The following is a 115343-nucleotide window of genomic DNA, read 5'->3' as shown; positions in this document are numbered from 1 at the left end:
ACGTCGGCCCGTGCGGCACGGATCGCATGCAGGGCCTTCGGGCCGGCCACCGCCAGGGTGTCGACCAGCCGCGAAAGGGTCGGGTCGGAGGCCACCGGTCCGATCACTTGCCGGACGGCATCCCACATGAAAAGCGCGCCCAGCCGCGATCAGTGAGCGTTTTCCAACCACAGGTTGACGCGTGGTGAAGGACGAGGACGGCCTTCACCATGTCGGTGATCCGGGCAGGTGTCGAGGTCCGCATCCGCGAGGCCGACCTGACCGATCCGACCTGCGGACGGCGCGCCGGACTGGTCGACGTCGCTCTGACCCGTGGGCCGTTCGACGAGACAGGTCCGACAGTGCACGAGCTGCGCGTCGACCCAGTCGGCGCGGTGCTGTGCGCCGATGATCCACCGGCCCGCCGCGACCGCCTGAAGGTGGCCGGCCTGGCAGACAGGCGCTGGTTCCAGTTCCCGGATGGCACGGATCCGATCTGGTATTCGTACTGGAACGGCGGGGAGCCGCGCGAGGGTCCGGTGGTACGCGCTGTCCAGGAGCGCCTGCAGGCCGTGCTCTGGAACGGAACAGTCGGCATTGCCCCGTTCGGGCACGACCTGCCCAGGGAGCTGGCTGTGGTGCCGCTGATCGACATTGCGCCGAGCCGCGTGGTAGAGGCGTGGAACGAGGGTGACCCGAATCCGCTGGTCCGGTCGTTCGCTCAGATCGCCACAGCCGCTTACCGGGCCGAGCGTTCCGCGGCCGGCGAAGGCATGGCGTGTCCGCGTGCGTACCGTGAGTGGGGGGGCGACAGCGCTCGGCGGGTACATCAACACCGGCTCGTCGTCCTGCACCGTAAACCAAACATCCCGGGCCTGGGCCGGCGCTCTAAAAGGACGAGTCAGGCGCCCAGGCAGGGTCGTCCCAGGGGGCTGGGGGCCTGGAGGTACGCAATTGCCTCCATAGCGGCACGGCGCTCGTTCCCGGTGGGGGCATCGAGACCTGGGGGGCGGGCTGGCCGTTGGTGATGATGTTCTGCTCGAATCCGGCCGGGGTGAGCATGTTGTAGACACGGCCGACTTCGGATTCGACGCGGAAGCCGTGGCGGACCTTGGGCGGCAGGTAGATGTAGCTGCCGGGTCCGGCCGGGATCTCCTCGTCTCCGACGGTGAACACGAAATCACCTTCGAGGATGAAGAACGCCTCTTCCTCCTTGTCGTGGACGTGCGGTGGGGCGACGAGTCCTTGCGGACACAGTTCCTCGAACGTGCAGGACCGGCCGTCGGTCTGGCTGCCGTCGGCGAGCACTCTCCAGTACGTGCCGACGTTCCAGTAGGCCGGGGACTGGTCCGGCGCCCAGACGTAGGGGCGGGCGGTGCCGGCGCTGTGGGGGAAGCTGGTCATGACGGTTCCTTTGGTCTTTAGCGCATGGGGGAATGGATGACGGAGTCGACGGTGATGGTCAGCAGGAGCCGGGTCTGGCCCGGGCCGCCGTACGAGGCATAGGGGTGGCCTGTGTACTTCTGGGCGAGGTGTTCGATGCTCTCGGCGGCGCCGTCGGTCGTGGCGCTGGTGACGCGTCCCTGTACGGAGAAGTAGCGGGAGGTGTCATCCGGGTCGGCGATGCTGACGGCCACACGGGGGTCGCGTTGAACGTTTTTGGTTTTGCGGTAGCCCTCGACGGTGTTGATGAGGATGTGCTCACCATCGGTGTCGACCCAGGTCTGGGTGAGCTGGGGCGAGCCGTCCGGCATGGTGGTGGCGATGAAGCAGGGGCTGGGCCGGTTCAGCAGTTTGAGGAGTTCGCCGGGCAGGAGTGTCATGAGGTATCGCCCTTCATGGGGTGAGCTGTCGGTGGGAGGTGCCGATGCCGGCGGTGCGCTCAGCGCAAGGAACGGAAGGTGGTCCGGACTTCGTCAACGAAGAGTGCCGGTTGTTCCAGGGCCGCGAAGTGCCCGCCCACCTCAAGCTCGTTGAAGTGGACGACGTTGCTGTAGCGGCGTTCCACCCAGCGCTGGGACTTCCGGACGTGCTCCTCCGGGAACATGCTGAATCCGGTAGGCAGTGTGATCGGTGCGGCGGCGTTCGGCGCGGAGGGCCGTGCCGAACGTGCCATTTCCCAGTAGGTCCGCGCAGAGGACGTCCCGGTGTTGGTAAGCCAATAGAGCATGATGTCGTCGAGCAGCTCGTCCAGGGTGAATGATGCTTCCGCGTCCCCCGGCGTGCCGCAGGTGTCCTGGAACATCGCGTAGATCCAGGCAGCCAGGCCGATGGGGGACTCCGCGAGGGAGTAGCCAATGGTCTGAGGGCGGGTTGCCTGCTCCTTGGCGTAGCCCGAGAGGTTCTCCCAGAAGTAGGCGGCGCTGTCGAGCATTGCCTGCTCGTGCTCGGTGGCGTCCCGGATCTCGTCGGGCGTTGGCGGGAACATGGCGAAGTTGAGGTGCAGCCCGACGCATCCGTCGGGGGCCTTGCGGCCGATCTCGTCGGTGACCGCGCATCCGAGGTCGCCGCCCTGGGCGCCCCATCGCCGGTAGCCGAGCCGGTCCATCAGCGTGATCCAGGCATCGGCGACCCTGGGGAATCCCCAGCCGGGTTCCGTAGGCCGGTCGGAGAACCCGAATCCCGGCAGCGACGGCACCACGAGATGGAAGGCGTCCCGCGGGTCGCCGCCGTGGGCCGCGGGATCGGTCAGTGGGCCGATGACCTTGTGGAAATCGAGGACGGAGCTGGGCCATCCGTGGGTCATGACCAGCGGGAGGGCGTCCGGCTCAGGCGAGCGCACATGGAGGAGGTGAATGCCCAGACCATCGATGATGGTGCGGGACTGGCCGAAGCCGTTGAGGGTCTTCTCGCACCGCCGCCAGTCGTAGGTGTTGAGCCAGTAGTCGTGCAGCGCGCGGAGCTTCGCCAGCTGGGGTCCCTGGCTGGTGTCCGGAACGGTCTCTGGATCGGGCCACCGGGTGCGGGAGAGCCGCTCACGCAGGTCGGTCAGCTGTTCCTCCGGCACGGACAGGGTGAAGGGTTCGATGAGTTCGGACATGGGGCGTGCTCCTTACCGGGCAATGCCGCGCCGACTGCGACGCGGGTGGATTCAAGGGGGGAATCCGGTGATTCAGAGGGTGTCGGGCTGACGGGTCCGTTCATCGGTGACAATCTCGGGCACCGCGTCCAGGACCTCCTGGAGCCAGGCGATCTCGGCGCGCAGCCTGTGCGCACTGTGACTGACCGCTAGTGCCTCGCTCACCGTCAGGTAGCCGCCGTCGATGGCGTTGGCGTTCAGCGCCTCGGTGTCCGAGAGCATGGAGGCGAGTTCATCCAGCCGGGATGCGATCACCGTGTGGAGCTCGTCCAGCTTCTCCGGGTCCAGGCGGGTGAGGGCCAGGTCGAACGGGTCCGGCTTCATCCAGATGTGGCGCAGACTCTCGGACTGGAGTTCCTTGAGACGCAGCCGCCCTTCACCGGTGATGCCGTACACCTGACGCTCGGGCAGATTGCCCTCCTTCTCGGTCCTGACCTCTTCGAGCAAGCCTTCAGCCAGCAGGCGCTTGATCGCCTGGTACAGGCTGCCCACGGACACGTCCGTCCACAGGTGCAGATGTTCCCGCTCGGCCTGGAGGCGCACCCTATGCCCGTGCATCTCGCCGTTCCTCGCGAACGTGTCGAGGATGAACAACCTGATCGATGACATACGACCACTCTTGCATGAGTACTCGTTCATAGGCAACCGGCCGATGTGCTGAACATCGGCTCCGGGAGCGACCGCGTCGAGGTCACGAACGGGATTCATCGCCGAGCTCACCGCCGTGACTGAACCGTGAGCGATTTCCGGCATCCCGATGCTGACCGCAAGTTGGACGCCCCTGCGCAACGACAAAGCTCCTGGTAGACGGGTTCTCGACCAAGATCACCCGTGCCTGCCAGGAGCTTCGCATGCTTGTCTGCTCATCCTCGATCGATCTGTCCAGCCGAACCCTGCGGTTCCTTACCGGTCAACTGGCCGCGCGGCGGGCGAAGATCGGTACACGGTGGCGACGTCTGGCCGTCGGCCGCCAGGCTCTGCTCGTCCTCGCGCACCTGCGGTGCGGTGATACCTACGCCCAGCTCGCTGCCGGATTCGACATCGGGATCGCCACGGTCTGCCGCTATGTACGCGAAGCTGTCGAGGCCCTGGCCGCCCTCGCGCCTTCACTCGCCGAGGCGATGCGGACGATCCGCGAGAAGGCGTTCGTGATCCTGGACGGCACTCTGCTGCCGATCGACCGGATCGCTGCGGACTCCCCGTACTACTCCAGGAAACACAAACGCCACGGCATGAACATCCAGGTCCTCACCGATCCGTTCGGACGCCTGCTCCGGGCCTCGCCGGCCCTGCCCGGATCGACCCACGACCTCACTGCTGCCCGACACCACGGAATCATCGACGCGCTCACCGAGGCGGGCCTGAAGTGCTGGGCCGACATGGTGAAGGCCGTCCTCGTCCTTCACCACGCGTCAACGTGAGGTTGGAAAACGCTCAGTGTGTCTCCACCGGGCTGTGCGTATGCATCTGCGCGGCCGGCCTGTTCGGTGAAGATTTGGTGCAACGCGGCTATCGCCGAGACCGGACCGTCCTCGCACACGTTGCGGCACACCCCGGAGCTGCAACTCGGCACGTGTCCCATGCTATTGGGGTCCTTGAGCGTGTCGTGGTGCGGAGTCTTGACCGTCTCGCTGATGACGGTCTGTTGGTGCTTGTTACGGATGGCGCGACCCCGGCCTTGCGCTCGTATCGGTTGGCTTCCTGGCCGAGGCCAGCCCGAGAGGCTGACGGTTTCATCTGATGCGGCGCGCAATGTAGACCGTGATCGTCGCTCGTGAGGAGTTCCAGAGGTATGTGGGTTGAGGAAATGGAAGAAGAATGGCTGTACTTCAAGGAGGAGGTGTGAGCGCTGATCCAGTGGGTGCGTGGACATGTGGGTGACGAACCCGCGGTGCCCCTCTTCATGCGCGTCGTGGCTGAGCAGGCCCTGCGCCCGACTGAGGCCCGGAATTTGCTGCGGCAGGTCCAAGCCGCTCACCGGACGTGGCCCGAACGGGGAAGCGCTCTGCCGTGTCTGCTACGACAAGCACCCCATCGCCAGACGCGACTGTGTCCAATGTGGTGTCCTCGAACGGCTCTATCACCACGGGCTTTGCAACTCGTGCGCTCTCGACCGACAGTTGACCGGCCTGCTCGGCGGGCCCGACGGCATCGTCCGGCCGGACCTGGAACCGGTGTTCCAATGCTTACACCGGGGCAATCCCCTCTCTCTTCTCTACGGCTGCGTGAACCCGTTCCGCGGCGTTTGCTGGCTGCTCTCGCCGCCGAGAAGGGGCCCGTGACGCACGACCTCCTCGACGGCCTTGGGCACCCGGTGAAAGCCGTCCGTCACTTGCGGGCGGCTCTGGCTGCCGACGGTGTTCTTCCGGCTCGCGACGAGCGCCTCGCCGAACTTGAGGGCTGGCTGCCCCGCGCTTCGATGGTCATCATCGAGCAGGATCAACGATGGGCCCACGTCCGCCGACTCGTGAAGGAGACGGGGTCGACACCACCACCCGCGTCGCAGGCCGCCTTCTCTTGCTGTTCGCCCAGCCTCTGAGCCGCACCTCCCGGATCCGGCTCGACCAGGTCACCCGCACGGAGGACGGGGTTGCGCTCACGCTCGGGTCCCACCCGACCGATCTGCCGCCCCCGCTGGACTCCCTCGTGCTGGAGCTCGTCCAGCAGCGGCACGGCTACTCCACCCTCGGACGCAGTGACGATCACCCCTGGCTCTTCCCGGGCACGGCCGGCGGACAGCCCATCAGCAGCCGACAGCTCATGCGCAAGCTCACCGCCCTAGGCATCCACGCACGACGCGCCCGCAACACCACACTCATGGAGCTCTCCGCCGAGCTCCCCGCCGTCGTCCTCAGCCGCCTGCTCGGATTGCACATAAACCGGGCCGAGAAGTGGACCAAGGAGGCTGGCTCCTTACGAGCTGACTATGCCGCTGAGCTCTCCCGCCGCAAGGCATTCGGAAATCCCAATAGTTGAACCTAAGCCTTGTCCGGAACGCACACCTCATGGCGACCGGCAACGTAGGTGCCGGGATGGATTCAGGGATTCTTCGACCAGTTGGTGCGGGGCCCCTTCGAGTGGCCTGCGGGTCATCAGTGCGATGAAGTGCCCAAGTGCTCAGGTCGGATGAGGCTACTCACAGGTCACATCTCCCGTCGGCGAGTGCCGTGATTGCGCACTCGGCGGCGTGCCGTGCCGCGAGCGCGGAGGGGAAGGGCTCACAGCCGTGGGAGGCGGGGTCGGGCGGCCCGCTCGCGATCCGCCACTGCCAGGCGGTGTGAGTGGCAGAGGGCGAGGGGTGATGCCAGACGGGCTCTGCGGCCGTGGTCGCGGTCTCCGTCGGCTGGACCAGAACGCCGTATGTCACCCCGCCGATCACTGCCGTGGCAGATCTCCCGCTGGTGTCGTCGCCAGTCCAGTCCAGCGGTGTCGGAGTCGACTCCGACACCTCCAGAAGGGCATCCGCGGAGTCGGCCAGACTCCGGTACAGCGCGGCACGTACCGCATCGGCGTGCTGCCGGCCCCACTGGCACGGGGACCGTTCGGTGACCTCCTCCGCGAGGATGTGCGCGGCGAGTTCGTCCAGAAGGTCTCCGTTCACCGGGCGTCCCTCCGCCAGCGTCGCGGCAGCGCCCCGCATGAGATCGCCTCGGGTCACGGCCGTGCCGCGAGCCAGCTCCCACAGTTCGGCCGGTCCCAGGTCGTCGACCGCGCGCCGGATGCAGAGGGCGGCCGCATCCGCCTGGGCCGGGACTTCGGCGTTCAAGAGGCCCGCGCGCACGTCCATGGCCGCGCTCACATCGCCTGGCTGCAGCACGCCCAACGGCAACGACCCCACTGCTTGGAGCACCTGCCCGTGGACGCGTCGTACGGGATGAGGACCGAAGGGCGGTGCCGGTCGTCCCGCCAGTGCGCACAGGGCATCGAGCAGTTCCGCGGCCGGAACCCTCAGGCTGGTGCACGCCCTCGTCAGACGACCGGCCATCCTGGTCAGTCGCCCAGCACTGCCAGGGCGTCGACCTCCACGAGCAGTCCCGGCGGAAGCTGCATGTAGACGGTGGTGCGAGCGGGGAACGGCTCACCGACGGCCGCGGCGTACGCCTGGTTCATCTCGGCCAGGTGGGCGGAATCGGTGAGGTACACGCGGAGCATCACGACGTCCTCCAGGCCCGCGCCGCCCGCCTTGAGTACGGCGGTGACGTTGCGCAGGGTTTGTGTGGTCTGCTCGGCGACCGTGGTGCCGACGATCTCGCCCGTGTCCGGATCGAAGGGGAGCTGCCCGGAGACCTGCAGGACGGGGCCCTTGCGGATGCCTTGGGACAGCGGGGCCGGCAGGGAGGGGGCGTTCTCGGTGGTGATGACGGTTCTGGTCATGGTCTTCCTTGAAGGGAGTGCGTATGGACGCGTGCGAGGGTCAGTTCCAGGCCTGTCGTTCCTGGCCGCGAGGGTCGTCGACCTGGGTCCACTCGGCGTCGATGCGCATGGCGGCCCGGCGCTCGGTGTCGTACGGGTCCCAGCCGGGGTTGCCGGTCCTGGCGAACCGGACCCAGGTCTCGTGCATGCGGGCGGCGAGATCCGCGGGGGGCTTGTCGGGGCCGAGCAGGGCGGCGGGGCCGTGTAGCTGGGGGAGGTGCGCGAGATCGAAGACGAAGGGCAGCTCCATGGCGTGGGTGGCGCCGAGCTGTCCGTCAAGGGCGTGGGAGCGCCAGGCGAACTCGTAGGCGTGCGTGGCGGACTCGGGGTGGGCGGCATGTGCGCCGGCCAGTGCCCAGCTGCCCGCGCCGAACAGCGCGTCGCCCATGATGGCGGAGCGCAGCTCGCCGAAGGACGCCTCGGGGCGGGCCTTGCGGTACGTCTCGACGAGCTGCCCCGCCTTCGGGTGCGAGCGTGCCGCCGTGTCGTCGACGTCTGCGGCGGTCGAGGTGGCGTACTTGTCCACGGGGACCAGGTAGAGGTTTCCCTCCTCGGTGTTGGTCCCGATGAGCAGGTCGACATCGGCGCTCAGGCCGGCGGCGACGGATTCGGCGGGCTGCGTGTCGAGGACCAGACTGAAGGGACTGAGTCCGATCAGCGGATCGTGGTGCGTGTCGGTCTGCAGGTCGATGCCCGCGAGCCGGGAGGCGGCCTCGACCAGGCGGTCGTCGGAGATGTCCGCGAAGGCGTCGACATGGGGCTCGATGCCCAGGGCCTCGGCCGCTGCCTGGGTGACGCGGGCGGCCTGTTCGGTGGTGAACGCCCCCAGGCCGCTACCGCTTTGGACGATCGCCCGGCGGAAGAGGCCCGTGGCCTCGGGGGTGGCCAGGACGCCACCGACGATGGTCGCCCCGGCCGACTGGCCGAAGAGAGTGACGTTGTCCGGGTCACCGCCGAAGGCGGCGATGTTCTCCCGCACCCAGCGCAGCGCGGCGACGACGTCGAGCATGCCGCGGTTGGCGGGCGCGCCGGGCATGTCGAGGAACCCGGCGATGCCCAGCCGGTAGTTGACGGTGACGAGGACGACGCCGTCACGGGCGAAGGCGGAACCGTCGTACAACGCGGACCGCGTCGAGCCGGCGACGAATCCCCCGCCGTGGACGAACGCCATGACGGGCAGGTCGCCGCCGGAGGCGGCGGGCGTGAAGACGTTGACGGTGAGGTAGTCCTCCCCGCGGCTCCAACCGGTGCCGAAGTAGGGGGACATGTCCACGCTGCCGAGCTTGCGCTCGGACTGCGGCGCGTTGGGCCCCGGCACGGTGGCGTCCCGTATGCCGTCCCACGGCTCGTGCGGCTGGGGCGGCGCGAACCGGCTGGCGCCGCGGGGCGGGGTGGCATACGGGATGTTCAGGAAGGCGGCGGTGCCGTCCTGGCGCAGGCCGCGGACGGCTCCCTGCGCCGTGGTCACGACGGGCTCGGGGTGATGATTCACGGTCTTGCCTTTCTGCGGGCCTCAGCCCTGCTCGGTGTACGGGGCGAAGGGAGCCCAGCCCTTGATGGCGAACTTGCTTCCGTCACGTACGACTTCGGCGGCGCCGTGGCCGCCCAGGTGCGCGGGGATCACGAGTGCGTTGTTGTCGGCGGCCCAGCCCAGCACCTTGCGGCGGGTGGCGCGGGCGCCGGCGGGGTCCTCGCAGAAGCAGCTGTTGGCGTCCGGTTCGAGGATCTGCACGGGGTTGTGCAGCATGTCGCCGACGAACACCGCGCGGTCCGTCCCGGAGGTGAGGGTCAGTACGGAGGAGCCGGGGGTGTGTCCGGGAGCCGTGTCCAGGCGCAGGCCGGCGTCGATCTGGTGGCTGTTTTCCCACAGCAGCGTCTGGCCGGCCTGGTGCACCGGGGCCACGCTGTCCTCGAAGACGTTCTGGTTGCCGCGGCCGAGCAGTGGCTTGTGGCCGTTCTCGGGATTCCAGAATTCGAAGTCGTCCTTCGGCATCAGGTAGGTGGCGTTGGGGAAGGTGGGCACCCATTGCCGGCCGTTCAGGTATGTGTTCCAGCCGACGTGATCGATGTGGAGATGCGTGTTGATCACGATGTCGACGTCCTCGGGCCTGACGCCGGCCCGGGCGAGATTGGCCAGGAAGCCCGTTTCGAGGCGGTTCCAGACCGGCGCGTACGGGCGGTCCTTGTGGTTGCCCACGCCGGTGTCGACGAGGATGGTCTTGCCCTCGCTGCGCAGCAGCCAGGTCTGGATCGCGGAATTTACGATATTGGTGTCGGAATCCAGGAAATGCGGGGTCAGCCATGAGTCGCTGTCGTCCCACACTTCCTTCGAGCTTTCCGGGAAGAAGGTGTCGGGCGTCATTTCGACGGAGCCGAAGTATTCCCATACCCGGGTGATGGTGACGTTGCCCAGCTTGATTTGTTCCATGAGGCGTCCTTGGGAATTCGGGGGCTTTCCTGGAACCGTACGAGCAGACTCGGGCACGGGGTATCCGTAACGTGACTGCACCTGTGCCCACAGCCCGGGCACGGGGCGCGGCCGCTGTAGCCTGGATGGAGCAAGGCAAGGCGGCTCCCGTTCGAAGAGCCACAGTTCCTGGAGACTCCGTGGACGAGCGCGCAGGCGACCGCGGTGCGGTCATGGGACCAGAGCCGGATCCGAGTGAGCCGTTCGTCGGCCGGGACGCGGAGCTGGCACGCCTGTTTCATGCGGTGGACTCGGCGTCGGCAAACCCGGTGGTGATGCTGGTCGGTGACATGGGCACGGGGAAGAGCGCGCTGCTGGACTGTGCGGTGCGTCGGGCTGAAGCCGGCGGTGCTCGCGTACTGCGGGCCGAGGGCAGCGAGTCGGAGGCGAGCCTGGCGTTCTCCGCCCTGCACCAGTTGCTGCGGCCGGCGCCGGCCGCGGTGGACGTGCTGCCGGAGAGGCAGCGCGCTGCGATACAGGACGCCTTCGGTGTGGCGCCGTCCACGCCCGGGCATGCGAGCGCACCCGATCTCATGCTGATCGGGGTCGCCGTCCTGAGTCTGCTGTCAGCCCTGGGCGGCCAGCGTCCCGTGCTCGTGGTGTTGGACGATGCGCAGTGGTTCGACCGCGCTTCCCTGGACGCACTGTCCTTCGTCGCCCGAAGGTTGGAAGGGGAACCGGTCACGATGCTGATCGCAGTCCGTGGCGGCGATCACCTCCCGGGATTCGACCGTCACGTGCCGACGCTCACCCTGGGACCGCTCGACAGCGCTGCGGCCAATCGGCTCCTCGACCTGCAGCCGAAGAGCCCCGCCGGCCGCACCAGGACGCACATCCTCGACCAGGCCGGCGGCAACCCGCTGGCACTGGTGGAACTGACGAGGGCAGCCACCGCACACGACGCGGCTACGGGGATGCCGTCGGCAGGTCCACTCCCGCTCACCGATCACTTGGAGCGTATCTTCGCCGCCCGCCTGAAAGGTCTCCCCGCCGCCACGACGCGGGCCCTGCTGCTCCTGGCCGCCATGGACAGCGTCGACACCGCGATCGCCGTCTCGGCCGGGCTTCCGGACGCCGAGGACGAGACCTGGCTGCCCGCCGAGCAGGCCGTCCTGGTCCGGCGGACCGGCCGAGACGTCCGGTTCCGCCACCCGCTGGTCCGCTCCGCCGCGTATCACGCCGCATCCTTGGGCGCCCGGCGCGAGGCTCACCTCGCGCTCGCCGAGATGCTGCGGGACGAACCGGACCGGCGTGCCTGGCATCTGGCCGCCGCCTGCCCGGGCCCGGACGCGGCCGTGTCGGCGGAGCTGGAGCGGACCGCCGCCCGGGCCCGTCGGCGCGGCGGCCATGCGGCGGCGGCCAAGGCCCTGCAGCGTGCCGCGGAACTCGCACCGCGGCGTGAGGACAGCGCCCGGCTTCTGGTCGAAGCCGCTTCTGCGGCCGTGTTCACCGGTGACCTCGCCTGGGTCGAGGAACTGGCCGCCGCGGCACGCACACGCACGGATGACGCGTCGCTGCTGGCTTCCGCCGCGGTACAGGCCGGGCGACTGGCGATCCTGACCGTGCGCCACACCACGGTTTTCTCCCGACTGACCGACGCCGCCGAGGAGTTGGCGGTCTCCCAGCCCGCCGCAGCGCTCGACCTCCTGGCCGGCGCCGCCGTGGTCCGCTTCTACTCCGGAGAGGACACCCATCGCCACCGCATCCAGAACATCCTGGGGCGCCTTCCCGAGGACGCCGCACCCGCAGGCTTGCGCACCTGGGTGAGGGCCGTGTCGGACCCCTTCGACGGCCGGGCCCATCTTGTCTCGCTGCTCCCGCAGTTGGCCGCCGAGGCGGAAGCCAGGCCGGAGCAGCTCACCACCGTCGGGATCATGGCATGGCTCCTGGACGAGACCCCGCGGGCCGTCCGTGCCTTCGACGAGGCCTTCGACCGCTGGGAGCTGCGGGGACCGCTGCCGGAGGGGCTGGGCGGCGCGGTCGCGTGGGCCTATGTGGAACGAGGAAGGTGGGACCAGGCCCGTGAGGCCTGCGCCCGCACCACCGCGGTCGGCCGGGTGACCGGCCTCGACCACGCCGTGGCCTGCGCGGCCACGGTGGATGCCACCGTGCTGGCCTACCAGGGGCACGCCTCAACGGCCCGGGCACGGGCCGATGAGGCGCTCGCCCTGACCGATCCGCTGGAAAGCCGCTCGGTCTGCGTCTATGCCCGTCGTGCGCTCGGCGCCGCGGCAGCCGCGGAAGGTGCGTACGAGACGGCCTACGACCAACTCCGCATGGTCTTCACGGCAGACGGCGCCCCTGTGCATTACCACGCCTCCTACCCGGCCCTCGCGGATCTGGCCGCCGCCGCTGTGCGCAGTGGTCGGCGCGAGGAGGCCGCCGCGATCGTCGAGCGTTCCGCACGCGCGCTCGCGGACGACGCCTCACCGCGCCTGCGCGCGTTGATCAGCCGGGCCCGTGGCCTGCTGGCGGACCCCGAGGATGCCGAGCCGCACTTCCGGGCGGCCCTGGCCGACCCGGTCCTTGAGCACTGGCCCTTCGAACGTGCCCAGACCCTGCTGGACTTCGCCGAGTGGCTGCGGCGGCGTCGGCGCATCGCAGAGGCGCGTGGGCCGCTCACCGAGGCCCTGGAGATCTTCCGGCGCCTGGGCGCGCATCCGTGGATCGAGCGTGCCCGGGCCGAATCGCGGGCCGCCGGCCTCGGCGTCACGGACACGGCCCCCGACGCGCTCGCCGAACTCTCCCCGCAACAGCAGCAGATCATCCATCTCGCCGCCCGAGGGCTGACCAACCGCGAGATCGGCGAGAGGCTCTTCCTCTCCCCGCGCACGGTCAGCTCGCACCTCTACCGCAGCTTCCCCAAGCTGGGCATCACCGCCCGCTCCCAGCTGCGCGACCTCATCGAGGGCACCCTCGCGACGGGCGGCCGCCAGGAATAAGGGAACGCCTGGGCCGTGGAAGCAGTCACCTGACGCATACCGCCCGCCATCCCGCCGGACCAGACTGGCCACAAGGGCGAGGGAGCAGCAACTCGTCAGGTGGCCCCCTTCGCCCTGCTATCCCGATGCCCCCGCTTGGTCCAAGCCCCTGCGCACACGCAGGTCCGAGGCCGGTGGGCCCGGGCTGCACACGGCCTCGCTCGTCGCGCTCGGACGGGGAGGGCCCACCACGACGAAGGAACGGAAATCCACGGTGGCTGCGAAGGCAACGTCGCTCTGGGACCGGTTTGCCGCCGCCGACCCGGGGCTGCTGCGTCTGACCGCCGGGCTGCGTGCCGTCGTAGGCCTCACGCTCACCCTGGCCGCGCTGACGGTAGGGGACCAGTCCTCTGTCGTGCTTCTGGCCGGCGGCTTCACGGCGGTGGTCACCTCGTTGGCGAGCAGCGACCTGCACCGCCGCAACCAGTTCCTCACTCTGCTCGCCGGGGCACCCGTGACCCTTGCCGCCTTGACGGCCGGGGGCCTGCTGGCACCCTTCCCCCTCGCGTCCCACCTGGCCTTCCTGCTGCTGATCTTCGCCGCGGTCTATGCGCGCCGCTTCGGCCGACGGGGCCTGGACCTCGGGATCTTCGCCTTCATGGCCTACTTCCTGTCCCAGTTCGCCGGGATCCAGCCCCACCAACTTCCGCAACTGACCGGGGCGTTGGCCATCGCCTTCGCGGCAGCAGCAGTCACGCGCTGCTGCCTGGTGCCCACGACGTCCTACGCAAGCCTGAAGCGCCTGAAGGTGGCATTCAACAGACGCCTTCGAGACGCGCAGCAGGCCACGTCGGGTCTACTGGCAGGCGACGGAGGCGGCGTCCGCAGACTCGAACGGCGTCTCGACCGGCTGCATACCTCCGCGCTGCTGCTTCAGGAATTCCTGTACGAGGCTCCGGCCGGACTGCTCCGCGACACGACAGCTGAGCTGGAGCGGACGGCACGTGCGGACGCAGCCGCGCAGCGCCTCGGAGTGCTCGCGATCCGAGCATCGAAGGATTCGACGGCGCCCTCCGCCAACACGCTGCGAGATGCGGAGACGGTGGACCTGACGGATCGAACACGGTGTGACCGTGTGGCACTCCGCCTAGGTGGCGCACAGTCTTCAGGCTCGTCGCGGCATACGACGCGGCAGGCGTTCCAGGTGACCGTCGCGGCCGCTCTCGCGGTACTCGGCGGGCATCTGATCTCCCCGCACCTGTGGTACTGGGCCGTCGCCACGGCATGGGTCGTCTTCATCAAGGCCGAGCACACCGGGGACATCCTGCTGCAGAGCGGCCGGCGGCTGATCGGCACCGTCGCCGGGGTGCCGTTCGGATACGTCCTGGCCGTCCTGGCCGCCGGGCACACACCCGTGGCCCTGGCCTTTCTCCTCGCCTGCATCTTCGGGATGTTCTACACCCCCTCCGGCAGCTACTGGGCGGTGACCTTCTTCATCACCGGCTCGCTCAGCATGGTGCTCGCACTCCTGCATACGCTCTCCCCGGAGCTGCTCGCCCTGCGCATCCAGGAGACCGCACTGGGGGCCGGCTGCGGGATTCTGGCAGCCGCGCTGGTCGTCCCCACACGTGTCCACACCGTCGCCGAAATGCGTCTGACGGAGTTGCTCGTCATTCTCGACCATCTCGCGCACTGCGCGCCGAAGGCCGGCGCCCCGAAGCCCGCACCCGCTGCACCTGACCTCGATCAGGCGCTGGAGGCCTTCCGCAAGGCCTGCCGCCCTCTGATGCACCCGCTCAATCCCCGACGCGCCGAACGCGCCCGGGTCCGCCGCGTACTCGAACACGTGGAAGCCACCTCCTTCCACACGCGAAGCCTCGCCACCGAGACCGGACGTGCACGAGACGCAGCAGCGTGGCCCGCGCCTCAGCGCTCGTCAACAGCTCGACAGAACCGAACGAGCCAAGGCATCTTGCCCCCGCAGCCCTGTGCACCCTGCCCATGCGCCGCCCGACCAGACAGCTGAATGCGGCCGCAACCCGTGCCCGTAGCCCTACCTGTCTGGGATTCGCGTACGGATTCCCGCGCGGCGCGGCTCAGGATTTTGCGAACCTGTGCGCTTCCAACTGCCGGGCGGACAAGGGCTACCAGGGCGCAGGCGGCACGGTCCGTCTCCCTTACCGTGGCCGGTGGCGCAGCCCCTCCGTCGGCCAGCCGGCCGTCAACCGATCCCACGCGAAGGTCCGGGCACTGGTCGAACCAGCCATCGCCACCCTCCAGTCTTGGCGGCTCCTCCGCGAGCTCCGCTGCTCTCCGACCCGGATCACGAGCCTCAGCCAGGCTGTCCTCACCCTGCATCTGGCCAGCTCGGATTGAGGATGGAAAGGCTCAGTGCCAAGGACCTGCGAGTCGGTGTGCGGTCGGTTGTAGTGGCACGGCTGAACAGCCGTCCGGCTTCGAGGTGCTTCGCCGCTCTGGCGAACTGTTACACGGCAGAAAGCTCCTCCGGGCGTCACGGGCTTTGCCCTAACTGCACTTTTTGACCGAGTAGATGATATCCGGGCTTAGGCTGGCGAAGGGGACCGGCTGTACGGCGTGGATGTCGATGTAGCGGGCGGGTGCGGATGGGGCGTGAGCACCTGCCGGGCGGGAGGAGCGCAGGGCTGGGGTGAAGTCTGGGTTGGGGAGCCTGTCCCATTCCCGCAAGCAGCGGTCCCCCTCCACCGGACGGTTGTGCCGGGCCGTAGCAGGGTCGCCAGCGGTTCTCGAACAACGTACTGCCACTACCCGTGACGAAACCGGGCACAGTTGTTGCCCGATGCTCGGGACGTCACCAGCGTGTTGCCGCCCGTGGTTGGCACCCCGGGATCGCACTGCACAGCCAGACGGGTGCCTTGTGCAGGAGACATCCGGTCGGCTGTGCGCCTCTGGTAGCCCTTGGCAGAACCGAAAATGCGCCGCTGACCTGCTATTTCTCTGCCCACTCTCGCGGTGACGTGATTTCGATGACGCATCATGTGGAGTGCGTGGCGATTCTTGAGCTGGTGGAGAAGGGTGCCTGACCTGCGGTTTCGTGCGTGCGTGCCGCTTCGGTCTCGTCCAGGCGTCTGCGTTCGGAGGCTTCGCCGCGGAGCGTGACCTCGCTGTCCGACGGGACTCGCTCGAAGGAGCAGGTGTGACGCACGACGTGAGTGGCACCCTCGTCCGCCGACGCCTCGGGAGCCGCATCCCGCAGGGTGTCTTCCCACCGGCGACGCCATGCTGCCGTGGGGTCAGGAGCGTCGTGGCCCTCCTTGATGACGAGCCTGGCAGAGGGCTTCCGTGCCACCGCATCCGTTGGGCGGCGTCATCGACGGGAGGTAGGGCGTGCCTCGTGGTCGGCCCGGTGGATGTGGACGATGGGAACCGCATGGATCCGGTCACTGCGGCAGGAATCGGACAGGTGCGTTCGTCCCTGCCGGTGGCTGCCCCGGGTGCGCCACAATGGGGGCGATGACCGTCACCACCTCGGCCGATCCGGCTTCCGGGCCGGAGGGATTCGGCCCCTTCGCCCACCTCAGCGTGCCGAACACCCCGCTCTACCGCCAGGTGATGCGGGCGTTCCTCGTGGCCAAGGAGCGGTTCGCGGTCCATCTGCGCCCCGAGGAGGTGCATGCCGCCCTTCCGGCGGACATCCGCCCTGCCGAGCCGGAAGCGGTCGTCGCCGCGCTCGACAGGCTCGTCGTCTGGGGCAATCTGCGGGCCGATCCGGACACCGCGCGGGTCACAGCCGTCGAGGACTTCTACCGGAAGCGGTTCATCTACCAGCTCACGCGAGAGGGGGAGGCCGCCGAGGCGGCGCTGTCCGCCTACGACGAGGCGCTCGGGCGTCGTGGCGCTCTTCAGGCAGTCGCGCTGCACGACATCGTCACCCAGCTTCGCGCGCTCCTCGTCCTGGCCGCCGAGGACGAGCCCGACCCGGCCAAGACACACCTGACGCTCGACGCCTTGGCCAGCCGCTTCGCCGCGCTCGCCGACAACGCCCGGGCCTTCATGGGATCGCTCCAGAGGACCATCGACCTGCACGACGTCGAGGAGGAGGTCTTCCTCGCGTACAAGGACCGGCTCATCCAGTATCTGGAGCGGTTCATCCAGGACCTGATCACGCTGAGCGGGCGGATCGCCCGGCTGATCCTGGAACTGGAGGAGGGCGGCAGGGTGGATCCGCTGCTGAGGGCCGCCGCCGGACGCGAGGCCGCCGACGCCTCGCCGGAGGAGGCCGCCGACGCCGAGCGGGAGGTGTACGAGCGGTGGGCCGCGCGCTGGGAGGGGCTCGGGGCGTGGTTCATCAGCAGGGACGGACGTGAGTCCCAGGCCCGGCTCCTGCGCGGCCGGGCACTGGGGGCGATTCCGCAGCTCCTGACGGTCGTACGGGCGCTGAACGAGCGCAGGGCAGGGCGTTCGGACCGGTCCGCCGACTTCCGGACCCTGGCCCGCTGGTTCGCCGAGGCACCCGACGATGACGCCCGGCACCGGCTGTGGCGAACCGCTTTCGGTCTCTACCCGGCCCGGCACCTCACCGTCGACGCCGACACCCTCGCCGCCCGGGCGGCGAAGCCCGTGCCGGCAGCCACACCGTGGGCCGGGGCGGAGCCGTTGCGGATCAGCCCGCAGCTGCGCCGCACCGGGAGTTACGAGCGGCGTGGCAAGCCACGCAAGGTCGAGGACCGTGGGGCCAGGCGGCGCGCTCTTGCCGAGGCGGCTTCCAAGCAGGCTGCGGAGACCGCCGCCGCCCGCGTCCGGCTCGTCACCGACGGCGTCACGCGCCTGTCCGAACTCGGCGAGCTCGACCCGGCCTCCTTCGGCCTGTTCCTCCAACTTCTCGGCGACGCGCTGGCCACATGGCGCCCAGGGATGAGGCACACCGTGGCCACCGGCAACGACGGCTCCATGGAGATCCGGCTCACCGCGCTCGCCGACGGCACCACCGCAGAGGTCCGTACGCTCGGCGGAGTCTTCAGCGGCCCGGACCATCTCATCGAGATCGTCGACCTGACGGACAGTGATGCCACGACGGACAGGACCCCCGGCCGATGACCACTCCCCTCGCCGAGGTGCTGGACGGCCAGCACGCCGCCGACCTGCGTAAGGCAGCGCGCGCCCTGCTGAAACACCCGCTACTCCTCGCGCGCGGCCGCTACGTCGACGAGTTCCGCCTCGTCCGCCGGCACGCGCCCGAACTCCGTGAGTGGTTCGACCGCAACACCGGCTGGTCCCTCCAGGTGGACGCCGAGACGGCGCGGCTGCGCAAGGTACCAGGCGTCCTCACCGACCCCACGCACCCGGCCCGTGAGGTGAGCCGTGGTTCCGCCCCCTTCACCCGGCGCCGCTACGTCCTGCTCTGTCTCGCGCTCGCCGCCCTTGAGCGCGGCGAGGCCCAGATCGCCCTCGGGCGCCTCGCCGACCAGATCGTCCTCGATGCCGCCGATCCCCGACTCACCGCGACGGGGATCGAGTTCGCCCTGGAACGCCGCGATGAGCGCCTCGACCTCGCCGCCGTCGTACGGCTTCTGCTCGATCTCGGCGTGCTGCGTCGGGTGGCGGGCGAAGAGGAGGCGTACGTCAGCGGGGCGGGCGACGTCCTGTACGACGTCGAACGCCGGGTCCTCGCCGGACTTCTGGCCTCCCGCCGCGGCCCCTCCACCGTCCATGCCGAAACCCTCGACGACCGCCTCGCCGAGCTCGTCGCCGAAACCGCCCTGGACAGCGACGAACTGCGCTTCCGAGCGATGCGCCGCTCGCTCACCCGCAGGCTGCTCGACGACCCGGTGATGTACTACGACGACCTGACCGACGCCGAACTCGGCTACCTCACCCGGCAGCGCGGCTTCCTCACCGCCCGGATCACCGAACTGACCGGACTGGTCGCGGAGGTGCGGGCCGAGGGGATGGCCATGGTCGACCCCGATGACGACCTCACCGACCTCCGCATGCCCGAACAGGGCACCCACGGCCACGTCACCCTGTTGCTCGCCGAGCACCTGGCCGGCGCCGACGGCCCCGTCACCCTCGGCGAGCTTGCCCTCCGGGTCCGTGAACTCGCGTCCCAGCACGGTGGCTTCTGGTCGAAGTCCGCACGGGAGCCCGGCATGGAGACCGAGCTCGTGGAACAGGCCGTCGCCCGGCTCACGGCGCTCGGTCTGGCCTCCCGTACCCCGGACGCGATCGTGGCCCGCCCCGCCCTCGCCCGGTACGCGGTCGGCGAGACCGTCATCCGCGCACCCGGCTCCGCCCCCGTGCCTCCGCAGCGAAAGGCCACCTCGTGACCCGCCTCCCGACCCCGCGGCGTTCCCGCTGGCAGCCCCTGCGTGTCGGGCTCGTCGACCTGTTCCACTACGACGTGGAGGAGTTCCACTTCCGGGACGGGCGCCTGCTGCTGCGTGGCAACAACGGAACCGGCAAGTCCAAGGTGCTCGCCCTGACCCTGCCGTTCCTGCTCGACGGCGACCTCAGCCCGCGCCGCGTCGAACCCGACGGCGACCCGGGCAAGCGGATGGAGTGGAACCTGCTCCTCGGCGGCGAGCACCCGCACTCCGAACGGCTCGGCTACACCTGGGCCGAGTTCGGCAGGCTCGACGACACGACCGGCGAGCAGCACTTCCGTACGCTGCTGTGCGGGCTCAAGGCCGTCAGCGGGCGGGGCATCGCCAGGCACTGGTACGCCGTCACCCGCCAGCGCGTCGACCACGGGTCCACCGAACGCACGGAGGAGACCTTCCGGCTGCTCGACGCCACCGACACGGCCCTGTCCCGGGACCGCCTCGCCGAGGCCGTCGCCGGGCACGGCATGGTGTACGACCAGGCCAAGACGTACCGCAGAGCGATCGACGAAGCCCTCTTCGGCCTCGGCGAGCAGCGGTACGCCGCCCTGGTCGACCTGCTCATCCAGCTACGCCAGCCCCAGTTGTCCAAGCGGCCCAACGAGGCGGCCCTCTCCCGCGCACTCACCGAGGCGCTGCCGCCCATGGACCAGGCTGTCATCGCCGACGTGGCCGAGGCGTTCCGTTCCCTGGACGAGGAGAAGGACGAGCTCGCTGCCGCGTCCGCCGCCGAGCGGGCCGCCTCCGCCTTCCTGGAGCACTACCGACGGTACGCCCGGGTCGCCACACGGCGCCGCGCCCGTCTTCCGCGCGCCGAGCACTCCCGCTACGAGCGCGTGCAGCGAGATCTGGCCGAGGCGCAGGAACTGCGCACCCGCGCGGAGGAGCAGCGAGCGGCAGCCGAAGAGGAGATCGGCTCCCTGGCCGGGACCGGGGAACGCCTGAGGGCCCAGGAGACAGCGTTGCGCGAGGCGCCCGAGATGCGCGACGCCCGGGAGCTTGAGCACGCCGCGCAGGCCGTGACGCGAACAGCGCAGGCGGCGAACCGGGCGAAGGGGGACCAGGGGCAGGCGGATGGCCTCCACAACAAGGCGCTCGGGCGGCTCGGCGCCGCCGAGAACCGGCTGCGTGCCACGCGGCTCCGGGTCGAGGAGACCTTCGCCCACGCGCGGGAGCAGGCAGCCGCCGCGTGTGTCGTCCTGCCGGTGGACGACCGGCTGCCCGAGCACGGACTGCGGCGCGCCGTCGAGGACGCCGCGACCCGCGCCCAGCGAGCCCTCGCCCACACCGAGGGCCTCCTCGAAGCCTCCGAGCGGGCCACCGACGCGCACCGCCGCGCGTCGGGCCGTCTTGACGAGGCGGAGACCGACCTCGCGCTGGCCGCTGAGACACACGGTACGGCGGAGGAAAACGCGGCGCGGGCAGGCCGGACCCTCCTGGACGCCGTACGCGAACGCGCCCGCGCCTGGAAGGAGCTGGCCTTCTCCGACGAGACCGGCCTCCTGGACGAACTCCAGGAATGGACCCGTCACCTCGACGGCCCCTACCCGGCGCGGGTCCATGCGACCCGGGCACACACCGCCCGCTCGGCGGACCTCGCCGACCAGGCGGCCGAAGCCGCCCGCAGGACTTCGGAGCTGGCGGCGCGCACCGACGAGGCACGGCGGGAGCTCGCCGCGCTGGAAGCCGGCGGCGGACGCGAGCCCCAGCCCCCGGCGACGCGCACCCCCGGCCTTCGCGAACGGCTGCCGGGCGCGCCGCTCTGGCGCCTGGTCGACTTCCGTGACGAACTGCCCGATCCAGAGCGTGCCGGGCTCGAAGCGGCACTCGAAGCCTCCGGCCTCCTCGACGCCTGGGTGCTGCCCGACGGCTCCGCCCTCGCCGTCGATGGGCACGACGTCCTGCTCTCCCCGTCGAGCGGACCGGTCAGCGGCCCCTCGCTGGCAGACGTGCTGTGCCCGGCCGTGGACCACGGCGGTGGACAGGCCGCTGCCCTGGACGGGACGACCGTGACCCGGCTGCTCGCCGCCATCGGTCTCGACGGCGGGGGAGAAGCCGAGACATGGGTGGCACCCGACGGACGCTTCAGGGTCGGCGCACTCACCGGCACCTGGGCCAAGCCCGCCGCCACGTACGTAGGCGAGGGCGCGCGCGAGGCGGCGCGCCGGGCCCGCGCCGCCGTGCTCGGCATCGAACTCGTTTCCCTGCGCGAGGAGTCGGACACACTCGCGGCTCGGACCGAGGTGATCGCGGCACGCCGTCGCACACTCGACGCCGAGCTCGCCGACGTCCCCGACGAGTCATCGCTGACCAGGGCACACGCGCTCGTGAGCGCCGCCGCCGAGACCGTACGCAAGGCCCGCACGCGGTACGAGGAGCGTGCTGCCGAGGTCACCGAGGCAGGCGGGCACGCCGAGAGGGCCGCCGCCGAACTCGCCGAGGTCGCCGCTGATCTGGGGCTGCCCGCCGACCGGGCCGGACTCACCGCCGTGCGTCACGCCCTCGGCTCCCTCGCCACCACGCTGGCCGCTCTGTGGCCCGCGCTACGCGAACGAGGCGAGGCCGTACGGCAGGTGGACGACGAACGTGCCGAGGCGGCCGAGGCTGAGCAGCGGGTCGTCGACCTCGCCGAGCGGGCCGAACTCGCGGCGCGCGAGGCGGCGGCGGCCGACGAGCGCCACCGGACGCTGCGCTCCACCGTCGGCGCCGCCGTCGCCGAACTCGAACGGCGACTCGCCGAGACGGCCGAGGCGCAACGGATCTGCCAGACCGAGCAGAAGAACGCCCGACGGCGTCACACCGAGGCGGACCGGGAGGCCGTGCGGGCCGAGGGGCGGATCGAGCGGATGGAGATGGACCTTGCCGAAGCCGTCGACGCACGCGCGGAGGCCATCGCCGCGCTCCAGCGCTTCACGGCCACCGGACTCGTCGCGGTCGCACTGCCGGAGCTCGCCGTCCCCGGCTCGGACGACGGTCCCTGGGCCGCCACCCCGGCCATCGCGCTCGCCCGCGCCATCGACTCCGGCCTGTCGGCCACCGACGACACGGATGCCGCCTGGGAACGCGTCCAGCGACGGCTCGGCGAGGAACTCAAGACGCTGCAGGACACCCTGTCCCGGCACGGGCACAGCGCATCCGCCCGCATGGTCGAGGACGGCATGGTCGTCGACATCGTCTACCAGGGCCGCGAGCGGGCCGTACCCGAACTCGCCGACGCGCTCGCCACGGAGGCCGGAGAGCTCACCCGCATCCTGTCCGCGCACGAACGTGAGATCCTCGAAACCCACCTGATCACCGAGGTCGCCGGCACCCTCCAGGAACTCATCGGCACCGCTGAACGGCAGGTGCGGGACATGAACACCGAACTGGAGGACCGCCCCACCTCCACCGGCATGAAGCTCCGCCTGGTGTGGCGGGCCTCACGCAAGGCCCCGCCCGGACTCGCCCAGGCCCGTGACCGGCTGCGCCAGTCCGCCGACGCCTGGACGGCCGAAGACCGCACGGCGGTCGGCGAGTTCCTCCAGGCCCAGATCGCCCGCCAGCAGTCCGACGACGGCTCGGGCAGCCGGCTCGAACACCTCACAGCCGCGCTCGACTACCGCTCCTGGCACGAGTTCGGTGTCGAACGCCACCAGCACGGGCGGTGGGTCCCGGCCACCGGCCCCGCCTCCGGCGGCGAACGCGTCCTCGCCGTCTCCGTACCGCTGTTCGCCGCCGCCTCCTCGCACTACGCCAGCGCGGGCAGCCCGCACGCGCCCCGCCTGGTCACCCTCGACGAGGCGTTCGCCGGCGTGGACGACGACTCCCGCGCCAAATGCCTCGGCCTGCTGAGCGTCTTCGACCTCGACGTGGTGATGACCAGCGAACGGGAGTGGGCCTGCTACCCGCAGGTGCCCGGCATCGCCATCGCCCAGTTGTCCCGGATCGACGAGGTGGCGGCGGTCCTCGTCACCCGCTGGGAGTGGGACGGTACGCGACGGCAGCGCCGCGAGGACCCCGTACGGGACGCGCGCCGGCTGGAGGAGCCCGAGCCGTTGTGGAACTGACACACGGGCCTGAGCCCGGGACCGGAGCGATCGACGGCCCCCGGCTCGCCCGGCTGCTCGGCACACCGGACCTCGCCTGGCTCGTCGAACGAGCGCGCCGACGTCTGGTGGCCGGGCAGCCCCTGACCGGTTCCGTGTCTCTGGGCGATCCCACTGCGGCCCAGCGGGCGGCGGTCGAACGACTTCTCGCCCGAGCCCCCGGTGGCGGCAGGTCTCTGACCGTGCGGCTGGACGCGGTCGACGCCGTACTGCGCCGCTCGGGCGCCAGCCCTGACGGCCTCGCCGTCGCCGTCGAAGCGCTCACCGGCCCTGTCACCCCGCTCGCCCAGGCCCGACAGGAGGAGGAAGCGGCATGGCAGTGGGCGCACGCCCCCCTTGACGAGCTCACCGCGTCGGTCCCTCCGCTGGCGGACTGGGCCGCCCAGGTACGGGCCGATGGCCTCGCGCGACGCCTCGGCCGTGTCCCCGACACCACGCGCACCCTGCTCGCCGGGGCGTGCGCCGCTCTGCGGGTACTTCCCACCGATCCGGCCGTCTCGCTGCCCGCCTTCGCCGCCCAGGTCCTCGGCTCGGCCCACGCACTTGACGACGGCACACCGCTGGCCACGCTCACCCTGTCCGGGGCCCGCGCCCTGACCGGCTTCCCCGACGGCCAGGGCGCCGAATGGCGACGCGAGGTGTGGGCCTCGGCGGGACTGCTCCGCGACGAGCTGTCCTCGACCGTCCTGACTCTGAACCTGCGGGGCACCCCGGCCCTGGACCGGATGGCCGAAGAGGGCGAACCGTTCGTACTCACCCTGCGCCGGCTCACCCGCCGGCCACTCGACATCGCCCCTCCGGCGGTGTGGATCTGCGAGAACCCGACCGTCCTCGCGGCGGCGGCCGACACCCTCGGCCCCGCGTGCCCACCCCTGGTCTGTCTCCAGGGGCAGCCCTCCGCCGCCGCCCTCACCCTGCTCCGAGGGCTGCACGAACACGGAGCGACCCTGCACTACCACGGTGATTTCGACTGGGGCGGGCTCCGGATCGCCGGCGTCCTTCACCGCCGCGTCCCCTGGCGGCCCTGGCGCTACACGGCTGCTGACTACCGCGCCGCCGTGTCCCGCAACACCTCACCCCCGCCGTCACCGCTCGTCGGCACCCCGACCGAGACCCCCTGGGAACCCGCGCTCGCGGCTGCCGTCGCGGAACTCGGCGTACGTGTCGAGGAGGAGAGGGAGCTGGACCTCTTGCTGTCCGACCTCGCGTGAGGTGGCCGGGCACTCGGGGACAGGCGTTGCACGGTCCCGGCGTGGCGTCGCTCAGCTCGTCTGTTCGGCTCAGTTGTGGGGCGGTGCGGCTGCTGTCGGAAACCTCGCACACCAAGGTGGACTGGAGGATCCTTCTCAGCCGGACGGGATCACTGCCGTAGCGGATCGCGTTCGTCACCAGTTCGCTGACCATGAGTTCCGTGGTGAAGGCCAGCCCTTCCAGGCCCCGGGCGGCGAGCCTCTCGGATGGCGCGAGCGCATCGTGGCCGGTGCGGCCGACATGATCAGCAGGCGCGGCCTGAACGCCACGAGCATCCGCGAACTGGCCAAGCACGCCAAGGCTCCGCTCGGCTCGACCTACCACTACTTCCCCGAGGGTAAGGGGCAGTTGGCCACCGAGGCGGTGCGGTACGCGGGCGCGGCGGTGTCCCGCATCCTGCGCGACTCGCTGGACGCGGGCCGGTCGCCGGGCCGCGCGCCTTCCTCGACGTATGGCGCGGCATCGTCGTCTGGAGTGACTTCCGCGCCGGCTGCCCCGTGCTTGCCGTCTCTGTCGAGGAGCCGCCGCTCGATGGGATCCCGCCGGCCCTCGCCGCCGCCGAGGCGTTCGAGGAGTGGGAGCGACTGCTCGCACAGTCGCTGCGCGCGCACGGCGCGGATGCCGAGCAGGCTCCCGGCCTCGCGGCCCTCGTCGTGGCGGCCGTCGAGGGCGCGATCGCCATGTGCCGCGCCCAGCGCAGCGTGCGAGCTGTGGATCAGGTGGCGCGGCAGCTTGAAGCGGTGATCAGCGGCGCTGTCGGCCGGTCGGTCTGACCCGGCTCAGGCGCCGAGCGCTGTGCGGATCGCCTTTGCCTTCTCCTCGGTGAACACGCCGCTCTCCGGGACCGGTGTTCGCGAGAAGCCGGCCGCCGATGGCCATCGCGTCCGGCTCACGCTCCGTGAAGTGCACCTGGAACCCGACCCGCGCGGCCGGTGCGAACTGACCGACCTCGGGCACGAGCACCGCATCGGTCAGCGTCTCGGCCGGCGTGCGGCGCTGTTGCGCACTCAGGCGTCCCTTCGGGGAGTTCACGGTGATGACGGTCATGACCGCCTCCTATGACGATCGTTACAGCGCGATCCTGTGCGAGATCTATAACGGCCGTCATAGCCCGCGAGCATCCTAGGTCGCGACGGGCCATGTGCCCCGAGCGCCATGAGCCCCTCAGGCGCGCGGCAGAAGGACCACCCCGTCGCCGTCGGCATGCAGGACGTCGCCGGGGGCGAACGTCACGCCGCCGAACGTCACCGGCACATCCACCGCGCCGGCCCCCGCCTTCGCGCTCCTGCGCGGATTGGTGCCGAGCGCCTGGATCCCGAGTTCCATTCCGGCCAGGGCCGCGGTGTCGCGCACGGCCCCGTGCACCACGACGCCCGCCCACCCGTTGCTCAGGGCGCGGTCTGCCATGCGGTCGCCGAACAGGGTGGTATGCAGGGAGGCCCCGCCGTCGATGACCACGACGCAGCCCTCGCCGGGGGTGCGCAGGAGTTCGTGCAGCAGGCTGTTGTCGTCGTGGCAGGAGACGGTCCGTACGGGGCCCGCGAAGGAGAGCAGCGACCCGTACGAGGTGAACTGCACGTCGCACACCCGGAGTTGGTCGCCGTACTGGTCGGCGAGGTCGGCGGTGGGGACAGGTGTCGTCGTCTGCATGGGTGCCTCTCGATGGTGTCGCGTCGGTGCGCCCCGGGTCGGCGGGGCGCGTCGAGAGTTTGTATCAGATCGATGTTCAATACAATTCTGCGGGCGTTCCGTGCCGCTTAAGATGAGGCGTCCCATGTCCCCGCCCGAAGAGCGCAGAGGTTGATGTCACGGCCGAACCTGACCACCTCCGTCGCCACTCGCCTCGTGGACCTGCTGCGTCGCAGCGGTCTCGCGGAGGGGGCCCATGTCACCGAGCAGTGGGCGGCCGACGAACTGGACGTCTCCCGCACCCCCGCCCGCAAGGCCATGCTCTTCCTCACGGAAGTCGGCATCCTGCGGCGCGAGCCCAACCGCGGCTTCTTCCTCGACCGCGGGGCGGCCACGCTGACGCGGACCGACCTGGGGGAGGGCGCGGACATCGAGCAGGACGCGTACTTCCGGATCGCCGACGACTACGTGGGCGGCCGGTTCACCGGCCCGTTCACGTCGGCCGACATCGGCCGCACCTACGGCCTCACCCCCCGCCAGGTCGACCGGGTCCTGTCCCGCATGGACTCCGAAGATCTGGTGCGGCGCAGGCCGGGCGGGCGCGGCTGGGAGTTCCAGCAGGTGCTCTCGACGGTCGAGGCGCACGATCAGAGCTACCGCTTCCGCATGATCATCGAGCCGAACGCCCTGCTCGAACCGGGCTTCACGATCGATCCGGAAGCGGCGGGCCGGCACCGCAAGCAGCAGGAGGCGCTGCTGCGCGGCGACATCCTGCTGCTGCCCCGCGCCGAGCTGTTCCACGTCAACGCCTCGTTCCACGAGATGCTCGTGGGCTTCTCGGGCAACCAGTTCCTCCTCGACGCCGCGCGCCGCCAGCACCGGCTGCGCCGCCTCATCGAGTACCGCCACCAGGTGGACCGTTCCCGCCTCGCCGGCCAGGCCCGCGAGCATCTGCGGATGCTGGACATGGTCGAGAGCGGACGCCTTGAGGAAGCGGCGGAGTTCCTGCGCCGTCACCTGGACAAGGTCAGGATCATCAAGACCGGCGGCTGACCGCCCTGCTCCTCCTGGTCCGCTCACCCCTCCGGAGGGCCCCGGGTTCCTTCGGGGTTCCTTCGGGGTTCCTTCGGGGTTCCTTCGGCAAGGTTCCCCGGAAGTTCTCTCGTCCAACGGTTGTATCAATATGCACCTTGAGACAATATGGGGCCCGGCAGTCGCAGGCGCCGCCCTCGCGGCAGCCGTGGACTCCGCCCGTCCCGGAACGACAGCAGGGATCATGACCGCAGACCCCACCCCCGCCAACACCCGCGCCGCCGTCCTCACCATCGACGGCCACGCGTACCGTTACCTCCCCCTGGACCAGCTCCTGCCAGGTGCGAGGCTCGACGAACTGCCGTACGCGGTACGGGTCCTCGTGGAGAACGTCGCCCGACGCTCGCCCGCCGCGCTCGACGACGTTCTCGCCCGCGCCCTGAGCGGCAGCGGCGACTGCGAGGTGCCGGTGCACCCGAACCGGGTCATGCTGCACGACACCACGTGTCTGCCCGCGCTCGCCGACTTCGCCGCGCTGCGGGACAGCGTCGCCGAGTTGGGCGGGGACCCCGAGCGGCTGCAGCCCGCCATCCCCGTGGATCTGACCGTCGACCACTCGGTCATCGTGGAGGAGTACGGCCGCCCCGACGCCGTCGAGCGCAACCTGCTCATCGACTTCCGCCGCAATGGCGAGCGCTACCAGTTCGTGAAGTGGGCCGAGCGCAGCCTGCGGGGCTTCAGGGTCGTGCCGCCCGGCACCGGCATCATCCACCAGGTCAACATGGAGACCCTCGCCCGCGTCGTCTGGCAGGAAGGAGACCCGCGGGACGACGGCCTCCCGTGGCTGCACCCGGACGTGCTCGTCGCCACCGACAGCCACACCCCGATGATCAACGCCCTCGGCGTCGTCGGCTGGGGCGTCGGCGGCCTGGAGGGGCAGGCCGCGATGCTGGGCGAGTCGGTCACCATTCCGTTCCCGCGCGTGGTGGGCGTGCGCGTGACCGGGCGGCTGAGTCCTGGTGTCGGCGCCACCGACCTCGCCCTGACCATGACCGAACTCCTGCGCGCCAAGGGCGTGGTGGACCAGTTCGTCGAGTTCTGCGGCCCCGGCCTGGAAGCGCTCGGCTGGGCGGAGCGGGCGGCGGTCTCCAACATGGCCCCGGAGTACGGCGCCACCTGCGTCTTCTTCCCGTACGACGACGAGACCGCCGGCTATCTGAGGCTCACCGGGCGGGACGAGGAGCACGTACGGCTCGTCGACGCCTACCTCGCCGCGCAGGGAATCAAGCGCACCGCCACCACCCCCGAACCGCGCTACGACGACGTCATCGACCTCGATCTGGCCACGGTGGAGCCGAGCCTCGCCGGGCCCGACCTGCCGCACCAGCGCCTGCCGCTGTCCCACGTCCCGGGCTCCTTCCGGCCCACCGCACACTCAGCTCCCGTACCCGCGGAGATATGTGGGGAGCCACTCCCCGAGGGGCCGGTCGCCATCGCCGCGATCACCAGCTGCACCAACACCGCCAACCCGGCGCTGATCGTCCAGGCCGCGCTGCTCGCCGAGCGGGCCGTGGCGGCCGGGCTCAACACGAAGCCCTGGGTGAAGACGTCCCTGTCGCCCGGGTCCCGGGTCGTCGAGGACTATCTGCGCGAGGGCGGGCTGCTCACCGCCCTGGAGCGGACCGGCTTCCACATCGTCGGCTTCGGCTGCATGACCTGCATCGGCAACTCGGGCCCGCTGCAGGAGGATGTGGAGCGTCTCGCGCAGGACGGCGCCGTCGACTCCGTGGCCGTCCTGTCCGGCAACCGCAACTTCGCGGGCCGCGTCAACCCGCGCATCGGCCAGTCCTATCTCGCCTCCCCGCCCTGGGTCATCGCCTACGCCCTGGCCGGTTCGATCCTGCACGACTTCGAACGCGACCCGCTCGGCACCGACACCGACGGCGCCCCCGTCTTCCTCAAGGACCTGTGGCCCACGGACGAGGAGGTCGCCGCCCGAGTCGCCGCGTCCGTGCGCCCCGAGATGTTCCGCGCGAACGCCGCACGCCTGCGCGAGGGCACCCCGGCCTGGCGCGACATCCGAGCCCCCGGCGGCACCCGCTTCGCCTGGCACCCCGAGTCGACCTACATCCGGCGCCCGCCGCACCTCACCGAGCTGCCCGCCACAGCCCCGGACCGGCTGCGCATCGAACGCGCCAAGGTGCTTCTCCTGCTCGGCGACGACGTCACCACCGACCACATCTCCCCGGCCGGCGCCATCCCGCTGCGCAGCGCCGCCGGGCGCTGGCTGACCGAACGCAACGTCGCACGGCGGGACTTGAACCAGTACTCCACCCGCCGCAGCAACCACGAAGTCATGCTGCGGGGCGCCTTCACCAACGCCGCCGTCACCAACCGACTCCTCGACCCGGCGCACGATCTCTCAGGCGGCCACGCCCACACCGCCGACCGCACCGCAGTCCTGCCCGTGCACGAGGCCGCGCCCACCTATCTCGCGGCGGGCTACGACCTGGTGGTCGTCGCGGGCCGCAACTACGGGGTGGGCTCCAGCCGCGACTGGGCCGCCAAGGCGCAGGCGCTGCTCGGGGTGCGGGCGGTCGTCGCCGAGTCGTACGAGCGGATCCACCGCAGCAACCTGATCGGGATGGGCGTACTGCCGCTGGAGTTCGACGAGGGCGAGGACGCGTCGGCGTACGCCCTCACCGGAGAGGAAGACCTCGCCTTCACCGGCGTCGACGACCTCCACGTCGGCACGAACCGCATCACGCTGCACCTCGCCCGACCCGACGGCTCGCGTACGACGGCCCCCCTCCGCCTGCGCCTCAACTCCCGCCAGGAACTGGCCTATCTCCGCCACGGCGGACTCCTGCCCTACGTGGTGCGCCGTGCGGTCGCGGCGTCCTGAACCGGGCTCGCGACTACGCGACCCACCCTGCCCGCCCGTACATATGCGCCACCACGCTCCCCGGCCCCGCCGGTCTCTCGAAGTTGCTGACAGCGCCGTCGCGCCATACCCGAGAAGAGCCCCCTATGTCTCCCACCCGACCCGGGCCCGCCGCCGCGCCACCCCGCCGCCACCTGTTGCGCGGTGCCGCGGCCGCAGGTCTCCTCGCCGCCGGCGCCGGCACGCTCTCCGGCTGCTCCGGTGACGAGGCGAACGCCGCCGCCCCTCCGGTGCCCGCCCACTACCCGTCCACGTACGGCAAGTTGGTCGACGCCTCACGGCGCGAGAAGAAGCTCCTCATCTACTCGAACACCTCTCAGACCAACTGGCAGCCGATCTTCGACGCCTTCATGGACCGCTACCCGTGGATCACCGACGTCCGCGCCACCAACCTGGGCGGCTCGGCGGTCTACGAGCGCTACTACAGCGAGAACGCCAGCGGCACCTCCCCCGTCGATCTGCTGGTCAACAACGGCGGCCCGCTGTGGGGGGACTACGCCACCCGCAACATCGCCGCCGACTACCGTTCGCCGGAGAAGGACCACCTGCCCCCCTGGGGCGAGATACTCCCCGGAGTCTGGATCATGTCGACCGACCCGGTCGCCGTCCTCTACAACCGCAAGACCATCGACCCGTCCCAATACCCCACGGGGCTCAAGTCCTTGGCCGACATCGTCGAGGCGAAACCGTCCCGCTTCCGCGGCCGGATCGGCGTGTACGACCCGTCGAACGCCTACGGCTACGCCAGCAACCAGGGCTACACCAGCATGGTCCCCGACGGCTGGGACACCTTCCGACGGCTGCTGCCCTTCACCCGCTCCGACCACTCCTCGGGCGCCCTCGTCGAGAAGGTCGTCTCGGGCGAGTACGACTTCTCGATCAACCTCAGCGGCGGCGTCGTCATCCCGGCCGCCGAGAGCAGCGGCGGCCTCCTCGGCTGGAGCTACTCCGAGGAGGGCACCATCGTCATGCCGCGCGGTGTATCGATCGTGAAGACGGCGCCCCATCCGAACACCGCGCGCCTCTTCCTCGACTTCGTACTCTCGGTGAAGGGCCAGCAGTCCGTCGCCGACGGCGGCCTCGTGCCGTACAGGTCAGGGGTGCGGCAGGACGCCACGGACAGCCTTCAGGACATGCGGCGCAAGCTCGGCGCCGACCGTGTCCACGTCTACCGCTACGAGCGAGTACCGGAGAAGACGCAGGAGGCGTACCTCGCGCGCTGGGAGAAGGCGGCGGGCTGACGCCCCTGCCTCCCCACCTCAACTCCCTTTCCTTATTGGCCTGTTCGTATGGAGTTGCCATGGCCACCCACACCCCCGAGGCGCCGAGCCCGTCCCGCGGCAGCGCCCCACGCGCCGGCGCACTGGGCACGCCGCAGTACCGGCGCCTGTTCGGCGCCGGGCGTGAAGTCACCATTCACTGGCTGACGTTCCTCGTCACCGCGGCCCTGGTGCTCGCGCCGGTCGTCCCGATCCTCTACCAGTCGATACGCGATCAGCCGCTGTACGCGGCGGGCGGCGCCTTCACGTTCTCCAACTACGCGCACCTGTTCACCGAGGCGGGCTTCGGCTCGATCATCCTGGACACCCTGTTCTTCGCCGCCCTCACGACGGTGTTCGCGCTCGCCATCGCCGTACCCATGGCGGTCCTGCTCGAACGCACCCGTTTCCCCGCCGCCCGGCTGTTCGGCCAGGTGCTGCGCTGGCCGATCTACATCTCGCCGCTCGTCCTCGCCTTCGGCTGGATCGTCGTCTACGGCCCCGCCGGATTCCTCACCACCACCGTCCGCGAGTCGCTCGGCTGGGCGCCGTGGAACCTGTACTCGCTGCCCGGCATGGCGTTCGTCGAGGCCGTCGCGCAGGTCCCGATTGCCTACCTCTTCTGCGCCAACGCCCTGGCCGCGTCCGACACTTCACTGGAGAACGCTGCCCGCACCGTCGGCGCGGGACCGTTGCGCGTCCTGCGCTCGGTAGTCGTACCGATGCTGCGCCCTCCCATGCTCTACGCGGGCCTGCTGATCTTCGGCACGGCAGTCGAGACCCTCTCCATTCCGCTCATCCTCGGCCAGCCCGCCGAGATCACACTCTTCTCCAGTTTCCTGTACGAGCAGGGCATCGACTCGGTGAACCCGGACTACGGCCTGCTCGGCGCGGCCTCGGCCTTCATGCTGCTGACCACGGTCGGCCTGGTCGTGATGCAGGTTCGGCTGCTCAAGCAGGCTCAGCGGTTCGTCTCCGTACGTGGCAAGGCCAACCGGTCGGGGCTCCTCGACATCGGCGGCTGGAAGTGGCTCGGCTTCGCCTTCGTCGGGATCTATGTCGTCTTCGGTGCGCTGCTGCCGATGATCGCGCTGGTCATGCGGGCGTTCACCTCGCTGCTGACGCCGCTGGTGAACCCGTTCGGCCTGTTCACGCTGGACAACTTCCGGCTGATCTTCGCCTACGCGCCGTACACCGAGTCGATCACCAACAGCATCACCATCGCGTTCATCGGTGCGGTCGCGGTCACCCTGTTCGGCACGGTCGTGGTCCTGGTGGCCCGGCGCTCCGACTTCCGCTTCGCCCGCCTCCTGGAGACCACCGCCCAGTCACCGCACGCGGTGCCGGGCCTGATCATCGGCATCGGCTTCTTCTGGGCGTTCGCCTGGATGCCGGGCGGCGACGCGGTGCGCGGCACGCTCTTCGCCCTGATCATCGCGTTCGGCGTGCGCGCCCTGCCCTCGGCGTACGGGGCCATCTCCCCGGCGACGATGCAACTGGGCTCCGAACTCGACAACGCCGCGCGCGTCGTGGGCGCCGACTGGTGGCGCACGGTCTCCCGGATTCTGATCCGCCTCCTGGTCCCGGCGATGCTCGCCTCTTTCCTCCTCATCTGGACCCAGATGATCCGCGAGTACGCCCCCGCCATGTTCCTCGCCGGGGCCGAGTCCCAGGTCATCGGCACCACCGCCATCGACCTGTGGACCCAGGGCGAGACCGGCTCCGTCGCCGCGCTCGCCACCCTGCAGATCGCCGTCACCGCGCTCGTCGCCGGCCTGGCCGGCCTCCTGCTGCGCGACAGGAATTCCCAGCAGGACAAGAAGTCCGTGAAGCCCATGAAGGAGAAGTCCCATGCCTGAGCTGGCCGTCGAGAACATCACCAAGTCCTTCAACGGCACCACGGTCTTGGAAGGCATCGACTTCACCGTCGCGGACGGCGAGTTCTTCACCCTTCTCGGCCCCTCGGGCTGCGGCAAGTCCACGACCCTGTCCTGCGTCGCGGGCCTGGACAGCCCCGACTCCGGCACCATCCGGGTCGGCGACGAGGTCTTCTTCGACGCGGCCGCGGACAGGAAGGGGCAGGGGCGCACCACCATCCCGCCCGAAGCCCGCAACCTGGGCCTGGTCTTCCAGTCGTACGCGCTGTGGCCGCACATGACGATCGCCGGCAACCTCGCCCTGCCGCTGAAACTCCGCAAGGTCCCCAAGGACGAGCAGCGCCACCTCATCGACGACGTCCTCACCAAGGTCGACATGCTGCACCTGCGAGACCGCTATCCGCACCAGCTCTCCGGCGGCCAGCAGCAGCGCGTCGCGCTCGCCCGCGGCATCGTGTACTCGCCGGGTGTCCTGCTCCTCGACGAGCCGCTGTCGAACCTCGACGCAAAGATGCGCGACCAGGCCCGCCTGTGGCTCAAGGAACTCCAGCGCGACCTCGGCATCACCACGGTCTACGTCACCCACGACCAGATCGAGGCCATGTCCCTGTCGGACCGCATCGCCGTGTTCATGCACGGCCGCCTCCAGCAGGTCGGCACCCCCACCGAGATCTACGAGACCCCGGCCACTCCGCAGGTCGCCGGCTTCATCGGCCGCTGCAACCTCCTCGACGGCCGTATCGACGAGGCGCCCGCGGAGGGCCGGACCATCCGGGTCGAACTCGGCACGACGGGCCAGCACTTGAAGGTGCTACGGCCGGACGGTGCGAGGGCGGGCCAGGACGCGACCATCGGCCTGCGCTCCGAACGCATCACACTCACCGAGCGCGCGGACACAGCCGAGGACGGCGTCAACGTCCTGCGCGCGACGATCAAGCAGTGCTCCTACACCGGTGCCCGCTTCGAGTACCAGCTGTCCGTCGGAGACATCGACCTCCACGCCGAGAGCCCGGTCCGGCACACGGGCCAGGAGATCAACTTGCTGATCCGCCCCGAGGACTGCCTCCTCTACCCGGCGGCAGCGGCCTGAGCCGAAGCCGCATCGCCGCACATCCCGTCAGGCAGCAGGACGAGTTGGCCGTTCACCGGGCCAGGGCTTCGGCGAGTTCCTGCGGGCGGGCGGCGAACGGGCTGTGGCCGCCCGGCAGCGTGCGGACGGTGAACGGCTCGCCCGGCATGGCCCGGTCGGCCTCCGCGATCATCAGGTCCTGTGCGGCGGTCGGCAGCGCCCGGTCCTCCGCGCAGCGCAGGAAGGTACGCGGGATACGGCCCCACCGTGCCGAGGTCAAGGTGATGGGGGTCGCCGGGACGGCCAGCGGCAGGTCGGGACTGAGCGCGGAGCGCCAGCGGTCGAAGCGGTCGGGGGGTGTGTCGTGGTAGTGGGTCTGCCGCAGTTCCTCGACATAGGCGGGGTCCGGCGAGAGCGGGTCGATCCGTACGGCTCCCAGTGCCTGGGGATCACCGAGGTTGAGGTCCTGCCCCCGTGCGGTGGCGTTCTCGGGCGCGCTCAGGTAGTCGAAGAACCGGGGGCGGCCGGCAGGGACGAACGCGGAGAGGTAGACGATGCGGTCGACCAGCTCGGGCGCGCGCTCCGCGGCCAGCGACGCGGGGCCGCCGCCCGCGCTGTGCGCGACGAGCACGACGCGGCCGTAGCGGCGGGCCTGGCGCAGTGTGTCCAGGACCGCGTCGGCGCAGTCGTCCATCGTCACGTCGGCGAGCTGCGACCTCTCGGTCAGCAGACCGGGGCGGCCGGGCAGCAGGTACCCGCTGGGCAGGGGAGCGCCGAAGCCGTGTCCTGGCAGGTCGACGGCAATGCTCGCGGTGCCGAGACCGGCGAGTGCCCGCTGCGTCGCCGCCCACTGCCACGAGCCGTGCCAGGCACCGTGGACGAGAACAAAGACGGTGGTGTCCAGAACGGTGTCCGCGTAGTTCGCAGTGTTCGCGGTGTTCACGGCGTTCACGGCGTTTTGGGTTCTTGCGGTGCTTTCGGTGTTCGCGCTGTTCGGGGAGGGCTGCATGACTCCCATCCCAGTCGGCGACGGCGGATCGATCCAGGGAAAGATATGGCACGCTGGGTGGCGATACTTCGCATGTATGGACGGAGCGGTCATGGAAGCGCGGCATCTGCGGTACGCGCTCGCCCTCGCCGAGTACGGGCACTTCGGCCGGGCCGCCCGCGCGCTGGGCATCGCACAGCCCCCGCTGTCCAAACAGATCGCCGACCTGGAGCGCGAGACCGGGGCCCGGCTGTTCGACCGTACGCGCCAGGGAGTGTTCCCGACCGCCGCGGGCGAGGCGTTCCTCGCCCGGGCGCGGCGGGCACTGGAGGAGATGGCGGCGGCCAAGGTGGACGCCGAACGGGCGGCGCGCGGTGAGACGGGCCGGCTGCGGCTGGGGTTCATCGCCTCCGCGCTGCTCGATCCGCTCCCGGACGTCCTGGGCCGGTTCGGCCGCGAGCGTTCCGGCGTACGGCTGGAGCTGCACGAGATGGCGTCCGGCCGCAGCACCGCCGCTCTCATCGCCGGAGAACTGGACGTGGCCGTCACCCTTGGACCGCCACGGGGCGCCGGGGCCGAGCATCTGGTGTCCGTCCCGATCGGGCACGATCATCTGATCGCCGTCGTCGGCAGCGCACACCCTTACGCCGGCCAGGTGTCGGTGAGCGTGGACCAGTTGCGGCGGCAGCCGCTGATCGTGGCCGCCGGGGACGACGAACCCGCCATCGCCGGCGGGCTGCGCGCCCTGCTGGGGGAGGACGCCGCCGCGCTGGACGGTGCGACCATGGCCAGGGACATGCACACGATCATGGGCCTGGCTGCCTGCGGTGTCGGTGTGGGCCTCGGGCCCTCCCGCATGCGGTTGGCCCCGCGACCGGGAATCCGGTTCTGCGAGGTGACCCCGAAGACGGCGCTGCCCGACCTGGTCCTGTCCTTCGCCGACCGGGACCGCTCCCCGGTGCTGGGTGCCTTCCTCGACACCGTCCGCGCCAACTGCCCCGACGTCGGTGCCGCACTCGACCGGCGGTTGGGCCACGCATGAGTACCGCACCCGGTGCCCTCGCGAAGGCCGCTGATGGCTGTGACGCTTTCTGGAGCCGCTGGGGAAGGGTTCCTGACCTGCGGTTTCAGCCAGGAGTGCAGGGGTGGTGAGCATGCCGCGTCACGATGTACGCGTCCCCGCGGGAATGGTGGACCGGGACGGCGAAGACTCCTGCGGGTGCATGCCCTGACCACGCACGCGGTGACTTCGTTGTCGTCGCCGCGCCGCTCAGGGGGGCACGGGGTGAGGAACGTCGGCCGTGCCTCTCACTCCGGGTCCATCACCTGGGCCAGGCGCGTCTCCTCCGCGTCCAGTTGCTTCTGCACGCGCAGGAGAACGACGTCGTCGATGCGGTGCCGGTCGCGCAGGCCGATGACGGCGGAGCGCTTGTGTTCCAGGAGAGCCAGGCGCAGGGCGGTCTCCTGCTGGTGGCGTCGTACGAGTGCTCCCGACCCCGGGGCGCTCGCGGCGCCGGCGGCGTTCAGGGTGCGCAGGTGGGTTTCGTACTCGGCCCGCAGCCGCTCGGCGACCTCGGCGTCGGTACCGAGGTCGGCCGCCACCGCGGGGAGGGCGTCGAGTGCGGCCTCGGACGCCGTGGTCCGGGCCAGACCGAGTTCACGCTCGGTGTCCGTGTCGCGGGGCAGCCCGGCCCGGCGGGTGACGGCCGGAAGGACCAGCCCCTGCACCACGAGGGTGGCCACGACGACGCCCGCGGTGACGAAGACGATGGCGTCGCGATCGGGGAACGGAGCGCCCGAGCCGACGGTGTACGGCACGGACAGCGCCAGCGCCAGGGAGACGGCCCCCCGGAACCCGGCCAGGGCGCTCACCACACGGGCCCGGTGGCTCATACGGCGTTCCCGCTGCTGGGGACGCCTGTCCAGCGCTCTGATCGCGTACACCGAGACGAACAGGAACAGGAACCGGACGGCGACCAGAGCACCGTAGACCGCTACCACCATGAGCAGAGCCTGGGGCAGGGCGGTGCCCGAGAGGCCCCGTACCGCTGCCTGCGCCTCCAGCCCGACCAGGACGAACAGGGCACCGTTGAGCAGGTACATCGCCAGCGACCAGAACGCCTCCGTCTGCCGCCGGGCCGCTGCCCGGCCCAGGCTCGGCCCGGCCTGGCTCATGATCAGCCCGCACACCACCACCGCGAGCACCCCCGACGCCCCGATGAACTCGGCCAGCAGATAAGCGCTGAACGGGATCAGCAGAATCGTGAGGTTGTCCAGCAGCGTGTCGCCCAAGGCGCTCACGCGGCGTCTGACCCTGACGCCGAGCCAGGCCACCGCCACGCCGACCGCGATCCCGCCCCCGTAGGACAGCGCCACGAGAGCGCTGATGTGGGTGGTGGAGAGGTGTTCGGAGCCCACGGTGACGCCGACCGCCAGACCGTAGACGACCAGTGCCGTGCCGTCGTTGATCAGCGACTCGGCGCGCAGCAGCGTGATGTTGCGGTGGGGCAGGAGGCGGGAGACCACGCCGACCGCGGTGGCGTCGGTCGGTGCGACGGCGGCCCCCAGCACCCAGGCCGGCCCCCAGGGCAGGCCGAGCGCGTGGGCGAGGGCCGCTACCGCCCAGGCGGTGCAGGCCACGAGGAGCGTGCCGGTCAGGACGATGCCGCGCAGATCCCGGCGGATCGTCCGCAGCGACGTGGTGACGCTCTCCCAGTACAGGATCACCGGCAGGAAGACGAGCAGCAGGATGTCCGGCGGCAGCTCCGTCCCGCGCAGCGCCGGCACGAACCCCAGCAGGATCCCGGCGGCCAGTTGCAGGACGGGAGCGGCCACCCGCAGCCGGTGGGCGAGCACGCCGCTCACCAGCAGCGCGCAGGCGAGGATCACGACGAGCTCAAGCCCTGCCACTACTCATCCTCCTTGTCCTTGTCGCGGGCAGGAGGTGATGTCAGGCTTCGGGGATGGCGCGGCCGAACTCGGCGAGGGTGACGTTCTCAGGCTCGGGACCTCCGCGGCGGCCGGTCTCCAGGCCGTCGAGGTCCTTCAACTCGTCCGCGGTGAGCTCGAAGTCGAAGACGTCGGTGTTCTCGGCGATCCGGTGGCGCCTGGTCGACTTGGGGATCACCGAGCGGCCGTGCTGGAGACCCCAGCGCAGCAGCACCTGGGCCGGGCTCCTGCCGTGTGCCTCGGCGATGCCGGTGACCACCGGATCCTGGAGGACGCTCCTGCGGTTCTCGCCGTACCCCGGGTAGAAGGTGATGCCGCCGATGGGGGACCACGCCTGGTTGATGATGCCGTGCTCGGCGTCGAAGTCGAGGACCGCGCGCTGCTGGAAGTACGGGTGGATCTCCAGCTGGTTGACCGCGGGGACGACGGAGGTGGCGTCGAGCAGCGTGGTCAGGTGGTCGACCATGAAGTTGCTGACGCCGATCGCCCGGACCTTGCCGTCGGCCAGGAGCTTCTCCAGCGCGCGGTAGGCGGCGAGGGTCCTGTCGAAGTCCGACGGGAGGGCCTGGTGCAGGATCAGCAGGTCGATCCGGTCCACGCCGAGCTTGGCGGCGCTCTTGTCGAAGCCGTGCAGGGTCTCGTCGTAGCCGTAGTCGCTGATCCAGATCTTCGTCTCGACGAAGATGTCGTCGCGGGGCACGGCGGAGGCGCGGATGGCCTGTCCGACCTCGCGTTCGTTGCCGTACGCGGCTGCGGTGTCGATGTGCCGGTAGCCGAGGTCGAGCGCGGCCGTGACGGCGGCCCGGGTCTCGTCCGGCGGGGTCTGGAAGACGCCGAGCCCGAGGGCGGGCATCTCGACGCCGTTGTTGAGGGTGAGGGTCTGCATCACAGGGACCTTTCGGTGCGGGTGGCCCGCGAGGGCACGATGAGGATGACGACGGCCAGGACCGCGAACGGGAGCAGGACGGCCGAGCCAGGCCAAGCCGGCCGTGGTCAGGGCGACCCGGTAAGCAGCACTTTCGGCCTGCTCACCCGCTCCGGCAACCGCGGCACCTGGACCGCGAGGACGAAAGTGACCAGCGCCATCGGCAGGAAGCCGCTCCACCTGGACAAAGGCGCTGCGCGCACGGTGCTCCTCCAGATCGGCCTCCGGCCCGGTCCAGTTTGGTCCGGTCCGGGTTTAGTCCGGTCTTGTTTAGTCAGGTCTGGTTTAGTTCGGTTCGGTTTGGTTCGTCCTGGTTCGGTTGGTCCGGTCGTGATCGGCCGGGACCTCGGCCTTCTCCAGAGAACCGCGCCTCGGCCCGTACGTGGGAGTCACTGCTCTTCCAGGTAATGGCAGTACCTCGCAGGCACTCGCCGACGGATCTACCGTGAGGAGACCGGCACAGATTCACGACGATCAGAAGGAGCCACCGCATGTCCGCCCTCGCCGCCACCGCAGAAGCTCCGGGGCCTGAGCATGGCTGACACCGACAGGAGGACACTGGCCGCCGAGGTCCGTGAGTTCCTGAGCACCCGGCGGGCTCGGATCACCCCGGAGCAGGCCGGGCTGCCGGTCTACGGCGTGAACCGTCGTGTCGTCGGCCTTCGCCGCGAGGAGGTCGCCCTGCTCGCCGGCATGAGTGTGGACTACTACATCCGGCTGGAGCGGGGGAATCTCACCGGCGCTTCGGACTCGGTGCTCGACGCCCTCGCACACGCACTCCAGATGGACGAGGCCGAACGCACCCACCTCTACGACCTGGCCCGCGCGGCGACGCCGTCGGGCCGACGGGCCACGGTGACCGCCTCCCGTGTGCGGCACACGATCCTGCGGCTGCTCGACTCGATGACCGACGTGCCGGCGTACGTGCGCAACGCGCGCTTCGACATCCTGGCCGCCAACAGGCTGGGACGGGCGTTGTACGCACCCGTCTTCGACTCGCCGCTGTTCGCCCGGCGCGGTCCGGTCAACAGCGCCCGCTTCCTGTTCCTCGACCCCGCCGGCCAGGAGTTCTGGACGGACTGGGAAAGGGGCGCCGACGACGCGGTCGCCTTCCTGCGCACCGAGACGGGCCGGGCACCCCACGACAAGGCGCTCACCGATCTGATCGGAGAGCTGACGACCAAGAGCGACGACTTCGCCCGCCGGTGGGCCCGTCATGACGTGAAGTTCCACCGTTCCGGTGTCAAGAACCTCCACCACCCGCTGGTCGGCGATCTCTCGCTGCCCTACGAGGCGATGGACCTGCCGGCCGATCCCGGCCTGCGTCTCAACTTCTACACCCCCGAACCGGACTCCCGGGAGCGGGAGGCCCTGGGCCTGCTCGCCAGTTGGGCCGGTTCCGGCACCGTCGTTCCCCCCGTGAACGACCGACCACATCCGAGGAGAACAGACTGATGCAGTACCGACCGCTCGGCCGCACCGGCGTCCAGGTCAGCCCGCTCTGCCTGGGCGCGATGATGTTCGGCCCCTGGGGCAACGAGGACGAAGCCGACTCGATCCGGATCATCCACCGCGCCCTCGACGCGGGCGTCAACTTCGTCGACACCGCGGACGTGTACTCCGCCGGTGTCTCGGAGGAGATCGTCGGCAAGGCCCTGAAAGACCGCCGCGAGGACGTGTTCCTGGCGACCAAGTTCTTCATGCCGATGGACCAGGACGACCTCAACCAGCGGGGCGGCTCGCGGCGTTGGATCATCCGCGAGGTCGAGAACTCCCTGCGGCGGCTCGGCACCGACCACATCGACCTCTACCAGGTCCACCGCCCCAGCCCCGACACCGACGTCTCGGAAACCCTCGGCGCTCTCTCCGACCTCGTCCACCAGGGCAAGATCCGTTACATCGGCTCCTCGTCCTACTCCGGCTCCCAGATCGTCGAGGCCCAGTGGGTCTCGCGCGAGCGGAACCTGGAGCGGTTCGTGACCGAGCAGCCGCCGTACTCGATCCTGGTCCGCGGCATCGAGGAGGACGTCCTGCCCACCGTGCGCCGCCACGGCATGGGCACCCTCACCTACAGCCCGCTGTCCGGAGGCTGGCTCTCCGGCCGCTACCGCAAGCACGCCACCGAGGGGCCCGCCTCCGCGGCCCGGCCCCAGGCCCGCTTCGACATGAGCACCCCCGCCAACCAGCGCAAGCTCGACGCCGTCGAACAACTCGCCGTCCTGGCGGAGAAGGCCGGTCTCACGCTCATCGAGCTCGCCGTCGCCTTCGTCATCAACCACCCCGGCGTCACCTCGGCGATCATCGGGCCCCGCACCATGGAACAGTTGGAGGCGTTCCTGCCCGCCGCCGATGTCACGCTGTCGGCCGACGTGCTCGACGCCATCGACGAGATCGTCGCCCCCGGGGTCACGGTCAACCCGGTCGACAACAGCTACGGCGACTTCGAACTCCGCGCCGACCAGCGGCGGAGGTGACGCGAGACGGCTCGGCAGGTCAACGGCACGCCACCCGCCCCGGCCGATGCTCCGCCCCGTCCTCCCACGGGCGCCAGTGGCCGGTGTCGTCGACGGTGCCGAGTTGCTGATCGGCGAAGTGCACGCCGAAGCCGAAGACGCCGTCCTGGGCCAGGAGTTCCACGAGTCGGCGGCGTGAGTGCTCGGCCTGGGCACGGTCGTGGTCGAGGACGGCCTCCCAGTCGGGTCCCGGAACTGCACGGGTGAGTGCATGGCGTCGCCGAAGGCCACGATCCGGCGGCCGTCACCGGTGCCGAGGATCCAGGCCGTGTGCCCGGTGGTGTGTCCGGGCAGCGCCCAGGAACGTACTCCCTCGGCTGTCTCGGTTCCGTCGTGCAGGTGGGTGAAGGCGACCGTCTCCAGCGTGGCCGGGGCCACGCCCAGGCGCTCCAGGTGATCGGGGAGGGTTCCGGCGAGCGGCCCGGGCGCGCGTGCTCGAATGGTCGTGCCGAGACGAGAACCTCCGGCGCGGAGCGTGCATCTGACCTCATGAGCAACGCGCGCGGGTCGATGATGTCCTTTCGGCCGGCGCACCTCCGGGGAGGAGGTGTGCGCGAAGTCCGATGATGGCTCTACCAGTTGCATGGTTACGACATAGGGAAGTTCATGCGTTTTCGTAAGACGATCCCCGCGGTCGCTCTCGGTGTGGTGTCACTGACGGCGTCCCTCGCCGTCACGGGTACCGGTACCGCGGCGACGGCGGTCGAGGCGACGGCGGCGGATTCCACTCAGGTCGAAGAGGCCACGCTCACCGACAGCAAGGGCAAGCCCTCCGGCGCCCTGTCGGCGAAGGCGGCGTCACCGGCCGGGACGGTGTTCTCCACCGGTGAGATCACGGGGGAACGCTTCTCGTCGATCGGTCTCAGTTGGAAGAAGGAGTCCGCCGTCGACAGCGGGCTGACCGCCGAGGCGCGGATCCACCGCGACGGGGCCTGGGAATCGTGGCGGGAGGTTCCGCTGGAGCTCGACGAGGGTGTGGCCGAGGAGGTGAAGCGGGCAGGCGCGCCCGCCTTCTACACGGACGAGGCGGACGGGGTGGAGGTCCGCCTCACGTCTCCGAAGGGCAGTCTGCCGCGGGATCTGCGGCTGTCGTTCATCGACCCGGCGCAGAGCCCGGCCGTCGCCTCCTCGGACCGCCGGCCGCGGTCCGCGCGGACCGCGCAGGCCGGACAGCCGGACGTGAAGCTGCGGAAGGACTGGGGTGCGGACGAGGCGCTGGCCGATCCCGGGTACAAGACCCAGCCTTCGATCAAGGCGGCCCTCGTCCATCACACCGTGACGGGAAACAACTCCTACACCCAGGAGCAGGTGCCGGAGATCATCAACGGCATCTACGTCCAGCACATTCTGGTCCTCGGCTACGGCGACTTCCCGTACCACTTCGTCGTCGACCGCTTCGGTGGCATCTGGGAAGGCCGCAAGGGCTCCATCGAGATGCGGCCCGGCACCGGGATTCCCGGCATCCTCGGCGGCCACGCGTCCGGCTTCAACACCAACACCTTCGGTGTCGCGACGCTCGGCAACTTCGAGCCGAACAGCAGCGAAGGCGGCGAGGACACCGGCCCCGACCCGAAGCCGAGCGAAGCCATGACCAGGAGTCTGGCCGACCTGCTCGCCTGGAAGGCCGGCCAGTACCAGTTGAAGCCGGAAGGCTCGACGCAGCTCGTCTCGGCCGGCGGAGGGGGCACCAACCCGCACCCGGTGGGCGCGGTGCTCGACGTACCGGTCATCTCCAGCCACAAGGACGTGAACGTGACGGCCTGCCCGGGCGGCAAGCTCTACGAAATGCTTCCCGACCTGCGCAAGCAGGTGGCCGACCGGCTCGGCTGAGCAGCGTCAGGGGCGCCCGTGTTCCTCCGGGCATGGGCGCCCATGCCCCGGCCCATGCCCCGGCCCATGCCCCGGCCCATGCCCCGGCCCCGGCCTCAGCCCCGACCGGCCGGATGCGGTGCCGGACCCGGCGGAAGTCCTGCCCTGCGGCCCCGGCCTCGGGGCGGCGGAGTAGGCGGCGGGCGGTCCCCGTCAGGCGTCCGTCAGGTCCAGCAGGACCTTCGAGGCGACCGCCCGGTCGTGGGCGATGTCGAAGGCGGCGTGGGCGTCGGCGAGGGGGAAGGTGTGGGTCACGATCGCGTCGACCGGGAGGCCCTGGGCCAGCAGGGTGATCGCCTCGTCGAACTCGGCGTCGAAGCGGAAGGCGCCCCGGAGGTTCAGTTCGCGGGTGACGGCGATGTTGCCCAGGAGGGGGACCTCACCAGGGGGCAGCAGGCCGAGGAGTACGACGGTGCCGCCGCGGCGTACTCGCTCGACGCAGGTGCGCAGGGCCGGGGGCGCTCCGGAGGCCTCGACGGCGATGTCGAACGGCTCGGCCCAGGCGTCGGCGTCGGTGTCGTCCGCGCGGAGTGTGCGGGTGGCTCCGGACGCGGTGGCGATGGACAGGGGGGCGTCGAGGAGGTCGCTCACGACGACCTCGGCGGCGCCCCTGTGGCGGAGAACGGCGGTGACCAGACAGCCGATCGGGCCCGCACCGGTGACCAGGACGCGTTGGCCGGTCACGTCGCCGGCCCGGTTCGCGGCGTGCACCGCCACCGACAGGGGTTCGGCCAGTACGGCGCGGCGCAGGTCCAGTTCCGCGGGCAGCGGGCGGATCTGCGCCGCGGGTACCGTGACGAGTTGGGAGAAGCCGCCCTGGACGTGGGGCGTACGGGCGGCGCTGCCGAGGTAGCGGGTGTCGGCGCAGATGTTGCGGTGGCCGGCCGCGCAGTCGGCGCAGCGGTCGCACGGGGTGGCGGGGTGGACGGCCACCGGGGTTCCGACGGCCGGTCCCTCGGAGCCGGGTCCCAGGGCGGTGACATGGCCGACGACCTCGTGCCCGAGCACCATCGGCTCCTGGACGGTGAAGTCGCCGACCCGGCCGTGGCGGTGGTAGTGCAGGTCAGAGCCGCAGATTCCGCCGAAGGCGACGGCGACGGTCACCTGACCGGCGCCGAGCGGGGCGGGGGAGCGGTGCTCGACCCGGAGGCCTCCCGCGGGGTGGACGACGCAGGCTCGCATGGTGGGGTTCCTTCCCTCGGGGTGTCCGCGACAGGAGTCCGTGACAGGTGTTCTTCACAGGAGTCTGTGACAGGTGTTCGTGACAGGTGTTCGTGACAGGTGTTCGTGACAGGTGTCCGTCACAGGGGTCTGTGACAGGGGTCTGTGACAGAGGTTCGTCACCGGAGTCCGTCACAGGACGGAGAGCATGCCGCCGTCCACATAGAGCACCTGACCGTTGACGAAGTCGGACGCGGGGGAGGCCAGGAAGACCAGGGCTCCCACGAGGTCGTCGACGGCGCCCCAGCGGCCGGCCGGTGTGCGGGTGCGGACCCAGGCGCTGAATTCCTCGTCGGCGACCAGGGCCGAGGTGAGTTCGGTGGCGAAGTAGCCGGGTCCGATGCCGTTGACCTGGATGCCCAGCGGGCCCAGGTCGGCGCACATTCCCTTGGTGAGCATCTTCAGGCCGCCCTTGGTGGCGGAGTAGGCGGCGATGCCGGGGCGGACCGCCTCGCTCTGCAGTGAGCAGATGTTGACGATCTTTCCGTGGCCCCGGGGTGCCATGCGCCGTGCGACCTCGCGTCCCACGAGGAAGGCGCTGGTGAGGTTGGTGTCGACGAGGCGGTGCCAGTCGGCGTCGGTGAACTCCAGTATCGGGGTGCGGTGTTGGGTTCCCGTGTTGTTCACGAGGACATCGATCGGCCCGGTCTCCTCCTCGATACGCGCGACACCGGCGGCGACGGCCGCCGAGTCCGTCACGTCGAAGGCGGCCGTCCGTACCCGGTCCCCGAAGGAGGCCGCGAGTTCCGTGCCGGTCGCTTCCAGGGCCGCGGCGTTCCGTCCGTTGAGGACGACCGTACAGCCGGCCTCCAGCAGGCCCTGGGCCAGCGCCTTGCCGATACCACGGCTGGAGCCGGTGACCAGGGCCGTCCTGCCGGTGATGTCGAACAGCGGGTGGCTCATGAGCGTGCTCCGGCGGTGCCCGCGGGGGTGCCCGGCACGGCGGGACCGCCGGGGAGCGGGGTGCGGGCGGGGCGTTCGGCGAGGACGTCGAGGATGTTGTCGACCGCCAGGTCGACCATGGCGGCCCGGGTGGCCTCGGTGGCCGAGCCGATGTGGGGCAGCGTGATGACGCGCTCCTCCGCCACGAGGGGCGACAACTCCGTCCCCATCGGCTCGTGTTCGAAGACGTCGAGCCCGGCGGAGTGCAGCCGCCCCTCCTGGACGGCGTGCAGCAGGGCCTCTTCGTCGACGACACCGCCGCGGGAGGTGGAGACCAGGGTGGCCGTGGGCTTCATCCCGGCCAGTTCGCGGGTCGAGATCAGGTGCCGGGTCTCCTCGGTGAGCGGCACGTGCAGCGACACGATGTCGGACTCGGCCAGCAGCGTGGCCAGACCCACCGAGGTCGACAGGGCGTCGTCGGGGGCGTACGGGTCGTGGTGGAGCACCCGCATGCCGAACCCCTGGGCCCGGCGGGCCACCGCGCGGCCGATCTGGCCGTAGCCGATCAGACCGAGGGTGGCCGCGTGGATGTCCAGGCCGAGGTAGTCGTGCATCCGGAACAGACCCCAGGAGCCGTCCGCGAGGCTCGCTCCGGCGGCGCCGAGCCGACGGCGGGCGGCCAGGATCAGGGCGAAGGTGAGGTCGGCGGTGGTCTCCGAGAGCACGCCGGGGGTGTGGGTGACGACGATGCCCCGCTCGGCGGCGGCGGCCCGGTCGACGTTGTCGAAACCCATGCTCGCCAGCGAGACGACGCGCAGCGAGGGGCCGGCCGCGTCCATCAGCGCACCGTCCACCGGGTCGTTCCCCAGCGCCAGCACGCCACTCACTCCGGAGGCGAGGGCGGCGAGGTCGGCGGGCCCGGGCTTCCCCGTCCCGGGCCAGGCCACCACGTCCACGGCCTCGGACAGGCGGTCCAGGCCGCGGCCGGGCAGGTTTTCACGGGTGGTGAGGACACGCTTTTTCATCAGGTCTCCAGTGACGAGCCATGCGGGGCGGCCGGGCGGCTGGTTTCGAGAAAGCTAGCCGGGGCGGTCACCGGAGACAAATAGCGGTTCTGTGTGACGCTATTGGCGATTCTTATTCTCGCCCAGGTTCCCGCCCGGATTCTCGGCCCAGGTTCCCGCCCGGGTTCTCGCCCAGTTTCTTGTCGGGGCCCTCGCCGGAACCCTCGTCGGAACTCTCACCGGGATTCTTGTCGGGATTCTCGTCCGGGGACCCGTCGAAGGCGGTGACCAGTTCGAGGAAAAGATCGTGCACCGACAGGGCGGGTTCCCCGAGAGGCTGATTGTCCGAGGTGACCAGGGACAGCTTGACCTGGATGACGGGATCCACGATGCGGCGCACGGACAGGGCGCGGACGTCGAGGATGGCGCGCGCCGCCGACCAGGGCAGGATCGTGGCGCCGAGACCCGCGTCCACGGCGTTGACGAGCGTCAGCGCGGACTCGACCTCGCCCACCACGTTCAACTGGAGCGATGCCTGCTGGAAGGCGGCGTCCACGACCTGCCGGATCGTGTGGATGCGGCTGGGGAGCAGCAGGGGCACGCTCGTGAGCTCCTCCAGGTTCACCTCCCCCTGTCCCGACGGGGCCGTTTCGCCGGGCGCGCCGATCAGGAACAGGTCCTCCGTGCGTACGGGCTCGAACTGCACACCCCGCAGCGGGCCGGCCCCGTAGATGAACGCCATGTCCATCCGGCCCGTCATGATCGCCTCGCTGATCACACCGCCGAAGTTCTCGTTGATGTGCAGCAGGATGTCCGGATAGCGCTCGCGCACGCTCTTGAGCAGCGGCAACGCGAGCGCAGCACCCAGGCTGTACGGGGCGAGACCCACCGACACGCTGCCGGCGGGGGCCCGGCCGGAGACCTCGACGGCGGCGTGGGCGAGGTCCACCTGGCGGAGGATGAGCTGCGCGTGCCGGTACAGCGCCCGGCCCGCCTCGGTCGGGGCGACCCCGCGTTTGCTGCGGATCAGCAGTTGCTGTCCGAACTGCGCCTCCAGCGCGGACAACTGCTGGCTGAGCGCGGGCTGCGCGATGTGCAGGATGTCGGCCGCGCGCGTGATGCTCCCCGCATCGATGATCTTGATGAACGAGTACAGACGCCTGGTGTCCATGCGGGGCCTTCCGTGGGGAGCGGGGCCTCATCGTAGGGAGGGGGCCGACCCGAAGCGTAGCTTCGGCGGGCCTCCGGTGTGAGGTGGGTCATAACGGTTCTTGATAACGCCAGACCGAACGCATATTGGCGGTCATGCGACCAGGAGATTAAGTTGAGCGAATCATCCACCCGGAACCGACCGGAACATGGAATTCGAGTCGGCCACCGGGGACTCTTCCTGGCCAGACCCTTCCTGCTCGTGATCTGCCCGCGATCTTTCCCGCGATCTTCCCGCGATCGTTTTTGTGCCCGAGGAACGCGGATTCTTTTCCGGATATCACGAAGACGTGGTGGCCCTCTCCTTCCCAGAATTTCCTCCCGGAGGACGTCATGACTCCCATGGTTGATCTCGTCGCCGATCTCGGTGAGGGATTCGGTGCCTACTCGATGGGCGACGACGAAGCCCTTCTGGAGATGCTGACCTCCGCCAATGTGGCATGCGGATTCCATGCCGGTGATCCGCGCATCATGGACGCCACCGTTCGGCACTGCGTGGAGAAGCGGGTGGCCGTGGGCGCCCATCCGAGCTTTCCCGACCTGGTCGGCTTCGGCCGCCGCGCGATGGACCTCACCCCCGAGGAGGTCCGTACGGACGTGCTCTACCAGGTCGGCGCCCTCCAGGCGTTCGCCGTGGCGCACGGCACCCGGGTGCGCCACGTCGCCCCGCACGGACGCCTCGGCAACCTGGTCGCCGTACGCGCCGACTACGCGCGTGCCGTCGTGGACGCCGTCGCCTCCCTGGACGAGTCGCTGATCGTCCTCGCGCAGGACGGCGAACTGGCCGACGCGGCCCGCACCCGCGGACTGCGCGTGGGCATCGTCGGCATCGCCGACCGCGCGTACCGCGCCGACGGGACGCTCGTCCCCCGCTCCGAGCCCGGGGCGGTGATCCACGACCCGGAGGAGGTCTCCCGGCGGACGCTGCGGATGGTCACCGAAGGCGTCATCCGCAGCGTCGACGGCACGGACCTCCCCGTCACCTGCGACACCGTCCTGCTGCACGGCGACAGCCCCGGAGCCATCGCGCTGGCCGGCCGCATCCGCGAGGGACTCCTCGCCGCCGGAGTCGCGATCACTCCGCTCGACACAGTGCTGAACTGTAAGGGCGTCTGACATGAACAGCGACGCCATGAACAGCGATGTCACGAACGACGTCATGAGCAGCAACGTGATGAACGGCAACGTGGTGATCGCGGACTGCGGCGACTCCGCCCTGGTCGCCAAGGTCGTGGGCCTGGGCGCCGAGGACGCCTGGCGGCTCGTCCACGCCCTCGCCGACGCCCTGGACACCGTCCGGCTCAGCGGCGTCCACGACGTGGTGCCCACCTACGACGCCCTGCTCGTGGAGTTCGACTGCGCCGCCACCGACCACGGCACCGTCCGGCGGATCCTGGCGCACGAGGCGGACCGCCTCGGACCGAGCCCCGCGAGGACCGCGCCGCCCCGGCGTTTCCTCGTACCCGTCGTGTACGGCGGCGAGTACGGCCCCGACCTGCCGGAGGTGGCCGCGCGACTCGGCCTGGCCGAGAGCGAGGTCGTCGCCGTCCACTCCGGATCCGATCTCACCGTGCGCTGCCTCGGTGCGCCCGCGGGCGCGCCGATGATGGACGGGCCGCCCTTCCCCGGGCCGGTGCCGCGGCTGGCGTCGCCCCGTACCCGGGTCGACCCCGGATCGGTCGCCGTCGCCGGCCGGCAGGCGGTGATCTGCCCGATGCCCTCGCCCGGCGGCTGGCCGCTCCTCGGGCGGACCCCGCTGCGCGTCCTCGACCCGCACCGCGACCCGATCACCGCCTACCAGCCCGGCGACACCTTCCGCTTCGTCCCCATCACGCCCGACGAGTGGGACGACTACGCCGGCCGGCCCCTGGCGGCGTGCCATGGCTGACACCCTCAGGATCCGGACCGCGGGCATCGTCGCCGTGCAGGATCTGGGCCGGGTCGGCCGCTCCCGCTACGGTCTGCCCGCCAACGGAGCCGCCGACCAGCACTCGGCGCGCGTCGCCAACGTCCTGTGCGGCAACGACGAGCGCGCCCCGCTGCTGGAGATCACGGCGCTCGACTTCGCGTGTGTCCCCTCCAGCGACATCCTCGTCGCCGTGACCGGCGCCCCCGCCGACGTGATCGTCGACGGGGTGGCCCGCCCGCAGTGGGAACCCGTTCCCGTACGCGCCGGCGAGACCGTCCGTATCACCAACATCCGGCGGGGACTCCGCGTCTACCTGGCCGTACTCGGTTCGTTCGAAGCCGAGTACCTTCAGGGCAGTTGCGCCCCCGACACCATTCTGGGGTTCGGCCCCGCCCTGCGCGGCGGCGACGAACTCGTCCTGCGTACCGCCTGTCCGCCCATCGACCACCCTTTCTCGCGGATTCCGCTGTTCCGCCTGCACGCGCCCGTCCCCGCCTTCCCCGCCACCTGGACCATCGACGTCACCGACGGTCCCGACCGGGCCGAGTTCGGAGACACGGGAAGCCGCCTGTTCGACGCCCCCTTCACCGTCAGCCCGCAGAGCAACCACATCGGCCTGCGGCTGAGCGGCGAGGTGCCCCGCCGGGTCACCCGGGGCGAGATGCTCTCCCGCGGTGTCCCCATCGGCGCCGTCGAAGTGCCCGCGGGGGACGAACTCCTCGTACTGCACCGCGGTCGCGGTGTCACGGCCGGCTACCCCGTCCTCGCCGTCGTCACCGCCACGGGCCTGTCCGACCTGGGGCAGGTGCGCCCCGGGCAGACCATCCGCTTCCGCCACCGCACCCTCGACCAGGCGGTCACCGCCCACCGCGCGCAACGTCACGCCATCGACGCCCTGCGGACCCGCGTCCGCACGGCCTTCGACACCCTGCGTATTCGCGCCCCCGCCGCCAGTGCCCCCGCCGCCAGTGCCCCTGCCGCCAGTGCCCCCGCCGGTCACGGCACCGGCTGAACTCCCCGCCCCGCTCAGCACCCAGCACCCCCTTCGCCCGCCCGCACGGAGCCGAACACCCCTCATCCCCAGCCTGCTTGCCAGACAGGAGAGCCATGACCACCGTGGCCGCTCAGCCGACACCCAACACCGTCGACCCCAAAACAGCCCGTAAGGTCACCCTCGCGGGGTGCGTCGGGATCTTCGCCGAGCTCTACGACAACGGCATCTTCGGCTTCATGGCCGGAACGCTCGCCGCCGTCTTCTTCCCCGGCTCCGACAACGCCATCCAGCTCGTCTTCCTCGGCTACGCCGTCTCCTTCTTCTTCCGCCCCCTCGGCGGCATCATCTGCGGCCACCTCGGCGACCGCATCGGACGCCAGAAGATGCTCGTCTTCGTGGTGATGCTCATCAGCGTCGCCACCGCGGCCATCGGTGTCCTGCCCACCTACGCGAGCATCGGCATCGCGGCGCCCATCCTGCTGATCCTGCTGCGCGTCGCGCAGGGCTTCTCCGTCGGCGGTGAGGCGTCGGGCGCCATGAGCTTCCTCGCCGAGCACGCCCCGGAGGGCAAGCGCGGCCTCTACACCAGCTACGCGCAGATCGCCTCGTTCCTCTCCCTGCTCACCGGCACGCTGGTCGCCGCCGGCATGACCAGCGGACTCGGCACCGAACGCATGGAGTCCTGGGGCTGGCGCATACCGTTCCTGCTCGCCGTCCCCCTCGGCATCACCGGCATCTACATCCGCAAGCGCATCAGCGACACGCCCAACTTCATGCGCCTGAAGGAAGAGGGCGGTCTGTCCAAGAACCCCCTCAAGGAAGCCTTCACCTCCGCCGAGCACCGCCGCGCCATGCTGCTGGCCCTGTTCATCCCCCTGATGAACGGCTCCGGTTACTACGTCCTCTTCAGCTACATGCCCACCTTCATGAGCAGCGAGCTCAACTTCGGCAAGGTCCAGGGGCTCCTCGTCACGGCCTCCAGCCTGGTGGCCATCTGTATCGCCATCCCGTACATGGGCCGGCTCTCCGACCGGGTCGGGCGCAAGAAGGTCATCGCCGGCGCCGCGATCGCCATGGCCGTCGTCGGCGTTCCCTGTTACCTCCTCATCGGTACCGGCAACGTCGCCCTCGCCGCCCTCGGCGCCTGTGTCATGGCCATCGTGTTCGCCGGGCACACCGGTGTCATCCACATCCTGCTCGTCGAACTCTTCCCCACCCGGGTGCGCTACTCCGCCTACGGCCTGGGGTACAACGTCTCCTCCGCGCTCTTCGGCGGCACGGCCCCCCTGCTGATGACCTACCTCATCGACCGCACGGGCAACGTCAACATGCCGGCCTTCTACGCCGTGGTCACCGCGCTCGGCACCCTCATCGCCGTGTCCCGGGTGAAGGACCGCGCCCACCTCCCGCTGCGCGACGTCTGACCGGCCGCGCATCCGCACACCCCCCCGCATCAAGGAGCACACCACCATGCCCATTTCCGACTACAGGACGGCCCTCGTCACCGGAGCGTCGACCGGCATCGGAGCCGTGGTCGTCGAGCGGCTCGCCAAGCGCGGCCTCGAAGTGCACGCCGTGGCCCGCAACGCCGACCGGCTCGACGCCCTCGCCGCGGCCACCGGCTGCGTCCCGCACGCCGTCGACATCACCGACACCGAGGCGCTCACCGCCGTGCTGGAGGGCCTGGAGATCGACGTCCTCGTCAACAACGCGGGGGTATCGCGCACCGGCAACATCCTGACCGCCGACGAGTTCGCCATCGACGAGCAGGTCGCCGTCAACATCCAGGCCGTCCTGCACCTGGTGCGCCTGCTCATGCCCGGCATGGCCGAACGCGACCTCGGCCACATCGTCAACATCAGCTCCATCGCCGGCGTCTACAACTTCGGCGGCAACACCATCTACCACGCCACCAAGGCGGCCGTGCACACGCTCTCCCGCCAGTTGCGCGTCGACGGCTACGGCCGCCGGATCCGCGTCACCGAGATCTGCCCCGGACGCGTGGAGACGGAGATCTTCGGCCGCCTGCTCGGCGACATGGAAGAGGCCCAGCGGCAGTTCTACGACGGTTACGAGTCCCTCAAGCCCGAGGACATCGCCGACGCCATCGAGTTCGCCGTCGACACGCCCCGGCACGTCAACATCGGCCACGTCGAGATCCTGCCCACCTTCCAGGTCCCCGGCGGACTCAACTTCGAACGCCGGGAGGGCTGAGACGATGAGCGGCCTCCCCCCTGCCACCGCGGCACGCGTACGCCGTATCAACCCCTCGCCCAGTACGGCGGCGGCCCAGCGTGTGCGCACGCTCAAGAGCCAGGGGCTCACCATCCTCGACCTGACCGTCGGTGAGCCGGACTTCGACACCCCCGAGCACGTCAAGGCCGCCGCGATCCGGGCCATCGAGGCGGGCGAGACCAAGTACACCCCCGTGAACGGCACCCCGAAGCTGCGCGCCGCGATCGCCGGGAAGCTCCGCGAACGCCACGGGCTGGAGTGCACGGACGCCCGGATCGCCGTGGGCGGTGGCGCGAAGCAGGTCATCTTCCTCGCCCTGATGGCGACCCTGGACGAGGGGGACGAGGTCATCGTCCCCGCGCCCTACTGGGTGTCCTATCCCGACATGGTCCGTGCCAACGACGGCACCCCCGTGATCGTCGAATGCCCCGAGGCGGACGGCTTCAAGCTGACCCCGGAGCGGCTCGGGGCCGCACTCACGGAACGTACGCGCTGGGTCGTCCTGAACACCCCCGGCAACCCGACCGGATCCGCGTACACCGTCGACGAACTGCGCGCGCTCGCACAGGTGTTGCTGGACCACCCCCACGTACGCGTCCTCACCGACGAGATCTACGACGAGATCTGGTACCGCGAGGAGGACACCCCGAGCCTGGCGGCCGTCGAACCCCGCCTGGCCGACCGGGTGTTCCTCACCAACGGGGTCTCCAAGACGTACGCGATGACCGGGTGGCGCATCGGCTACGGAGTGGGGCCCGAGGACCTGGTGACCGCGATCAACACGCTCCAGTCCCAGACCTCCTCCTGCCCCTCCTCCGTGAGCCAGGCCGCCGCCGTCGCCGCCCTCACGGGACCGCAGGACTTCGTCCGGGAGACCGTACGCGTCTACCGCGCACGCCGCGACGCGACCGTGAAGCTCGTCAACGACGTTCCCCTGCTCCGCTGCACCGTCCCCGACGGCGGCTTCTACCTCCTGGTGAACTGCCAGGACACCCTCGGGCGGTTCACGCCCGCGGGAGAGCGGATCGAGAACGACGAGGACTTCGCCCGCCACCTGCTCGACAGCGAACAGGTCGCGGTGATCCACGGAGCCGCGTACGGGGCGCCCGGCTACTTCCGTATCTCCTTCGCCACGTCGGCGGAGGTCCTCACCGACGCGTGCGCACGCATCGCGACGGCATGCGCCGCACTCTCCTCCGCCCCGCCCCTCTGATCCGAAAGGCCATCATGATCCGCGTCAGCACCACGTTCGAGCGGCCGGAGCCCGCCGTGATCGAGCGACTGAGCGCCTTCTCCTCCGCGACCATCCACGAGGCACAGGGCCGGCTCGGCGCGCTGGACTCGGCCATCAAGCCGGTCGACCACCGCATGTCCCTGTGCGGCCCCGCCTTCACGGTCCAGTGCGCGCCACGCGACAACCTGATGCTCCAGACGGCCATCGCCTACGCCCGCCCCGGGGACGTCGTGGTCGTGTCCGCCGGCGCCTACGAGGAGGCGGGCTCCTTCGGGGACGTACTCGCCAACGCCTGCCGGTCCAAGGGGCTCGGCGGCCTCATCACCGACACGGGCGTCCGGGACACCGAGGACCTGCGCGCCCTGGGGTTCCCGGTCTTCTCCCGCAGTGTGTCCATCAAGGGCACGGTCAAGGAGACCGTCGGACCGATGTGCGAGCCGATCACCATCGGCGGCGTACTCGTCCGCCCCGGCGACGTGATGCGGGCCGACGCCGACGGCGTGGTCGTCGTCCGCCGCGAGGACGCCGCCGAGGCGGCCATCGCCTCGCAGGAGCGGGTCGACACGGAGGCGCAGTACATCGCCGCGTACCGGGCCGGCAAGACGGTCGTCGAGATCTGCAACCTTGAGCCGCTTCTGGCGGCGAAGGGCCTGGTGATCGAGGACTAGGTCCACCGGGGGCCTGGGCTGCGAAGCCCCGGCCTCAAGCTGCTGTGACGGCTGCTGTACGGCGCCGAACCCTCGGGCTCGGCGCCGTGCCGAACCCCCGGGCTCGGCGCCGTACTCACGCGCACGCTCACGTCAGGACGGCGGGCTCCCAGGCGCGGTCGACCACCCGTACCAGCCCCAGGTCCGTCAGTTTCACCTGCGGGGAGACCGGCAGCGTCATGGTCGAGATGGACATGAACGCGTTCCGGTGCTCCCAGCCCCAGCGGTGCAGGGCGTCACGGATCGCCCCCGCGCCCCGCGCCACCTCTTCGGCGGGGCGGTCGGAGAGAACTCCGGCCACCGGCAGCGGGAGATGCACCGGCTGATCGCCCGCGGCGATCACGCAGATCCCGCCGTGCGAGCCGATGACGCGGTTGGCGGCCTCACGCAGCGCCGCGGACGTGGTGGCGATCACCGTCAGGTTGTGGCTGTCGTGCGCGTACGTGGTGGCCGCCGCCCCGTCCGACAGGTCGAAGCCGACCACCGGGGCGGTCGCGCGCCGGCCGCTGCGGTGGTGGCGTTCGAACACGGTCAGTACCGCGGTCCGGCCCTCCCACCGCACGACACCGTCCCGTACGGGCAGGACGACCTCGGCCGGTTCGGTGAAGGTGTCCACCGGATTGACCCGCAGGGCCCGGAAGACATGCTCGCCGTCCGGCAGGTCCACCACCCAGTCGTGGCCGTCCGCCTCCAGCGGGTCGAGGTGGACGGAGTCGGCGAACGGGTTGCCGGACAGCTCCGCGGGGGCGCTCTCCCCGACCGGTTCGCCGCCGCAGACGACCATGACCGGCGTGAAGTCCGCCAGTTCGCGCAGCAGCACCAGATCCGCGCGGCGGCCGGGCGCCACCACGCCGCGGTCGTCCAGACCGAGCCGGCGGGCGGGGTGCAGGGTCAGTGCGCGCAGCGCGGTCAGCGGGTCCATACCGGCGCCGACGGCGACCCGCGCGATGTGGTCGAGGTGGCCGCGCTCCACGATGGCGTCCGCCGCGAGGTCATCGGTGACCAGGCAGAAGTCGGGCAGGACGGGCAGGGCGGCGAGGCCGCTCACCAACTCCGGGGTGAGGCACTTCTCCTGGAGCATGAGCAGCATGCCGAGCCGGGCCTTCTCGACCGCGACCTCGGGCGAGTTCTTGGTGTGGTCGGAGTCGATGCCCGCCCACAGGTACTCGCCCAGGTCGTCGCCGGAGAGGTTCGGGCAGTGCCCGTCCAGCCGTACGCCCTTGGCGCGGGCCGCGGCGACGATCTCCCGCATCCGCCGGCCGCCGTCGACGACGGCCCGGTAGTCCATCACCTCGCCGAGGGTGGTGACACCCTCCCAGTCCAGCATCTCGGCGATGTCGTCGGCGCCGAGCGCGGCGCCCGCCGTCTCGAACCCCTCCAGGGCCGGTACGCAGGAGGGCACCGCCCAGTGCATGGACTGCTGGGCGCCACGGCCCTGTTCGATCATCCACGCCATGGCCTCGCGCCCGGCCACGTTGACGATCTCGTGCGGGTCGGCGAGCACCGTCGTGGTGCCGCGGGGCAGGGTGATCCGGGCGAACTCGCGCGGGGCGAGCAGCGAGCTCTCGATGTGCATGTGCGCGTCGATGTAACCGGGCGCCACCAGCAGGCCGTCGGCGTCGATGACACGCGCGGCGTCGATCCGTGTGCCGGGGCGCAGCAGGGCGCGGATCCGGTCGCCGGTGATCGCGACATCGGCGGCGGTCAGCTCCCCGGTGTGTACGGAGACCACGCGGGCTCCGCGGATCAGCAGGTCGCAGTGGCTGGGCGCAGGCATCGGGGGTTCTCTCGTTCGGTCGTCGGCTTCGGGGCGGGCGGCGTCGCTCGTGGGCTTCGGCGGGCGGCGTCGGTCGTGGGCGTCGGCGCGGCGCGGGTCAGGTCGGGCCGGTCACGGGTGCGCCGGCCCCGTACGTGTGCAGCAGCCGGGTGATCAGGAAGGCGCGGAAGGCGTCGGCGTCCACACCGGTGGCCACCTTGGCGTTGTGCGGGAGCCCGGTGCGGCCGTGCACATCGGCGATCAGCTTGCCGCGGGAGAACTCGCCGCCGCACTCCACCGTCACCCAGGCGTCGGTCCACTCGATCAGGTCCGGGCGTACGGCGGCGGCCACCGCCAGCGCGTCGTGGACCGCGCAGGCGTCGATGCCGTGGCGCCGCTCGTACCGGGTGGCCAGGTGGTCGAGCATCCGGCCCGCCGCGCCGGTGACCGGCGCACCGTCGGCCAGGAGCCGGTCGATATCGGCGCGGGTGGTCAGCGCCGCGCGGGTCACGTCGAGTCCGACGATCCGCAGCGGCACCCCGGCCTCGGTCACGTACCGGGCGGCCTCGGGATCGGCGAAGAAGTTGAACTCGGCGGACGGGGTGACATTGCCGGGCGCGAAGGCCGCCCCGCCCATCACCACGATCTCCTTGATCGCGGGCGCGGCGTCCGGGTGGGTGTGCAGCAGCGCCGCGATGTTGGTGAGCGGTGCGGTGGCGATCAGGGTGAGGCCGCCGACCGGGCGGGCGCGCAACCGCGCCGCGAGCCAGGCGACGGCGTGCTCGGGGTGCGGCGTCCGCGCCGACGGGGGGAGAGTGACGCCGCCGAGGCCGCCCTCGCCGTGCACGGGTTCGTCCGGGATCCGGACGGCGCGGGCGAGCGGTCCGGCGTGTCCGCGCGCCACCGGCAGGCGCGGGTCCGTACCGATCAGGTCGCACAGGCGCAGCGCGTTGTCGACGACCTGTCCGATGCCCACGTTCCCGGCGACGGTGGTGATGCCGGTGACGTCGAGTTCGGGCGACGCGAAGGCCAGCAGCAGGGCGACGGCGTCGTCGATACCGGGGTCGCAGTCGATGACGACGGGCTCCGGGGCGGCCGTCTCCGGGGCGGTCGTCTCCGGACGGTTCACCCGGACACCTCGCGCTGGAAGCGGTCGACCCACTCGGCGTTGTTCTTCGCGGCCAGCTTCAGATCGGGGGTGGTGAAGCCGTTCGCGGCGGGGTCGGCGGCGGCCTCGCCCACCACCTTGCTGATCTCCTCCGGGATCGCGGCGTCCTTGTTGACCGGCTTGTCGTGGAAGGTCGCCGCGGCCTTCTCCTGGACCTCCGTCGACAGCAGGTAGTCGATGAACTTCTCCGCGCCCGCCTTGTTGTGGGCGCCCTTCACCAGTTGCGCGGTGTTGGAGACCACGTAGCGGCCCTTGTCGAGGGGCGCCCAGGCGATCGGCTTGCCCGCGGTGACGGAGTCGATGGCGAACAGGTCGAGCGCCGGGGCCATCTCCACCTCGCCGCGGTCGAGCAGGCTGACGAGTTCGGTGCTGCGGCTGAAGTACTTCAGTACGTTGGGGGAGTTGGCGGCGAGCTTCTCGAACGCCGTGTCGGTGTCCCCGGGGCCCGAGCCGTAGGTCGCCGCGGTGCTGTAGAGGAAGGGCACTCCGGCGCTGGTCGAGATGTCGGGGACGGCGATCCGTCCCTTGTTCCCGGCCTGCCACAGGTCCTTGATGCCGGGCGCCTTGTCGACCTTGTCGGTGCGGTAGAGCATGCCGAGCAGCTGGTAGGTGTACGCGGGGGCGTAGCCGTCCTTGTCCTTGGCGAAGTCGTGGATCTTCGCCAGGTTGGGCAGGGCCGACGCGTCGACCTTGTCGAACAGCCCCTGCTCGCGGCCCATCCGGGCGAACAGGTCGGAGATCATGACGACGTCGACCGTCGGGTTGGAGCGGTTGATCCTGAGCTTGGTGAGCCGCTCGGCGTTGGCCCCGCTCTCGACCTCGACCTCGATGCCGGTCTTCTTCTCGAACGGCTTGACGATGTTCTTCTCGAACAGGTCGGCGCCGAAGCCGAAGGTGGAGACGGTCAGCTTCTTGGGGTTCTGTTCCCCGGCGACGGATCCGGCGCAGCCGGCGAGCGGCAGGATCAGCAGGGTGGCGGCGGTGGTGACGGCGAGTCGTCTCATGACGTGGGAGTCTCCTGGCTCTGAGGGAGGTCTACGGCGTGAGCCGCGGGGAGGTGGAGGCGCACCCGCTGTCCGGCGGACAGGGCGAAGTCGGTGCTGGTGGCCAGGACGGTGCGGCCCTGGGATGCGGCGGTGACGACGCAGTCGGTGCCGCGGAACCGTACGGCGGTGAGGTCGGCGTCGACCGTGGTGCCGCCGGCGGGTACGGGGGATTCGGGGGCGAGCACCTCGACGTGCTCCGGCCGGATGGTGACCGTACGGCCGTCCGGCAGCTCGACGAAGTTGTCGTAGCCGAGGAATTCGGCGACGAAGCGGCTGGCGGGCGCGCGGAACACCTCGCGCGGGGCGCCCTGTTGGGCGACGGTGCCCCGGTTGAGTATGACCATGCTGTCGGCGAGCTCCAGCGCCTCCTCCTGGTCATGGGTGACGAGGATCGCGGTGAGCCCGGTCTCCTTCTGGATACGGGCGAGTTCCTGGCGCATCTGGATGCGCAGCCGCGCGTCGAGGTTGGACAGCGGCTCGTCGAGGAGCAGGACGGAGGGGCGTACGGCGATGGCGCGGGCGAGCGCGATGCGCTGCTGCTGACCGCCGGACAGTTGCTTCGGCTTGCGACCGGAGAGGTGGGAGAGGCCGACCATCTCCAGCGCCTCGCCGGTGCGGGTGCGCTGCTCGGCGTCGGGGACGCCCCGCATCCTGAGGCCGAAGGCGACGTTCTTCTCCACGGTCATGTGCGGGAAGAGCGCGTACGACTGGAAGACCATGCCGATGTTGCGGCGTTCCGCCGGGAGCCTGGTGGCGTCCTCGCCCTCCAGCAGGATGCGTCCCGCGGTGGGCTCCAGGAACCCGGCGATCATGCGCAGGGTCGTGGTCTTGCCGCAGCCGCTGGGGCCGATGAGCGCGGTGAACTCCCCACGCCCCACGGTCAGGTCGAGGTTCTCGACCGCCGCCGTTCCACCGAACTCCCGGTGGACCGATTCGAGTTGAACCACTGGCTTCATCGTCGTACCCCTCTTGCTCCTGTTGTGGCCCGCCGCGCTCATCGGCCGAAGACCTTGTTGAATCCGACGAGGCGTTCCGTCAGCAGGGCCGCGCCGACCGTGGCGGCGAGCAGCAGGGTGCTCACCGCGGCCACCACCGGGTCGTAGGAGAACTCGACGTAGTTGAGCATCTCGACGGGCAGTGTGGAGATTCCCGGCCCCTTGAGCAGCAGCGAGAGCGGGACGTTGTTGAACGAGGTCAGGAAGGACAGCACGGACGCCGAGACGATGCCCGGCGCCATCACCGGCAGGGTGATCGCGAAGAACGTCCGCAGCGGTCCCGCGCCGAGGCCGCGGGCGGCCTCCTCCAGGGCCGGGTCCGAGAGGGCGAGCGAGGCGCCGGTGACCCGGACCGCGTACGGCAGCAGCAGGACGGTGTGGCCGATCAGCAGCGCGCCGAGGGCGGTGATCCGCAGGGTCACCATGAGCTGCTGGAAGAGCGCGAAGCCCAGGACGAGTTCGGGGACGATCGCGGGGGAGAGGAAGAGGTTCTCCACCGCCTTGCGGCCACGGAAGGTGTGGCGCTGCACGGCCAGGGCCACCGGGATGCCCAGCACCAGCGCGAGCAGCGTCGACACGGCCGCCACCAGCAGACTGGTCAGCAGGCCCTGCTGGAAGGCGGCGTTGGAGAGCGCCAGCTCGAACCAGCGTGTGGAGAGGCCGGACGGCGGGAACTCGACGGTGTCCCCGGCGGAGAAGCCGATGGCGACGACGAGCAGGATCGGCCCGAGGAGGAAGGCCATCGCCAGGGTCGACAGGAGGGTGAGTACGGGGCGTCGGCGTTTCACGACGTGGCCACCTTCGCCGAGATCCTGCCCGAGGCCCAGCCGACCACGAGCACCAGTACGGTCATGAGCAGGGCGACGGCGCCTGCCCCGTTCCAGTCGAGCTTCACGTTCGCGTAGTCGTAGAGCAGGGTCGCCAGGGTCCGGTTACGGGAGCCACCGAGCAGCAGCGGTGTGGTGAAGGCGGTGACGGCCCCGGCGAACACCAGGGTCGCCCCGACCAGGACACCGGGCACCGCGAGCGGCAGCACGATCTGCCGGAAGGCCCGGCCGGGGCTCGCGCCGAGGCCGCGGGCGGCGTCCTCCAGACCGGGATCGATGTGCGACAGCGAGCTGTACGAGGTCAGGATCATCAGCGGCATGAAGAGCTGGGTGAGACCGGCGACCAGGGCGAACTCCGTGTAGAGCAGCTCCGGCGGGCTGTCGGTGAGCCCGGTCGCCAGGACGACGTCGCTGATGATGCCGTTGCGGCCGAGGATGACCAGCCAGGAGAAGGTCCGTACCACCGTGCTGAGCAGCAGCGGGAAGACCGCGAGCGCGAGCAGCAGGCCCTGGCGGCTCTTCGGGGCCCGGGAGATGAGATAGGCCGTCGGGAAGCCGAAGAGCAGACAGACGAGGGTGACGGTGACGGCCACGCGTACGGTCCGGGCGAGGACGCCCAGTACGTAGCCGTCGGTGAGCAGGGAGCCCAGGGTGCCGACGACGTCGGGGTCCTCGGCCGCGGGCGGCGCGAAGAGCGTCGTGACGAAGGGGAACGCGAAGCCGAAGGCCAGCAGGGCCAGTCCGGGCGCGAGCAACAGCCCCAGGGTGGCCTTCCGGGACACGGCCACGCCTCCTCTCGTGAGTCTTCTGTCGGAGTTTCCTACAACCGGTTGCTGCAACCGGTTGCAGCAACCGGCAGTGGGGGACGATACTCATGCTGGAATCGAAGCGTCAACGCGCTCGTGTAAAGATCCCGTTACGCACACCCTGGGGGGCGAGATGGTGAGGCTGTCGGATGTCGCACGCGCGGCGGGGGTGTCCACGGCGACCGCGTCCCGCGCGCTGAGCAGACCCGGCATGGTCGCGGCCGGCACGCGCGAGCGGGTGCGGGCGGCGGCCGAGACCATGGGATTCGAGTTCAACGCCAGCGCCCGGGCGCTCACCACCGGCAGGACCGGCCTGACCGGCGTCCTCGTCCCGAGCCTCGCCAACCCCTACTTCGCCCCCATCGTGACCGGTGTGCAGCGGGCGCTGTCGCAGGACGGCGACAACATCCTGCTCGCCGTCTCGGAGGGGTCACGGAGCAGCGAGCTCGAACTGGCGGGGAAACTCGCCTCCCGCGTCGACGGGCTCGTCTTCATAGCACCGGTGAGCCCGGAGGCGGTGATCAGGGGGTTCACCGCGAAACTGCCGGTCGTCACCGTGGACCGTACGGTGCCCTCGGTGCCCGGCGTCCTGATCGACACCCCCGGCGGCGTCGCCGACATCGTGACCCACCTGGCGGGCCTCGGCCACCGGGCCATCGCCTACGTGGGCGGCCCGGACGGCTCCTGGATGGCCGAACGGCGCACCACCGCGGTCCAGGAGGCGGCCCGCCGGGGCGGCGTCGACCTCACGGTCCTCGGCCCCGTCGCGCCCCGTATCGACGCGGGACTGGCCGTCGCCGAACACATCGCCGCCGAACGGGCCGTCACCGCCGTGGTCGCGTACAGCAGTTACCTGCTGATCGGCCTGCGCCTGGGGCTGCGCGACGCCGGCGTACGGGTCCCCGCCGACATCAGTCTGGCCGCCTCGGACGACCTGACCGCGATCAGCACGGACCGCCCCGACACCACGGCGCTGCGGGTCCCGCTCGAAGAGGCGGGCGCCGCGGCGGTCCGTCTGCTCCAGGAGCCGAACCCGCCCAAGCGCGCCCGGCGGGTGCGCGTCGCCACCGGACTGATCGTCGGCGCCTCCACGGCGCGGGTCGCGTCCACGGCGCGGGTCGCCTCCACGGCGGAGGCCGCCGGGGCAGCGGAGGTCGCCGGGGCAGCGGAGGTCGCCGACGGCGCGGTGTGACCGGCGGGTCAGTCCGCGGACAGGCTCTGCTCGGCCCAGATCGTCTTGCCCGTGTACGTCTGACGGGTGCCCCAGCCCTGGGTGAGCTGGGCGACCAGGAGCAGGCCACGACCGCCCTCGTCGAAGGTGCGGGCCCGGCGCAGGTGCGGGGTGGTGCTGCTGCCGTCGGACACCTCGATGACGAGATTGCTGTCGCGGATCAGCCGGAGCTCGATGGGGGCGGCGCCGTACCGGATCGCGTTGGTGACCAGTTCGCTGACCACCAGTTCGGTCACGAACGCCGCCTCGTCCAGGCCCCAGGCGGTCAGTTGCAGGCAGGCGTTCTTACGGGTCTCCGCGACGGCGGCGGCGTCGCGCGGCACCTCCCAGGTGGCGACATGGGCCGCGTCCAGGGCGCGGGTACGGGCCATCAGCAGGGCCACGTCGTCGGCCGGGCGGTCCGGGAGGAGCGCGTCGAGCACCGCGTCGCACGTGTCCTCCAGGGACGCGGCGGGACGGGCCAGCACCTCGCGCAGCGTGCCGAGGCTCTCGTCGACGTCGCGGTCACGCGCTTCGACGAGACCGTCGGTGTACAGCACGAGGACGCTCCCCTCGGGCAGTTCCAGCTCGGCGGCCTCGAAGGGCAGGCCGCCGAGGCCCAGCGGCGGCCCCGCGGGGATGTCGAGGAACTCCACGGCGCCCTCCGGGGTCACCAGCGCGGGTTCCGGATGGCCGGCGCGGGCCAGGGAGCAGCGCCGGGAGACCGGGTCGTAGACGGCGTACAGACAGGTGGCGCCGGTGTCGCCGGAGACGCTGTCCTCGTCGTCGGCCTCGGCGGACAGGTGGATGACGAGGTCGTCGAGATGGGTGAGCAGTTCGTCGGGCGGGAGGTCGACGTCGGCCAGGGTGCGCACCGCGGTGCGCAGCCGTCCCATGGCGGCCGACGCCCGGACGCCGTGGCCGACCACGTCGCCGACGACGAGGGCGACCCGGGCGCCGGAGAGGGGGATCACGTCGAACCAGTCGCCGCCGACACCGGCCTGGGTGCTGGCGGGCAGGTAGCGGGACGCGACCTCGACGGCGGCCTGCCGGGGCGGCCGTTCCGGCAGGAGGCTGCTCTGCAGGGTGAGGGAGGTACGGCGCTCGCGGCCGTAGCGGCGGGCGTTGTCGATGCACACCGCGGCCCTGGCGGTGATCTCCTCGCCCAGGAGCAGGTCGTCCCGCGTGAAGGGCTCCGGGCGCCGGTGGCGGGAGAAGATGGCCACGCCGAGGGTGATGCCGCGGGCGCGCATCGGCACGGCCAGTACCGAGTGGATGCCGTACTGCCGCACCCGTTCCGCCCTCTCCGGGGCCTCGTGCTCCCAAACGGTCATCCCCTGGGCGGTCACCTTCCGGATCAGCGGCCGGCCCGCGGCCAGGCACTCGGCCGCCGGCGAGGCGTCCGGGTAGACGGCCACCACTCCGCGTGGGACCACCGCCTCGGGGCACCCCTCCAGTACGGACCGGGCGGCGACCCGGCGCAGCTTGACGGGGCTGCTCGGTACCCCGGCGCGCGGGTCCTCGCCGCCCTCGATGGAGGGGAGCAGATCGACGGTGACGAAGTCGGCGAGCTGCGGGACGGCCACCTCGGCCAGCTCCTCCGCGGTACGGGCGAGGTCCAGGGTGGAGCCGATCCGGACGCTGGCGTCGTTGACCAGCACCAGCCGCTCCCTGGCCAGGTGTTCCTCGGTCGTGTCGCGCGCGGAGAGGAGCACCCCCCGCACCGTTCCTCCGGCGTCCCGCACCGGGTCGAGAGAGAGCGCCCAGACGCTCTCCCGCTCGTGGCCCGCCAGACACAGGGCCACCTGCCCCTGCTGCCGCGCGCCGGTCTCCAGCACCCGGCGCATGAGCTGTTCCGTCCGGTCGCCCTGCGGGTCCGCCACGATCTCCGACACGCGCAGGCCCCGCATCGCCTCCTCGGGCAGTCCGAGCACGCGTTCCATGTCCTTGTTCGCCAGCCGCAGCCGCAGGCTGGTGTCGTAGAGCGCCATCGTGGCCGGGGACTGGGCGAACGCCCACATCATGAGTGCCTCGTCGTCCCGGGGTGACGTCGGCGGGCCGGGCAGGGCGGCGACCAGGAGCCATCCGCCGGCCCCGTTCCCGTTCCCGTTCCCGCTCCCGTCCCCGCCGTCCGGTGGGCGCCGGTGGGCCAGCAGGTTCACCGGGAGGCTGCGGCCGTCCCGGTGGAGCAGCGTCACCCTCCCGTTCCACCGCGGCAGCGCCTCCAGGGCACGCACCGTCGGGGCGTGCGGTTCCCCGGCGAGCAGTACGGCGGCGGACCGGCCCACGACCTCGGAGGACCGGTACCCGAGGAGCCGCCGCGCCCCCTCGCTCCACCCCGTGACGATGCCGCGCGGATCCACCGTGGCCCTGGCCGTGGCTGCCCCCGCGGCGGGATCCTCCGGCCGCGGGGGCAGGTCGTCACCGGTGGTTCCCGATCGCGTCATCGTGGCCAGCCCGCCCTCACCTCGGTCTTTCCACCATGGGCCGTGGCCGGGTCCCCGGCAACCGAGAGCCGATTCCGGCGGCGTGAGCGCCCCGGGGGATCCCGCCGCCGGATCCATCACCGCAGACCCATTGACCCCGTGGGGCTCACTTCTCTAGCCTCCGTTCTTGTACGTGGACGATGTCTCTGTATGGAGACGAGCGCTGATCACGCTCCGCCGCGGGAAGCGCCTCGCCCGCGTACACGCCCTTTGCTCCACCGCACGGTTCATCCGCTTGTCCGGTGCACAGTTCAAAGGGGAACCGACCCATGCCACTCGTCGTCGTCGGGATCAGCGTGCTGGTCCTGCTCTTCCTCATGACACGGCTCAAACTGAACGGTTTCGCCGCCCTCCTGCTCGTCGCCGTCGGTGTCGCCCTCGTCCAGGGGATTCCCCTGACGAAGATCCCGGACATCCTCTCCGAGGGCATCGGCGGGCAGATCGGCGACACCATGCTCACCATCGGGCTCGGCGCCATGGTCGGCCGGGTGATGGGGGACTCCGGCGCCGCGCAGCGCATCGCCACCAGGCTCCTCGCCGTCTGCGGCTCGCGCGGGGTGCAGGTGGCCATGGTGGCGACGGCCATGCTCATCGGCGTCACCATGTTCTACGAGGTCGCCTTCGTCATCATCGTGCCCGTCGTCTTCACCCTCGTACGGGTCACCCGGTCGAATCTGCTGTGGGTCGGGCTGCCGATGTCCATCGCCCTGTCCACCATGCACAGCTTCCTGCCGCCGCACCCGGGACCGACCGCGGTGGCCTCGACCTTCCACGCCTCCGTCGGACTGACCCTGTTCTACGGCCTGTTCATCGCCGTCCCCATCGGCGCTGTCGTCGCTCTGGTGTGGCCGCGGCTCGCGTTCATCCGGGCCATGAACCCCTCCGTACCCAAGGGCCTGGTGAGCGAACGCGTCTTCGAGGACGAGGAGATGCCGGGCACGGCCTGGTCGCTGGCGGTCGCCCTGCTGCCCGTCGTACTCATCGCGGGCGCCGCCGTCACCGACATGGCCACCTCGGCGGACACCCCGGTCACCCACTTCGTCGCCTTCATAGGATCGGCGCCGATCGCCCTGCTGCTGACGCTGGTTGTCGCGATCTGGGCCTTCGGGCCGCGGATCGGCCGGGACCTCGCGGAGGTCAGCGCCTCGTGCCGGGGAGCGGCGCAGGCGATGGCGATGATCCTGCTGGTGATCGGGGCCGGCGGCGCCTTCAAGCAGGTCCTCGTCGACGGCGGGATCTCGGACTACATCAAGGACGTCACCGACGGCTGGTCCGTCTCACCGGTCGTCCTCGCCTGGCTCGTCGCCGTGATCCTCCGGGTCGCCCTGGGGTCGGCCACGGTCGCCGTCGTCACGGCGTCCGGCGTGGTGCTGCCGCTGCTCGCGGACAGCGGGGTCCCGCCCGAGATCATGGTGCTGGCCGTCTCCTGCGGCTCGGTCGCCCTCTCGCACGTCAACGACCCGGGCTTCTGGATGTTCAAGGAGTACTTCAACCTGTCGGTCGTCGAGGCGATCAAGACCCGTACCACCTATACGACCGTGCTCTCCGTCCTCGGCCTGGGCGGCGTACTCCTCATGGAACGCGCCCTGGACGTCCTCAACCTGTGAACTCCCCACCGTCCCCGGGCTGTAGGGCCTTCTTCGTGCCGTACGCCCCACCGGTACACCCCCGGTCACCGATCCTGGAAGGACTCGTCCCATGAGCCAGCCCGTCGTCACCGGCTTCTCCGTGTATCCGGTGGCAGGCCGTGACTCCATGGCGCTCAACCTCTCCGGCGCGCACGCCCCGTACTTCACCCGCAACGTCCTGGTCCTCCAGGACTCCCAGGGCCGGACCGGCGTGGGCGAGGTGCCGGGCGGTGAGCGCATCACCCGGACGCTGCGCGAGGCGGAGCCCCTGGTCGTCGGCGCGCGGGTGGGCGACCACAAGCGGGTGCTGCGCGCCCTCGGGGAGCGGTTCGGCGGCCGTGACGAGGCGGGGCGCGGCGAGCAGACCTTCGACCTGCGCACCACGGTGCACGCCGTGACGGCTGTGGAGTCGGCGCTGCTCGACCTGCTGGGGCAGCATCTGGAGGTGCCGGTGGCCGCCCTGCTCGGGGACGGCAAGCAGCGCGACTCGGTACGTTTCCTCGGCTACCTCTTCTACGTCGGCGACCCCGGCAGGACCGATCTGGAGTACGTCAGGGAACCCGGCGCGGACGTGGAGTGGTACCGCCTGCGCCGCGAGGAGGCGCTGACCCCGGAGTCGATCGTCCGGCAGGCCGAGGCGACCTACGCGCGGTACGGCTTCCGGGACTTCAAGCTCAAGGGCGGTGTCCTGCCAGGAGCGGAGGAGGTCAAGGCCGTACGGGCGCTGAAGGAACGCTTCCCCGAGGCGCGGATCACCCTCGACCCCAACGGGGCCTGGTCGCTGCGGGAAGCCGTCGAACTGTGCCGGCCCCTGGTCGGCACGCTCGCGTACGCCGAGGATCCGTGCGGGGCCGAGGACGGCTTCTCCGGCCGGGAGATCCTGGCGGAGTTCCGCCGGGCCACCGGTCTGCCCACCGCGACCAACATGGTCGCGACGGACTGGCGTCAGCTCATCCACGCGATGGCGTTGCAGTCGGTCTCCATCCCGCTCGCGGACCCGCACTTCTGGACCATGCGGGGGTCGGTGCGGGTGGCCGAGCTCTGCCATGCGGCGGGCCTGACGTGGGGCTGCCACTCCAACAACCACTTCGACATCTCGCTGGCCATGATGGCCCATTGCGGGGCCGCCGCCCCGGGGGAGTACAACGCCCTGGACACCCACTGGATCTGGCAGGAGGGCATGGAGCGGCTGACCGTGGAGCCCCCGCGGATCACCGCCGGCGAGATCGCCGTCGACGACACCCCGGGTCTCGGCGTCGAGGTCGACATGGACCGGCTGCTCGCGGCCCATGAGCTGTACCTGGAGAAGAAACTCTCCGGCCGGGACGACGCCGCCGCGATGCGCTTTCTGGTGAAGGACTGGGAGTTCGACGGCAAGCGCCCCTGCCTGGTGAGGTGAACCGGCCCGCAGGAAGTGACGCGTGAATCGACATGCCGTCAGGAGAATGAATGGCGCGGTGAATTCGGTGGCGTCCCCGGTCAATTCCCGCAGGGTGTCGGCAGTTGTCGGGGTGTCGGGTGGAGGGGTGCGGGATCCCGGCAACCCGACGGGACCCATTGATGGGCCTTTGTCGGAATTGACCGTTAGGTGGATATGGGTGTGATTAGTGTGGCTTGCTCTCTCTAACGCCTTTTGCCTGTCCGATAATTCCGTTACGTTCGTGACCTGCGTCATACTCCTGGCGGCGGGTGGGCGGGGCGAGGTGGGCGCTTTCTCTCGCAGGGGAGGAAAGTTGAGTTCCCGGGACCCCTCCGGAAAGGCGATTGCGCCGCCTTTGCGGAACTTGTGCGGCCCTGATTTCTCGCTTACGTTCACGTCCATCCGGATGGACCGCCAAATCCTGCCGCCGTCCGGAATCCCACACACCTATCCGTCAGAAGGCAGGAGCGGGGGACCCAGGTAAGTCGCCGGTCCGGAATTTCCGGAACGGCTCGGGGTGAAGCCGTACGCACCGTCGTACGGCCGGGCATCTCCAGCCCGAACCCGACAGCTCACCTCGCAGGCGACGGAGAGGAATTCGTCGTGCCCAGAAACGCCAAGCACCGCCGTTCCAGAGCTGGCTCCATCGCCCGTCGCCTCGTCGCGGTGGGTGCCGGGGGCGCCGCCCTCGCGATTCCGCTGGTGTCCGCGGCCACCGCCCAGGCGGCGGAGGCCCCCGCCGCCCCGGCGAAGACCACCACCTACGTCGTGGTCTCCGGCGACTCCCTGTCCAAGATCGCGCACGCGCACTCGGTCAGCGGCGGCTGGAAGAAGCTGTACGAGGACAACCGGAGCGCCGTCGGCGCCGACCCGTCGCACGTACTCCCCGGCCTGAAGCTGACCCTCAAGGGGAAGGCCCCGGCCACCGCCGCCAAGACGGCCACCACGGCGAGCACGAAGTCCGGTACGAACGGCTCCGTCACCCAGGCCGCCACGAAGACGTACAGCGACAACCTGGACGGCTGGATCCGCGAGTCGCTCGACGTCATGGCCCAGCACGGGATCCCCGGCACCTACGAGGGCATCCACCGCAACATCATTCGTGAGTCCGGGGGCGACCCGAACGCCATCAACAACTGGGACATCAACGCCCAGAACGGCGTTCCGTCCAAGGGCCTGCTCCAGGTCATCGCCCCGACGTTCCAGGCGTACCACGTGCCCGGTACGTCGACGGACAGCTACGACCCGGTCGCCAACATCACGGCCGCGTGCAACTACGCCGCCGACCGGTACGGCTCGATCGACAACGTGAACGGTCCCTACTAGACCGGACCGGCGTCGCGCAGCGCGCTGAACACACCGGCCCCGGCCCCGCCGTCCTACGACGTCGGGGCCGGGGCCGGTTCCCGTACCCCACGCGACGCCTGTGCCCCACAGGGCACCCGTGTCACACGCGTCGCGCGCGCAGCTCCCGTACCCCCGCCACCGCCAGCACGAGCGCCGTCGCGCCCAGGGACCACAGGAGCTGCGGGCGGGCCGCGTCATCGGTGAGCATCAGGACGAACACCGTCGCGATCGCGGCGAGCGTCACCCAGGTCAGGCCGGGGAAGAGCCACATCCTCAGGACCAGGCGCTCCGGCGCCTCCCGCTCGATGCGCGGGCGCAGCCGGAGCTGCGACACGGCGATCATCGCCCAGACGAAGAGCAGCACCGCGCCGACCGCGTTGAGCATGTACAGGAAGACCGTGTCGGGCCACTTCAGATTGAGCAGTACGGAGACGAACCCGAACGCCACCGACGCCAGCACCGCCCGCCGCGGCACACCCGCGCCGCCCACCTTCAGCAGGGCCTTCGGCGCCTCGCCCCGTTCGGCCAGGGAGAAGACCATCCGGGACGAGCCGTAGAGGTTGGCGTTGAGCGCCGAGAGCAGCGCCACGAAGACCACGATGTTCATGATCTGTCCGGCCGACGGGATACCGATCGCGTCGAGGACGGTGACGTACGGGCTGAGCCCCGCCTTCTGCGCCGTCCAGGGCAGCACGGTCACGATGACCGCCATCGAGCCGACGTAGAAGAACAGGATCCGGAAGACCGCGCTGCGCACCGCGCGCGCCACCGAGCGCACCGGGTCGTCGGACTCGGCCGCCGCGATCGTGACGACCTCCAGACCGCCGAAGGCGAAGATCACGGCGAGCACCCCGGAGGTGACGCCCTGCCATCCGTTCGGGAGGAAGCCGCCCTGTCCGGTGAGGTGGGCGAGACCGGCCGGGCTGGTGTCGGGCAGGACGCCGAAGATCGCGAGCAGCCCCAGAACCAGGAACGCGACGATCGCGAAGACCTTCAGGGCCGCGAAGTAGAACTCGAACTCGCCGAAGTTCTTCACGGCCGCGAGGTTCGCGCCGGTGAAGACGACCATGAAGACCAGGACCCAGGCCCACTGCGGTACGGAGGGCAGCCAGCCGTTCGCGATCTGCGCCGCGCCCGTCGCCTCCACGGCGAGCACGACGACCAGCAGGAACCAGTACAGCCAGCCGACGCTGAACCCCGCCCACCGGCCGAGCGCGCGCTCGGCGTGCACGGAGAACGAGCCCGACGCGGGCATCGCGGTCGACATCTCGCCCAGCATCCGCATCACGCACATCGCGAGCACGCCCGCGATCAGATACGAGACGACGATCCCGGGACCGGCCAGCGCGATCCCGGCGCCGGAGCCGACGAAGAGCCCGGCGCCGATGACACCGCCGAGCCCGAGCATGGTGAGGTGGCGCTGCTTGAGCCCGCCGGCCAGTGGTTCGCCGGACGGGGACGCGGCCGGCGTGGCCGGGGGAGGAGCGGGGAGTCGGTCGTGCATGGGGTGGGTCCAGACTGCTTTCCGGGCTGGTGGCTACGGAGACGGTGCGGCCCTGGCAGTGTCTCCGGACCGCCCCCGTCCAGGCAAAACGATTCCGGAGGCCGGACGCCGGACGACCGGCACGGGGCGGATGCCCGACGACCGGCACCCCGAGATGCCCGCGGGCGTCCGCCTCGTGCCCGCGGGCGTCCGGCTCAGCGCAGCCACGCCTCGTACGACATCACGGAGCCCGCCGTGACCCGGTAGCGGGCGATGTCCCGGGTGTACGTGATCTCCATGCCGAGCACCCGGCCGTCGCGCGGGTCGAGGATCACCAGGCGCCGTAGGGGCTCCCCCCGGTCCGCGGGGGAGTCGTACACATACGCCAGGCCCGTTCTGCCCAGCCGGTCGGTGACCGTTCCCGCGGGGCGCAGGCCGGGCTCGGCGGCCAGGACGCCGACGAGCGCGGCGGTCTCCCGGGGGCCGGGGGTCCACGCCTTGAGGTAGGCGGAGACGGCGTCCAGCAGGGCCGGAAGGCCGGGAGGGTCCGGCAGACGCGCGCCGTGCAGCAGATACGCGCGCAGCCCGGTCACGGTGTGCGGCGGGCTCTCGGGGTACGACGTGTCCGGCGCGTTGCCCGCGAGCCGCGTGGTCTCGCTCAGCACGGTGCGGTCGCCGACCGCGGGTCCGTCGCCGGTGAGGACGGGCCGCCCCGGACGCCTCGGGTCGGTGGCCACCACCGTCTCCGTCCAACTGCCGTCGTGGTGACGGCGCGTGGTCCGCTCCTCGGCCACGGTGACCGGGGCGGCGCTGCCGTCGTCCCGCAGTCCCATGCTCCACGTCTGGACGTCCGTTCCCGGGAGGGGCGCTGCCGTACGGTTCGCCGCCGCCCGGCGGACCCGCTCGGCCAGCTCGGCCAGCGGTACGGCGGGCGCGCCGGCGTCGACGCTCAGCGGGGAGGGCGCATCCACCGCGCTCCTGGTGGCCGCACCGCCGAACAGCACGGCCAGCGCCACCACCGCCGCGGTCGCAGCCGTCGCCGTCGCGAGACCCCACGCGGTACGCCGCCGGCACCGCGCCCGGCCCTCGCGCAGCAGCCGGTTCAGCCGCCGCTCCGCCTCGGCGGACAGCGGGCGGTCCCGCCAGGGGCCCTCGTCGGCGGGCGCCGGGTCGGCGGCCCGCAGCAGGTCGATCTCGTCGGTCATGGGCGCTGCCTCTCCGCGGCGTCGGGAACGGTGGTGGTCGCGTCGGGAACGGCCCGGTGGACGGGCAGCGCGTCGATACGCTCGCGCAGCCGCCGGCGCGCCCGGTGGACGCGCATCGTCGCCGCGTGGGTGCTGCAGCCGACGACGACCGCGATGTCGCGCGCCTCCAGCCCCTCCCAGGCGGTGAGCCGCAGGACCTCCTGGTCCGCCTCCGGAAGCTGGGCCAGCGCGTCGTGCACCCAGTCGCCCGGTGTTCCGGCGGCCGGGCTGTCCACGACGTGCGCGCGGTGCGCCACCGTGTGGTGGCCGATCCGCTGGAGGAGCCGCCGGTGACGGCCCGCCCCGCGCACGGCGTTGGCCAGGCAGTACCGGGCCACTCCGTACAGCCAGGGCAGCGGTTCGGCCGGCAGCTCGTGGCGGCGTCGCCAGGCCACCACGAAGACGTCGGCGACGACCTCCTCCACGTCGGCTCTCTGGCTGCCCAGTCGCCGGGCAACGAAGCGGCTGACCACCCAGTAGTGCGCGCGATAGGCAGCGGCGAAAGGCTCTTCGTCGCTCATGTCCGTCCTGTGTCCGGGCGGCCCCACGTCCTCACCGACCCCTCATTCGTGTGACCCAGGTCTCATATCGCCCGTTCCGGTGAGGGGCGGCCGGGCACCGGACATGACCAGGACATGAACAGCTCCGTAGAACGCCAACAGCCGGGCAATGCGGTCATGTGGTGGTCAACCACCACGGATCGCGGCACGAGCGGCGCGATAGGTCCGAACGCGGTGGCAGGGTGACGGCGAAGGACGCGGCCGAACCCTCGCCGCCCGAGGAGACCGCGGTGGGCCTCCGGCAGATCGAGGGGTACCTCCTGCTGACCGCCGCGCACACCAAGGGCGAGGAGCGGGCCCGCAGGATCGCCGACCGGCTGGAGTGGATGACGGCGGATCAGCGCCAGGTCTTCGAACAGCTCTATCTCCAGGACCACAGGGAGATCACCCAGGAGTCGCTGTGCCGCGTCACCCACCGTTCCGCCGAACTGCGCGCGGAGTACGAGCGGCGCTACACCCGCCTGCGGCGGCGGCTGGTCGCCGGTCATCTGGTGGCGCTGGCGGTCTGTCTGTTCGTGCTGTTCTGACGGTACGCCGGCCACCCGCCCCGGCCGCCCCCCCCGATCAGGCATCAGGCATCAGGCAGAGCGGCCGGGCCGGTGAGCCCTACACGTCGAGCGGCGGCCGGTGACTCGGAGAGCCGGCGATGCTGCCGCCGGTCCTGGTGACCGTGGGGTCGAACTCGGTGATGGTGAGCTGGAATCCGACCGGACGGCGGGCGGCGAGCGGCTCCAGGTGCTTCTCCGCCGCCGCGAACAACTCGTCCGCTATCCGGCCCCTGACCTCCTCGGGGCGGCCGGGTGCGATCGTCAGTCTGATCTGCACATGGCCGTTGTCCGGCCCGGCCTCCGGACGGTCGCCGACCCGGGCGGCGGTCGCCGGCATGGCGAGGGTACGGGTGCCCCAGCGGGGGAAGACGCCCAGGCCGAGGGCGGTCTCGTGCAGGATGTCGAGGAGGGTGTCGACGTCCAACTCCTCGGCCAGGTTCGGGGTGTACTCGACGATGATGTGCGGCACCTTCGGATCTCGCTTTCGTATCCGTACGGGAGACGCCGGCGCCCCGGCGATACCGTGAGTCTGCACGCCTCGCGTACGGACCCGCGTACCGCCGGGGCGAACACGGGCCACCGGATTCCGCGCCGCTCGGAGCCTGTCGCCCGCTCGGAGGTCACCCGACAGGCTCTCAGGCGAACTTGTCGCTCACCGACTCGTAGACCGCCTTCGCCCCGGCGCCGAGGTGCGGCCCCGCCAGCCAGGTCTGCTCGCTCGGACCGATCGACGTGTTGCTCACCAGCGCGGGCAGCCCCTTCGCGTCCTCGATGAACCAGCCGCCGCCGGAGGAGCCCCCGGTCATGGTGCAGCCGATCCGGTACAGCGACGGCTGGTCGTCCCTGACCGAGAGCCTGCCGGGGCGGCCCCGGCAGGTGAACATCCGCTCGCCGTCGAAGGGCGGCGACGCCGGATACCCCCAGACGCCCATCCCCGCGATCTTCGTCGCCGACGGCGCGTCGAACATGACGCGGGACGCGCCGCCGACCGTCTCCTCCAGTGACCCGAAACCGCTCCCCGCGGGCTTCTTCACATGGAGCACGGCGAAGTCGAACGGCGAACCCCTGCCGCCCGACGGGGTCCCCTCGGAGATCCACTGCGGCGAGGTCTGCGCCCAGTCCGCCCACCAGATCCCGAACGGCGCGAGCTGACTCTTGCGCACCCCCGACAGGGCCGCGCCCTCCAGCCCCTCGTCGTTGTAGGACGGGACGAAGACGATGTTGCGGAACCAGCCGCCCTTCGCCCCCGCGTGCACACAGTGCCCGGCCGTCCACACCAGGTTCGAGGCGCCGGGGTTCGCCGGGTCCGTCACCACCGTCGCGGAGCAGACCGAGGGCCCCTCGGGGGTGTCGAAGAAGAGCTTGCCGACCATCGGGGCGTTGTCGCGGTACGAGACGGGCGCGGGCTCGGCGGCGACGGGCTCCGGCTCCGGGTCGGAGACGCCCGCGTCCTCGAACTCCCCGTCCACGGGCCGGTCCGTACTGGTGCCCTGGAGCATCCGGCCCGGAATCCACAGCCCCTCGATGACCGGGTTGAAGAACGCGGCGGCCTCCCGGGCCCAGTCCGCGGCGTCCCAGTCGCGCCAGCCACCCTCGCGCCACCCGTCCGGAGCGTCGGAGCCGACGGCCCCGGCGGGCCCGGTGTCCCCCGCGGACCCGGCGCCTCCGGCGGACCCGGTACCCGTGCTTCCGGCGGGCGCGGAGCAGGCAGTGGCGCAGATCGCCAGTAAGGCGAGCATGCAGGCCATGAGCATCACCGGGCGGTGCCTGGAGCGCATGGATCGTTCCTCCGGTCCCTCAAGTGCGTCGAACGGTGTACGCACGGGGCCCGGGTTGGTACGGAGTCCGGCGACAACCTGTCTTGAGGAGGTAGTACGTGGTGGAGCCCGCCCCGGTTCAAGACACCGCCGCGCGGCGGCCGGAGCTCCTTCGCGGACCCGACTGGGGCCTGTATCGAATGTGCTGGGCACAGCCACTCATTGATGGCCGCTACGAGGACGGTCGCCTCGTAGCGGACCGCGAGCTTGCCGTATCCCGTGGCCACGGCGCGGTGCCTTTCGAGCCGATTGATACCGCATTCAACCGCGTGCCGAGCCTTGCAGTCCTCCGGGGCGAACGTCGGTGGACGGCCGCCGTGGGAGCCGAGTTTCTTGCGGGAGGCGTACGCCTTGTCGGCGCGCACCCGCCTCGGCCGGGTACGCGGTCGGCCCGGCCCCGGTCGGGGCACCCTGATGCGGCCCAGGACGACGTCGAACTGCGGGGAGTCTCCACGCTGCCCGGCGGTGATCACGATGGACATGGGCTTCTGGCCCTGCTCGACGGCCAAGTGCAGCTTGGTGGTCAGGCCGCCGCGCGAGCGCCCGATGCCGTGGTCGTCGGGCTCCGTGGAGACGCCGCCGGGCGGCTCCTTCTGCAAGTCCCCTTTCCTCGCTCCGGCGGCGGAACAGGTCGTACACCCGGCCCCGCGGTCCGTACTCCTCCGGCATGTCCCGCCACGGAATGCCTGTGCGCACTCGGAACCGTATGCCGTCGATCAGCTTTCGTCGGGTCCATATCGGCGGTCGGCCCGGCCTCTTGCCCTGCGGCAACAGGGGTTCCGGTACCGCCCATTGCTCGTCTGCCGGATCTCCACGCGACACGAACCAAGATCATGGCATGGTCAAGATCCTCTCTTGATGCACGACCTCAGTCGAGGAAGTCCAGCACCCGGCGCCAGGTCAGCTCGGCTGCGGCCGGGTCATGGTCGGGAAGGTCGCGGTCGGTGTAGAAGTGGCCGGCGCCCGGATAGCGGAAAACCTCCAGGTCGACGCTCCTCTCCCGTGCCGCTTGGCAGAGCGCGGCAACGCGCTCGGGCGGCGCGAACTCGTCCGGTTCAGCGGCGTGCAACTGCACCCTGAGACCTGGACGAACGGATGCGGGAAGGTCGGCGGTGGCGTGCAGGAGAAGAACGCCGACGGCAGCGGGGCGCTCGGGCCAGAGATCGGCGACGACACCTGCGCCCATGGAAACACCGGCGAGTACGGTCTCGTCCGGCATACCCCTGAGGGCCTGCCGGGCGCGTTTTACCACCGCCGCCCAGCCGACCCGGTCGACCAGCTGAAATCCCTGGTCGAGGGTCACCGCGGTCTCGCCGCCGAAGAGGTCGGGCGTAACGACCTCATGCCCGGCGCGACACAGCCGCTCGGCGGCGCGAAGTTCGGCTGGGCGCAGGCCGAGAACTGAGTGGAACAACGCGATGTGAGCCATGGTGTCATCGTGCCGCACCGCGACTCCAGCCTGCCGCGACTGCCCGCTGCGGCGGCAGAAACCCCGCGTCGGTCGAGATCACCTGGCAAACGGTCAAGATCGCCTGCCAGGGGACACGGTGATGACCTGTCGCAGCCAAGGTTGAGCGTTCATCACTGAATGGTGAGCACCGACCGGGGGAGCGCGGGGCAGTCCTCGGGGCCCTGCCGCCGAAGCTGCTCATCGCGGTGGACTTGCGTCGCGGGAGGCTCTCACACGTTGCGGTGTCCGCCCTGCCCATGTGGGAGAGCCTGGCTGAATGCGCTGATTCAACGCACCAACCAAGCCATCGGTGACCGGGGCGATGGCTCCCGAGCAGGAGGTGTGCGCGGCGGGTGAGCGGTACGAGTGAGCCGAGGATCGTCCCGCTGCACCGGGACCGTGACGGCGATCAGGGGCGCCCGTAGCGCTTGCACAGCAGGTACGTGACCGGGCCGTTTGCAGCACCGTCATCGAGGCAGACTCGCACGAAGGCCGCACCACCGGGAACGTCTGCATCGACGGGGATGCTGAATGTGCCGCTCTTGCCGCACACGTTGTAGAGGCTGTAGTCCTTTCTCAGTTCGTTGCCGGCGCTGTCGAGAGTGAATGCCGTGGTGCCCCGGCAGCTTGCCGGGTCGACCGACTTGTGTTCGCCCGCCACGGTGACCGACCGGTTGTACCAGGTGATCGTGCCCCTCGTGTATGTGTTCCCGAGAGTGACGTCGAATTCGCTGGTCGGGTAGGCGGAGGTCTGGGCGGTGGCCGCGGGCGCGCCCAGGAGCATGCCCGTGGTCAGTGTGACGGCGCTGAGTACAGCGGCGAGGTGAGTGCGCATGAGGTCCCCCGGGAGTTGAGCCTGTCACGGCTGCCGGTTACGCGCCTCTGGGGCGTGTGTCGGAAGTACTCTAAGTTGGCTGACGTGAGTGTGCGGCGGAGTTACCGAAATGTCGGACCGGTCGAGCTGAAGTCTGCGGTCCCGCTTGGTGACGGCGGGTGCCGCATCAGCTCGGCGACTGATTTCGGCAGCTGGATCGCTGAGCGATCGTCGGCGGAGCCGGCCGAACCGTTCACCTTCGTAGTCGGCACGGACGGCGTGCTTCGGCTGGCGCCGCGGCGAAGCGAGCACGTGGCCTGTGCCGGCGGAGACACGGTTCTGGGTGCCGGCGAGATCAGCTTCATGCGCGAGGCGGACCAGTGGGCCGTGAGCGAGGTCAGCAACCAGTCCACCGGGTACTGCCCGGACATCGTCTCCTGGGCGGAAGTCGCCCGCGCTCCGGACGACGTAGAGCTCGGGCGGCCCTCCGGCTTCACCCACGAGGTGGTGTTCCGGCGGTGCCCCGACTGCCAGGAGCACAACATCGTGCGCGAGGACGACTTCGTCTGCGTCTACTGCGACAGCGATCTGCCTGCGGCGTGGAACGTGGACCCCACCGCGTGACGGCCGAGGGTCACACCACTCGTTGATGGCAGCGACGAGGACAGCCGCCTCGTAGCGGACCGCGAGCTTGGCATACCGCGTGGCGACAGCGCGGTGCCTCTTGAAGCGGTTGATTCCGCACTCGACCGCGTGGCGCTCGCGGCCACGCTGCCCGGCCGTCACCACGATCGACATCGGCTTCTGGCCCTGCTCGACGGCCAGGTGCAGCTTGGTGGTGAACCCACCGCGCGAACGTCCCAGCCCGTGATCACCGGGCTCGGCGAAGACACCACCCGTTGGCTCCATCTGCAGGTCACCCCGCCTCCGGGCCCCGGCCGCATGCTGATGGGCGCGGCACACCGTGGAGTCGACGCTCAGGTCCCACGTCATCGCACCCTTTGCGTCGGCCAGGGACTGGAGCCGGGTGAGGACCCCGTGCCAGGTGCCGTTCCGCTGCCATCGCCATCGGCGGAACAGGTCGTGGACCCGGCCCCACGGCCCGTACTCGACGGGCAAGTCCCGCCACGGAACACCGGTCCGGACCCGGAACCGTATGCCGTCGATCAACTGCCGCCGAGGCCGGACGGGCGGCCGTCCCGCCTTCGTGCCCTTCGGCGACAACGGCTCCAGCAACGCCCACTGCTCATCCGTGAGATCTCCCCGCCCCATGAACCGAGATCATTCATCGCTCAAGATCCAAACGAGAGGCCCTAGGAGGGCGGAGGTTCCGGCGCGGGGGAGGACGCGGGGCGCGGGAACGACGGCCGGGACTCCTCCAGCCGTACGAAGGCGATCCGCTCGCCGGCCGCCCGGTACCCCTCGTCGCCGTCGGCCTCGGGGGCCGGGGCCAGTGACGAGCGGAGCGTCCTCGCCGCGCGGGGACGGACCCGCGCGTACCGCTCCATGATCCGGCCGCACTCCTCCGGAGGGACGAAGTGGGCCGTGACGGCGTGGTAGCGGCGGCCGGTCTGGATGGTGACCTGGGGGGTGTGCCGCAGGTTCCGGTACCACTGCGCCGACGCGGCGGATCCGGCGGCGACGGTCCAGCTCCGGGGCGCCGTGTCCTGCTCGACGACCTCGATCACGTCCTGCCGCGTCAGCCCCGAGACCCGCCCGGTATGGATGAGCAGCAGCGTCCGCCGGCCGAACAGCGGTCCGAGGCCCGCGCGGTAGAGGAGGATCGGCAGCCGGGTCAGCTTCCGCCGCCATCCGGTGGGGGGACTCGCGTGCGGCGGCGGGGACGGCTGGTTCACAGCCCTGCACCTCCTGGCACCGGAGAGGCCGGATGACGGCGTCGATTCGGTAACGACGGGACGTTCATGGAGCTTTCACGATGCTTTGACAACAGAACCTTTGCATAGTCTAAACATGGGCGAGGCGGGAGCGGGCATGGTGCGGGAGGACCGATCGGGAGGCCGGTCAGGGGCACCGTCCGGCGCGCGTACGGACACCGGCCCCGGCGAAGAACCCGGCGGCGGCCCGGCCGCCACACCGCGATGGAAGCCGGGCCCGAAGGCGCACGCCCGCACCGCGGCAGCCGACGGCCCGACGACCGGGCGCACCATTGCGGGTGACGACCTCTCCGCCCCCGTTGTCCTGGGCGTTCTGCCGTTCGCGGCGCTCGCCGTCGTCGCCCTGGTGGAACTGCTCGCCGGGCCCAGGATCGGCTTCCTGCCGCTCTTCTCGCTCGGCCCCGCCTTCGCCGGGCTCGTCGGCGGCTGGCGGCGTACCGCCTTCATCGGCGTCCTCGCCCTCGTGTGCTGTCTCACACTCGGGCTGTACGACGGGCTGGTGCAGAGCCGCCGCGGCTACACGGCGTTCGGCTCGGTCGCCGGGGCGACCGCCGCGAGCCTGGTCGCCGTCGTGATGCGCCAGCGCCGCGAGGCCGAACTCGCCAGCGTGCGCTCCATCGCGGAGGTGGCCCAGCGTGCGCTGCTCCGCCCCGTACCGCGCACGGCGGGGCCGCTGCGCGCCGCCGTCTCGTACACCTCGGCCGTGGCGGAGGCCCGGATCGGCGGCGACCTGTACGAGGTGGCCGTCGGGGAGGGGCGCGTGCGCGTGATCGTCGGCGACGTCCAGGGCAAGGGGCTCGAAGCGGTGGAGACCGTCGCCGTCGTCCTCGGGGCCTTCCGGGAGGCGGCGCACGACGAACCCGAACTGACGCGGGTCGGTGCCCGGGTGGAGCGCGCCATGAGCAGGGAGCTGGACGGCGAGAAGTTCGTCACCGCGCTGATCGCCGAGATCGGCGGGGACGGCGGCGCCGTCTTCCTCAACTACGGCATCCGCCGCCCATGCTGGTCCGCGCCGACGGAGCGGTGGAGTTCCCCGAACCCGACCAGTACGCGCTGCCCCTCGGCCTGGAGGCACACGCCACCGAGGGCCCCCGGCCCTTCCGGGCGGAGTTCGCCCCCGGCGATCAACTCCTCCTCTATACCGACGGGGTGACGGAGGCGCGCGACGCGGCCGGCACCTTCTACCCGCTCGGCGAGCGCGCCCCGCTCCTCGCCCACCCCGACCCCGCCACCGCGCTGGAGGCGCTGCGCAGGGATCTCGTACGCCATGTGGCGGGGCCGCTGCACGACGACGCGGCCACCCTGCTGCTCCGGTACGCACCGGAGGGGCAGGGGGCCCCGGCCGGGGCTCAGGACACCGGCCTCAGCGGGCCAGTTCCTTCGTGACGCGGTCCAGCATGAACGCGGAGGACTCCTTCGCCCGCTCCTCCCACGCGAAGACGCAGACCGTCGCGACCCCGTCGAAGTTCATCTCGCGCAGGGTCGAGAAGAAGGTGTTCCAGTCCACCTCGCCCTGTCCGATGTCGAGGTGCTGGTGGATCCGGGCGGCCGTGCCCGGCGGGTTGAGGATGTAGCGCAGTCCGGACGAGCCCTTGTGGTTGAAGGTGTCCGCGATGTGCAGGTGCTGGAGCTTGTCGCCCGCGTACCGCAGCATCCTCGCGATGTCCGCGCCCGGGTCGCCGCCGGAGAGGTGGAAGGTGTGCGGGGCGCAGTACAGGTAGTTCACGTACGGCTTGTTGATCGCCCGGACGAGATCGACCGCCGGGTCGTTCTCCTCGCAGAAGTCGTCCGGGTGGGCCTCCAGGTTGAGCGCGATGCCCTCCCGCTCGAAGACCGGCAGCAGCTCCTCCATCGACCGCCAGAACGCGGCCTCGCTCTGCGCGGCGGCCTCGGGGCGGCCGTTGAACTCGGAGTTCATCAGCGTGCAGCCGAGCTGGGAGGTGATCTCGATCATCCGCTTCCAGTAGCGGACGGCGGTCTGCCGCTCGGTCTCGTCCGGGCTGGACCACTTGTAGAGCGGCAGCACACTGGAGAGCTGTACGCCGGTCTCGTCCAGCGCGCTCTTCAGCTGGGCCACCCGCTCGTCGTCGGCGCGCGGGTGGCGGAAGAAGGGCATGAAGTCGTCGCGCGGCGACAGTTCGATGTACGAGTACCCCAGGTCGGCGACCGTGCGCACCATCTCCCGGATGGGCAGCGCGCGGAGCATGTAGGGGTCGAGGGCGATCTTCATCGGGGGTCTCCTCCGTAGAACGCGGGCCGCTTCTCCAGCGCGTCGACCCGTACGATCGCGCCGGATTCCAGCGCCTCGACGAGCGCGCCGGTGATGACGGTCGCGGCGTAGCCGTCCCACGCCGAGGGGCCGGTGGGCTCGTCGCCGGCCGCGACGGACGCGGCCCACTCGCGGAACTCGGTGTCGAAGGCGCTCTCGAAGCGGCCCTTCCAGTCCTGGAGGACCCCGGTGGAGTGGTGGCCCGCGCGCCGTACGGAGACCGTCGCCGGATCGGGGAGGCGCACCAGGCCCTCCTCGCCGACGGTCTCGCACTGGATGTCGTATCCGTACTGGCAGTTGACGAAGACCTCCAGGTCGATCCTGACCCCTTCGGCGGTCTCGAAGAGCATGATCTGCGGGTCCTGGAGGTGTGCGTGCCGCTTGCTCGTCCTGCGCGGTGTCAGCACCTGTACGGAGCGGATCTCGTCGTCCAGCAGCCAGCGCAGGACGTCGATCTCGTGGACGGCGGTGTCCTGCGCGGCCATCGCCGAGGTGTAGGACTCGGGGGCGCTCGCGTTGCGGTGGGCGCAGTGCACCATCAGCGGCTCGCCGATGGCACCCGACTCGATGACCTTCTTCATCTCGCGGTAGCCGGCGTCGTAACGGCGCATGAAGCCGACCTGGACGAGCCGGGAGCCGTGGGCCGTCTCCGCCTCGATGATCTTCAGACAGTCCTCGGCCTCCGTGGCGAGGGGCTTCTCGCAGAAGACCGGCTTGCCCGCGGCGATGGCGCCGAGGACGTGCTCGGCGTGGGTCGGGCCCCACGAGGTGACGACGACGGCGTCCACGTCGGGCGCGTCGATGACCTCCCGCCCGGTGGCCAGGGCGCGGGCACCGACGGACGCGGCGACCTCCTCGGCCCGTGCGGTGTCGATGTCGAACACCGCCGTGACCCGGGTCCCGGTGATCACCTGGGTGAGCCGGCGGATGTGGTCCTGGCCGATCATGCCGGTGCCGATCACACCGATGCGCACAGTCATGGGGGTGTTGCCCTTTCGGATCAGAGGAAGTCGGTGGGGTTCAGGAGGAGAGTGAGGGTGCCGGGTGGTCGGCCGGCTTGCTGTAGCGGGTCCGCAGCTCGCTCTGGAGCGCTTCGAGCGACCGGCCGCGCGTCTCGGGGACATGGAGTTTGACGAAGGCGATCGCGGCGACGCCGAGGACCGCGAAGACGAAGAACGTCGCGGAGATCCCCAGGGCGTCGACCAGGACAGGGAAGGTCAGCCCGATCGCGAAGTTGACCATCCACAGCACCACCCCGCAGAGCCCCATGCCGAAACCGCGCATCCGCATCGGGAAGATCTCCGCGAGCATCAGCCAGGTGACCGGCGAGATCGCGCCCTGCTGGAACGCGAGGAAGGTGACGGTCATGGCGAGGACGGCGAACGCGCGCCCGCCGCCCTCCGGCAGCACGATCGAGAAGACGCCGATCATCAACAGGGCGCAGGTGGTGCCTATCTGTCCGGCCATCAGCATCGGACGGCGGTCCACCCGGCCCAGCAGCCAGATCCCGACGAAGGTGGCGAGCACCGAGATCACCCCGTTGGCGATGTTCGCGGTGAGCGCGCTGTCGGCGGCGAAGCCGGCGTCGGTGAGGATCTGGGTGCCGTAGTACATGATCGTGTTGACACCGGTGATCTGCTGGCAGATCGCGATGCCGATCCCGACCCAGAGCAGCCGCCGGATCCACGGCGTCTCCCGCAGATCCGCCCAGCCGCCCGCCTTGGCCCGCTCGTCGGCCACCGCGAGCCCGGTGACCTCCTTCAGCTCGGCCCGCGCCCGCTGCTCCGACCTGACCTGCCTCAGTACGTCGAGCGCCTCGGCGTACCGGGTCTGCGAGGCCAGCCACCGCGGGCTCTCCGGCATGACCAGCATGCCGAACCACAGCACCACGGCCGGCAGGGTCGCGATCACCAGCATCCAGCGCCAGATCCCGCCGCTCTCACCGCCGAACGCGGCGATGACCGCGTTGAACGTGAAGGCGGCGAGCTGGCCGGTCACGATCATCAGTTCGTTACGGGTGACCAGCCCCCCGCGCTTCTCGGCGGGCGAGATCTCCGCGAGGTAGACGGGCACGGTCACCGAGGCACCGCCGACGGCGAGACCCAGCACGAACCGGGCCACCACCATGAACTCCGTGTTCGGGGCGAGCGTGCACCCCAGCGCCCCGAAGAAGAAGACCAGCGCGAGCAGCAGGATGTTCCTGCGCCGGCCCCGCCGGTCGGAGAGCCGGCCTCCGAAGAGAGCGCCGAGCGCCGCACCGAACAGCAGCGAACTGGTGACAAGTCCCTCGGTGAACGGGGTGAGCCCGAGGTCGTCCTTCATGTACGGCAGAGCGCCGTTGATCACTCCGGTGTCGTAGCCGAAGAGCAGTCCGCCGAAGGTGGCGACCAGGGTGATCATCCGGAGCCTGCGCCTGACCGCCGGGGGCGGATCGTCGGCCGGTGCGGTCGGCGAGGCGGGTGAGGCGGAGGGTCCGGGCGCGGAGGAGGCTGACGTCTTTGTCATGGGAGGTGGCTCTTTCCAGCGGCGAAAAAGCGGGGGAGGCGGCCCCGATCAGGCGGTTCCGGTCACTCGGAGGTGGGGAAGTTGAAGCCCGCGGTGGTCGTCACCGCGCGCTGCGGCCAGCGGGTGGTGACGACCTTGGCGCGGGTGTAGAAGCGCACGCCCTCGGGCCCGTGGACGGGACTGTCGCCGATGAGCGAGTCCTTCCAGCCGCCGAAGGAGTAGTACGACATCGGCACCGGGACCGGCACGTTCACCCCGATCATGCCGACCTTGACCTTGCGCTGGAAGTGGCGCGCGGTTCCGCCGTCCGAGGTGAAGACGGCCGTGCCGTTGCCGTACGGGTTGGCGTTGATCAGCGCGATCGCCTCGTCGACGGTGTCGACGCGTACCACCGCGAGCACCGGTCCGAAGATCTCCTCGCGGTACGCGTCCATCTCGGTGGTCACCCGGTCCAGCAGCGACGGGCCGACGAAGAAGCCGTCCTCGTGCCCCGCCACCTTCAGCCCGCGCCCGTCGACCACGACGGTGGCGCCCTGCGCGGCGCCCCCGGCGACCGCGCCGATGACGCGCTCCTGCGCGGCGGCCGTGACCAGCGGGCCCATCTCGCTCGCCGGGTCGTCGCCGGGGCCGACCGTGATCTCGCGGGTCTTGCGCTCCAGGACCGCCACCAGCGGATCGGCGGCGGCGCCCACGGCCACGGCGACGGAGATCGCCATGCAGCGCTCACCGGCCGAGCCGTACGCGGCGGCGATCAGGTGCTTGGCGGCGAAGTCGAGGTCCGCGTCGGGCATCACGACACCGTGGTTCTTGGCGCCGCCGAGGGCCTGGACGCGCTTGCCGTGGGCGGTGCCGCGCTCGTGCACGTACCGGGCGATGGGCGTCGAGCCGACGAAGGAGACGGCCGCGACGTCCGGGTGGTCGAGGAGCGCGTCGACGGCGGTCCTGTCACCGTGGACGACGTTGAAGACGCCGTCGGGCAGCCCGGCCTCCGCGTACAGCCGCGCGACGAAGTTCGCCGCCGACGGGTCGCGCTCGCTGGGCTTGAGGACGAAGGTGTTGCCGGTGGCTATGGCGACCGGGTGCATCCACAGCGGCACCATCGCGGGGAAGTTGAACGGGGTGATGCCCGCGCACACGCCCAGCGGCTGACGGAAGTTGTGCACGTCCACATCGGTGGACACCTGGTCGGAGAAGGACCCCTTGAGGATGTCGCCGAGCCCGCAGACGTACTCGACGACCTCCCTGCCGCGGACGATCTCGCCGCGCGCGTCGTCGACGACCTTGCCGTGCTCGGCGGAGATGATCCGTGCGAGTTCGTCCTCGTGCCGCACCAGCAGCTCGCGGAAGGCGAACATCACCTGGATCCGCCGGCTGAGCGAGGTCTCGCTCCAGCTCTCGAAGGCGCGGGCGGCGGCGGCGACCGCGGCGTCCACGTCGCCCGCCTCGGCGAGCCGCACCCGCGTGGCGGACGCGCCGGTGGCGGGGTTGAAGACGGGGGCGGTACGGGAGGAGGCGCCGGGGGCGGGCGCTCCGTCGATCCAGTGGTCGATCGTGGTCATGTCAGGTTCCTCGGAGGTAGGGGTGCCGGCGCCGCGGGCGGCGTCAGAGGTAGTGGCGCTGGGAGCGTTTGGCGTCGCGGTACGTCCCGTACGCCTGCCGGGTCGAGTCCAGCTCGGAGACCTCGCTGACCGGGACGTCCCACCAGGCGCTGCCCGGCGGGTTCGGCCCGTACAGATCCGTCTCGACATGGACGACCGTCGTCCGCTCCGAGGCCCGGGCCTTGGCCATCGCCCGGCCGAACTCCTCGACCGTCGCGGCGGGGAGGACGTCCGCGCCGAGCGAGGCGGCGTTGGCGGCCAGATCGACGGGGAGGACATCGCCGTCGAGCTGCCCGCTCGCACCGTCCCGGTAGCGGTAGCGCGTACCGAAGCGCTGCGAGCCCAGCGACTCCGACAGCGCGCCGATCGAGGCGAAGCCGTGGTTCTGGACGATCACGATGATGACCTTGATCCGCTCGGAGACCATGGTGACGATCTCCTGGGCCATCATCAGATACGAGCCGTCACCGACCAGGACGACGACCTCGCGGCTCGGATCGGCCATCTTCGCGCCGAGCCCGGCGGCCACCTCGTACCCCATGCAGGAGTACGCGTACTCGACGTGGTAAGCCTTCGGATCGCGCGAGCGCCACAGCATCTGGAGGTCGCCGGGCAGCGATCCCGCCGCGTTGATCACGACGTCCCGGTCGTCGAGCGACCGGCGCAGCGCGCCCAGGATCTCGGTCTGCGCGGGCAGCGGCCCGTGGCCGGCGGAGAAGCACTCCTCCGCCGTACGCCGCCACTCGGCCGCCAGCTCCAGCACCCGCTGCCGGTAGGCGTCGTCGGTCTTCCAGCCGTCCAGCTCCCGCTCCAGCGCCTGGAGTCCGAGCCGGGCGTCGGCGACCAGCGGTTCGGCGGAGTGCTTCACCGCGTCCAGCCGGGCCACGTTGAGGTTGACGAACTGCACGTCCGGGTCGCCGAACACGGTGTGGCTCGCGGTGGTGAAGTCGCTGTAGCGCGTGCCGACCCCGATGACGACGTCCGCCTCGGCGGCCAGCGCGTTGGCCGCCGCCGTACCGGTCGAGCCGATGCCGCCGACCGCGCTCGGATGGTCCCAGGGCAGCGCGCCCTTGCCGGCGTGGGTGTCCGCGACCGGGATGCCGGTGGCCTCGGCGAAGTGGCGCAGCGCGGCCTCGGCGCCGGAGTACACGACCCCGCCGCCCGCGACCAGCAGCGGCCTGCGCGCGGTGCGCAGCAGTTCGGCGGCGCGCCCCAGCGCGGCGGGCTCCGGCACGGGCCGCCCGATGTGCCAGACGCGGCGGCGGAAGAACGCGAGGGGCCAGTCGTACGCCTCGGCCTGCACGTCCTGCGGCAGACAGAGCGTCACCGCGCCGGTCTCCACCGGGTCGGTGAGCACCCGCATCGCGGCGAGCGCGGCGGGGACGAGCTGTTCGGGCCGGCTGATCCGGTCGAAGTACTTGGACACCGGACGGAAGGCGTCGTTGACGGTGACGTCGCCGCCCCGGGTGTCCTCCAACTGCTGGAGCACCGGGTCGGCGGCGCGGGTGGCGAACATGTCGCTGGGCAGCAGCAGCACCGGCAGCCGGTTGGTGGTGGCCAGCGCCGCGCCCGTGATCATGTTGGTGGAGCCGGGACCGGTGGACGCCGTGCAGGCGTACGCGGAGAGCCGGTCGCGCATCTTCGCGAAGGCCACGGCGGCGTGCACCATGCCCTGCTCGTTGCGGGCCAGGTGGTACGGGAGGTCGGCCTCACCGGTACGGTCCGCCTGGAGCAGCGCCTGCCCGATGCCCGCCACGTTGCCGTGCCCGAAGATGCCCCAGACGCCCGGGATCAGCCGCTGTTCCCGGCCGTCGCGCTCGCTGTACTGGTTCGCCAGGAACCGTACGAGGGCCTGCGCGGTGGTGAGCCGTACGGTCCGCGTCGACATCACAGCTCCTTCGGGGTGCCGGCGCCGAACGGCAGCCGGGGGTCGGTGGCCTGGTCCTCCCAGGTGGCGCGGACCCAGCCGTGCGCCGGGTCGTCGCAGATCAGCCAGGCGCGGTCCGGTCCGGGGCCCGCCATGACGTTCAGGTAGTAGAGGTCGTAGCCGGGGGCGGCGATCGAGGGGCCGTGCCAGCCGTGCGGGATCAGCACGGTGTCCCCGCTGCGCACCTCGGCGAGGACGTCGAGGGGCCGCTCCGCCGTCCCGTACACCCGCTGGTAGGCGAGTCCGGGTCCGGCGGGTCCGGCTGCGATCTCGAAGTAGTAGATCTCCTCCAGCTCGCTCTCGACGGGGTTCCCGTCCGCGTCGTGCCGTACCTCGTCGTGCTTGTGGGGCGGGTACGAGGACCAGTTGCCGCCGGGGGTGAGGACCTCGCAGACGAGGAGCTGGTCCGCCTCGAACGTGCCGGGCAGACAGTAGTTGTTGACCTGGCGCGAGCAGTTCCCTGCGCCGCGCAGCTCGGCGGGTACGTCCTTCGCGGGGCCGTACCGTACGGTCAGCCGCCGCTCGCAGCGCGCCGACGGGAGGGCGAACCGGCCGCCGCGCTCGCTGCGGACCACGGCGTCGGTGTCGCGGGGCAGGTACGCGAAGTCGGTGACCGCGTCGAAGACGCCGTCCCGGCCCGCGAGGAGGAACGTCCTGCCGTCGGCGGTGACCGTGCAGGACCCGCCGAGCGGCAGCACCAGGTACTCGCTGTCGCCGGTGGCCAGGGAGACCTCCTCGCCCGCGGCGAGTTCCACGACGCGCAGCCCGGAGTGGCCCCAGCGCGCCGACTCGGGGGTGACGACGGTGGTGAACGGTCCCTCGGCGGTGGAACCGGCGGGCAGATGCAGGGTGTGATCACTCACCACGGACTCCTCGTCGTCCCGGTCGATGGCGCTGTCCCTGTTGTCGCTCACAGCAGGCTCACCGCGCGGTCCACGGCGCCGGCGACATCGCCGTCCGCGGGGTAGAGCAGTGAACGGCCGACGATCAGACCCTGCACGGTCGGCAGGGCAAGGGCCTTCTGCCAGGCGGTGAACGCCGCCTCCGCGTCCTTGACCTCGCCGCCGAGCAGCAGCACGGGCAGCGTGGACGAGGCGAGGACCCGCTCCATCTCCTCGACGACCGGCAGCTTCAGCCAGGTGTAGGCGCTGCGCCGGCCGAGCCCGGACGCGATGGTGATCGACTTGATCACCGCGTCGGGGGAGAGGTCGTTACGGATCTTCCCGTCCACCCAGCGGGACAGGAACGGCTCGACCATGGCGATCAGTTCGCGCTCGTTCAGCTCGTCCACGGCCCGCGCGGTCTGCTCCAGCACGGAGGGCGTGGCCGGGTCGTCCAGGCAGATACGGGTGAGCGTCTTGCCGCCGTCGAACCGCATGGCGGCGATGGTCTCGGCGTCGTACCCGGTGAACCGGTCGTCTATCTCGAAGGCCGAACCCGCCAGCCCCGCCCGGTTCATGGAGCCGAAGACGCTCTTGCCGTCGAGCACCCCGAGCAGCAGCAGGTCTTCGAGGATGTCGGCGGTGGCGAGGACCCCGGTCACCCCGGGGCGCTCCAGCGCGGTGCACATCCGGTCCAGGAGCCGGCCGCGGTCGGCCATCGCGGTCGGGTCGGAGCCGACCGTGTTGGCGCCGCGCGCGGGATGGTCGGCGGCGATGATCATCGCCCGGCCGTTGTCGCCGAGCGGCGAAGTGGCCCTGACCCGCCGGGCGGCGGCCTCGGCGATGGCGCCGGGGTTGTTGACCCGCGTCTCGACGATCCGCCGGATCCGGTCAGACACCCTGGACTCCCTGGACACCCTTGCTCTCCTCTTCGATCGTGCTCCCGGTGCTCCCGGTGCTCCCGGTGCTCCCGGTGCTCTCCGCGAGCTTCGCCCCGACCGCCGATGCGTCGGGCATGGCGTCCGAACAGGCCAGCTCACCCGCGACGATCGCGCCCGCGGCGTTGGCGAAGCGCATCATCCGGGTCAGGTCCCAGCCGGCCAGCAGACCGTGGCAGAGCGCGCCGCCGAACGCGTCGCCCGCGCCGAGGCCGTTGACGACGTCGACGGGGACGGGCGGCACCTCGACCGCGGTGCCGGACCGGTCCATGGCCAGCACCCCCTTGGGGCCCTGCTTGACGACGGCGATCCCGACGCCGAGTTCCAGCAGCGCGCGGGCGGCGGCGTACGGCTCGGTCTCGCCGGTGGCGACCTCGCACTCCTCCCGGTTGCCGACGGCGACGGTGGCGTGGGCCAGGGCCTCGCGGTAGTACGTACGGGCCTCCGCCATCACCTCGCCCGGCGGGACGTCGTGGCCGCCCGCGTACGCGCCCTCCCAGAACATCGGCCGCCAGTCGAGGTCGAAGACGGTGATGCCCGCCCGGTCGCGGTGCCGGAGCGCCGCGAGCGTGGCGGACCGGCTCGGCTCGGCGCTCAGCCCGGTGCCGGACATCCAGAAGATCCGGGCCGACGCGACGGCGTCGAGGTCCAGCTCGTCGGGGCGGATGTCCAGGTCGGGGGCGAGGGGCAGCCGGTAGAAGTAGAGGGGGAAGTCGTCCGGCGGGAAGATCTCGCAGAACGTCACCGGGGTCGGCGCGACGCCGGAGACCCCGACATGCGTGGGGTCGACGCCGTACTCGGTCAGCGCGCGCCGTACGTACTGCCCGAAGGGGTCGTCGCCGGTCTTGGTGATCACCGCCGCGTTCCGGCCGTAACGCGCGGCGGCGACGGCGACATTGGTGGGGCTGCCGCCCAGGTACTTGCCGAACGAGGTGACATCCGCCAGCCCGACGCCGGTCTGCAGCGGATAGATGTCGACTCCGACCCGTCCCATGGTCAGGACGTCCAGGACTGCCATGTGTGGGGACCTCCAGCACCTGGCACGCTCGACTAGCGCGCTCTAGTTGCGAGTACGATGCTCGATGTCCATATGTCCTGTCAATAGTTTGTTACATGCGGTTTTCCGTGAAGGGGCGGGGAGGTGAGCGAGGAGATGAGCGGCCTCATGGACCCGGCGGGCTCAAGGGACTCAAGGGACTCAAGGGACGCAAGGGGCTCTGCGGACCCGGGGGACCCGGCGGGCTCGACGGACCCGGTGGGCTCGGTCGGGAAGGTGCGCGGGGCTCGGCGCCCCACGATGGCCGATGTCGCGCGGCGGGTCGGGGTGTCCCGCGCCCTGGTGTCCCTGGTCTTCCGGGAGCAGCCCGGCGCCAGTGACGAGACCCGGCGGCGGGTGCTGGCCGCCGCCGACGAACTCGGCTACCGGCCCGACAGCGCGGCCCGGCTGCTGGCGCGTGGCCGCAGCCGCACCATCGGCGTCGTCCTGGCGGTCCGGCAGACCTTCCAGGCAGACCTGGTCGAGTCCATCTACCCGGCGGCCGAACGCCTCGGCTACGACGTCCTGTTGTCGGCCGGCGCCCCCGGCCGCGACGAACGCAAGGCCGTCGAGGCCCTGTTGAGCCACCGCTGCGAAGCCCTCGTCCTGCTCGGCCCGCTCGCCGGCACCGCCCGCCTGGACGAACTGGGGCGCCGCAGCGCCGTGGCGGTCGTCGGGCGCGCGGCCAGGGGCGCCCGGGTGGACAGCGTGCGCACGGCGGAGGCCAAGGGGGTCAACCAGGTCGTCGGCCACCTCGTGGGGCTGGGCCACCGCCGGATCGCCCATGTCGACGGCGGCCGGGGCCCGGGGGCGGCCGAGCGCCGTCAGGCCTATCGCACGGCCATGCGCCGGCACGGGCTGGCGGACGCGATCCACGTGGTCCCCGGCGCGCACAACGAGGAGGCGGGCATCGCCGCCGGACGGCTGCTGCTCGCCGGGGAACACCTGCCCACCGCGGTCTTCGCGGGCAACGACCGCTGCGCGATGGGGCTGATGGACACGCTGGACCGCGCCGGGGTCGCGGTGCCGGGCGAGGTCTCCGTGGTGGGCTACGACGACAGCCATCTCTCGCACCTCTCCCACATCGACCTCACCACGGTCCGCCAGGACGCCGTCCGGATGGCCGAACACGCCGTGCGCTTCGTGGTGGAGCGCCTGGACGACGCGGCCCTCGCGCCCCGGGAGGCGGTCCTCGACCCGAAGCTGGTGGTACGGGGGACGAGCGCGGCGCCGTCGGCCACGCGCTGACCGCGGCGCTCGTCCGCCCGTACCGGAACGGCGGTCAGACGGGGCCCAGGGCCCCGCGCCGGCCGTCCCCCTTCGGCGCCTTGCCCCTGCCCGTGGCCTTGCCCGCCGGTGTGCCCTTCGTCGCGGCCGTGCCCTTCGCCGTCGCCGTGGCCTTTCTCTTCCGTGGGCCCTTCCCCTCGGCCTTCGCCCCGCTCTCCTCGGCGGCCTCGGCCTGCCGCATCCGCTCGCCCTGCGCGCGCGCCCGGGCGATCAGGGCCGGCGCGTCGCACCGAGGTTGGAGCGCGGTCAGGAGCAGCAGCCACAGATCGTGCAGCCCCTCCTCGATCTGACGGCGCCCCTCCAGCGCGTCGGAGACGGTGTGCAGTCCGAAGAACGCGCAGACCAGTCCGTGCGCGGCCATGTCCGGGGCGATCCCCTCGGCGAGCGCCCCCTCCTCGCGCGCCTCTTCGAGCAGTCGGGTGACCGTCTCCAGCCATCCCACGAAGGGGCGCGGCAGCGTGACGTCGATGGCGGTGCGCTCCGCCCAGAGCCGGGATCCGGCACGGATCACGATGTCGTCGCGGAAAGCCCTGGCCACATCGAAACTCAGTGCGACCAGTCGCTCCAGCGCCGGAAAGTCGGCTGTCCGGTAGCGTCCGATCAATGCGGGCCAGGCGGCGAAATGCTCCTGGACGATGGCCAGCGCGAGATTCTCCTTACTGGAGTAATGGAAATAAATAGCTCCGCTCGTACGACCTGATTGTGTGCTGATATCACTGATACTGGTTCCGACATATCCGCGCTCGTCGAACAGACGTGCCGCCGCCTCCAGCAGAAACCTCCGTGTCGTTTTCGCCCGCACCTGCTCCGCCCGTACCTGCACATCTACCCCGAATTGCCGTTCCGTCACCTGACAGTGAGCAATCTAGCGCCTTTACCGGCGGCCTCAGGGGTGCTACCGCGAGACAGGAGCGGGTGCGTAGGCATGAGAATTACGATGTTCTGGTCGCATGAACACATCGGTTGATATCGACGGGCACGACCGACCGCTGTCCTGGTCGCGCACCGTCGCCCGCGAACTGGTGCACCGCGCCTCCGTCGCCGAGGTACTGCTCACCGACGTACGGCGGGCGAAGGGCGGCGGATTCGAGGCCGCGGCCTCCTGGCCGCGCTCCCATCCGACCTTCCCGCGCGGCGGCGGCGACCTGCACAGCCCGCTGATGATCGTCGAGACGCTGCGCCAGCTCGGTATCTACATCCCGCTGCGGTATCTCGCGGTCCCGCCGTCGGCGAGCCTGGTCATCACCGATCTGTTCTTCGAGATCGACCCCGCCGCCGAACCGCGGCTGGTCTCCGGCGCCACCGGCGTCACCTGCCGCGTGGCCGTGAGCGGCCTGCACCACGACGCCGACGGCGCGGTCGACGGGGTCCGGCTGGACGTCGACTACCTGGCCGGCGGGGTGTGCTTCGCGCGCGCCGGGGGCGGCGCCCGGTTCTTCCGGCCCGAGCAGTACGACGCCGTACGGGAGGGCCGTACGACGGCCACCGCGCCCGCCGGACCCGCCGACCGGATCCGCCCGGAACCGGGCGGGGTCGGGGTGAGCGGGGCGCACGATGTCGTGATCGGGACCGACGGGGCCACCCTCCTGGTGGAACCCGCGGACATGAGGCACCCGTACTTCTTCGACCACGCGACCGACCATCTGCCCGGCATGATCGTTCTGGAGGCGGCGCGTCAGGCGGCGGCCTTCGTGAGCCGCGGCAGACTGCTGCGCCCTACCGCCGGTCGGCTGAAAACGGCGCGCTTCATCGAATACGCGCCGCCCGCCCGCGTGCTGTGTGTTCCGCACCATGCGACCTGCGTTTTCCGCTTTTTCCAGGACGGTCAGCAGAAGGCTTTCGGGGTGCTGCGTTACCAATAAGCAGATAGCGATACTAAATGCGATCGCTTGACTGCCCAATGTTTCCCTCTCTAGCGTAGCGATCGTTATGTTCTTCGGTGGTCGCTGGATCCGGCCTCCATTCCGAGGTCGCGCCCGCCTGGAACCACACCCGCCTCTTCGCGGGTGACCCTCGCGCCCGCGATGTATTCACATCGACGCGGTGGCCAGCGCTACCGCTGTCAGGGCTCTCCTGAACGGAAACAATCGGATGACAGCTCAACGCATCCTTTCCTGGACACCCGCCGCCATCGTCTTCGACTGTGACGGCACTCTCATGGACACCGAATGCCACTGGCAGGACGCGCGCCTCCGCGCCCTGCGCGAGTTCGGACTCACCCCGGCGCCGGGCTTCGCCGAGCGCGCCAAAGGGCTGCACTACACGGAGTGCGGCGTTCTCATGGCCGAGGAGGCGGGCCGTCCCGAGCTGAGCGAGGATCTGACGGAACGGTTGCTCGAACACTTCGGCGCCCTGGTCGCCGACCGGCCCCTGACCATGCCGGGCGCGCGCCAACTCGTCGAACAGACGGCCAGTTTCGCCCCGCTGGCCGTCGCCAGCAACTGCCCGAGAGAGGTGGTGGAGTCCTCGCTCGCCACCGCGGGACTGCTCGACCGCTTCGCGCACGTCGTCGTACCCGACGACGACCGGGGCATCAGACCGAAGCCGCACCCGGACGTCTATCTCACCGCGGCCGGGCTCTGCGGCGCGAACCCCTCCGACACCCTCGCGGTCGAGGACTCCCACTGCGGGATCGAGGCCGCGGAACGGGCCGGGATGCGCATCCTGGGCGTCGGCCCGTGGCCCGACGAGCGCACCATGGCCCTGGTCGACCTGTGGGTGCGCTCACTGGACGAGCCGGAGGTGTGCGGCTGGGCGGGCGACCGCGTACCCGCCCAGATCCCGTGGAATCGGCCTACCATGAACCCCTGAGGACATATCTCTCCTAATAACCGCCGCACAGGGAGATGGCCATCGGATGGACGAGGAACGTGCCGGCCGTCTCGTGTCGTCGCTGCGCGCCCGGGGTGTACCGGCCCATCTCGCGCACCTGGGCGTGTACCAGTGCGGCGTACGGGTCGTCCTGTTCGACGGCGGTGAGGCCGTCTGGGACATCGACGGAGAGCTGGGACTGCGGGCCGAGGTCGTCGAGGACGGGGTGCTCGTCGGCTTCGTCCCGCATGTCAGGGACTCCGAGGACTTCGACGAGGAGCGGCTCGTGGAGGTGATCGCGACCACCCGGTACGACAAGGAGGGACTGCGCCTTCCGGCCGACACGGGCACCGGCACCGCCGACGGGCCCGTCGGCTCCCGGCCCCCCGGAGCGGGCCCGGCTCTCCCCGGGCGCCGCCCCCGCCGCGCCCCCCGATGGCCCCGGTGGCTGCGCCGCCGGTGACCCCGGCTCCGTCGCACTTCCCCCGTACGGGCGTACGGGGGAAGTGGTTCGTACGCGGAGGCGCGCCGTACCCGGAGGCGGGACGGAGGACCGGACCTCACGGCACGACAACGGCCCTGTCAGCAGCGCGCGTTGACGTGTTCCGGCTCTCCCGCCGGAACGACGTCGAGATCCCGCAGCACGATCGACAGCCGGTCGCCCCACTTCTCGCACGCGGTGGTGAAGTCCGCCCGCCGGTACTCGACCACCAGCACCTTGTCGTCGTACGCCTCGGCGTACTCCTCGCACTCGTCGTAGCGCCCGCACTCCTCGGCGACCGCGAAGTCGAAGCCGATCTCGTCCCGCGCCCCGCTCATCTCCACCGCGTTCTTCTGGCCGATCGCCAGCCCCGCCCGGTGGGCGCGCGCCGCCAGCAGATCGGCGAAGGCGACCGCCTGCTCACGGTCGAGCAGGGAGTCCGACCGCAGATACGAGTCCAGGTTGTCCGCCTCGACGGCGTCGAAGCCGTCCCGCGCGCAGCCGTCGATCCACCCGCCGACGAGGCCCGCCAGCCGTTCGCGGTGGTCGGCGGTGGAGACATCCAGCAGCGGCTCGTCCCAGTCCTCGTCGATGACGGTGTCGCCGTCCGCGTCCCGCAGCAGCAGGTCCGGATGGTTCTCCTCCCACCAGTCCACGGCGTCCGGCTGCGCCTGATAGGCGTTGACGTAACAGATGTTGTACGCCCCGGGCGCGGGTTTCGCCGTACGGTCCCTGATCACCGTACGCACCCCGGCGGGCGGGTCGTACGCCCCGCCGAGCTGGTAGTCGAAGGGGTCGTTCGCCTTCGGCTGCTTCACCTGGGGGGCCGAACTCGCGCTCATGGCCGGGGAGTTGTCCGACGAGCCGCCGGGGGAGTCCTCGGTGGTGCCGCAGCCGGTGAGCGCGAGCGCGAGGGACAGGGCGAGCAGGGGAGCCGCCGCTGCGCGGGCGGCCGGTGCGAACGGCAAGGTGGTGCCTCGATCCCGGTGCGGTGTGACGCGGTGTGAGGTGCGGGGTGGTGCGGTGCGCGGTGGTGCGGTGTGACGGCCCCATTCTCCCACCGCCTCCGCCCGGACACGGCTGCGCCCCTGGTCGGAGGCGGTCGCACGGTCACCCGGCGCGCACCGGGCGACCGGCCCGCTCACCCCGTCAGAAGGCTCGGCCTCGCCGCCCCGGCGACCGGCAGGAACGCGTCGGGCACCGGGTACTGCCCCAGCACGAAGTGCAGGACGGCCGCGTGCATCGCCTCCACGGGCGCGATCGCCGCAGCCGTCCCGACCACCGCCTCGTTCCTCACGCTGTAGGTCGAGAGCAGATACGTCTGCGCCGCCTGATCCTCCAACCGAAGGGCCAGCGCCGCGACGTCGCCCACACTCCGGGCCTTGCGCAGCGCGGTGGCGACCTCCTCACGGTCGGAGAGCGGCACCCCCGTGACCGCGGGTCTGTCCGCACCCGCCAGCACCGCGTTCCATGCCTTCGCGTGGTCGGTGTGCTGTGCCAACGCCGTGGTGACGAAGGCCGACACCGCGGGCGGTACGGAGCCGAGCCGGCCCGCCCTGGCCGCCGCCAGCGCCGTCCGGTACGTCTCGACCGCCTGGTTCTCCAGCGCGGCGGCCAGCGCCACGGTCCGCAGATCACCGGTGTACGTGGCCGGGTCCGCGACGGGGTCCGCCGCGGACCCGGAGGGCGGCGCGCCGTCCCTCCCGCCCGAGCAGCCTGCCAGCGCGAACGCCGCCCCGGCGCCCCCGGCGCCCCGCAGGAACCGGCGGCGCCCGGTCTCCGCGGGCCCCTCCCACTCCGTACGGCCGGCCCTGAAACGTTCCGCCAGCTCCGCGGCCGACGCCCGCATGGCGGGCAGGGTCTCGCGGTGTGCCTCGACCGTCTCCCGGGTGAGACGGTCGAGCTGGTCCTCGCCGATGGGCAGCTCCCAGCCGCCGCGCGCCGAACCCGTACCCCTGCCCCTGCCCGTGCTCATCGGATCGCTCCTTCCGAGACGGGCGACGCGTCGGCCGTCGGCTGGAACGCGTCGGGGAAGCCGGCGGAGCCGACCGCCGCCGGCAGCTTCGCGACCTCGGTGGGGATCGCGATCAGCCGCTCCTCCCCGGCGGAGAGCAGCGCCCGTACCGCCAGCAGCGTCGCGCGGTGCTGTGCCTCGACCGGGGCGACGGAGCCGAAGAGCCGGCGCAGCGATTCGCTGCTGACCTGGCCGACGTTCTTCGTGTACGTCTGCGCGGCCACGTCCTCCAGGGAGATGGCCAGCCCGACCACGTCCCCCGGGGTCCTGAGGGTCGGCAGCGACTTCCTGACCACGGCCGCGTACTTCGGATCGGTGCCGGTCTGCGGCTTGCCGCCGGCCCGGACGGCCGCGTCGTTGAACGCCTTGGCGTGCTCCTCGTGGTGGCGTGCGGTCCTGGCGATGAAGGTGGCGACGGTCGTGTTGCCGTTCCTGATGAACGGCAGCCGGGCGGCGCTCCGGTAGACGCTCACCGCCAGGTTCTCCAGGGACGCCGCCGTCTGCAGCGCCATGATGTCCTCCTCGGAGACGACCGGCGCCATCGCCCCGCCCGTGACGCGCCGCGCGTCGATGCGTTCCGTGCCCATCACACCCCCTCTCGTCGGGGCCCGCACGGCCGCGGGCACCCCCACGACACCTTCGCGACAGGGGCTCGGGCAGGACGGGGGACGCCACCGGCCGGGCGGCGGTGATTCACCGGATCGGCCGATTACGCGCCCCCGCCGGCGCCCGTGCTACTCCTTGACGGCCCCCGAGTTGGCGCCGCTGACGAAGTACCGCTGGAAGCAGAAGAACAGCGCGGCCACCGGCAGGGTGGAGAGCAGTGCCGCCGCCAGCTTCAGCGGATACTGCGTACCGCCGCCGAGTCCGCCCGACACGAAGCGCGCCAGGCCGGTGGTGAGGGTCTCGTACTGCGCGGACTGCGTGGCGACCAGGAAGTGGGTGAACTCGTTCCACGACCCCTGGAAGGACAGGATCGTCAGGGTGATCAGCGCGGGCCGCGCCATCGGCAGTACGACGGACCAGAAGATCCGGAACACCCCCGCCCCGTCGACCCGTGCGGCCTCCTCCACCTCGCGCGGCACCGATTCGAAGAACTGCTTCATGATGAAGATGCCCGCCGCGTCCACCATCAGCGGCAGGATCATGCCGGTGTACGTGTCGAAGATCCCGAAGGTGTTGAGCACCAGGAACTTCGGGATGAGCAGCGCCACCCCGGGCACCGCCATCACCGCGAGGACGAAGCCGAACAGCAGCTTGCGGCCCCGGAAGCGCAGCCGCGCCAGCGCGTACCCCGCCATCGAGTTGAACAGCACCCGCCCCGCCGTCACCAGGACCGCCACCAGCGTCGAGTTGGAGAGCCAGCGCAGGAACGGCACCCCGTCCCCGGACTCGCTCAGCCCGAACAGCCGCTGGTAGGCGGCGGTCGTCGGCGTCGTCGGCATGAGCGCCAGCGGATGGGCCGCGGCGTCCGGGTCCGTCTTGAACCCGGTCACCAACTGGAGCGCGAACGGCAGCAGATAGAGCAGCCCCATCCCGACCACCAGCGCGTACCCCACCGCGCGCAGCGGCAGCGGGAACCGGGGCAGTACGGGGCGGGCCCGGTCGCGCACGCGCGTGCCCGAGGCGGTCATCGGTTCCTCCTGGTACGTCGGTTCCCCCTGGTACGGGCACCGCGCTCGCGCAGCACCCAGCGCTGGAAGGCGGTGAGGCAGAGGATCAGGGCGAGCAGGATGAACGCGATCGCCGAGCCCTGGCCGAAGTCCGCGTTGTCGAAGCCCGCGGAGTACGACAGGAACGCGGGCGTCAGCGTCGTGTTGCCCGGGGCGCCCTGGCCCATCACGTACACCTGGTCGAAGACCTGCCAGGTGGCGATCAGCCCCAGGGTGAGGACCAGGAAGAGCACGGGACGCAGCGCGGGGAGCGTCACGTACCGCAGGAGCTGGCGCCGGTTCACGCCTTCGAGCGCCGCGGCCTCCTCCAGCTCCCTCGGGATGTCCTGGAGCGCCGCGAGGAAGATCAGCATGAAGGTGCCCGAGGTGGTCCACACGGACAGCAGGATGATCGTGCACATCGCGACCGACGGGCCCGACAGCCACTCGAACCACGACAGCCCCATGGCGGTGTGCTCGGCCAGCATTCCGGTCGGGTGGTCCGGGTCGACGACGCCCAGGGAGCCGAGGAGCAGGGAGAGCACCCCGCGCGGGTCCGCGAACCAGTTCGGTCCCTTGACCCCGATCCACGACAACAGGGAGTTGACGGCCCCGCTGCCCTGGAAGAGGAAGAGGAAGACCGTGGAGACGGCGATGGAGCTGGTGACCGACGGGAAGAAGAACGTGGTGCGCAGCGCGCCGCGCCCACGCAGCATCTTCTGGTTGACGACCAGCGCCAGGGCCAGCGCCAGACCGGTCTGGAGCGGCACCGTCAGCACCACGAAGTAGGCGTTGTTGCGCAGGGCGGTCGCGAAGAGCGTGCGGTCCAGACCGTCCTGGGTGAGCAGCGTCCGGTAGTTGTCCAGACCGACGAAGTCGGCGTCGGCGGAGAACGGGTTGGACTGCCCGTCCCAGTGCAGCAGGCTCACCCACAGCGCCATCAGGATCGGCAGGACGAGGAAGAGGCTGAGGATGATCACCATGGGGCTGACGAACAGCCAGCCCCAGGCGCCCTCCCCGCGAAGGGCCACGCGCGGGGCGCGGCCCTTCGCGGTCGTACCGGCCGCGCCGGGCGTGTCAGGTTCGCCCGGCGCGCCGGCGGATCGGGGTGCGCGGCTCGCGCGCACCGCACGGCGTGGCGTGGTGCGGAGGGGCATGGTGCTCAGTTGCCCTTCGCGATCGCCTGTTCGCCGTTGCGCTGGAGGTCGGCGAGGATCTTCTTCGGGTCCGCGGTACGCAGCGACTGGAGGTCGGTGTTGAACTGGCTGAGCACCTTGTCGAACCCGGCGATGGTCACCGGACCCTGCGCGTAGGCGCTGCCGTCCACCCACGCCTTGGCCCGGGGCTCCTGCGCGGCGTACGTCTTCAGCGCGCTGGTGCGCGAGGGCATGACGCCGAACGCGTCGGCGAAGGCGAGCTGCTGGCCGGCGGAGGTCAGGTACTTCACCAGGTCGACCCCGGCCGTACGGTGCGCGCTGTCGGAGGCGACGCCCCAGCAGTTGCTGAAGGCGAGCGTGCCCTGGCCCGCCGGGCCCGCGGGGAGCGGGGCGACGGCGTACTTCACGTCCGGGTAGTCGGACTTCATCCCGCCGTCGAGCCAGTTGCCCTCGATGGTCATGGCGGCCCTGCCCTTACCGAGGGCCTCGCCGCCCCAGCTCGTGTCCACCTGCTTGGCGAACTTCATCGAGCCCGACTTCAGCAGGGACCGCACGTAGGAGAGGCCTTCGGCGTTCTGCGTGGTGTCCGCCGTCATCTTCGTCTGGCCGCTGTCGGTGATCCAGCCGCCCGCCTGCTTCATGAAGACGCCGAGGCGCTGGAACTCGTCGCTGGTGACCAGGCCGGTGACGCCGTCACCGGTGAGCTTGTCCGCGACCTTCTTCAGGTCCGCCCAGTTCTTCGGGTAGTCCTGCTCCGTCAGCCCGGCCTTCTCCCACAGGTCGGTGTTGATCGCGAGGCCGAGCGTGGAGGTGTCCTTGGGCAGACAGACGAGCTTTCCGTCGTACGAGAAGGACGTGCGGAGCTGCTGCGAGAAGTCGTCCGCGTCGGATATCTCGTCGCCGTACGCGTAGAGCGAGCCGCCCTTGGCGTAGTTCGCGAACTGGTCGGAGTTGACGTAGAAGACGTCCGGCGGCTTGTGCCCGGCGAACGACTGGGCGAGCTGCTGGTTCATGTCCTTGGCGACCTGGACGTCCACCGTGTTGCCGGACTTCTTCGCGTACGCCGCCGCGGCCTTCTTGACGGCCCGGGTCTCGGCATCCCCCGACGTGGCGATCAGCACGGTCAGGTTCTGCTTGCCGGTGGTGTCCTGGGCGGGCGCGTTGTTGTCGGCCTTGTCGAAACCGGACGAACAGCCGGTGGCGGTCAGCAGCGCCGCGCAGGTGGCGAGGGCGGCGACGGCCGTGCGGGTGACCATGTATTCCTCCAGAAAAGATGAAATGTGCTGCTCAGGATCGACTGCGGGTCCCGGCCGCCCGATGCGGGCGGCCGGACCTGGGAGGTGCGTACGGGTGCGTACGGGTGCGTACGGGAAAAGGCCCGGGGCGGTAACGGGGCGGGCCCGCCCCGGGGGTTCGGGGCCGGGCTCAGCCGCCCGGCGGGGGCGTGCTGTCGCGGATGACGAGGGACGGTTCGAGCAGGACACGCTCGGGCGGCGCGTCGGGGGCCGCCATCCGGGCCAGCAGCAGCCGGACACACTCGCGCCCGACGGCCTCCAGGGGCTGGGCGACGGTGGAGAGTCCGGGGGAGAGGAGCGCGGCGGTCGGCGAGTCGTCGAAGCCGACGACGGCCACGTCCCGGCCGGGTACGGCGTCGCGTTCGCGCAGCGCCCGGTAGCAGCCGAGCGCGAGCATGTCGCTCGCGGCGATCACGGCGGTCGCGCCCGCGTCGAGAAGCGGCTCTGCGGCGGAGTGCGCGGAGTCCAGGTCGTCGACGCTCTGCGCCCGGCGGCCCCGTACGGGCAGACCGTGCCGGCGCATGGCGCGCTGCCACCCCTCGGCGCGGTCGTCACCGACGCCCGAGCCGCGCGGCCAGCCGAGGAACGCGATCTTCCGGTGGCCCAGGGCGACCAGGTGCTCGACCGCGGCGTCGGTGCCCGAGGCACCGTCGACGTCCGCCCAGTCACCGATCTGCCGGCCCGACCACATCCGGCCGAAGCCCACGAACGGCACGCCACGCCTGGCCAGCCACGCCTGCCGGGGGTCGCCGCGGTCGGTGCCGCTCAGCACGAAACCGTCGACCCGGTGCAGGTCGAGCAGTTCCTCGTGGCCGTCGAGTCCCGGGCTGCCGGGCGGTGACGCGAACAGCAGGATCCGGTAGCCGGCCTCGTCCGCGGCCTGCGACAGCGCGTGCAGGAAGCGGTCCATGACCGGGGCGGTGCTGCCGGGGGCGGTGGGGCGGATGCCGTATCCGATGAGCTTGCTGGAGCGGGTGCGCAGCGTCTGCGCGGCCCGGTGCGGGCGGTAGCCCATCGTGTCGATGGTGGCGCGGACCCGCTCCAGGGTCTCGGGCTTGAGCAGCCCCGGTGCGTTGAGGGCGTTCGAGACGGTCTGCGGGGAGACCCCGGCCCGCCGCGCCACCATGGCCAGGGTCACGGGACCCGGCTTGGACGAAGGGGGTTTGGTGGAGCGGGGCATGGCTGTCTCCGGAACCGTTCTCACGCATCGACGGGTGAATCTGGCGGGTGGATCTGCGGATCTGTGGATCTGTGGATCTGCGGATCAGCGGATCTGTGGATCTGCGGATCTGCGGATCAGCGGATCTGTGGATCTGCGGATCTGCGGACCCATGGATCTGTGGATCTTGCGGGTGGAACTTCTGCGGATCTTCTGGTGACTCTACGAGTTTATTGGAGCGTTCCAATGCCATTGTCAACGAGCTGAAGTCGTCGTTAGGGTTCTTGGAACGCTCCAATGACTGAGAGGTTCTGCTCTGTTGTCCACCACTGTCAAGACCCACGACACTATGAACTCCGTCGCAGCGGCCCTCCCGGCGGCCGAAGGACTCCAGCCGTTCCTGCATGACGCCTGCGTCACGCTGTACGCGCCGAGCTTCGCGATATCCCACGCGGACGGGCAGGTCCACGGCGGTGCCGACGGTTTCTACCACGGCGACAGCAGAGCCCTCGCCCGGCTGACCGTCGAGGCCGACGGCATCGGGATCGCGCCGGTACGGGGCGCCCTCGAAGGAGCGGACCGCGCGTCCTTCCGCGCGGTGCTGCGCGGCCTGGGCGAGGACACCCCGGACCCCGCCGTCACCCTGCGACGGCGCCGCCGCATCACCCCCGGGTGCCTGGAGGAGACCCTCGAACTCGCCAACGCGGGGCGGCAGCACGTCCGCGTCACCCTGATCGTCACGGCGGCCACCGACCTCGCCCTGATGGAGCGCGTCAAGCAGGGCGACGCACAGCCCGCCCTCGCCGCCACCGCCACGGACGCCGGGCTCGACTGGGCCAGGGACACCTTCTCCGTACGGCTGACCAGCGCCCCGCAGCCGGCCGCCGTCGACGCGGCGTCCGGACGGCTGACGTACGACGTCGAGTTGGCGCCCGGCGCCGGGTGGACCGCCGTACTGCGCTGCGACGCGGCCCACGAGGACGGCGACCAGTTCCCCGCCCCGTCGGCGCGGAGTGTGCCGTGGCGCACGCCGGTGCTGCGCAGCGCCGACCGCCGCTTCGACCAGTGGCTCGGCCAGTCGGCCGCCGACCTCGACCGGCTGCGGCTCACCGACCCGGTACCGGGGGGAGGCGCCGGGGCGTCCGCGCCGCGGGAGGGGGCCGCGAGCTCCGCCGACTTCGGGCGGCTCACCGCCCCGGGGCGCCCCGCCGACCAGTTCCTGGCCGCCGGAGCCCCCTGGTTCCTCACGCTCTTCGGCCGCGACTCCCTGTGGGCGGCCCGTATGCTGCTGCCGCTCGGCACCGGACTCGCCGCGGGAACGCTCCGTACGCTCGCCCGCCGCCAGGGCGTGCGCACCGACCGGGAGACCGAGGAGCAGCCCGGCAAGATCCTGCACGAAGTGCGCCGCGCCGCCCAGACGTTCCACGACAGCTTCGCCCTGCCGCCCAGCTACTACGGCACCGTCGACGCCACCCCGCTCTGGATCACGCTGCTGCACGACTCCTGGCGCTGGGGGCTCGCCCCCGAGGAGGTCGAGGAGCTGCTGCCGCACGCCGAGGCGGCCCTCGGCTGGATGGCCGGCCAGAGCGACGCCGACGGCGACGGCTTCCTGAAGTACATCGACAGCACCGGCCGCGGCCTGGCCAACCAGGGCTGGAAGGACTCCGGCGACGCGATCCGGCACCGCGACGGACGCCTCGCCGCCTCGCCGATCGCGCTCTGCGAGGTGCAGGCGTACGCGTACGAGGCGGCCCGCGGCGGCGCCGCCCTGCTGCGCGCCTTCGGCCGGCCCGGCGCCGACCGCTGGGAGGAGTGGGCGGAACGGCTGCGCGACCGGTTCCGCAGCCACTTCTGGGTGGAGGACGAGCGTGGCCCGTACCCGGCCGTCGCGCTCGACCGGGACCGCAGGCCGGTGGACTCCGTCACCTCCGGCTTCGGCCACCTGCTCGGCACGGGGCTGCTCGACCACGCGGAGAGCGCGCTGCTCGCGGCCAGGATCAGCGCGCCCGACCTGGACTCCGGGCACGGGCTGCGCACGCTGAGCAGCGACTCCGTGGGATACAACCCGTACGGCTACCACATCGGTTCGATCTGGCCGCACGACACCGCGATCGCGGTCCACGGACTGGTCAGGGCCGGTTTCCCGGACGCCGCGGCGCCGCTCGCGGCCGGGCTGCTCACCGCGTCCGCGGGGTTCGACGCCCGGCTGCCCGAGCTGTTCGCCGGGCACGGCGCGGCGATCGACCCGGTGCCCTCGCCGTACCCGGCGTCCTGCCGTCCGCAGGCGTGGGCGGCGGCCTCGTCCGTGCTGGTCCTCCAGTCCGCGCTGGGGCTCTCCGCCGATGTCCCGGGCGGCACCCTGACCGTCGCGCCCACGTTCACGGAGGCGTACCGGCCGCTGAAGGTCGAGGGGTTCGATGTCGCGGGCGGGCGGCTCGACATCGCGGTCGACGCGGACGGTACGGCGCACGTCGAGGCGCCCGCCGGCCTTGAGGTGAGGAGGGAACACCTCCCGTCCCGTTGAGACGAGGGCGCGCGCGATGTGAGGATGGGCCCTGAAGGGGTACGGGGGCGGGGGCCCATCCCTCCGGTCCCTGTCCGGTGGAGTCCGGGAGCCCCGGAGTCCGGGAGCCCCGGAGTCCGGGGGAGTCGATCGTCACACAGGCGTGGACAGCCGTGTCGTTGATGGGCCGAACGGGTGAGACGCGGGAGGATGACCTGATGCAGACAGAGCGTGCGGGCAGGGTGGTCCGGTGAGCAGGTACGGCCGTTACGACGGATATGACGCCACCGACGAGCAGTGGGAGGGCCTGGCCCAGGTCGTCCCGTTGCGGGGTCGCAACGAGTGGCCCTCGCGGGTGGACCACACGACCGTCCCCCGGGAGCCCGTCGAGGAGCACCGGCGCTTCATCGTGCTGCGGGTCCAGGTGTTCGCGGACGCGCGGGAGGTGGCCGACCATCTCATCGCCCGGATCCCGGTGCTGCTGGATCTCACCGGCGCCGAGACCGATGTGGCCAAGCGCATCCTCGACTTCAGCAGCGGGGTGGTCTTCGGCCTCGGCAGCGGGATGCACCGGGTCGACAAGAACGTCTTCCTGCTGGCCCCGATCGGCACCGAGGTCGAGGGGATCGCGGCGGACACCGTCCCCCGATCGTAGGAAGGTCCCGCAGGCGGAACGGTTCGCCGCCCAGGTCGCCGCATACGGTCCGGCCATGGAAGCCATCCGCCCCGTCCGCCCCGTCCGCCTGAGGTCCGCCGCCGCCCGGCCCCGCCCCGTCGTCACCGAACTCCGGCTCTCCGCCTACACCTCGCACCGCGGGGCGGCCTTCCCGCTCGGTCCCGTGACGCTCTTCACCGGCGCGAGCGGCAGCGGCAAGTCGACGGCGCTGGCGGCGTACGAGTCGCTGGCCCGGCTCGGCGCGGGCGCCACGCTCGGCGAGGTCTTCCCCGACCCGGCGGCCTGCGTCCCCGAGCGGGCCGCGGCCGACGCGCAGGGGCGGCGCGGCTTCCGGATCGGCTGCACCGTCGACGGCCCGGCCGGCCCCGTACAGCTCGACCTCGCCGTCCAGGCCGAACCCGAACTCCGCATCGTCGGCGAGCGGCTGACCGGCGGCGGGCAGACCCTGCTGGCCACGGCGCTGCGCGATCCGGGGCGGCCCTCCGTGCAGGCGGCCTGGCACACGGCGGGCGCGGTGCCCGTGACCCGCGCCCCGCTCCCCGACGACCGGCTGGGCACGGCGCTGCTGCCGCTGCGCGTCGCGGGGCGCACGGAGGGACAGTTGCGGGTACTCGCCGCCGCCGAGCAGACCGTACTCGCGCTGCGGTCCGTCTTCGCCTGCGACCCGCAGCCGCAGCTCATGCGGGTGCCGGTGGCCCGCGGGCAGGGGCGGCTGCGCCGGGGGTGCGGGAATCTGGCGGCGGTACTCGACCGTACCCTGGAGCACCGACAGGACCGCTGCGCCGGACGGTTGGCGGCGGCGGCGCGGGCGGGGTGCGCGGGCCCGGTGACGGAGCTGGCCGTCGAACGGTTCGCTGACGGTACGGTACGGGCGCTGCTGGCCAGGGACGCCTCGGGCGTCCGTCCCGCCACCCCCGTGGACCGGCTCGGCGAGGGCGAACTGCGGTATCTGGCGCTGGCGCTCGTCCTGTTGACGGGCCCGGGAGTGCTGGCGGCGGACCAGCCCGCCGAGGTGGATCCGGCGCTGCGCTCCCTCACCGTCCTCGCGGACGGCTTCGACCGGAGCCTGGACCGGCGGCAGACCGGCGAACTGCTCTCCCTGGCGGCGGCGGTCTGCGCGGAGGACCGGCTCAGGCTGGTGGGGGCGGTCTCGGACGCGTCGTACGCGCGCGGGGCGACCGGCGTGACGGTGGTAGACCTGAACCCGTGACCGAACTCGATGTGGCGGAACTGCAACGGAGACTGGCCGCGTTCGCGGCGGCGCGGGAGTGGGAGCCGTACCACACCCCCAAGAACCTGGCGGCGGCGCTGAGCGTCGAGGCGTCGGAGCTGCTGGAGATCTTCCAGTGGCTGACGCCCGAGGAGTCGGCGCGGGTGATGACGGACCCGGAGTCGGCCCACCGGGTGAGGGACGAGGTGGCGGACGTGCTCGCGTATCTCCTCCAGTTCTGCGGGGTGCTGGGTGTCGACCCGCTCGCGGCGCTCGCCGCGAAGGTGGAGCGGAATGAGGTCCGCTTTCCGCCCAAGAGGCCTGTCGATCATGATGATTGAGGGCGATTGTCACTCTCCGGAGTGGCCAAGTTATGCACAACGAGCCTGCTGTCCACAGATTTCCGCAATGCTCTAGCTTTTTTGCTCCGATGCGCTCACTCTGGGTAGTGGAGTTCATGGGCAGGATTCTCGCGGGAATGGGGACTGCGGATGGATGCGGAACGGCTCATCGGCGTGAGCCGGCATGCCCTGGCGGCGAGCGCGGAAGAAATGGACGTCATCGCGGAGGCGTGGCAGGCACAGGCCCTCGCGCAGGCGATCGGCCATCAGTTGGCGTTGAGGGGTCCGAAGGAACTGCGAGGCGAGGCGCGGGATCTGCGCGATCTGCGGGATCTGTACGGGGACGGCGGGGGCGGCTGCGTTCCGCCGGAGATACCGGGGCTCGGCGTCGGAGCGATACGGGCGCTTCAGCTCTCGGGGGTACGGGACGTGCGGGCGGCGCTGACCGGACTCGGGGCGTTGCTGGGTGAGGTGGGCATCGCGCTGGTCGCGGTGGCGTGTGCGACGGACGAGGAGGCTCTGTACTGGCAGTGCATCGAAGCGATCGACGCGGCGGACGAGTCGAACGACCGGGTGGGTGGGATGCTGCGTCGGCTCCTCACGCAAGAGCGTGAGAGGGAACGGGTGATCGAGCGGGAGCGGGACCGGGAGGAGGAGCGCGTGTGGCCGAGCGAGTGGCGGCGCGAGCGGGGATGGGACGGGATGCCGGCCGGAGGCCGTGACCGGGGACGTGCCGGGGATCACATCCCGGAGCGTGTCCCGGACCGAGTCCCGGACCGAGTCGTGGACCGGGGCGTGGACCATGGCGGGGATCACGGACGGGAGCGGGGCAGAGGGCGCGGCAGGGAGGAGGCGGCCGACTCGCCGGTGGGGCCGCTCTGACGAGGGACGTCGGAGAGGCACCCCGCGCGAAGGTGCAGGATGGAGCCATGGATCTGCGCATCTTCACCGAGCCCCAGCAAGGGGCGAGCTACGACACACTGCTGACCGTGGCCAAGGCCACCGAGGACCTCGGCTTTGACGCCTTTTTCCGGTCCGACCACTATCTGCGGATGGGTTCCGTGGACGGTCTCCCCGGGCCGACCGACGCCTGGATCACCTTGGCGGGGCTGGCCCGGGAGACCAAGCGGATCCGGCTGGGCACCCTGATGACGGCCGGGACGTTCCGCCTCCCGGGCGTCCTGGCCATCCAGGTCGCCCAGGTCGACCAGATGTCCGGCGGCCGGGTCGAACTGGGGCTGGGCGCCGGCTGGTTCGAGGACGAGCACAAGGCGTACGGGATCCCGTTCCCCAAGGAGAAGTTCGCCCGGCTGGAGGAGCAGCTCGCCATCGTGACGGGGCTGTGGGCCACCGAGGCCGGCCAGACCTTCTCGTACGACGGCACGTATTACCAGCTCACCGACTCGCCCGCGCTGCCCAAGCCCACACAGCGCAAGGTGCCGGTGCTGATCGGCGGGCACGGCGCGACGCGCACGCCTCGGCTCACCGCTCAGTACGCCGATGAGTTCAACATCCCGTTCGCCTCCGTCGAGGACACCGAGCGGCAGTTCGGCCGGGTGCGGGACGCGGCCGCGAAGGCGGGGCGCGCGGCGGACGACCTCGTGTACTCGAACGCGCTGGTCGTGTGCGTGGGCAAGGACGACGCGGAGGTGGCCCGCCGGGCCGCCGCCCTCGGACGGGAGGTGGAGGAGCTGAAGGCGAACGGGCTGGCGGGCTCGCCCGCGGAGGTGGTCGACAAGATCGGACGGTACGCGGCCGTCGGTTCCTCGCGGATCTACCTCCAGATGATGGATCTGGACGATCTCGACCATCTGGAGCTGATCTCCTCGCAGGTCCAGTCGCAGTTGAGCTGAACCACCCGTACACGGCGGTGCGCCCGGCCGGGGCCGACCCCGGCCGGCCCCGCCCAGCCCCCCGGCCGCCCGATCATCCGACGCACCTGAGTCCTGGAGCCACCGTGAAGCCCGCCCGCACCCTCGCCGCCGCACTCGCCGAGGGGACCGTCGTCCTCGACGGCGGTCTCTCCAACCAGCTCAAGGCGCAGGGCTGCGACCTGTCCGACGAGCTGTGGTCGGCGAGGCTCCTCGTCGACAGCCCCGAACAGATCGAGGCCGCCCACGCGGCGTATGTGCGTGCGGGCGCCCAGGTGCTCATCACCTCCAGCTATCAGGCGACGTACGAGGGGTTCGCGCAGCGCGGCGTGGGCCGGGACGAGGCGAGCGCGCTGCTGGCCCGCAGCGTGGAGCTGGCCCGCGACGCGGCCGAGGTGGAGCCGCGTGAGGTGTGGGTGGCCGCCTCGGTGGGCCCGTACGGCGCGATGCTCGCGGACGGCAGCGAGTACCGCGGGCGGTACGGGCTGTCGGTGGCGGAGCTGGAGCGCTTCCACCGGCCGAGGATCGAGACCCTCGCGGCGGCAGGTCCCGATGTGCTGGCGCTGGAGACCGTGCCGGACGCCGACGAGGCGCAGGCGCTGCTGCGCGCCGCCGAGGGGTGCGGAGTGCCGGTGTGGCTCTCGTACTCCATCGCGGGGGAGCGCACCCGCGCCGGCCAGCCGCTCGCCGAGGCCTTCGCCCTGGCGGCCGGGAACGCGTCGGTGATCGCGGTGGGCGTCAACTGCTGCGAGCCCGGGGACACGGACCGCGCCGTGGAGATCGCCGCCGAGGTGACGGGCAAGCCCGTCGTCGTCTATCCGAACAGCGGCGAGGAGTGGGATGCCGTGGCACGGGGCTGGCGCGGGGACCCGGCGTTCGACCCGTCCCGGGTGCGCTCCTGGCAGGCGGCGGGCGCGCGACTGGTGGGCGGGTGCTGCCGGGTCGGCCCGGCCGAGATCACCGAACTCGCCGGTTTCACCGGGCGCTGACGACGGAGGGCAAGAGACCCCGGCGGGGGAGGGGGCGGTGGCGCCCGCGGGGAAAACCCCTCGTGGTGGCGGGCCGACCGGGCAATACTCGATCAGGTGTTCCTGACGATCAGTACCACCGGCACCCCAGAATGCCCCGCGACCGACCTCGGGTTTCTGCTGCACAAACATCCCGACCGGGCGCAGACGTTCTCCACCTCCCATGGCACCGCCCATGTGTTCTACCCCGAGGCGTCCGCCGAGCGCTGCACGGCGGCGCTGCTGCTGGAGATCGATCCGGTGGCGCTGGTCCGGAGGGGCAAGGGCAAGGGCCGGGGCGGCGCCCCCGACGCGGCGCTCGCGCAGTACGTCAACGACCGCCCCTACGCGGCCTCCTCGCTGCTCGCGGTCGCGCTGGCCACCGTGTTCAAGAGCGCGCTGCGCGGCGTCTGCGCCGCGCTGCCCGAGCGGGCCGCGAGCCCGCTGCCGCTGCGGATCGAGATCCCCGCGGTGCCCGCGCGCGGCGGCGCCGAACTGGTCGGCGCGCTCTTCGGACCGCTGGGCTGGGCCTCGGTGGAGGCGCGGCCGGTGGCGCTGGACGAGCGGTTCCCGCAGTGGGGCGAGTCCCGTTACGTACAGCTCGTCCTGGAGGGCGAACTGCGGCTCGCCGACGCGCTGCGCCAGCTCTACGTACTGCTGCCGGTGCTCGACGGCGCCAAGCACTACTGGGTCGCGCCCGACGAGGTGGACAAGCTGCTGCGGGCGGGCGAGGGCTGGCTGGCCGACCACCCCGAGCGGAAGCTGATCACCAGCCGCTATCTCGCCCGCCGCTGGGGGCTGACCCAGGAGGCCATGGACCGGCTCGAACTGGTCAGGCTCGCCGAGGCCGACGACATCGAGGTCGAGGCACTCGACAACGCGGTCGAGGTGGAAGCCCCCGCCGAAACCCCTGACGAGGCCGCCGCCGCAGCCGAAGCCGGTGGTGACGTGGCCGAAGCCGGCGACGACATCGCGAAGGCGCCCTCGCTCGCCGAACTGCGGCGCGCCGCGATCCTGGCCGCCCTGCGTGACGCGGACGCGAGCACGGTGCTCGACCTGGGGTGCGGCCAGGGGCAGCTCGTCCAGGCGCTGCTGAAGGACCCGCGATTCACCCGTGTCGTCGGTGTGGACGTGTCCGTACGGGCACTGACCGTCGCCGCGCGCCGGCTCAAGCTGGACCGCATGGGGGAGCGCCAGGCCGAGCGTGTCTCGCTGGTCCAGGGCGCTCTCACGTACACCGACAAACGGATCGCGGGCTACGACGCGGCCGTGCTGAGCGAGGTCGTCGAACATGTCGACCCGCCGCGGCTGCCCGCCCTGGAGTACGCGGTGTTCGCCGCGGCCCGGCCGCGCACGGTGATCGTCACCACACCGAACGCCGAGTACAACGTGCGCTGGGAGACCTTGCCCGCCGGGCACGTGCGCCACAGCGACCACCGCTTCGAGTGGACCCGGGCGGAGTTCCGGGCCTGGGCCGAGGAGGTGGGGCGGCGCCACGGCTACGGGGTGAGCTATGTCCCCGTCGGGAACGACGACCCGGAGGTGGGACCGCCCACCCAGATGGCCGTCTTCGCCGGGAACGCGACGAACGAGAAGGAGGGGAAGACCGGATGACCGGCGAGAACGACAGTCCCATCGAGAACCACAGCGAGAACGACAGCGGGAACGGGATCGGGAACGACAGCGGGATCGGGAACGGCGGCGGGACCGTGGCCACCGGCGGCCCGCGCGCACCCCGCCTCCTCCGCGTGCCCGACCTCTCCCTCGTCGTGCTGATCGGGGCCACCGGATCCGGCAAGTCCACCTTCGCCCGCAGCCGGTTCAAGCCCACCGAGGTGGTCTCCTCCGACGTCTGCCGCGGCCTGGTCGCCGACGACGAGAACGACCAGAGTGCGAGCGGCGACGCCTTCGACCTGCTCCACTACCTCGTCGGCAAGCGCCTTGCGGCCGGCCGGCTCACCGTCGTCGACGCCACGAACGTGCAGGCCGACAGCCGTAAGCAGCTCGTACGGCTGGCCCGCGAGCACGATGTGCTGCCCGTCGCGATCGTGCTCGACCTGCCCGAGGAGGTGTGCGCAGCGCGCAACGCGGCCCGCCCCGAGCGCGCCGGGATGCCCCGCCGGGTGATCAAGCGCCACCGCGGCGAGCTGCGCCGCTCGCTGCGCGGACTGGAGCGCGAGGGCTTCCGTACGGTGCATGTCCTGCGCGGCGAACGGGAGGTGGAGGACGCCGAGGTCGTCCTCGAACGCCGTTACAACGACCTCCGTCACCTCACAGGCCCCTTCGACATCATCGGTGACATCCACGGCTGCCGCTCGGAGCTGGAGACCCTGCTCGGCAGGCTCGGTTACGTCGACGGCGTCCACCCGCACGGACGGACGGCCGTCTTCGTCGGCGACCTGGTCGACCGGGGCCCCGACAGCCCCGGGGTGCTGCGCCGGGTGATGGGCATGGTCGGGGCGGGCAGCGCCCTGTGCGTCTCCGGAAACCACGAGAACAAGCTCGGGCGCTGGCTCAAGGGGCGGAAGGTCCAGCTCACGCACGGACTCGCCGAGACGGTCGAGCAGTTGGGGACGGAGGACGACGCGTTCCGCGCGCGGGTCGGGGAGTTCATCGACGGGCTCGTCAGCCACTACGTACTGGACGGCGGCAGACTGGTGGTCTGCCACGCCGGGCTGCCCGAGAAGTACCACGGCCGCACCTCGGGCCGGGTCCGCTCGCACGCCCTGTACGGGGACACCACGGGCGAGACCGACGAGTTCGGCCTGCCCGTGCGCTACCCGTGGGCCGAGGACTACCGGGGCCGGGCGGCTGTGGTCTACGGCCACACCCCCGTACCGAACACCTCGTGGCTCAACAACACGCTCTGCCTCGACACCGGAGCGGTCTTCGGCGGCCGGATGACCGCGCTGCGCTGGCCCGAGCGTGAGCTGGTCGACGTACCGGCCGAGCGGGTCTGGTACGCACCGGCCAAGCCGCTGGCCACCGAGGCCCCCGGTGGCCGGGAGGGCCGGCCGCTGGACCTCGCCGATGTGCACGGCCGGCGGATCGTGGAGACGCGTCACATGGCGCGCCTCGCGGTACGCGAGGAGAACGCGGCGGCGGCCCTGGAGGTGATGAGCCGTTTCGCGATCGACCCGCGGCTGCTCGCCTATCTGCCGCCCACCATGGCCCCGACGGCCACGTCGAACGAGGACGGCTTCCTGGAGTATCCGGCCGAGGCGTTCGCGCAGTACGCCGCGGACGGCGTCACGCGGGTCGTGTGCGAGGAGAAGCACATGGGCTCCCGCGCGGTGGTGCTGGTCTGCGAGAACGCGGCGGTGGCCGAGGCGCGCTTCGGGGTGCGCGGAGCCACCGGCGCGCTGCACACCCGTACAGGGCGGCCGTTCTTCGACGACCCCGCGGTCACCGAGGAGATCCTGGGCCGGCTGCGGACCGCCGTGACCGCCGCGGATCTCTGGCGAGAACTGGACACGGACTGGCTGCTCCTGGACGCCGAGCTGATGCCCTGGTCGCTGAAGGCGACCGGCCTGCTCCGTACCCAGTACGCGGCGGTGGGCGCCGCGGCGGGCGCGGCGTTCCCCGCGGTCACCGGCGCCCTCGAAGCCGCGGTGGCCCGGGGCGTACCGGCGGCCGGGCTGCTGGCGGCCCAGCGCGAACGGGCCGCCGACGCCGCCGCGTTCACCGAGGCGTACCGGCGGTACTGCTGGACCACGGACGGTCTGGACGGTGTGCGTCTGGCGCCGTTCCAGCTCCTGGCCGCGCGGGGCCGCACCCTCGCCGGTGTGCCGCACGACCGCCAGTTGGCGTGGCTGGACCGGCTGGTCGAGCACGACCCGGCCGGGCTGCTCCAGGTCACCCGGCGGCTGCTGGTCGACACGGGCGACGCGGACTCGGTGCGCGGCGGGGTGGACTGGTGGCTGGAGATGACGGAGCGCGGCGGCGAGGGCATGGTCGTCAAGCCGCTCCAGGCACTGGTGAAGGACGCGAAGGGACGGCTGGTCCAGCCGGGGATCAAGGTCCGGGGCCGCGAGTACCTGCGGATCATCTACGGTCCCGAGTACACCCGGCCGGATAATCTGACGCGGCTGCGCGGCCGGTTCCTCGGCCACAAGCGCTCCCTCGCGCTCAGGGAGTACGCCCTCGGTCTGGAGGCCCTGGCCCGGCTGGCCGACGGTGAACCGCTGTGGCGGATCCACGAAGCGGTCTTCGCGGTGCTGGCCCTGGAGTCGGAACCGGTGGACCCGAGGCTCTGAGCCGCGGCGACGCGGGTTGTCCACAGGGAGGGGGAGGCACTGTCAGTGCCTCCCCCTACGGTGTTTTCCAGGCACGGAGGCGAACACGTGTACCACATTCGCAGCCGTCCTGAAATCGATCCTGCCATTCCGTCGGTAACAGGAGGTTTTGAGGAGCATCATGGTCGAGTTGACGGGGCTGTGACGAGGTCCTAACGTTTCGTCCCCATCAGTTGACCCGTAGTCAAATGTCTTACGTTCAAGGCGACTTGGCGCAAAACAAAGGCACCTTGTGGCGGCTGTTACCGGTGTGACGGCTGTCCGGAAAATGCAATTCTCACGGGGGTGAGTATGAGCCTGTTCGAGCGCAATCGTTCTTTCCTTGACGCCCTCACCCCCCAGGACCGTGCCGCCCTGCTCGCCCTCGGCTCGCTCCGGACCTACGCCCCGGGCGAGGCGATGCTCAGGGAGCGGGACACGACGACCTTCGTCCTGGCCCTGCGGTCGGGCTGGTCCGTCGTCTCCGTCGACACCGACCGGGGAGCCCGGCTCATCCTCGCGCTGCGCGGCGCGGGTGAGGTGGTCGGCGACCTGGCCGCGTTCGACCAGGGGCCACGCAGCGCGACCGTCACCGCGCTCGGCCGGGTGGAGGCCACGGCCGTCTCCGGCGAGCGGTTCCGCAGCTTCCTCGCCGCGCGACCGCACGCCACCTCGCTGATCATGCGCCAGCTCAGCGCCCGGCTGCGCAGCGCCGACGTCGAACGCCGCTCGCTGGCCTCCAGCTCCGTCCTGCAACGCCTCGCCGCCCGGCTGGTGGAGCTGACGGAGCGGGTCGGGCGCCCGTCCGGCGACGGCACCGTGGTCGAACTGCCGCTGCCCCAGCACGACCTGGCGGCGGCGATCGGCGCCACCCGGGAGGCCGTCGCCAAGGCGCTGCGCCTGCTGCGGGAGCAGGACGTCGTACGGACGGGCAACCGGCGGCTCACG

Annotated in this window: 91 protein-coding genes, 10 pseudogenes and 1 riboswitch (2 of these 102 cut by a window edge); of the genes and pseudogenes, 48 read left to right on the top strand and 53 right to left on the bottom strand. The window is 71.1% G+C overall.

All coding sequences use genetic code 11. The annotated features are described in order from the left end of the window. Positions 1-101: pseudogene (locus ACIBJC_RS32860) on the bottom strand (IS1380 family transposase); its annotated part reaches 184 nt to the left of the window's first position; the annotation flags it as partial. 129 nt (positions 102-230) lie between these two features. Between ACIBJC_RS32860 and ACIBJC_RS32855 the strand changes: the two are divergent. Next, positions 231-725 (top strand): annotated as a pseudogene (locus ACIBJC_RS32855) (LysR substrate-binding domain-containing protein); the annotation flags it as partial. A 142-nt stretch (positions 726-867) separates the two neighbouring features. Here the strand turns inward: ACIBJC_RS32855 and ACIBJC_RS32850 are convergent. The 4 genes from ACIBJC_RS32850 to ACIBJC_RS32835 form a co-directional block, all read right to left on the bottom strand. Continuing rightward, positions 868-1383 (bottom strand): cupin domain-containing protein, encoded by a 516-nt coding sequence (locus ACIBJC_RS32850; RefSeq protein WP_208516698.1) that lies wholly within the window; start codon positions 1381-1383, stop codon positions 868-870. A gap of 17 nt (positions 1384-1400) precedes the next feature. Further along, positions 1401-1802 carry a TIGR03618 family F420-dependent PPOX class oxidoreductase gene (locus ACIBJC_RS32845; RefSeq protein ID WP_399298820.1) on the bottom strand — a complete coding sequence of 134 codons (402 nt, stop codon included), beginning with the start codon at positions 1800-1802 and terminating at the stop codon, positions 1401-1403. A 59-nt stretch (positions 1803-1861) separates the two neighbouring features. Beyond that, complete coding sequence (locus tag ACIBJC_RS32840) at positions 1862-3019, bottom strand: epoxide hydrolase family protein (protein ID WP_399298818.1); 1158 nt, start codon at positions 3017-3019, stop codon at positions 1862-1864. A gap of 72 nt (positions 3020-3091) precedes the next feature. Next, positions 3092-3667, bottom strand: coding sequence for a PadR family transcriptional regulator (locus ACIBJC_RS32835; RefSeq protein WP_327398321.1), 576 nt, complete (start codon positions 3665-3667; stop codon positions 3092-3094). A 242-nt stretch (positions 3668-3909) separates the two neighbouring features. On the opposite strand from ACIBJC_RS32835, the pseudogene ACIBJC_RS32830 reads away from it, so the two are divergent. Further along, positions 3910-4437: pseudogene (locus ACIBJC_RS32830) on the top strand (transposase family protein); the annotation flags it as partial. 836 nt (positions 4438-5273) lie between these two features. On the opposite strand, the gene ACIBJC_RS32825 reads toward ACIBJC_RS32830, so the two are convergent. Then, the gene (locus tag ACIBJC_RS32825; protein ID WP_399298816.1) at positions 5274-5501 is read right to left on the bottom strand and encodes a hypothetical protein; all 228 of its coding nucleotides are present in this window, start codon (positions 5499-5501) and stop codon (positions 5274-5276) included. A gap of 2 nt (positions 5502-5503) precedes the next feature. Here ACIBJC_RS32825 and ACIBJC_RS32820 point away from each other — a divergent pair, with 2 nt between their 5' ends. Next, the gene (locus ACIBJC_RS32820; protein WP_399298815.1) at positions 5504-6034 is read left to right on the top strand and encodes a hypothetical protein; all 531 of its coding nucleotides are present in this window, start codon (positions 5504-5506) and stop codon (positions 6032-6034) included. A gap of 160 nt (positions 6035-6194) precedes the next feature. On the opposite strand, the gene ACIBJC_RS32815 is transcribed toward ACIBJC_RS32820, so the two are convergent. The 4 genes from ACIBJC_RS32815 to ACIBJC_RS32800 form a co-directional block, all read right to left on the bottom strand. Next, a complete protein-coding gene (locus tag ACIBJC_RS32815) occupies positions 6195-6857 on the bottom strand; it encodes a hypothetical protein (protein ID WP_399298813.1) in 663 nt (220 codons plus the stop codon). A 191-nt stretch (positions 6858-7048) separates the two neighbouring features. Continuing rightward, complete coding sequence (locus tag ACIBJC_RS32810) at positions 7049-7432, bottom strand: RidA family protein (protein ID WP_399298812.1); 384 nt, start codon at positions 7430-7432, stop codon at positions 7049-7051. Positions 7433-7472: 40 nt separating this feature from the next. Next, positions 7473-8963 (bottom strand): carboxylesterase/lipase family protein, encoded by a 1491-nt coding sequence (locus ACIBJC_RS32805; RefSeq protein ID WP_399298810.1) that lies wholly within the window; start codon positions 8961-8963, stop codon positions 7473-7475. Positions 8964-8984: 21 nt separating this feature from the next. After that, on the bottom strand, positions 8985-9899 hold the full coding sequence (locus ACIBJC_RS32800; RefSeq protein WP_399298808.1) for an MBL fold metallo-hydrolase: 915 nt from the start codon (positions 9897-9899) through the stop codon (positions 8985-8987). 179 nt (positions 9900-10078) lie between these two features. On the opposite strand from ACIBJC_RS32800, the gene ACIBJC_RS32795 reads away from it, so the two are divergent. From ACIBJC_RS32795 to ACIBJC_RS32760, 8 genes and pseudogenes are all read left to right on the top strand, one after another. Further along, positions 10079-12880 carry an AAA family ATPase gene (locus ACIBJC_RS32795; RefSeq protein WP_399298806.1) on the top strand — a complete coding sequence of 934 codons (2802 nt, stop codon included), beginning with the start codon at positions 10079-10081 and terminating at the stop codon, positions 12878-12880. Between the two features lie 253 nt (positions 12881-13133). Continuing rightward, a complete protein-coding gene (locus tag ACIBJC_RS32790; protein WP_399298805.1) occupies positions 13134-14885 on the top strand; it encodes an FUSC family protein in 1752 nt (583 codons plus the stop codon). A 101-nt stretch (positions 14886-14986) separates the two neighbouring features. After that, positions 14987-15235: pseudogene (locus tag ACIBJC_RS32785) on the top strand (transposase family protein); the annotation flags it as partial. Between the two features lie 1116 nt (positions 15236-16351). Further along, a complete protein-coding gene (locus ACIBJC_RS32780; protein WP_399298803.1) occupies positions 16352-17935 on the top strand; it encodes a TIGR02677 family protein in 1584 nt (527 codons plus the stop codon). Continuing rightward, positions 17932-19164 (top strand): TIGR02678 family protein, encoded by a 1233-nt coding sequence (locus ACIBJC_RS32775; protein ID WP_399298802.1) that lies wholly within the window; start codon positions 17932-17934, stop codon positions 19162-19164. Before ACIBJC_RS32780 ends, ACIBJC_RS32775 begins: the two co-directional genes overlap by 4 nt. Beyond that, positions 19161-23264 (top strand): TIGR02680 family protein, encoded by a 4104-nt coding sequence (locus ACIBJC_RS32770; RefSeq protein ID WP_399298800.1) that lies wholly within the window; start codon positions 19161-19163, stop codon positions 23262-23264. The genes ACIBJC_RS32775 and ACIBJC_RS32770 overlap by 4 nt, the downstream gene beginning before the upstream one ends. After that, on the top strand, positions 23255-24514 hold the full coding sequence (locus ACIBJC_RS32765; protein ID WP_399298798.1) for a TIGR02679 family protein: 1260 nt from the start codon (positions 23255-23257) through the stop codon (positions 24512-24514). The genes ACIBJC_RS32770 and ACIBJC_RS32765 overlap by 10 nt, the downstream gene beginning before the upstream one ends. A 280-nt stretch (positions 24515-24794) precedes the next feature. Continuing rightward, positions 24795-25327: pseudogene (locus ACIBJC_RS32760) on the top strand (TetR/AcrR family transcriptional regulator). Here ACIBJC_RS32760 and ACIBJC_RS32755 read toward each other — a convergent pair. After that, positions 25299-25601 (bottom strand): 4-oxalocrotonate tautomerase family protein, encoded by a 303-nt coding sequence (locus ACIBJC_RS32755; RefSeq protein ID WP_399298796.1) that lies wholly within the window; start codon positions 25599-25601, stop codon positions 25299-25301. The pseudogene ACIBJC_RS32760 and the gene ACIBJC_RS32755 overlap by 29 nt on opposite strands. A 117-nt stretch (positions 25602-25718) precedes the next feature. Further along, positions 25719-26204, bottom strand: a complete 486-nt coding sequence (gene rraA / locus ACIBJC_RS32750; RefSeq protein WP_399298794.1) for a ribonuclease E activity regulator RraA — start codon at positions 26202-26204, stop codon at positions 25719-25721. Between the two features lie 153 nt (positions 26205-26357). On the opposite strand from rraA, the gene ACIBJC_RS32745 reads away from it, so the two are divergent. The 5 genes from ACIBJC_RS32745 (at position 26358) to ACIBJC_RS32725 (ending at position 34385) form a co-directional block, all read left to right on the top strand. Then, a complete protein-coding gene (locus ACIBJC_RS32745; protein ID WP_399298792.1) occupies positions 26358-27236 on the top strand; it encodes a GntR family transcriptional regulator in 879 nt (292 codons plus the stop codon). 223 nt (positions 27237-27459) lie between these two features. Beyond that, a complete protein-coding gene (gene acnA, locus ACIBJC_RS32740; RefSeq protein ID WP_399298790.1) occupies positions 27460-30120 on the top strand; it encodes an aconitate hydratase AcnA in 2661 nt (886 codons plus the stop codon). Positions 30121-30245: 125 nt separating this feature from the next. Then, the gene (locus tag ACIBJC_RS32735; protein ID WP_399298788.1) at positions 30246-31400 is read left to right on the top strand and encodes an ABC transporter substrate-binding protein; all 1155 of its coding nucleotides are present in this window, start codon (positions 30246-30248) and stop codon (positions 31398-31400) included. 59 nt (positions 31401-31459) lie between these two features. Beyond that, entirely contained in the window at positions 31460-33277 is a 1818-nt protein-coding gene (locus ACIBJC_RS32730; RefSeq protein WP_399298786.1) for an ABC transporter permease, read from the top strand. Further along, positions 33270-34385, top strand: a complete 1116-nt coding sequence (locus tag ACIBJC_RS32725; RefSeq protein WP_399298784.1) for an ABC transporter ATP-binding protein — start codon at positions 33270-33272, stop codon at positions 34383-34385. The genes ACIBJC_RS32730 and ACIBJC_RS32725 overlap by 8 nt, the downstream gene beginning before the upstream one ends. Before the next feature lie 52 nt (positions 34386-34437). Here the strand turns inward: ACIBJC_RS32725 and ACIBJC_RS32720 are convergent, their stop codons facing one another. After that, positions 34438-35316: an alpha/beta fold hydrolase gene (locus tag ACIBJC_RS32720; RefSeq protein WP_399298783.1), complete on the bottom strand. Its 879-nt coding sequence runs from the start codon at positions 35314-35316 to the stop codon at positions 34438-34440. A gap of 148 nt (positions 35317-35464) precedes the next feature. Here ACIBJC_RS32720 and ACIBJC_RS32715 point away from each other — a divergent pair, with 148 nt between their 5' ends. Next, on the top strand, positions 35465-36394 hold the full coding sequence (locus ACIBJC_RS32715) for a LysR family transcriptional regulator (RefSeq protein WP_399298781.1): 930 nt from the start codon (positions 35465-35467) through the stop codon (positions 36392-36394). Positions 36395-36660: 266 nt separating this feature from the next. Here the strand turns inward: ACIBJC_RS32715 and ACIBJC_RS32710 are convergent, their stop codons facing one another. Then, entirely contained in the window at positions 36661-38262 is a 1602-nt protein-coding gene (locus ACIBJC_RS32710; protein WP_399298779.1) for a Na+/H+ antiporter, read from the bottom strand. A 40-nt stretch (positions 38263-38302) separates the two neighbouring features. Continuing rightward, positions 38303-39187 carry an aldo/keto reductase gene (locus ACIBJC_RS32705; RefSeq protein WP_399298777.1) on the bottom strand — a complete coding sequence of 295 codons (885 nt, stop codon included), beginning with the start codon at positions 39185-39187 and terminating at the stop codon, positions 38303-38305. A 573-nt stretch (positions 39188-39760) separates the two neighbouring features. On the opposite strand from ACIBJC_RS32705, the gene ACIBJC_RS32700 reads away from it, so the two are divergent. Further along, the gene (locus ACIBJC_RS32700; RefSeq protein WP_399298775.1) at positions 39761-40681 is read left to right on the top strand and encodes a helix-turn-helix domain-containing protein; all 921 of its coding nucleotides are present in this window, start codon (positions 39761-39763) and stop codon (positions 40679-40681) included. Beyond that, entirely contained in the window at positions 40681-41700 is a 1020-nt protein-coding gene (locus ACIBJC_RS32695; RefSeq protein WP_399298773.1) for an aldo/keto reductase, read from the top strand. The genes ACIBJC_RS32700 and ACIBJC_RS32695 overlap by 1 nt, the downstream gene beginning before the upstream one ends. Positions 41701-41719: 19 nt before the next feature. Here ACIBJC_RS32695 and ACIBJC_RS32690 read toward each other — a convergent pair whose 3' ends face one another. Further along, positions 41720-41863, bottom strand: coding sequence for a hypothetical protein (locus tag ACIBJC_RS32690; protein WP_399298771.1), 144 nt, complete (start codon positions 41861-41863; stop codon positions 41720-41722). A 482-nt stretch (positions 41864-42345) separates the two neighbouring features. Between ACIBJC_RS32690 and ACIBJC_RS32685 the strand changes: the two genes are divergently transcribed. Continuing rightward, positions 42346-43569 (top strand): N-acetylmuramoyl-L-alanine amidase, encoded by a 1224-nt coding sequence (locus tag ACIBJC_RS32685; protein WP_399298769.1) that lies wholly within the window; start codon positions 42346-42348, stop codon positions 43567-43569. A gap of 192 nt (positions 43570-43761) precedes the next feature. On the opposite strand, the gene ACIBJC_RS32680 is transcribed toward ACIBJC_RS32685, so the two are convergent. The 4 genes from ACIBJC_RS32680 to nac all read right to left on the bottom strand — a co-directional run bounded on the left by ACIBJC_RS32680 (position 43762) and on the right by nac (position 47886). After that, on the bottom strand, positions 43762-44790 hold the full coding sequence (locus ACIBJC_RS32680; RefSeq protein ID WP_399298767.1) for an L-idonate 5-dehydrogenase: 1029 nt from the start codon (positions 44788-44790) through the stop codon (positions 43762-43764). 171 nt (positions 44791-44961) lie between these two features. Then, the gene (locus ACIBJC_RS32675; protein ID WP_399298765.1) at positions 44962-45732 is read right to left on the bottom strand and encodes an SDR family oxidoreductase; all 771 of its coding nucleotides are present in this window, start codon (positions 45730-45732) and stop codon (positions 44962-44964) included. Further along, positions 45729-46736 (bottom strand): 2-hydroxyacid dehydrogenase, encoded by a 1008-nt coding sequence (locus tag ACIBJC_RS32670; RefSeq protein ID WP_399298763.1) that lies wholly within the window; start codon positions 46734-46736, stop codon positions 45729-45731. Before ACIBJC_RS32670 ends, ACIBJC_RS32675 begins: the two co-directional genes overlap by 4 nt. A gap of 112 nt (positions 46737-46848) precedes the next feature. Beyond that, positions 46849-47886, bottom strand: a complete 1038-nt coding sequence (nac, locus tag ACIBJC_RS32665) for a nitrogen assimilation transcriptional regulator NAC (protein ID WP_399298761.1) — start codon at positions 47884-47886, stop codon at positions 46849-46851. A gap of 371 nt (positions 47887-48257) precedes the next feature. Between nac and ACIBJC_RS32660 the strand changes: the two genes are divergently transcribed. From ACIBJC_RS32660 to ACIBJC_RS32630, 7 genes are all read left to right on the top strand, one after another. Next, positions 48258-49040: a LamB/YcsF family protein gene (locus ACIBJC_RS32660; protein WP_399298759.1), complete on the top strand. Its 783-nt coding sequence runs from the start codon at positions 48258-48260 to the stop codon at positions 49038-49040. Position 49041: 1 nt separating this feature from the next. Beyond that, complete coding sequence (locus ACIBJC_RS32655) at positions 49042-49812, top strand: allophanate hydrolase subunit 1 (protein ID WP_399298757.1); 771 nt, start codon at positions 49042-49044, stop codon at positions 49810-49812. Further along, entirely contained in the window at positions 49805-50845 is a 1041-nt protein-coding gene (locus ACIBJC_RS32650) for a biotin-dependent carboxyltransferase family protein (protein ID WP_399298755.1), read from the top strand. Before ACIBJC_RS32655 ends, ACIBJC_RS32650 begins: the two co-directional genes overlap by 8 nt. 95 nt (positions 50846-50940) lie before the next feature. Next, positions 50941-52251: an MFS transporter gene (locus ACIBJC_RS32645; RefSeq protein WP_399298753.1), complete on the top strand. Its 1311-nt coding sequence runs from the start codon at positions 50941-50943 to the stop codon at positions 52249-52251. A 46-nt stretch (positions 52252-52297) separates the two neighbouring features. Next, positions 52298-53041 (top strand): SDR family oxidoreductase, encoded by a 744-nt coding sequence (locus ACIBJC_RS32640; protein ID WP_399298751.1) that lies wholly within the window; start codon positions 52298-52300, stop codon positions 53039-53041. Positions 53042-53045: 4 nt separating this feature from the next. Continuing rightward, positions 53046-54275 (top strand): aspartate transaminase, encoded by a 1230-nt coding sequence (locus ACIBJC_RS32635; RefSeq protein WP_399298749.1) that lies wholly within the window; start codon positions 53046-53048, stop codon positions 54273-54275. 14 nt (positions 54276-54289) lie between these two features. Further along, on the top strand, positions 54290-54964 hold the full coding sequence (locus tag ACIBJC_RS32630; RefSeq protein ID WP_399298747.1) for a 4-carboxy-4-hydroxy-2-oxoadipate aldolase/oxaloacetate decarboxylase: 675 nt from the start codon (positions 54290-54292) through the stop codon (positions 54962-54964). A gap of 127 nt (positions 54965-55091) precedes the next feature. On the opposite strand, the gene ACIBJC_RS32625 is transcribed toward ACIBJC_RS32630, so the two are convergent. The 6 genes from ACIBJC_RS32625 to ACIBJC_RS32600 form a co-directional block, all read right to left on the bottom strand. Further along, positions 55092-56780 (bottom strand): adenine deaminase, encoded by a 1689-nt coding sequence (locus tag ACIBJC_RS32625; RefSeq protein WP_399298745.1) that lies wholly within the window; start codon positions 56778-56780, stop codon positions 55092-55094. Between the two features lie 97 nt (positions 56781-56877). Continuing rightward, a complete protein-coding gene (locus tag ACIBJC_RS32620; protein WP_399298743.1) occupies positions 56878-57888 on the bottom strand; it encodes a nucleoside hydrolase in 1011 nt (336 codons plus the stop codon). Further along, positions 57885-58931: an ABC transporter substrate-binding protein gene (locus ACIBJC_RS32615; RefSeq protein WP_399298741.1), complete on the bottom strand. Its 1047-nt coding sequence runs from the start codon at positions 58929-58931 to the stop codon at positions 57885-57887. The genes ACIBJC_RS32620 and ACIBJC_RS32615 overlap by 4 nt, the downstream gene beginning before the upstream one ends. Then, on the bottom strand, positions 58928-59929 hold the full coding sequence (locus ACIBJC_RS32610; RefSeq protein WP_399298739.1) for an ABC transporter ATP-binding protein: 1002 nt from the start codon (positions 59927-59929) through the stop codon (positions 58928-58930). Before ACIBJC_RS32610 ends, ACIBJC_RS32615 begins: the two co-directional genes overlap by 4 nt. A gap of 38 nt (positions 59930-59967) precedes the next feature. After that, positions 59968-60756, bottom strand: a complete 789-nt coding sequence (locus tag ACIBJC_RS32605) for an ABC transporter permease (protein ID WP_399298737.1) — start codon at positions 60754-60756, stop codon at positions 59968-59970. After that, complete coding sequence (locus tag ACIBJC_RS32600; protein ID WP_329823705.1) at positions 60753-61577, bottom strand: ABC transporter permease; 825 nt, start codon at positions 61575-61577, stop codon at positions 60753-60755. The genes ACIBJC_RS32605 and ACIBJC_RS32600 overlap by 4 nt, the downstream gene beginning before the upstream one ends. Before the next feature lie 157 nt (positions 61578-61734). Here ACIBJC_RS32600 and ACIBJC_RS32595 point away from each other — a divergent pair, with 157 nt between their 5' ends. Continuing rightward, entirely contained in the window at positions 61735-62793 is a 1059-nt protein-coding gene (locus ACIBJC_RS32595) for a LacI family DNA-binding transcriptional regulator (protein ID WP_399298734.1), read from the top strand. An 8-nt stretch (positions 62794-62801) separates the two neighbouring features. Here the strand turns inward: ACIBJC_RS32595 and ACIBJC_RS32590 are convergent, their stop codons facing one another. After that, complete coding sequence (locus ACIBJC_RS32590) at positions 62802-65258, bottom strand: SpoIIE family protein phosphatase (RefSeq protein ID WP_399298733.1); 2457 nt, start codon at positions 65256-65258, stop codon at positions 62802-62804. 308 nt (positions 65259-65566) lie between these two features. On the opposite strand from ACIBJC_RS32590, the gene ACIBJC_RS32585 reads away from it, so the two are divergent. From ACIBJC_RS32585 to ACIBJC_RS32575, 3 genes are all read left to right on the top strand, one after another. Further along, complete coding sequence (locus ACIBJC_RS32585) at positions 65567-66904, top strand: gluconate:H+ symporter (protein WP_399298731.1); 1338 nt, start codon at positions 65567-65569, stop codon at positions 66902-66904. A 91-nt stretch (positions 66905-66995) separates the two neighbouring features. Then, positions 66996-68324: an enolase C-terminal domain-like protein gene (locus tag ACIBJC_RS32580; RefSeq protein WP_399298729.1), complete on the top strand. Its 1329-nt coding sequence runs from the start codon at positions 66996-66998 to the stop codon at positions 68322-68324. Between the two features lie 455 nt (positions 68325-68779). Then, a riboswitch (cyclic di-AMP (ydaO/yuaA leader) is annotated at positions 68780-68944 on the top strand. A 4-nt stretch (positions 68945-68948) separates the two neighbouring features. Beyond that, positions 68949-69671: a transglycosylase SLT domain-containing protein gene (locus ACIBJC_RS32575; protein ID WP_399298727.1), complete on the top strand. Its 723-nt coding sequence runs from the start codon at positions 68949-68951 to the stop codon at positions 69669-69671. Between the two features lie 121 nt (positions 69672-69792). Here the strand turns inward: ACIBJC_RS32575 and ACIBJC_RS32570 are convergent, their stop codons facing one another. The 3 genes from ACIBJC_RS32570 to ACIBJC_RS32560 form a co-directional block, all read right to left on the bottom strand. Then, complete coding sequence (locus tag ACIBJC_RS32570) at positions 69793-71196, bottom strand: amino acid permease (protein WP_399298725.1); 1404 nt, start codon at positions 71194-71196, stop codon at positions 69793-69795. Between the two features lie 194 nt (positions 71197-71390). Then, complete coding sequence (locus tag ACIBJC_RS32565; RefSeq protein ID WP_399298723.1) at positions 71391-72380, bottom strand: CU044_5270 family protein; 990 nt, start codon at positions 72378-72380, stop codon at positions 71391-71393. After that, on the bottom strand, positions 72377-72940 hold the full coding sequence (locus ACIBJC_RS32560; protein WP_399298722.1) for an RNA polymerase sigma factor: 564 nt from the start codon (positions 72938-72940) through the stop codon (positions 72377-72379). Before ACIBJC_RS32560 ends, ACIBJC_RS32565 begins: the two co-directional genes overlap by 4 nt. Positions 72941-73161: 221 nt before the next feature. Here ACIBJC_RS32560 and ACIBJC_RS32555 point away from each other — a divergent pair, with 221 nt between their 5' ends. Beyond that, entirely contained in the window at positions 73162-73506 is a 345-nt protein-coding gene (locus tag ACIBJC_RS32555; protein WP_399298720.1) for a hypothetical protein, read from the top strand. A gap of 79 nt (positions 73507-73585) precedes the next feature. Here ACIBJC_RS32555 and ACIBJC_RS32550 read toward each other — a convergent pair whose 3' ends face one another. The 5 genes and pseudogenes from ACIBJC_RS32550 to ACIBJC_RS32530 all read right to left on the bottom strand — a co-directional run bounded on the left by ACIBJC_RS32550 (position 73586) and on the right by ACIBJC_RS32530 (position 77629). Next, complete coding sequence (locus ACIBJC_RS32550; RefSeq protein ID WP_399298718.1) at positions 73586-73996, bottom strand: hypothetical protein; 411 nt, start codon at positions 73994-73996, stop codon at positions 73586-73588. Positions 73997-74162: 166 nt separating this feature from the next. Further along, positions 74163-75305 carry a trypsin-like serine peptidase gene (locus ACIBJC_RS32545; protein WP_399298716.1) on the bottom strand — a complete coding sequence of 381 codons (1143 nt, stop codon included), beginning with the start codon at positions 75303-75305 and terminating at the stop codon, positions 74163-74165. 191 nt (positions 75306-75496) lie between these two features. Further along, positions 75497-76166: pseudogene (locus tag ACIBJC_RS32540) on the bottom strand (transposase); the annotation flags it as partial. 46 nt (positions 76167-76212) lie between these two features. After that, the gene (locus ACIBJC_RS32535; RefSeq protein ID WP_399298714.1) at positions 76213-76773 is read right to left on the bottom strand and encodes a dienelactone hydrolase family protein; all 561 of its coding nucleotides are present in this window, start codon (positions 76771-76773) and stop codon (positions 76213-76215) included. 430 nt (positions 76774-77203) lie between these two features. Then, positions 77204-77629: a hypothetical protein gene (locus ACIBJC_RS32530; protein WP_399298712.1), complete on the bottom strand. Its 426-nt coding sequence runs from the start codon at positions 77627-77629 to the stop codon at positions 77204-77206. 90 nt (positions 77630-77719) lie between these two features. Between ACIBJC_RS32530 and ACIBJC_RS32525 the strand changes: the two genes are divergently transcribed. After that, positions 77720-78232 carry a hypothetical protein gene (locus ACIBJC_RS32525; protein WP_399298879.1) on the top strand — a complete coding sequence of 171 codons (513 nt, stop codon included), beginning with the start codon at positions 77720-77722 and terminating at the stop codon, positions 78230-78232. Positions 78233-78238: 6 nt separating this feature from the next. Here the strand turns inward: ACIBJC_RS32525 and ACIBJC_RS32520 are convergent. Beyond that, positions 78239-78880, bottom strand: a pseudogene (locus ACIBJC_RS32520) (IS5 family transposase); the annotation flags it as partial. Between the two features lie 41 nt (positions 78881-78921). Then, positions 78922-79464: a nitroreductase family deazaflavin-dependent oxidoreductase gene (locus tag ACIBJC_RS32515; protein WP_399298710.1), complete on the bottom strand. Its 543-nt coding sequence runs from the start codon at positions 79462-79464 to the stop codon at positions 78922-78924. A 115-nt stretch (positions 79465-79579) separates the two neighbouring features. Here ACIBJC_RS32515 and ACIBJC_RS32510 point away from each other — a divergent pair. Further along, positions 79580-80889: pseudogene (locus ACIBJC_RS32510) on the top strand (PP2C family protein-serine/threonine phosphatase). On the opposite strand, the gene ACIBJC_RS32505 reads toward ACIBJC_RS32510, so the two are convergent. From ACIBJC_RS32505 to iolC, 8 genes are all read right to left on the bottom strand, one after another. Next, positions 80867-81733: a sugar phosphate isomerase/epimerase family protein gene (locus ACIBJC_RS32505; protein WP_399298708.1), complete on the bottom strand. Its 867-nt coding sequence runs from the start codon at positions 81731-81733 to the stop codon at positions 80867-80869. The pseudogene ACIBJC_RS32510 and the gene ACIBJC_RS32505 overlap by 23 nt on opposite strands. Beyond that, positions 81730-82752 carry a Gfo/Idh/MocA family protein gene (locus tag ACIBJC_RS32500; protein ID WP_399298706.1) on the bottom strand — a complete coding sequence of 341 codons (1023 nt, stop codon included), beginning with the start codon at positions 82750-82752 and terminating at the stop codon, positions 81730-81732. Before ACIBJC_RS32500 ends, ACIBJC_RS32505 begins: the two co-directional genes overlap by 4 nt. Positions 82753-82792: 40 nt before the next feature. Continuing rightward, positions 82793-84277, bottom strand: coding sequence for a sugar porter family MFS transporter (locus ACIBJC_RS32495; RefSeq protein WP_399298704.1), 1485 nt, complete (start codon positions 84275-84277; stop codon positions 82793-82795). A gap of 62 nt (positions 84278-84339) precedes the next feature. After that, positions 84340-85836 carry a CoA-acylating methylmalonate-semialdehyde dehydrogenase gene (locus ACIBJC_RS32490; protein ID WP_399298702.1) on the bottom strand — a complete coding sequence of 499 codons (1497 nt, stop codon included), beginning with the start codon at positions 85834-85836 and terminating at the stop codon, positions 84340-84342. Positions 85837-85879: 43 nt separating this feature from the next. After that, positions 85880-87763 (bottom strand): 3D-(3,5/4)-trihydroxycyclohexane-1,2-dione acylhydrolase (decyclizing), encoded by a 1884-nt coding sequence (gene iolD, locus ACIBJC_RS32485; RefSeq protein WP_399298700.1) that lies wholly within the window; start codon positions 87761-87763, stop codon positions 85880-85882. Continuing rightward, positions 87763-88668 carry a 5-deoxy-glucuronate isomerase gene (iolB, locus tag ACIBJC_RS32480; protein WP_399298877.1) on the bottom strand — a complete coding sequence of 302 codons (906 nt, stop codon included), beginning with the start codon at positions 88666-88668 and terminating at the stop codon, positions 87763-87765. The genes iolD and iolB overlap by 1 nt, the downstream gene beginning before the upstream one ends. Positions 88669-88712: 44 nt before the next feature. Further along, complete coding sequence (locus ACIBJC_RS32475; protein WP_399298698.1) at positions 88713-89582, bottom strand: aldolase; 870 nt, start codon at positions 89580-89582, stop codon at positions 88713-88715. Further along, a complete protein-coding gene (gene iolC, locus ACIBJC_RS32470; protein ID WP_399298696.1) occupies positions 89575-90639 on the bottom strand; it encodes a 5-dehydro-2-deoxygluconokinase in 1065 nt (354 codons plus the stop codon). Before iolC ends, ACIBJC_RS32475 begins: the two co-directional genes overlap by 8 nt. Before the next feature lie 279 nt (positions 90640-90918). On the opposite strand from iolC, the gene ACIBJC_RS32465 reads away from it, so the two are divergent. Next, complete coding sequence (locus tag ACIBJC_RS32465) at positions 90919-91905, top strand: LacI family DNA-binding transcriptional regulator (protein ID WP_399298694.1); 987 nt, start codon at positions 90919-90921, stop codon at positions 91903-91905. Between the two features lie 208 nt (positions 91906-92113). On the opposite strand, the pseudogene ACIBJC_RS32460 reads toward ACIBJC_RS32465, so the two are convergent. Continuing rightward, positions 92114-92767 (bottom strand): annotated as a pseudogene (locus ACIBJC_RS32460) (ScbR family autoregulator-binding transcription factor); the annotation flags it as partial. A gap of 127 nt (positions 92768-92894) precedes the next feature. Between ACIBJC_RS32460 and ACIBJC_RS32455 the strand changes: the two are divergent. From ACIBJC_RS32455 to ACIBJC_RS32445, 3 genes are all read left to right on the top strand, one after another. Then, positions 92895-93806, top strand: coding sequence for a ScbA/BarX family gamma-butyrolactone biosynthesis protein (locus ACIBJC_RS32455; RefSeq protein ID WP_399298692.1), 912 nt, complete (start codon positions 92895-92897; stop codon positions 93804-93806). Between the two features lie 229 nt (positions 93807-94035). After that, positions 94036-94755 carry an HAD family hydrolase gene (locus ACIBJC_RS32450; RefSeq protein WP_399298690.1) on the top strand — a complete coding sequence of 240 codons (720 nt, stop codon included), beginning with the start codon at positions 94036-94038 and terminating at the stop codon, positions 94753-94755. 46 nt (positions 94756-94801) lie between these two features. After that, a complete protein-coding gene (locus ACIBJC_RS32445; RefSeq protein WP_399298688.1) occupies positions 94802-95218 on the top strand; it encodes a hypothetical protein in 417 nt (138 codons plus the stop codon). A gap of 119 nt (positions 95219-95337) precedes the next feature. On the opposite strand, the gene ACIBJC_RS32440 is transcribed toward ACIBJC_RS32445, so the two are convergent. The 7 genes from ACIBJC_RS32440 to ACIBJC_RS32410 form a co-directional block, all read right to left on the bottom strand. Next, positions 95338-96204: an endo alpha-1,4 polygalactosaminidase gene (locus ACIBJC_RS32440; RefSeq protein ID WP_399298686.1), complete on the bottom strand. Its 867-nt coding sequence runs from the start codon at positions 96202-96204 to the stop codon at positions 95338-95340. Positions 96205-96377: 173 nt separating this feature from the next. Then, the gene (locus ACIBJC_RS32435) at positions 96378-97211 is read right to left on the bottom strand and encodes a ferritin-like domain-containing protein (protein WP_399298684.1); all 834 of its coding nucleotides are present in this window, start codon (positions 97209-97211) and stop codon (positions 96378-96380) included. After that, a complete protein-coding gene (locus ACIBJC_RS32430) occupies positions 97208-97837 on the bottom strand; it encodes a ferritin-like domain-containing protein (protein ID WP_399298682.1) in 630 nt (209 codons plus the stop codon). Before ACIBJC_RS32430 ends, ACIBJC_RS32435 begins: the two co-directional genes overlap by 4 nt. 147 nt (positions 97838-97984) lie before the next feature. Then, positions 97985-98884, bottom strand: a complete 900-nt coding sequence (locus tag ACIBJC_RS32425; protein WP_399298680.1) for a carbohydrate ABC transporter permease — start codon at positions 98882-98884, stop codon at positions 97985-97987. Next, positions 98881-100059 (bottom strand): carbohydrate ABC transporter permease, encoded by a 1179-nt coding sequence (locus tag ACIBJC_RS32420; RefSeq protein WP_399298678.1) that lies wholly within the window; start codon positions 100057-100059, stop codon positions 98881-98883. The genes ACIBJC_RS32425 and ACIBJC_RS32420 overlap by 4 nt, the downstream gene beginning before the upstream one ends. A gap of 5 nt (positions 100060-100064) precedes the next feature. Further along, on the bottom strand, positions 100065-101315 hold the full coding sequence (locus tag ACIBJC_RS32415; protein ID WP_399298676.1) for an extracellular solute-binding protein: 1251 nt from the start codon (positions 101313-101315) through the stop codon (positions 100065-100067). Positions 101316-101484: 169 nt separating this feature from the next. Then, positions 101485-102534 (bottom strand): LacI family DNA-binding transcriptional regulator, encoded by a 1050-nt coding sequence (locus tag ACIBJC_RS32410; protein ID WP_399298674.1) that lies wholly within the window; start codon positions 102532-102534, stop codon positions 101485-101487. 328 nt (positions 102535-102862) lie between these two features. On the opposite strand from ACIBJC_RS32410, the gene ACIBJC_RS32405 reads away from it, so the two are divergent. From ACIBJC_RS32405 to ACIBJC_RS32360, 10 genes and pseudogenes are all read left to right on the top strand, one after another. Next, positions 102863-105037, top strand: a complete 2175-nt coding sequence (locus ACIBJC_RS32405; RefSeq protein ID WP_399298673.1) for a glycogen debranching N-terminal domain-containing protein — start codon at positions 102863-102865, stop codon at positions 105035-105037. Between the two features lie 229 nt (positions 105038-105266). Beyond that, positions 105267-105671: a cell division protein SepF gene (locus tag ACIBJC_RS32400; RefSeq protein WP_399298671.1), complete on the top strand. Its 405-nt coding sequence runs from the start codon at positions 105267-105269 to the stop codon at positions 105669-105671. A 55-nt stretch (positions 105672-105726) separates the two neighbouring features. Next, on the top strand, positions 105727-106902 hold the full coding sequence (locus tag ACIBJC_RS32395; RefSeq protein ID WP_399298669.1) for an ATP-binding protein: 1176 nt from the start codon (positions 105727-105729) through the stop codon (positions 106900-106902). Continuing rightward, the gene (locus tag ACIBJC_RS32390; RefSeq protein ID WP_399298668.1) at positions 106899-107243 is read left to right on the top strand and encodes a nucleotide pyrophosphohydrolase; all 345 of its coding nucleotides are present in this window, start codon (positions 106899-106901) and stop codon (positions 107241-107243) included. The genes ACIBJC_RS32395 and ACIBJC_RS32390 overlap by 4 nt, the downstream gene beginning before the upstream one ends. A gap of 150 nt (positions 107244-107393) precedes the next feature. Continuing rightward, positions 107394-107882 (top strand): annotated as a pseudogene (locus ACIBJC_RS32385) (DUF6099 family protein); the annotation flags it as partial. 290 nt (positions 107883-108172) lie between these two features. Further along, positions 108173-109096 carry an LLM class F420-dependent oxidoreductase gene (locus tag ACIBJC_RS32380; RefSeq protein WP_399298666.1) on the top strand — a complete coding sequence of 308 codons (924 nt, stop codon included), beginning with the start codon at positions 108173-108175 and terminating at the stop codon, positions 109094-109096. A gap of 104 nt (positions 109097-109200) precedes the next feature. Further along, on the top strand, positions 109201-110103 hold the full coding sequence (gene mmuM / locus ACIBJC_RS32375; protein WP_399298664.1) for a homocysteine S-methyltransferase: 903 nt from the start codon (positions 109201-109203) through the stop codon (positions 110101-110103). 96 nt (positions 110104-110199) lie between these two features. Beyond that, complete coding sequence (locus ACIBJC_RS32370; protein WP_399298662.1) at positions 110200-111735, top strand: 3' terminal RNA ribose 2'-O-methyltransferase Hen1; 1536 nt, start codon at positions 110200-110202, stop codon at positions 111733-111735. After that, complete coding sequence (locus ACIBJC_RS32365; RefSeq protein ID WP_399298660.1) at positions 111732-114377, top strand: polynucleotide kinase-phosphatase; 2646 nt, start codon at positions 111732-111734, stop codon at positions 114375-114377. The genes ACIBJC_RS32370 and ACIBJC_RS32365 overlap by 4 nt, the downstream gene beginning before the upstream one ends. A gap of 330 nt (positions 114378-114707) precedes the next feature. Beyond that, a protein-coding gene (locus ACIBJC_RS32360) for a Crp/Fnr family transcriptional regulator (RefSeq protein ID WP_399298658.1) crosses the window boundary here: on the top strand, positions 114708-115343 show its 5' portion. 96 nt of this gene lie beyond the right edge of the window; 636 of the gene's 732 nt are visible here — the first part of the coding sequence; it begins with the start codon at positions 114708-114710; its stop codon lies beyond the right edge, outside the window.

It is taken from the genome of Streptomyces sp. NPDC050509, from assembly GCF_044457965.1.
Classification (GTDB): domain Bacteria; phylum Actinomycetota; class Actinomycetes; order Streptomycetales; family Streptomycetaceae; genus Streptomyces.
This window is presented reverse-complemented; position numbering and strand designations above follow the sequence as displayed.

What these genes read in the sequence shown, in the direction of transcription:
- ACIBJC_RS32850 (WP_208516698.1), bottom strand. Translation starts at nt 1,383, where the DNA reads ATGACCAGCTTCCCCCACAGCGCCGGCACCGCCCGCCCCTACGTCTGG.
- ACIBJC_RS32845 (WP_399298820.1), bottom strand. Translation starts at nt 1,802, where the DNA reads ATGACACTCCTGCCCGGCGAACTCCTCAAACTGCTGAACCGGCCCAGC.
- ACIBJC_RS32840 (WP_399298818.1), bottom strand. Translation starts at nt 3,019, where the DNA reads ATGTCCGAACTCATCGAACCCTTCACCCTGTCCGTGCCGGAGGAACAG.
- ACIBJC_RS32835 (WP_327398321.1), bottom strand. Translation starts at nt 3,667, where the DNA reads ATGTCATCGATCAGGTTGTTCATCCTCGACACGTTCGCGAGGAACGGC.
- ACIBJC_RS32820 (WP_399298815.1), top strand. Translation starts at nt 5,504, where the DNA reads ATGGGCCCACGTCCGCCGACTCGTGAAGGAGACGGGGTCGACACCACC.
- ACIBJC_RS32810 (WP_399298812.1), bottom strand. Translation starts at nt 7,432, where the DNA reads ATGACCAGAACCGTCATCACCACCGAGAACGCCCCCTCCCTGCCGGCC.
- ACIBJC_RS32800 (WP_399298808.1), bottom strand. Translation starts at nt 9,899, where the DNA reads ATGGAACAAATCAAGCTGGGCAACGTCACCATCACCCGGGTATGGGAA.
- ACIBJC_RS32780 (WP_399298803.1), top strand. Translation starts at nt 16,352, where the DNA reads ATGACCGTCACCACCTCGGCCGATCCGGCTTCCGGGCCGGAGGGATTC.
- ACIBJC_RS32775 (WP_399298802.1), top strand. Translation starts at nt 17,932, where the DNA reads ATGACCACTCCCCTCGCCGAGGTGCTGGACGGCCAGCACGCCGCCGAC.
- ACIBJC_RS32755 (WP_399298796.1), bottom strand. Translation starts at nt 25,601, where the DNA reads ATGACCGTCATCACCGTGAACTCCCCGAAGGGACGCCTGAGTGCGCAA.
- rraA (WP_399298794.1), bottom strand. Translation starts at nt 26,204, where the DNA reads ATGCAGACGACGACACCTGTCCCCACCGCCGACCTCGCCGACCAGTAC.
- ACIBJC_RS32745 (WP_399298792.1), top strand. Translation starts at nt 26,358, where the DNA reads ATGTCACGGCCGAACCTGACCACCTCCGTCGCCACTCGCCTCGTGGAC.
- acnA (WP_399298790.1), top strand. Translation starts at nt 27,460, where the DNA reads ATGACCGCAGACCCCACCCCCGCCAACACCCGCGCCGCCGTCCTCACC.
- ACIBJC_RS32735 (WP_399298788.1), top strand. Translation starts at nt 30,246, where the DNA reads ATGTCTCCCACCCGACCCGGGCCCGCCGCCGCGCCACCCCGCCGCCAC.
- ACIBJC_RS32730 (WP_399298786.1), top strand. Translation starts at nt 31,460, where the DNA reads ATGGCCACCCACACCCCCGAGGCGCCGAGCCCGTCCCGCGGCAGCGCC.
- ACIBJC_RS32725 (WP_399298784.1), top strand. Translation starts at nt 33,270, where the DNA reads ATGCCTGAGCTGGCCGTCGAGAACATCACCAAGTCCTTCAACGGCACC.
- ACIBJC_RS32715 (WP_399298781.1), top strand. Translation starts at nt 35,465, where the DNA reads ATGGAAGCGCGGCATCTGCGGTACGCGCTCGCCCTCGCCGAGTACGGG.
- ACIBJC_RS32705 (WP_399298777.1), bottom strand. Translation starts at nt 39,187, where the DNA reads ATGCAGACCCTCACCCTCAACAACGGCGTCGAGATGCCCGCCCTCGGG.
- ACIBJC_RS32700 (WP_399298775.1), top strand. Translation starts at nt 39,761, where the DNA reads ATGGCTGACACCGACAGGAGGACACTGGCCGCCGAGGTCCGTGAGTTC.
- ACIBJC_RS32695 (WP_399298773.1), top strand. Translation starts at nt 40,681, where the DNA reads ATGCAGTACCGACCGCTCGGCCGCACCGGCGTCCAGGTCAGCCCGCTC.
- ACIBJC_RS32685 (WP_399298769.1), top strand. Translation starts at nt 42,346, where the DNA reads ATGCGTTTTCGTAAGACGATCCCCGCGGTCGCTCTCGGTGTGGTGTCA.
- ACIBJC_RS32680 (WP_399298767.1), bottom strand. Translation starts at nt 44,790, where the DNA reads ATGCGAGCCTGCGTCGTCCACCCCGCGGGAGGCCTCCGGGTCGAGCAC.
- ACIBJC_RS32675 (WP_399298765.1), bottom strand. Translation starts at nt 45,732, where the DNA reads ATGAGCCACCCGCTGTTCGACATCACCGGCAGGACGGCCCTGGTCACC.
- ACIBJC_RS32670 (WP_399298763.1), bottom strand. Translation starts at nt 46,736, where the DNA reads ATGAAAAAGCGTGTCCTCACCACCCGTGAAAACCTGCCCGGCCGCGGC.
- nac (WP_399298761.1), bottom strand. Translation starts at nt 47,886, where the DNA reads ATGGACACCAGGCGTCTGTACTCGTTCATCAAGATCATCGATGCGGGG.
- ACIBJC_RS32660 (WP_399298759.1), top strand. Translation starts at nt 48,258, where the DNA reads ATGACTCCCATGGTTGATCTCGTCGCCGATCTCGGTGAGGGATTCGGT.
- ACIBJC_RS32655 (WP_399298757.1), top strand. Translation starts at nt 49,042, where the DNA reads ATGAACAGCGACGCCATGAACAGCGATGTCACGAACGACGTCATGAGC.
- ACIBJC_RS32650 (WP_399298755.1), top strand. Translation starts at nt 49,805, where the DNA reads ATGGCTGACACCCTCAGGATCCGGACCGCGGGCATCGTCGCCGTGCAG.
- ACIBJC_RS32645 (WP_399298753.1), top strand. Translation starts at nt 50,941, where the DNA reads ATGACCACCGTGGCCGCTCAGCCGACACCCAACACCGTCGACCCCAAA.
- ACIBJC_RS32640 (WP_399298751.1), top strand. Translation starts at nt 52,298, where the DNA reads ATGCCCATTTCCGACTACAGGACGGCCCTCGTCACCGGAGCGTCGACC.
- ACIBJC_RS32635 (WP_399298749.1), top strand. Translation starts at nt 53,046, where the DNA reads ATGAGCGGCCTCCCCCCTGCCACCGCGGCACGCGTACGCCGTATCAAC.
- ACIBJC_RS32630 (WP_399298747.1), top strand. Translation starts at nt 54,290, where the DNA reads ATGATCCGCGTCAGCACCACGTTCGAGCGGCCGGAGCCCGCCGTGATC.
- ACIBJC_RS32625 (WP_399298745.1), bottom strand. Translation starts at nt 56,780, where the DNA reads ATGCCTGCGCCCAGCCACTGCGACCTGCTGATCCGCGGAGCCCGCGTG.
- ACIBJC_RS32615 (WP_399298741.1), bottom strand. Translation starts at nt 58,931, where the DNA reads ATGAGACGACTCGCCGTCACCACCGCCGCCACCCTGCTGATCCTGCCG.
- ACIBJC_RS32610 (WP_399298739.1), bottom strand. Translation starts at nt 59,929, where the DNA reads ATGAAGCCAGTGGTTCAACTCGAATCGGTCCACCGGGAGTTCGGTGGA.
- ACIBJC_RS32595 (WP_399298734.1), top strand. Translation starts at nt 61,735, where the DNA reads ATGGTGAGGCTGTCGGATGTCGCACGCGCGGCGGGGGTGTCCACGGCG.
- ACIBJC_RS32590 (WP_399298733.1), bottom strand. Translation starts at nt 65,258, where the DNA reads ATGACGCGATCGGGAACCACCGGTGACGACCTGCCCCCGCGGCCGGAG.
- ACIBJC_RS32585 (WP_399298731.1), top strand. Translation starts at nt 65,567, where the DNA reads ATGCCACTCGTCGTCGTCGGGATCAGCGTGCTGGTCCTGCTCTTCCTC.
- ACIBJC_RS32580 (WP_399298729.1), top strand. Translation starts at nt 66,996, where the DNA reads ATGAGCCAGCCCGTCGTCACCGGCTTCTCCGTGTATCCGGTGGCAGGC.
- ACIBJC_RS32570 (WP_399298725.1), bottom strand. Translation starts at nt 71,196, where the DNA reads ATGCACGACCGACTCCCCGCTCCTCCCCCGGCCACGCCGGCCGCGTCC.
- ACIBJC_RS32565 (WP_399298723.1), bottom strand. Translation starts at nt 72,380, where the DNA reads ATGACCGACGAGATCGACCTGCTGCGGGCCGCCGACCCGGCGCCCGCC.
- ACIBJC_RS32560 (WP_399298722.1), bottom strand. Translation starts at nt 72,940, where the DNA reads ATGAGCGACGAAGAGCCTTTCGCCGCTGCCTATCGCGCGCACTACTGG.
- ACIBJC_RS32545 (WP_399298716.1), bottom strand. Translation starts at nt 75,305, where the DNA reads ATGCGCTCCAGGCACCGCCCGGTGATGCTCATGGCCTGCATGCTCGCC.
- ACIBJC_RS32535 (WP_399298714.1), bottom strand. Translation starts at nt 76,773, where the DNA reads ATGGCTCACATCGCGTTGTTCCACTCAGTTCTCGGCCTGCGCCCAGCC.
- ACIBJC_RS32530 (WP_399298712.1), bottom strand. Translation starts at nt 77,629, where the DNA reads ATGCGCACTCACCTCGCCGCTGTACTCAGCGCCGTCACACTGACCACG.
- ACIBJC_RS32505 (WP_399298708.1), bottom strand. Translation starts at nt 81,733, where the DNA reads ATGAAGATCGCCCTCGACCCCTACATGCTCCGCGCGCTGCCCATCCGG.
- ACIBJC_RS32500 (WP_399298706.1), bottom strand. Translation starts at nt 82,752, where the DNA reads ATGACTGTGCGCATCGGTGTGATCGGCACCGGCATGATCGGCCAGGAC.
- ACIBJC_RS32495 (WP_399298704.1), bottom strand. Translation starts at nt 84,277, where the DNA reads ATGACAAAGACGTCAGCCTCCTCCGCGCCCGGACCCTCCGCCTCACCC.
- ACIBJC_RS32490 (WP_399298702.1), bottom strand. Translation starts at nt 85,836, where the DNA reads ATGACCACGATCGACCACTGGATCGACGGAGCGCCCGCCCCCGGCGCC.
- iolD (WP_399298700.1), bottom strand. Translation starts at nt 87,763, where the DNA reads ATGTCGACGCGGACCGTACGGCTCACCACCGCGCAGGCCCTCGTACGG.
- iolC (WP_399298696.1), bottom strand. Translation starts at nt 90,639, where the DNA reads ATGGCAGTCCTGGACGTCCTGACCATGGGACGGGTCGGAGTCGACATC.
- ACIBJC_RS32465 (WP_399298694.1), top strand. Translation starts at nt 90,919, where the DNA reads ATGGCCGATGTCGCGCGGCGGGTCGGGGTGTCCCGCGCCCTGGTGTCC.
- ACIBJC_RS32455 (WP_399298692.1), top strand. Translation starts at nt 92,895, where the DNA reads ATGAACACATCGGTTGATATCGACGGGCACGACCGACCGCTGTCCTGG.
- ACIBJC_RS32450 (WP_399298690.1), top strand. Translation starts at nt 94,036, where the DNA reads ATGACAGCTCAACGCATCCTTTCCTGGACACCCGCCGCCATCGTCTTC.
- ACIBJC_RS32445 (WP_399298688.1), top strand. Translation starts at nt 94,802, where the DNA reads ATGGACGAGGAACGTGCCGGCCGTCTCGTGTCGTCGCTGCGCGCCCGG.
- ACIBJC_RS32435 (WP_399298684.1), bottom strand. Translation starts at nt 97,211, where the DNA reads ATGAGCACGGGCAGGGGCAGGGGTACGGGTTCGGCGCGCGGCGGCTGG.
- ACIBJC_RS32430 (WP_399298682.1), bottom strand. Translation starts at nt 97,837, where the DNA reads ATGGGCACGGAACGCATCGACGCGCGGCGCGTCACGGGCGGGGCGATG.
- ACIBJC_RS32425 (WP_399298680.1), bottom strand. Translation starts at nt 98,884, where the DNA reads ATGACCGCCTCGGGCACGCGCGTGCGCGACCGGGCCCGCCCCGTACTG.
- ACIBJC_RS32420 (WP_399298678.1), bottom strand. Translation starts at nt 100,059, where the DNA reads ATGCCCCTCCGCACCACGCCACGCCGTGCGGTGCGCGCGAGCCGCGCA.
- ACIBJC_RS32415 (WP_399298676.1), bottom strand. Translation starts at nt 101,315, where the DNA reads ATGGTCACCCGCACGGCCGTCGCCGCCCTCGCCACCTGCGCGGCGCTG.
- ACIBJC_RS32410 (WP_399298674.1), bottom strand. Translation starts at nt 102,534, where the DNA reads ATGCCCCGCTCCACCAAACCCCCTTCGTCCAAGCCGGGTCCCGTGACC.
- ACIBJC_RS32405 (WP_399298673.1), top strand. Translation starts at nt 102,863, where the DNA reads ATGAACTCCGTCGCAGCGGCCCTCCCGGCGGCCGAAGGACTCCAGCCG.
- ACIBJC_RS32395 (WP_399298669.1), top strand. Translation starts at nt 105,727, where the DNA reads ATGGAAGCCATCCGCCCCGTCCGCCCCGTCCGCCTGAGGTCCGCCGCC.
- ACIBJC_RS32380 (WP_399298666.1), top strand. Translation starts at nt 108,173, where the DNA reads ATGGATCTGCGCATCTTCACCGAGCCCCAGCAAGGGGCGAGCTACGAC.
- ACIBJC_RS32365 (WP_399298660.1), top strand. Translation starts at nt 111,732, where the DNA reads ATGACCGGCGAGAACGACAGTCCCATCGAGAACCACAGCGAGAACGAC.